Here is a 115,343-nt window from a genome sequence, read left to right as displayed (position 1 = left end):
ATCAAGACATTAAACTTGTCACATTTGCACCTGAAGAAGATATAAACTTTGAATTTCTTCAGACTATAACAGATAAAAATGTCATTGCTTCTATTGGGCACTCTGATGCTGATTATGATATGACGAACCGCGCAATAAAGGCTGGTGTCACACATGCTACTCATTTGTTCAATGGAATGAGGGGGATTCATCACCGTGATCCAGGTGTGGCAGGTGCAGTTCTGTTAGATGAAGAAGTTTATGTGGAAATCATTCCGGACAATATCCATTTTCATAAAGATTTATTAGTAATGGTCCATAAATTAAAAGGCTTGGCGCGTATGCTTGTCATTACAGATGGTATACGTGCAAAAGGAATGCCGGATGGGATTTATACATTAGGTGGAGAAGAAGTAGAAGTGTTGGATAACCGCTGTATACAACGGAAAACAGGCTCTTTAGCGGGGAGCGTTTTAAACATGAATGAAGCAAGGAAAAACGTAGAAAAATGGTTACATCTATCCATGATAGAACAAACACATCTCGTTTCTTTAAATCAAGCAACTCATTTAGGGATAGCTGACCAAAAAGGTTCACTTGCTGTAGGGAAAGATGCAGATATTGTTTGGCTGAATGGCGATGGGGAAATTGAAAAAACCTTCTGCCTAGGTAATATCGCTTTTGAAAAGTATAGGGATTAAGCTATCAATAGGAAGAATTAGTAATCAATTACGACTCAGCATTTATAGAAGTGAGGAACTTTATGCTGAAGAAAGAAAAGGTTATATTGATAACAATAACCTATAAAAAGGATGAGTAAAAGATGAAACCGTTAGATCAAGCTAGTGTAATTCCATTGTATCATCAGTTGAAACAAAGGTTATCCACTAAAATCCAATCGGGTGAGTGGAAGCCTGAGGATAAAATCGACTCTGAAAATCAACTTATGGAAATATTCCATGTTAGCCGTAACACAGTAAAAAAGGCAATTGAGGATTTAGTACAAGAGGGGAAATTATACAGAATTCAAGGCAAAGGTACGTTCGTTTCGAAACCAAGATTCGAACAATCACTCAGTAGCTTTTATAGTTTTAGCCGAGTGTTACAGGAGAAGGGTTTAAATCCACGAGATGAAGTGCTTGTCATTCAGGAACTGTATCCGTCGACTAAAGTAAAAAACAGCCTTGAATTGCAGGAAGATGAGCAAGTCATTGAAATAAAACGACTGCGCTTTGCAGATAATGAACCAATTGTATTGGAATCTTCTTTTTTACCGAAAAGTATTATTAATAATAGTGAAATATTACGAGAGGTTAGTTCCTCCTCTTTGTATAGCTTATTAGCACAACGCTTTAACATTAGTGTTGTGAGAGCGAAGGAAGCATTTGAGCCAGTCCTTATTAAGGAAGAAGAAGCACGTTTCCTGAAAACAGAAACAGGCAAACCAGCGCTATTATTAGAGCGTACCGCCTTTGATACATTAGGAAAGCCAGTGGAATTTTGCATTTCGATTGTGAGAGGCGACCGTTGTCGATTTTATACTGAACTAAATTGAACTCATTGCGATTTCCTTTGAGTTTTTATGCCTTTAGTTATACCAACAACCCAAACATGGAGGAGATTTATTATGCCATTAGTAACGACGAAAGAAATGTTAGCGGATGCTTACCAAAATAATTATGCCATTGGTGCTTTTGGAGCGCATAATTTAGAAATTATTAAGGCGATTATTGCAGGAGCAGAAAAAGAAGGGGCACCTGTTATTTTACAAACGACTTCAAGTACTTATCAATATGTTGGAATGCCTTATATGATAGCACTTGCCAAGGAGGCAGCTGAACAAGCAAAAGTACCAGTAGCCTTACATTTGGATCATGGTGAATCATTAAAAGTCGTTATGGAATGCTTACGAGCAGGTTATACATCCGTAATGATTGACGGTTCGAAATTACCTTTTGAAGAAAATATAAATCTTGTTAAAAAGGTAGTAGAGGCTGCGAGTGCGATAAATGTACCTGTAGAAGCAGAGCTAGGAACAATTGGCGGTGTAGAAGATGACCTAGTTGTTGATGAAAAGAATGCCTTTTTTACAGACCCGCATTTAGCTGAACGTTTTGTAAAGGAAACAGGTATCCAATCATTTGCTCCGGCATTTGGAACAGCACATGGGAAGTATAAACAAGAACCTAAACTTCAATTTGAATTATTAGATCAAATCCATCGTGTAACAAACGTCCCATTAGTAATGCACGGGGCTTCCGGTGTATCAGAAGAGAGTGTAAGGAAGGCTTTGAATTATGGAATTGCAAAGGTAAATTTCTCAACAGAGCTAAAAGATTTATTTGCTGAACAACTAAGAGCATTCTTCATAGAAAATCCGAATGAAAACGATCCAAGAAAGTATTTCCTTCCAGCACGTGAAGCAATTATTAAGTTAGTAGAACAAAAGATTGTGATGTTACAAAAATGATAACGACTGTCACATTAAATGCTGCGATTGACCAAGTTTATGAAATGAATTCTTTCGTAATGGGTCAAACAAATCGTGTAATGCAGAAGTTTCAACAAGGCGGCGGAAAAGGGATAAATGTTGCACGTGTTATTAAAGCGCTTGATGGAGATGTGTTAATCGGTGGATTTATTGGTGGATTAAATGGAGAAAAAATTAAAGCATCTCTTCAAGAACAAAGACTGCCAACAAGTTTCATTCAAATAGAGGGTGAAAGTCGGATTTGTCTAACTGTCACAAACTATCAAACAAAGGAAATGACGGAACTTTTAGAAGAGGGTCCGACAATACAGCAGCATGAATGGAAAGAAATGTTGCGTTGGGTTGAAGTTCAAGCTGAAAGTTCGAAATATTTAGTACTCTCAGGCAGCCTACCTAAAGGGGTCCCATCAAATGCGTATGCAACGATTATTCATCTCTTAAAACAAAAAGGTGTTCGTGTCGCCCTTGATACGAGTGGAGAGGCTTTAAAGCAAGGTATTGAAGCAATTCCATTTGCCATTAAGCCGAATGAAGATGAAATTAGTCAATTGATTGGAAAGCCAGTAGAGATGCAAGAAGATCTCATTCAAGCTGGTGAAAAACTACGTGATTTAGGGATTGAGCATGTTTGTTTTTCATTAGGGGAAAAAGGTGCTTTATTTATTAATTCTACGGGTAATTATCAAGTAAATGCCCCAAAAATAAATGTGGTGAATACAGTTGGTAGCGGTGATGCTTTTTTAGCTGGATTGATCTTAAAACTTTCGCAAGGGGCAAGCGATGAAGAAGCATATAAATGGGCTGTTGCATGTGGCTCCGTGAATGCAGGAGAGAAAGAAATTGCGAAAGTACAAAAGGAATCTGTAGAACTCTTACTAAAAGAGCTACAAATTACAAATATTAAAGAGAGATAGGAGCATGATCATGTTCACATATAATGAAATTATGACGCAAGCAGAAAAGTTAGAAAAAACGAGAGAGATTGTTCAAGCGCAGACATTTAACGGCGCAGAAGTTGACGTTACCTTGTTTACAGGATGCGGAACATCATTTTATTTGGCAATTGCGGCTGCACGTTATTATCAATTTGCAACTGGAGAGATTGCTGTGGCAGTACCAGCATCTGAACTGTTTTTACACAAAGATACACATATTTTACCTAATAAAAAATATAATGTAATCGGTATTTCACGCTCAGGAACAACTTCGGAAATTATAATGGCGCTAGAACATTTGAAAGGTGCCAATAATATACGATCAATGGCTGTTACATGTAATGGTAATACACCAATGACCAATGCGGCAGATGAAGTGATCGCATTAGATGATATTTCGGAAAAAAGTGTTGTCATGACGCAATCATTTTCGAATATGCTCTATGCTCTACAATTGTATGCAGCAAAGAAAAGCGATCGGTCAGATTTAATGGGGCAATTAGAAGAAATTCCAGCACATGTAAAAGTAGCTTTAGAAAATGGAGAGCCATTAAAGCAAGTAACAGAGAACGAAAACAAAACACGTTTCATCTTCTTAGGGTCAGGAGCATATAACGGTTTGGCTAAAGAAGCAACATTAAAGCTAAAAGAAATGACGCAAACAGAATGTGAAAGTTATTCTAATTTAGAATTCCGTCATGGACCAATTTCTATTGTAGATAATGAAACAGTGATCATATTATTTACTCAAAAGGAAACACAAAACTTCGATCAGGCGTTAATTAAAGATATTCAAAAGCTTGGTGGATGTGTTGTTGTAATCGGTGTTGCATCTGAGCAATTAGAAGCAGATGTAATTATTAAGCTTTCTGATAAGTTGGATGACTTAAATCGCCTAGTGGAAGTAGTACCATATTTTCAACTACTAGCTTTCCAACGTGCGATTTTTAAAGGTTTTGATCCGGATAAACCACGTAATTTAACACAAGTTGTAAACCTATCTTAAATTAGGCGGTGAATTGATGAGCTATACATTAGTAGCAGATGTTGGTGGAACAAAGTTAGCAACAGCTATTTTTAGTCCGGATCAGCAATTATTGTCTAAACAAGAGGTTCCTAGTGATACTTCTAGTCGAGAGGCATTATTTCAAAGTTTAGTGAAAAGTTTTGAGCAAATTTGTACAGAAAAGGCTATTTCATTTGATGAAATTTCCAAAGTATGTATTGGTTTACCTGGTATTGTAGATATTGAAAAAGGGATAGCGGTTTACCAAAATAATATCCCTTGGGCTAACTTTCCAATTTGTAATCGTTTAGCTGAGGTGTTTGTTAAAGCCGATATTAAAATGGATAACGATGTATACATGGCTACTTGGGGCGAGTATTGTGTAAGGTCATTTTCTAAAGAAACGATGGTTTATGTAACAATGAGTACAGGTATTTCTTGCTGTACAATTGTAAATGGTGAATTTCTAAGAGGAACTGGATTAGCTGGAGAAATCGGTTTTAATATTATAGGTGATGAAGGGCGTACATTAGAACAAACAGTAGCTGGGCCGGCAATTGAAAAAATGGGAAGGGATTTACTCGCAAATCCTGAAATTACACTGAAAGAAATGATGGAACTTTACTACCAAGGCAATGCTGTAGTTGGGTCAGTTTTAGAACCATTAATTCAGGCAATGGTAAAGCAATTGCAACAAATGATTCTATTGCTCGACCCACACTGTATCGTTTTAGGTGGAGGTTTTTTCAATTATCACCCTAAGGTAATCGATCAATTAAAAATATTATTACAACAAAGTTTTGCTGGTACACCTTTTGCTGGAAAGGAACAAATTATTGAAAGTAGCCTTAATAAAGGGAAAGCAGGACTTTACGGTGCAGCAGCAAAATAATAATGCAATGCACCGGTGAAAAAAATGCAAGCGGACTATATAATAGTGCTGCTTGCGTTTTTTTCTTCTATAATTTTTTGTTTGTGCATGAAAATTCATGCAATTATACTGGATTGTAGGAAAGGTTTAATGCACAGGTACCCCGAGATAGAGAAGGAGAATTTAAAATATGCCCTATTCAATACAACTGATTAGAAAAAATGAACAAACAACCAATAAATGGTCAGGTGGGTTCACTACGCAGTTAGCCATTTATCCTGAGAATGCAGATTATTTAGAGCGGAACTTTAAGTGGAGAATTAGTTCAGCTATAGTTGAATTAGAAGAGTCTATTTTCACCCCTCTCCCGGGCATAAACAGATTAATTATGGTCATTGATGGAGAATTAACGTTAGAACATGAAGGGCATCATCATGTACATTTAAAGCCTTATGAACAAGATCGATTCAATGGAGGATGGACAACTCGAAGTTTTGGTAAAGTAAGAGATTTCAATCTCATGTTGTCGGAGGGATGCAACGGATACCTTGAGGCCATAACTGTAGAAAAAGGTGGTTATCACGAAACAGTCAATCTTAATAACCCAGATAAACTTCAAATAGCTGAAGCTTTTTATTGCATCAATGGCCAGGTTCATATAACGATTGACGACCAGGAAGCTATCGATGTAGAAGAGGGTGACTTGATCCTATTATCCAGAGAGCATTTGGAAACAAGCAGCCCTATAAAACTATTTAATAGAGCTGAGGCTGAAGCCAATGTCATAAGAGCAAGCGTGATTTTCTGAGTACATTATAAAATTAAGGGAGCGTGTTACTATGTCGCTTCAACGTCTAACATTGAACAATTGTTACTACTGATGTGAATGCTTTACGTTCGAATTTGCAAAGAGAAAATTGTATTTATAAAAGGTGGAGAATTTATATGTATCAGCTTACAAGTAATAAAACCTATATGCTGTTGAATGTTCGTTTGGAAAATGGTTATCACTATGAAGAGGGAGAAGTTGTTGCGACTGAGACAGTTGTACGTAATTTACAGATCGATAACGGGATGATTACAAAAATACTAGATACAACAGACTTTTATAATAATGAATTGGATTGTTACGATGCAAAGGGGATGCTACTTCTTCCAGCTTTTCGTGAAATGCACATTCATTTGGATAAAACCTTTTATGGTGGTCCTTGGAAGGCTGCAGCAAAAAGTAAAAATGGCATTTACGGGATGATTGAGATAGAGGAAAGGTTACTACCTGAATTACTTCCGACTGCTCAGAAACGATCAGAGAAATTATTACAACTTATACTTGGGTACGGTTCTACTTATGTGAGAAGCCATTGCAATATAGATCCTGTACAAGGGTTGAAAAATCTTGAAAGTTTGCAGCTTGCATTCGAAAGTTATTCAGATAAAATTTCACATGAAATTGTTGCATTCCCGCAACATGGTTTACTACGCTCAAATGCTGAAGGTTTGGTACGTGAGGCGATGCACTTAGGCGCAACTCATGTTGGTGGACTTGATCCTACATTTGTTGATGGAAATATGGAAAAATCACTGCAAACTATGGTACAAATCGCCGTTGATTTTGGAGCAAGCATTGATATGCACCTTCATGAAACGGGAGAATCAGGTATGAGGGCTATTAAAAGATTAGCAGATTTAACGGAGGAAGCAGGGCTAGAAGGGAAAGTGACGATTAGCCATGCATTTGCTCTCGCACAGTTACAAAAAGAAGAAGCGCAATTAATTGCAAATCGCCTAGCTTCACTTGATATTTCGATTGCGTCTACAGTACCAATCGGTCAAATGAATATGCCGATTCCATTGCTTCAAAAAGAAAAGGTAAACGTTATGCTTGGCAACGATAGTATCATTGATCATTGGGATCCATTTGGAACGGGCGACATTCTTCAGAAGACAAATCTAGCTGCGCAGCTTTATGGATGGAAGCATGAGTATACACTGTCTCGAGCACTGTCTCTCGCAACAGGAGGAATTACTCCTTTGGATGAGCGTGGTAAACAAATATGGCCAAATGTTGGCGATGAACTGACAGCTGTCCTTGTACCTGCAAGTTGCTCTGCTGAAACGGTGGCTCGATTACCAGAACGTGCTGCGGTTTTACATAAAGGTACTTTATCCTCAGGTTCTTTAGAAAAGGTACAACGATGATTCTTTTTGATGGTTGGTATATACGCTGTAGTTTTGATGACTGAAATTTTAAAATTTCATTTCGTTTGAAATATAGTAAAAGATTTTTTTGAATTTAAAAACGCCAGCTGAAGTAAAAGTTTTTGAAAAAGAGACAGAAGTTAAAGAATCAGTTACCCTTTGTATTTTTATTGCTCTCTATTTCTATATCAAAACAAACTTGATTACAATTATTTCTGTTGCCATTAGAATAAACGATTGGATTTACATTGGCTTAGTTTTAAAGTTAAATAGAAAAAATCGCTCTTACATTAGTTAAGAGCGATTTTTTCTATTATGATAAAATGAGCAAAAGATGTAGTAGAACTACGGATTTCAGTAATTGTACATGTAGTAACTAATTATTTTAGAATAACAAAATGATAATTAAATAATATTGAGTAAGTGGAGGAGTATTATGCAAGAGATGACTTCATTAGTTGAAGACGATGTGGCATTTAATAAAGATATTACACTTAAATTAAAGAAAGAAGGGTATCATGTTTTAGGGGCAAGTAACATTAAAGAAGCGCGTTCATCCTTTCAAAGTAACTCCGTTGATTTGATTGTGAGTGATATAGGTTTGCCAGATGGCAGCGGCTTTGACTTTTGCCAAGAAGTTAGACAAATAAGTGGTCTGGTTTTATTGTTTTTCCAACCGGTGCAAGTTATCTGCAAAAAATTAAAAGGTGTTCTTTCATTAGAAGAATTTGTTGGTACCTTTTTTGTAATTCTCTCTATTTCTGATCTACATTCTCCGCAAAATGTCTAATCTGGCTCTGTTTCAGTGTCCCATATCCAACATATATGTTGGGAGGTTGATTTCTGTTCATTTGTCTGTGATTTAACTGTTATATGTTCTTCAACAATTGTATCTTGTGAAGCCTATAAATCTTCTTTAGGAACATTCTCAACTTTTTCAACCGCTTCAAATTGAGTTTGAACAACAATAGCAGATACAGCAATCTTATGACCACATGCTGAACAGAATTCTGAATCTAAAGTAACGGTATGTCCACACACACAGTCTTTTTGATTCCGTACTTTGTGTAGATTTTTTTCGATTTCTTTATTTTTTCCCAGTAAGTTATTTATATTTATAATATGTGCCTTCACATTTTCATCAACTTGAGTGTTAGTTTGAGTATTATATGATGCAAATACTTCTCTACCAATTTTTAAAAACAAATCATTAATTTCCCCGGTATTATTTGCTATTTGGCCCTTTAAGCGCGTTGCCTCTACCGTTGTTTTGGCTTTGTTACCCGCATCTGAAACACCCTGCTTTAACTTATTGAAAATGCCCATACTTTCCCCCCATTAAAATGGAATATAAACCATACAGTTATCTATATGATTATTATTCAGAATTTATTAAGTAAACTTCTTCCTGGAAAAAACCAATACCATTCGCACATTCTCCACCCCCTAAAATAATCAAAAGCCTTATTCCTATTTTAGAAGAAGCCCCTTCATAAGCCCCCAATCGAACAATGCATATAAACAATAGGCACCTCCAGGTACGAGAAAGGTATCACTATATCAATATAGTAAAAACGTCTTTTTCACGTTTAGACAGTTTAAATGTATCCGATAAGAGTCCCATTACCTCAGTAGTAGGTGATGCATACTCTAAGGCAACTGGCTTGGATGGTAAGGTAAGAATGATTTGGAATTGACAAAGAGGAGCTATGTACCTTTTGTGAAAAATTGGACAGACGAAGTTGTTATCGAAAAAAGCTGTGCGTCCTTTCATAGTAAAAATGCTAAGCTCCAATCGGATGGGACTGCTCAATATGCAGAAAAGTTTGATGCCCAAGGAATAAAGGCAGGTATACAAAGTAAAGTAGAAGTATTTTCTTATGGAATCTTTCTTTTGAATCACTCCATGATGGAGATGTTCTTTATCTACGTTTGAAAGTGTTGCAAGAATAATTTCTCAATAGCAAATCGTGTAGTATCTCATACAGCTAATTTGAATAATAGACATTCTAAAGAAAAACCTTCCCTTTGTCAGAAACATTCAAGTTAATTCAATCAAAACGTGAGAGATATAATTTCCACGTTTTTTCTAACCCAGGTAACAAATTTACAGGTTGAAAAGTCGCGATGACCCTAGAGGTTTGGGTCATCGTGGCTTATTTTAGTGATTTTTTACCGACCAAGAATCACGTTACACAATCTATCAAGTCTTCCATAAAAAATATTCTACTATTTCAATTCTAATAATTCTTCATATTGACATTTACAAATAAAGTATCTAGTATTAAAAAGTGGGACTGATAATCATTATCATTTAAAAGCGTAGATAAAGTGCTGATTCTCTTTATTTGTATCAAGAAAATACGATTGATATCCAAATGTTACTTATAAGGATAGCAATCATTACATTAAGGTGAAAGCCAGCGACAAGAAATTACAAAAAGATTATATAGATAGTAAAAGAAAGGAAGTCCTAAATATGACAGTTTTAACTATTGATCATGTGGCAGTTGGTTATGCAAACTCTCTAATTGTAGAGGATTTAAGTGTGTCTATTCCGAAAGGAAAAATTACGACGATAATTGGACCAAATGGATGTGGCAAATCAACATTATTAAAAGCTATTTCTAGAATGTTAAAAACTCAAAGTGGTGCTGTATACCTTGATGGACGAGCGATTCATCAGTTAGAAACGAAGGAAGTAGCAAAACGGATGGCTATTTTGCCGCAATCCGCAAATGCACCTGGTGGTTTAACCGTATTCGAACTGGTGTCATATGGTCGATTCCCGCATCAAAGTGGCTTTGGTACATTAAAAAAAGAAGATTATGAACATATTAATTGGGCAATTTTTGTAACTGGGTTGAATGAGTTTAAGGATCGTCCTGTTGAAGCATTATCGGGTGGACAAAGGCAGCGAGTTTGGATTGCGATGGCACTTGCACAAGGAACTGAAATACTAATTCTTGATGAGCCGACAACATATCTGGATTTAGCTCACCAGCTGGAGGTTTTGATACTCTTACAACGATTAAATGAAGAGGAAGGTAGAACAATTGTAATGGTGCTTCATGACTTAAATCACGCATCTCGATTCTCACACAATATGATCTCAATGAAGAATGGCACATTGATAAAAGAAGGAAGTCCAGAGGAAGTCATGACTTGTCTAAATTTACAAAGTGTATTTAATATCGATGCTAGAATGACAACTTGTCCTTTTAGTAATAATCCAATATGCCTTTCCTATCAATTAAATCAAAAGAATGAATGATTTTTTTCAAAGATCAATATAAGTGGAGACCAGACTAAGTATAGTTTGGCATGAAGGAGGAAAAGTATGTCTACGCCAGCAGAAGAATCTGCAAAAATAGAAACATTAGAAGAAATAAAAAAACATTCGCATCCACTAATAGCTATAGTTATATTGTTTGGAGGTATGACTGCTTTACTTTTTGCAATTGGTCTTTCCATTTCATTCGGTGCTGCTGACATAAAGCTTGCTACTGTTTGGACAGCTGTGTTTAATTTCAATCCGGAATCAACATCACACCAAATTATTCGAGATATACGTATGCCACGTGTTCTAGGTGCCGCAATGGTCGGCTCATGTTTTGCTGTAGCTGGTGCACTTATGCAAGGAATGACTCGGAACCCATTAGCTGACTCTGGTTTGCTAGGTTTAAATGCTGGTGCTTCATTTATGCTTGCACTGTGTTTCGCATTTTTTCCTGGACTCCCATATATGTACTTAATCATGTTTTCCTTTTTAGGAGCTGGTCTAGGTGTTTTCATTGTATACGGTGTTGGTTCTCTGTCGCGAGGAGGTTTAACACCTATACGACTTGTACTTGCTGGCGCAGCAGTTAGCGCTTTGTTAGGTGCACTTAGTGAAGGGATTGCGCTTTATTTTCAAATAGGGCAGGATTTAGCATTTTGGTATGCAGGAGGGGTATCAGGAACGAAGTGGATTAATCTACAAATTATGGCCCCTTGGATTATTGTGGCCATGATAGGTGCTGTGATACTGTCTCGATCTATTACTTTGTTGAGCCTTGGGGAAGAGGTTGCTATAGGTCTCGGTCAAAAGACAAAAACGATTAAATTGTTTGGTATGATTATAGTTTTAGTTTTGGCTGGAACTGCTGTTTCTGTCGTAGGAGCTGTAGGTTTTGTAGGGTTAATAGTTCCTCATTTTACTCGTTTACTAATAGGTCATGACTACCGCTGGATTATACCTTGCTCGATTGTCCTCGGAGGCCTGTTAGTTGTACTAGCGGATCTAGCCGCAAGAATGATTAATCCTCCTTATGAAACACCAATTGGCGCATTAATTGCATTAATCGGGGTTCCATTCTTCCTTTATCTTGCAAGAAAAGGAGGCAAAGAACTATGAAAGAACAAACATATATGACAAATAGCCAGCGAAAGGCAATGAAGAAAAATCTTTTTATTATCGGCATTCTTTGTTTGCTTATTGTCATCGTTTTTATGATTAGCATGAATACAGGCTTTATTAGATTATCACCATTAGAGGTCATACAAACCCTGTTTGGATCCGGAACTGAAAAGCAGCATCTTATTTTATTTGAATTTAGATTGCCGCGAATAATTATTGCAGTATTGGTTGGTATGGGACTTGCAGTATCTGGATGTGTTTTACAAGGGATATCACAGAATGCATTGGCGGATCCTGGGATTCTAGGTATTAATGCTGGAGCGGGATTAGCTGTTATGCTTTTCATCTCTTTTTTTTCATCAACTACTGCAGTACCGGTATTTTTACTTCCGATATTGGCATTCTCAGGTGCAGGCATAACAGCAATAATCATTTATGCACTATCTTATAAACGCAATGAAGGAATTTCACCTATGAGATTAATACTGACGGGTGTGGCGATTGCAGCAGGAATTAGTTCGGCCATGATTGTTTTAACACTTCGTTTAAGTCCGGATAATTATCAATTTGTCGCGAATTGGTTAGCAGGTAGTATTTGGGGATCTAATTGGAAATTTGTCTTTTCCTTGTTGCCATGGATTGTTGTATTAATTCCCTTTATTTTTTCAAAAGCACGAGTATTAAATGTATTAAATTTAGGTGATTTAACTGCTACAGGACTAGGGGCATCTATTGAAAAAGAGAGACGTGTGTTACTCGCTGCAGCAGTTGGATTAGCAGGAGCAAGTGTATCCATCAGTGGTGGCATTGGTTTTGTCGGACTTATTGGGCCGCATTTAGCTCGCCAATTAGTTGGTTCTAGACATCAATATGTAATACCAACTGCAGCTTTAACGGGAGGTCTTTTAGTTCTTATTGCCGATACTATTGGTCGCTGGATTTTGCAGCCTTCGGAAATACCAGCAGGAATTGTAGTCGCAGTTATAGGAGCACCGTATTTCCTATATTTATTATCCAGAATAAAAGATTAGAAGTTTAAGGATGCATGCACCCACGTTCATATGATCCTATTGCTGTTATTGCTCAAACTGATGAAGTTGACAATATGGTTGGTGGAAAGTAGATCGTGAAAGAAAAGTTAATCAAAATGGTTTTAAATAGAAAGCTTAGTAAGAGACTGATTCTGAATCTTTATAGATGTAAGAATCAGTCTCTTTTTCGTATATTTACATACTAATATCATCAGAATAAATCCTTGAATTTGTACAAAGAAGCTCTGGATTTTGTCCATTTATTTAAAATAGGATAATATGTTAAACTAAAACAAATGAGAATGATTATCAATTTCGAAGGTGATTTAGTGCTGTTAATTAGGTAAGTGGTATCTTTCAATGAAATATTTCAGAATGTTTTTAGGAGTGTGGTAGAGATTGTTAAAGCGATTTTTTTCTTATTATCAGCCATATAAAGGGCTATTTATCCTAGACTTTTCCTGCGCGATAATAGCTGCTGTATTGGAGCTTGCATTCCCACTAGCAGTTAATCGTGTAGTGGATGATCTATTACCTAGTTCAAATTGGAATTGGATTTTATGGGGATGTCTTACGTTATTTGGGATATATATTATTAGTTCAGCACTCCATTATATCGTCACTTATTGGGGACATAAACTTGGGATAAGTATTGAAACGGATATGCGTAAAGAGCTATTTACTCATGTGCAAAAGTTATCGTTCCGCTTTTTTGATAACAATAAGACTGGACATTTAGTTTCAAGAATGACAAATGATTTAATGGATATCGGTGAAATTGCACACCATGGACCTGAAGATTTGTTTATCGCTATTATGACGCTCACAGGTGCATTTGCTTTGATGTTTTCAATAAATCCGCAATTGGCCGTTCTTACATTTATTATTGTTCCACTAATTATTTGTTTATCCCTATATTTCAGTAAAAAGATGACGCTAGCATTTAATCGTTTTTTTGCAGAAATTGCTGATTTTAATGCACGTGTAGAAAATAATGTGAGTGGTATGCGAGTTGTTCAAGCATTTGTGAATGAAGAACATGAAATTGCTCAATTCAATGAAAATAATAATCGATTTCGTAAGTCAAAGTTAGTAGCTTATAGAATTATGGCTTGGAATTCATCCGTTAGTTATATCCTTATGAAGGTTGTAACTTTGTTTGTTCTACTATGCGGGACTTGGTTCGTTATAAATAAACAAATGTCATACGGAGAGTTTATTGCTTTTGTTCTCTTATCAAATGTATTTTTAGGCCCCATTCAACAAATCAATGCTGTAATTGAAATGTACCCAAAAGGAATTGCGGGTTTTAAGCGTTATATTGAAATGCTTGAGACAGCACCAGATGTAGCGGATGCTCCGGGTGCAATTAATGTTCAACATTTAAAAGGAAATATAGAGTATCAAGGTGTTTCTTTTAGTTATGAAGGCAAGGAAAATGTTTTGGATAACATAAACTTAATGGTCCGTGCAGGTGAAACAGTAGCCCTTGTTGGACCATCAGGTGCAGGAAAAACGACTATTTGTAGTCTTTTACCTCGTTTTTATGATGTTAACAGCGGATCATTAATGATTGATGGTATTGATACTCGACAAATAACTCTTGAATCACTTCGCTCCCAAATTGGAATTGTACAACAGGATGTATTCCTTTTTGACGGAACGATTCGAGAAAATATAGCTTACGGTAAACTCAGTGCTTCAGATGAAGAGATATGGGAAGCTGCAAGAAGAGCTCAGTTAGAAGACATTATTCTTTCTCAATCAGAAGGGATGGACACATTGATTGGAGAACGTGGCGTAAAACTGTCAGGTGGTCAAAAACAACGTCTTTCTATTGCTCGTATGTTTCTTAAAAATCCATCTATTCTTATTCTAGATGAAGCAACATCTGCGCTTGATACTGAAACAGAAGTAGCAATTCAACAGGCTCTAACAAAATTATCACAAGGACGTACTACCCTTGTTATAGCGCATCGATTAGCAACCATTAAAAATGCCGATCGTATTGTAGTCGTGACGGAGGATGGCATAGTAGAGCATGGAAATCATGATGAGTTATTAGCTTTAAAAGGGGCATATAGAAAACTTCACCTTGCTCAATTTGGGGTCTAATTGAAAAAATAGATAAATTGTTTGGAGGAATAGAACATAATGGAAGAATTAGAATTATACGATGTAACCATTATTGGTGGTGGCCCAGCAGGTATGTATACTGCTTTTTATAGTGGAATGCGTGATTTAAAAACGAAAATTATTGAATGTGGACCAAAGCTAGGAGGAAGAATGCTCATTTATCCAGAAAAAATGATTTGGGATGTTGGTGGGGTAACCCCGATTAAAGGGGAACAATTAATCTCTCAGCTTGAAGAACAAGCAAAAACTTTCGATGCAACTATTGTATTAAATCAACAAGTCGTAGGATTGGAAAGATTAGAGGACGAAACATTTATTTTGACTACAGCTTCTGGAGAAAAGCATTATTCCAAGACTGTTATTTTAGCAGTAGGTTATGGCGTTTTAACTATGCAAAAGCTAGAAATCGAGGGTGCAGACCGTTATGAAGTTACAAACTTACATTATACAGTACAAGAACTTGAAGTATTTCGTGACAAACACATATTGATCTCTGGTGGAGGAAACTCAGCAGTAGACTGGGCAAATGAACTTGAACGGATAGCTGCAAGTGTAATAGTCGTTCACCGACGTGATGAATTTGGTGGACATGAGAAGAATGTTCTTAAAATGAGAGAGTCTTCAGTAGATGTACGTACTCCTTATGAAGTAGTCCAGTTACATGGGACTGGGGATTCCATAAACCATGTGTCTATTTCTCACATTGAGACAGGTGAAGTTGAGAAAATCACAGTGGACGCAGTCATCGTTAATCATGGTCTGAAATGTGATTATGGTCCTTTAGTTGAATGGGGTTTGGAAATGAAAAATGATGTAGCCGTTGTGAATAACAAACGAGAAACTAACATACCTGGTATTTATGGTGCAGGAGATTTCATCGACCATGAAAGCAAGGTAAGGTTGATCGCTGGTGCATTTACAGATGGAGTTCTTGCTCTCAATAGTGCAAAGTTATATATTGAACCAGATGCACCGAAAGTTGCGTATGTATCCTCACATAATATCCGGTTCAAAGAAAAGAATAAAAAATTTGGTTTGGATGACAACAACTATAGAGAAGTAAGAGGTTAACAGAGAGTTGGTGACCGCTTAATGTTTATAGAACAAAAGCCATTCCTTTTAGAAGATTTAGAAATTGTCCTCATACGAAGGCACAGTTTCAGAGGAAATGATAGAAGGTTACGCTGGTGATTATATCATTATGACTTTTAACAATCGAACGGTTGAAGACTTCAAGGAAGATCTTGTTTGGGGTAGTCTTCCAGCAGTGAAGAATAATCATCTCTATGTTGGCCAGAAGAACGTTCATGGTATTATGATCCAATTACGGACCTAGCCCAGGTGGAAGAACTAACTACTTGGCTTACCAATCTTAATGAATAGTAAAGGTGCTCCCATGTTTATGACATGAGAGCATCTATTTTCTTGTTATTTTTCCTCCACATAAAATTTTTGAGAATCCCTTTAGTAAAACCCCATATTTATGGAATTGTATTGTCTCCTAAGATCAATAAGTAGAATTATTTGCGTTTAGTAGTGAGTAATCGTGGTAATGCTCCAAGTAATTTTTCTCTTGTAAAGGCATCATTAGAATTCCATTTCGTTGCATCGACTAGATATACATATCCATTTCTTACAGCGGGCAGATTGGACCACAAAGTACTTTTCATCAGTACTTCAGTAGCCAATTTAGATTCAGGATTTTCAGAAAGTAGCATAAATATCCGATCCCCGGCATAGTCACGTAAAGTATCTACAGTTATTTCCTCGTAGCCTTTTTTATCATCTATTATTTTTTGAATCAATTCTCCTGGTTGGAATCCAAGTGGATGATAAAGGGAAGTAGGTAAACCAGTAACTCCCATAACAAATAAGCGAGCACCATGATCAAATATAAAAACGGATGCAGTTTCTCCATTTTTTATTGTGGTTTGAAGCCTTTGCCACATCATGTTTTCTTTCTTATTGAAATCATCAAGCCAATTTTCTGCTTCTTTTTCTTTTCCTAGCATTTTGCCTAAAATTAAAATACGTTCGTTTAACGTTCCCCATGAGTTATGTGTAACCGTTGGAGCAATTTTACAGATTTCTTTATATTGTTGTTCATCAGAATTTGTAAAGATTATTAAATCGGGGTTTAGTTTAGTAGATTTATCTATGTCAATTGGGAAGGCCACGTCTTTTACATATGGAACATGATTCTTAAAAAAACTATTATCAATATCTTCTTTGTATCCACCAATTGGCTGCACATCAAAAACTAATAAATCGCCAAATGCTTCCCCATGGTAAATAATTCTCCTAGGGAAGGAAGGAATTTCCACTTCATGACCAGTCCAATCTTTTACAATAACCTTTTGTTTTCTAATACGAGCAAACTGTTTAGGAGGTATGCCCTCAACTTGTTTAAAACGGCGATTAAAATAATATTCATCATTAAATCCAACCTTTAAGGCAATATTTCTCAAAGGGTCGTTTGTTCGTTGCAGTAGATCTTTCGCATGCTCTATTCGTAATCTTGTTAAATAATCAATTGGCTTTTGTCCCGTTATCGTTTGGAAAATAGCGCTATATTGCCACGGTGCAACATTGGCATTTCTAGCTAGTTCGTTAATTGTTAGTTGCTGTTGATAATGTTGATGCATATATTCAATCGTTTGTTCAACTGTCTTCGAGACGTCTAAGGGATCTTCTATATGCTGTTTATGTTCAAACAACATACAAATCAACTCATTGAATAATTTTTGCAGTTGAAAATGAATTTGAATGCCTTCCTGACCCTGTAAATTATTTAATTCTTCAGCAAGTCGGTGGAAACGGGAAGATGAATAGATAGGGAAATCTACCTGATCTAAACAGATATTTTCGCGATACATAACAGGTATATGTTCTTTTATCTGAATAATATTAAATGAAATTTTATAGAAAGACAAACTCTCATCTTTCATATCCAATAGTTCCAAAACGGATCCAGGATTAAGTAAAAAACTTTTGTATTGTGTTACAAGATAAGGCTTGTCATCAATAGAAAATGTTCCATTCCCGTTACCACTAACAATGATTAAAGTATACTGTTGAGCAGTTACTTCTTGAAAGTTCAAACGTTTGTAGAAAGTTATATAGTCGATTTGAGATAAATGAAAAAGTAACGATGAAAAAGAGGGAATTTGTTTGGCCATCAATTTACAACTCTCCTTTATACAAATGAAAATGATTATCAATTACCATTGTATACAAGAAAAAGAGGCATTTCAACAATAGCTGAAATGCCTCATAAACTATTTTTTTAGTATAGATGGAATTTCATCGATTAGCCATTCTCTAGTAGATGCATCACTAGAAGTTTTAAGAATGTCTAGCGAATACACTTTTCCATTTTTTACAGCGGGTAGACCTTTCCAGACTGGGCTATTCAACATATCCTTTGTAGATTGAATAGCTTCATCGGTTTCTGGTGTAAGAATGAAAATTCGATCACCTGCAAATTCAGGAAGTAATTCTAATGAAATCTGTTCAAATCCTTTTCCTTGATCTAGGATTGGCTGAATTTTATCTCCAGGTTTAAACCCATCTGGATGATACAGTACTTGTGAAAGCCCAGTTGAAGCCATTACAAATAATCGGTCTCCAGGATAGTAGGTAAAGACTGAAGCAGTTTCTCCTGATTTTAGAATTCCTTCGTCCAAGAGTTGCTTCCACATTGCCTTTTCTTTTTCTTTGTATTCCTTTAGCCACTCAGTTGCTTCTTGTTTCTTATTGACTATGTCTCCAAGTTCCGTTAAACGATTTTCTAGGGGTGCAAAAGTATCAAATACTACTGTTGGAGCAATTTTAGAAAGCTGTTCGAAAACTTTTTCATCAGTATCTGCAATAATAATTAGATCGGGTTTTAATTCTAATACTTTTTCTAAATTAATTGGAAATCCAACATCTTCTACATTCTTTACCTGATCTTCAAAAATTAATCCTGTAATCCATGAATAGGAACCACCAATAATGTCCGCATTAAGAGGTAGTAGATCACCATAATTTTCCCCTTGATAAATCACTTGCTTTGGCGAATTTGGGATTTCGACTTTATGACCTAAATAGTCTGTATAAGTTCTATATTCTGTTTCGCTAGGATTTTCCTTTTCTTTTGCTTCAGCTTCTTTTGTTTGATCTTGTGAATTACAAGCACTTAGTATGGCTACTATTAATAGAATACAAAATACTATCATTCTTTTCTGTTTGCGCATTATATCGATACTCCTCAAATTGTATTATATGATAATGATAATCATTATCATATAATACAAGATTAAAGGAACTGAATATCTATTTCAATGGACAAATATTAATATAGGTTCTTTTTTTGTACAAAAAAGGATAATATCAATATAAAACTAATTGCGCGTAAGTAACTGTGTTGATAAATCTTGCACCTGGTGCACAAACGATAAAGGCTTAGAAATTCTTAATAGTATAGAAAACGAGGATTTCAAAAAATTATTAAAACAAAATCATTGTTGGTATAAAAATTACACATCAATTACAATCTACCTTCTAATAAATCAGTTTGCATGAGTCAATCATAGCAAACGATTTAATAAGAGGTCTATTACATAAAATAAACTGAAAACAATCTTTTATGGCAAATGTTTATTAAAGTCTTCCATATTAATAGTGAAAGAAGTGTTGCCGCCTGATATGTAGTAAAGACTAAATAATTTTTATCCTAATCACCATTAAATCCAACCTTTATCACTCGCCACATTAACGGCTTGTTGTCGGGATTCTACGTGGAGCTTTTGAATGGAAGTTGATAAATAATTTCGAATCGTACCTTTTGTTAAAAATAGTTTTTTGCTTATTTCATTTGTTGTGCAGCCTTCTTTTACAAGTTGGAGAACTGCGATTTCTCGTTCATTGAGTGGGTTTAGTTCTTTTACAAATAATGTAGCAGCCAAATCTCTACTGACGACTTTGTCTCCATTGTTTATTTTTCGGATTGAATCTATTAAATAGTCAATTGGTTCATCCTTTAGCAAATACCCGTTTACATCACAATCCATTGCTTTTTGTAAATATCCAGGTCGGGCAAATGTCGTAACAATCATGACTTTACACGTTAGCTGCGTATTTTTGATGTTTTCAGCAAGTTCAAGTCCAGTGAGAAAGGGCATTTCAATATCTAATATACAAACGTCAGGTACTTCGCTTTGAATCACTTCCCAAGCTTTTTGACCATCTGCTACTTCTGCAATGACTTGGATATCGGACTCGAATGACAGTAAAGATGTTAAGGCACCGCGTAACATTTGTTGGTCTTCAGCGATTAGGACACGTATCATAAGGACGGCTCCACCTTTCTGGAATATTGGATAGGAAGTTTTAACGTAACAATCGTTCCACCAGTTTTCGTATTGTTGACGGAAGCGGTTCCTTGAAGGGCATTCATTCGATCCTTCATAGAAGAGATACCATTGCCGAGACCTTGGTTTTCTAGACCTACACCGTCATCAACTATTTTTAGACAATAGATGTGGTCAATATAATCAATCTCAACGCTGCAATTTTTGGCCTGACTATGCTTGATCAGGTTGGTTGTTGCTTCTCTCACACATAAGGCGAGCATTGTTTCTTCCACACTTGCTAATAGGATATTGGAACACTTACTATTCAACTTGAAAGAAATATGAGCTGTCTGTAATACGTTTTCACAATGCAAAAGCTCATTTTCTAACGAGATAAAATTCATATCGGATACGATTTCTCTTACTTGTTTTAGAGCCGTGCGTGTCGTTGTTAATATATCATCTAACTCAACTTTCGCTCTATTTAGGTCTTTGTCCATCAATTTCGTTGTCAACTCGGTTTTTATTTTAATCATTGTTAAAGTATGACCTATCGTATCATGGAGATCCCTTGCAATCCGTTGCCTTTCGTCTTGTTGGACGAGTTGGGTATTCACCGTTGCTAACTCAACTTTTAAGTTTTTTGTTTTTTCTACAAAGTAAATAAGTAATGGGAATGCTAATTGCAGCATCATAATCGGAATGATCATCGGTTCTTCTATTTTAAAAAGCTCGCCACTTTCAATCCATAAAACAATGATAAACATGAGGGCAATTACAAGCATAGCCGAAGCAATATGCCATTTGACTCGTGCTCTCCCGATTAAATCGGCGAACATAAATCCAAAAGTCAACATGACAGAACCTTCATAAACGCTAATAATTGCAATAAGTAAAAGTCCTGCTAATGTTGCCAGGTGAAGACGCCAATCTCGATACCATAATGCAAAATAAAAGGCCACTAACAATAAAATGAGTAAAATAATTTTGACTAGTATCGATAAATCAGAGTCCGAGCTTAATACAATGGAAATTAAAAAAACAATCGATACTACGTCAATTACTAAATATTGTATGGCTTGATCTTTTGGATAAATTTTTATAATTGACACCAGCCCTTATCATTTATTTATTCGAAATGGCTTGAACAGCAAATTTCCGAATCCATTCCATTGGCCCAACATGAAAATATTTAATCCAATGCTGCGCAATGAAAAGTTGGAGAAGGGAAAGGGTAATCCAGATAGCAATCACCTCAAGGCTATTTAGCTTTCCGCCTAAACCCAAGCCCCACCCGTAGAAAATGAAGGATGCCATAATATTTTGTAGGACATAAATACTTAAAGACATTTTGCCAACTTGCCCAAAGCGTTTCCACAGCCAATCTCCCTTTTTATATTCTATCATTTTACCAAAAACTCCAATATATCCAAGTGCCATTACCGGTGCAAATAAATAGCGTACAGGTAAATCAAAAGCTCCTCCAGGAATAAAGATAAGGAAATTTAGGGGGACACCAATGTATAGCCCTATAGAAAATAATTTGTTACGCGCTTGACGACCATTTTCATCTTGAGAAAATACACCGTTACGCATTAATTTGACACCTATTAAAAATAAGAAGATATTCATCGGAATAATAAAGATCGCTTCCGTTCTGAAAAACCAAAAATTCGTTAAACGATTGTCGATTTGTTCAAACCAAGTACCATTTTGATAAATACTAACAATCGCATCGTTGCTAGGTAAAGTCACATTAGCCCCTAGTAAGGTAGTTATTAAAACGAGTAGTATAATGAATGCATGAAATCCTCCAACCAAATATAAAGTGCGGTTAATGGCCTTATCCCCAGCCTTTAAAATAAAAGCAACGATCATTGCGGTCACAGCGTAACTCATCAAAATATCATATTCCATTACGAATGTGAAATGGATAAAGCCCTCTACAAACAAGAATAAAACAGTCCAAATATAAACACCCGGCCATGCATTCCCTTTTCGTACCGATTGTTGATATTTTAATTCGAGGCCAACACCAAACATAATTGTTAACAGTCCGAGCAGCTTCCCATTTACGAAAAATAACACAAGCATTCGAATAAAATCATTCAATGACCACCAACCCGCATAAGCACTTGTCGTAATGTAAGATAAGTCCCCAAAATAAGCAAAAATCCAAATGTTTGTACCGAGCGTCCCCAAAACCGCAAAACCTCGTAAAATATCAATTAAAGGCAATCTTTGCGTATTATTCATCATCCATATCACTCTCTTCACGTTTTCTTATAATTAAAATGATACAGAGGAATATGGATGAATCCCATTCACACCAGTCAAAAGTACTTTGTGACAGGTGTCATGTTGGGAGGTTTTTTTGAGAAGGAGGGAAGAGAGGCGTGTTAATTTTTTGCAGTAGTAGCAGCTCATTTTAGGCGTAGATTTTTGAGTTGTAGTTAATTATCCGAGGTGTTTTTGCACCCAGTGCAGGTTATTTTGCACCGGGTGCAGGTCATTTTACTAGTAATCAGAATGCAATAAAACTTAGAGAAAAATTATTTATAAGAAAGAGCAAAATTAGCCATAGAAGCAATACCGTAATAAATTGCTTCATTTTCAAATTCAACTTTATGATTATGAAGCGCACGACGTGAATTTGGATTGTCACTGCCTGTTCCTATTCTAAACATGAAACCAGGTACTTCTTCTAAAAAGAAAGCAAAATCTTCTCCTCCCATCGAAGGAACCGGCATATGTACAATCGCGTTATGTTCAAACAGCTCAGTCGTTACTTGTTCAAATAATTGTAGCAAGGTTGTATCTGAGATAACTGCAGGACATCCAAAAGTATATTCGATATCTACATCGCCCCGCATACTATGCGCAGTATTTTTTACAACTCTTTCTATGACTTCAGGCATTTGTTGTCGAATATTCGGAGTAGTCGTGCGAACTGTTCCCTTCATCGTAACTGTTTCCGGAATGATATTGTGTGCTTCACCGCCCATAACTTGACCAATTGTAATGACTGCAGAATCAGTTGGTGGAATCTCTCTAGAAATAATAGATTGTAATGAAGTAATGATATGCCCCGCAATAACAATAGGATCTACACATTTATGAGGATGTGCAGCATGACCACCTGCTCCTTTAACAGTGATATTTAGTGCATCACTTGCAGCTAACATAGCGCCATAGCGTATACCGATTTCTCCAATCGTTAAATCAGGAGAAGTATGAAGCGCAATAATTGCATCAACAGTTGGGCTTTGAAGCGCTCCTGCCGCTATCATATCTTTCGCCCCGGCCATTATTTCTTCTGCTGGCTGGAATATGAACTTTACATTACATCTTAATAAATGTCGGTTGTCTAGCAATAATTTAGCTGTGCCTAATAAAACGGCGGTATGCATATCATGTCCGCAAGCATGCATAACACCATTGTTTTTGGATTTATATGTTAAATCCGTTCCTTCTATAATAGGCAATGCATCCATATCGGCACGAATTGCTAAAGTCTTAGCAGCTCCATCTGTTTGAAGATAGCCGATAACGCCCACACCACTTTCGCAAACAGTATGCGGTATATCTAGATCTCTAAAAAAGTTCGAAATTAATTTTGTAGTATTAAATTCCTGATTGCTTAATTCAGGATGTTGGTGAATATGGCTACGAATTTGAATAATGTCGTCTAAAATTTTTGATGCTTGCTGTAAGATGGACATATTTTACCCCCTATTTTTGATGATTATAAAAGATTATCAAATTTAATTGAATATTTCAAATTTAATATTTATTGCCATGACAAGCAAATGGAGATTAGCATTTTTAATTTTTTATAGATTACTCCAAAAAGAATTATATTTGATTTGTAAAAACCGACAGTATTGAAGAATACGTTTTGGGTATTTCTTTAGGAGTGATTATATATTAAAATGTAGAAAATTCGGATAATTTAATATATTTTGAATTTTATTATTGCAAAATGTGAATTTCTGTAGGAAAATGATTGAACATATGGTAATTAATTCATAAAAAGTCATAAAAATATCATATTATCATCGGGTATTAAACTTAGGAGGGATTTATTTGAATAAAAAATTATTATCATTACTGTTATTTGCATTTGTATTAATTTTAACTGCATGTAGTTCAGATGAAAGTTCAAATGGTGAAGCAGGTGGAAGTACTACCTCTACACCAGAAAATCAAAATCGCGACTTAACAATCGCAATCGGTTCAGATATGTTAGGGTTTGATATTCATGACCACAACAATACATCTACAGAATCTGTACATCAACATATGTTTGATTATTTATTTAAACGTGATTCAAACAATGAATTGCAGCCAATGTTGGCAGAGTCATATGAAATTATTAATGATACAACAGTGAAAATTGCATTAAAGCAAGGTGTTAAATTCCACAACGGCGATGAATTTACAGCAGAAGATGTGAAGTTCACTTTAGAGCGTGTTGCCCAAACATCATCATTAAAAGAAAACGCTAACTACAAGCAAATTAAAGAAGTGCAGGTGGTAGATACATATACTGTAAATATCATTACAGTTGCTCCAGAACCTTCAATTATTCATCGTTTATCACGCTTAGGTTCAGGAATGCTACCTAAAAAATATATTGAAGAAAACGGGTGGGATCATTTCTTAGCAAATCCAATCGGTACGGGTCCTTATAAATTTGTTGAATGGGTACGTGATAATAAAATAGTATTCGAGAAATTTGACGATTACTATCAAGGGGCTGTGGATGAGTGGGATTCAGTAACTTTCCGCATTATTCCTGAAGATTCAACTCGCGTTTCTGAACTATTAACAGGTGGAGTTGATATTGCTACAAATGTTCCGCCGGCTGACTGGGATCGTGTCAACGGTAATAAGGGAACTAGTCTAAAACAAGAAGTATCGAATCGATCAATTTTCTTAATGCTCCGTACAACAGATGGGTACCCAACTTCTGATGTTCGTGTTCGTCAAGCAATTGATTATGCTATTGACGACAGAACGTTAACGGATATTGCATTAAAAGGTGGAGGTATCCCTGTTCTTACAACGGTTGGACCAGGCAACTTTGGACATGAACCAAGCTTATATGATACGCATAATTATGATCTTGAAAAAGCAAAGCAATTATTAGCTAATGCAGGCTATCCTGATGGCTTTGAGATGACATTACAATCACCAAAAGGCCGCTACCTAATGGATGCAGAAGTATCTGAATTAATCGTAGGTATGTTAAGCCAAGTCGGCATTAAAGTTAAACTTGAATTCTTAGAATGGAGCAACTTTGTTGAAATGCGTACTGCCAATAAAAATAAAGATGCATACATGCTTGGATTAGGAAACTCAATGTTCGATGGTGCATATGCTGTTGACTGGTATAATGCAAAACGTAATGTTGATCATACTGACTATTCTAATTCAAAAATAGAAGAATTATTAGCACAATCTAAAGTTAATATGGACCCTACAACTCGAGCAAAGCAGATTCAAGAAATCCAAAAAATTGCCGCAGAAGATTTACCATTTATTTACCTCTACCAAGAAAAAATTAATGTAGGTGTAAATGATCGTATTGACTTCACGCCAACTTCTGATGAAATGCTTTATGCACCAAATATGAAATTAAAATAACCGTGTGAGTAAGGGCCGGTAGACAAATATTGTCACTAGCCCTTCTTTATTTGGAGGTGTTAAAATGCTGAAATTTATAGCAAAAAAAATGTTAGAAATCATTCCTGTATTACTTATTATTTCTTTTATTGTTTTTACGCTTGTATTTGTAGCTGGAGATCCGGTTGCGTTAATGCTACCTGAGGATGCTAGTCAAGAAGATATAAATAATTTACGAGAAGCGCTGGGCTTAAACGATCCATTTATCGTTCAATACGGCAACTATATGTTAGGTGTGCTACAAGGCGATTTTGGGGATTCTTTCCGCTACAATACAGCAGCCTTGCCGCTAGTTTTAGAACGCCTACCAGCTACCTTGGAATTAGCGGCAGCATCAATGGTCATTGCCATATTGATTGCCATTCCTTTTGGCATTTGGTCAGCGACAAAACGTAATTCAGTAATAGATTTATTTGTAACAGGTACTTCAGTAGTTGCAAAAGCAATGCCGAACTTTTGGCTAGGTATTATGCTTATCTTAATTTTTTCGGTAACACTAGGGATGTTCCCGGTATCAGGTTATGGAACGTGGCAGCATTTAATTTTGCCCGCCGTTACTTTAGGGACAGGCATAGGTGCTGAGATGACACGATTAGTTCGTTCGAATATGGTAGACATATTAAACCAGGACTATGTTAGAACAGCAAAAAGTAAAGGGATTAACCGCTTTTTTGTTGTTTATAAGCATGCATTTCGAAATTCTTTAATTCCTGTTATTACGATTACGGCACTGCAAGTTTCTACGCTTGTAGGGGGGGCACTTATTACTGAAACGATCTTTTCTTGGCCAGGGCTTGGTCAGCTGTTAATTCAAGCTGTAAATACACGTGATATGGCAATCGTGCAGGCAAGTGTATTTGTTATTGCAATATTAGTAATTGTCATGAATTTAGTTGCCGACATGTTATATCGTGTACTAGACCCACGTATCAAGTATTAAAGGGAGGGAAAAAGTATGTCAGAGCAAGTTACAACGGTTGAAAAAGAAATTCCATATACACAAGTAAAAAAACAGTCCGGCGCAGGTAAAATTTTCAATTCTTTAATGCGTAGTAAAACGGGTTTGGTTGGATTTATTATTGTGTTTATTGTAGTATTCATTGCGATTTTCGCTCCATTACTGGCTCCCTATGATCCGGCGGCAATGAATGTAGCAAAAATGCTGAAGCCGCCGATTTGGCTTGAGGGAAGTGATTCGGCGCATATACTAGGAACAGATAATTTAGGGCGTGATATATTAAGCCGTATTATTTATGGATCTCGGGTTTCATTACTAGTAGGTATATCAGCGGTAGTTTTAGCGGGGATTATTGGACTCATCGTTGGATTAGTTGCAGGATTTTATGGTGGCATAGTTGATATGATTCTAATGCGTTTAGTCGATTCGTTTTTAGCGATTCCAAATATTTTATTTGCTTTAGTATTCTTGGCAGTATTCGGTCCAAGTGTACCTACATTGATTATCGTAATTGGTGTAACAAATTGGGTTTCCTACGCACGGATTGTGCGAAGCGAGGCACTGTCCATAAAAGAGCGGGAATTTGTGAAAGCAGCAAGGTCCATTGGGGTAAGGAATCCACTCATAATTATCCGTCATATTTTTCCGAATGTCATCTCTTCATTTATTGTCATTTCAACGCTAAGTGTTGCTTCAACAATCATCTTAGAAGCTTCTTTAAGTTTCTTAGGTTTAGGAATTCAGTCACCGACTGTTTCATGGGGCGGGATTTTAAGCGATGGTCGGGACTATTTAGCAACGAGCTGGTGGCTAGCAACTTTGCCAGGTTTAGCCATTACAATTACTGTATTAGGCATTATTTTCTTGGGAGATTGGTTACGTGATATTCTTGACCCGCGCTCTCAAGGTAGAGGTTAGGAGGCAGCATCATGAGATCAAATGTCATTTTAAAAGTAGAAGATTTACATACTTATTTTCGCACAGGCAACGGTGACGTACCTTCAGTAAATGGCGTATCTTTTGAAATAAAAGAAGGTGAAACACTAGCAATTGTAGGAGAATCTGGTTCAGGAAAAAGTGTAACATCTTTATCAATTATGGGGCTCATCGAGAAGCCTGGTGAAATCCGCAAAGGGAAAGTATTATTTGGGGATTTAGATTTAGTAAAGGTTAGCGAAAGCCAATACCGGAAATTGCGCGGTAATGATGTTGCAATGATTTTCCAAGAACCATTAACATCATTGAACCCTTTATTTACAGTCGGTAACCAAATTTCAGAATCTATTAGACTACATCAAGGATTGGGTAAAAAACAAGCTAAAATTAAAGGTATTGAAATGCTACAGCATGTAGGAATTCCACGCCCTGAAAAAGTATTTGATTCATATCCCCACACGTTAAGTGGAGGGATGCGTCAACGTGTGATGATAGCAATTGCACTATCATGCCAGCCCAAATTACTTATTGCCGATGAACCTACAACAGCACTAGATGTAACAATTCAAGCACAAATTTTGGATTTGATGCGTAAGCTTTCTAAGGAGGAGCAGACAGCTATTTTATTAATTACCCATGATTTAGGTGTAGTAGCTGAAATGGCCGATCAAGTTGCCGTTATGTATTGCGGTCAAGTAGTAGAATTTGGAGATGTTTATAGTGTATTTGATAATGCACTACATCCTTATACACAAGGACTTTTGGATAGTACACCAAAGTTTTTTGAAGAAAATGAAGTACTTACTTCTATTAAAGGAACTGTCCCAACGATGGATAATATGCCAAAGGGCTGTAAATTCTGTCCACGCTGTCCATTTGCTTTCGATAAATGTATGGAAGTAGAACCGCAATTAAAGCAGCTAAAAAATGGGCGGCAAGTACGTTGTTGGTTATTAGAACAAGAGGAGGCGATTTCATGACAACGCCTTTAGGAGAAAAGAATGTTTTATTAGATGTAACGAATCTAAAAAAGTACTTTGAAGTAAAAGAAGGGTTTCGCCAAAAGAAGAGTTTAAAAGCAGTTGATGATATCTCGTTTCAAGTATTTGAAGGAGAGACGCTGGGCATTGTTGGGGAGTCTGGATGCGGCAAGTCTACAACAGGAAATCTACTGATGCACCTTTTAGATAAGACTAGCGGAGCAATCGTTTTTAATGGCGTGGATATGGATGACATGAGCCGTGAGCAGTTAAGAAAATCACGAGCAGATATCCAAATGATTTTCCAAGACCCGTTTTCTTCTTTAAATCCAAGGATGCGCGTATTGGATATTATTGCTGAACCTATTAAAACACATTTGAATAAGTCGAAAAAAGAAAGAGAACAGATGGTTTATGAATTGATGGATGCTGTTGGGTTACCTAGACAGTATGCTCATCGATTTCCGCATGAATTTTCCGGTGGCCAAAGACAGCGTATCGGCATTGCACGGGCTATCGCTTTACGTCCTAAGCTAATTATTTGTGATGAGCCTGTTTCTGCATTAGATGTATCGATTCAGGCGCAAATATTAAATTTGCTGATTCGCCTGCAAAAAGAATTTAAACTGACATTTATCTTCATTGCCCATGGACTGCCTGCAGTAAAATATATTAGCGATCGAATTGCTGTAATGTATTTAGGGAAAATTGTAGAAATTACAACAAAAGAGCAATTGTTTAATAATCCAATGCATCCGTATACCAATAGCCTAGTGGCAGCTGTACCATTGCCAGACCCAAAAATTCGAGATACACGAGAACGAATGATTTTGCAAGGAGATATTCCAAGCAATGTCGATTTGCCAACAGGATGCCGATTCCATACAAGATGTCCATTTGTTCAGGAAAAATGTAAAATCGACTCACCAGTGTTAACAGAATTAGAGTCGGGGCATCAAGTAGCTTGTTTTTACCCTGTTCAGCATGAGAATAAGCAATTAGTTGAAGTTAATAGTTAATAATTGTAAAAAAATTCAGAAAGCGGGGGCGTGTCAAAACGATTAGGATTTGAAATCGTGACAATGATTATGAAAACATTTATTGAAGAAAATCAGAACAATATGCTTAAATTGTTGAAAAAATTAGTGAATCAAGACTCGGGAAGTAATTATAAGGAGGGTGTTGATAAAGTAGGTGAAATCCTTGCGCAGGAATTTGAGCGTTTTGAATTTGCTGTAAAAGAAGTACCGCAGCAAATTACTGGCAATCATTTAGTCATTCAGCATAAAGATGCTGTCGCTCCTTCTATAATATTGGTAGCCCATATGGATACAGTATTTGGTTCGGATACTGTTTCGTCTCGACCATTTAGTATAGAGGGCGACCGAGCATATGGTCCAGGTGTAATTGATATGAAGGGCAGTCATGTGACTTTAATCTATGCTTTAAAAGCACTAGTTAATAATAATGAAGCAGATGTGCTGAAGAACATTGTCATTGTATTTAATTCCGATGAGGAAATCGGCTCCCCAACATCCCACAAACTAATTAAAAAAATGGCGCTCGGAAAAAAATGCTGTTTATGCATGGAGCCTGCTCGTTCAAATGGTGCATTGGTAAGTTTTCGACGCGGCGGTGGGGGCTATATTATTAAAGTATATGGGAAAGCTGCACATGCTGGTATTGCTCCACAAGAAGGGGTAAATGCCATTGCAGAAATAGCCCATAAAATCATTAAACTTCAAGCACTAAATGACCTAGCACGTGGTATTAGCGTCAATGTAGACGTTATTCATGGTGGTACTGCGGCAAATGTGATTGCAGATTATGTAGAAGTAAATGTGGATATCCGTACTTCAAAGGGAGAGCAAGGAGCAATGCTGGAAAAAAAAATTGCTCTAATTTGCAACGAGGTACATGTTCCAGGTACGAGAACGGAAATGGTTGGCGGTATTAAACGTCCCCCTATGGAAAAAAATGAAGGGACAGTCTTGCTGCTAGAGAGGGTATATGCAGTGAGTGAAGAATTGGGAATTAAGCTGAGGGATGTGTCGACAGGCGGCGGGGGAGATGCCTCATTCACTTCTGCGATAGGTATTCCTACTATTGATGGTTTAGGACCAGTGGGAGGAAATGCGCATTCAGAAAAAGAGTACCTTGAAATTCCTTCTTTAACTGAGCGTACATTTTTGTTAGCAGAACTAATAAAAAGCTTATCGGTAAAGCCGCTTGAGCATAATAAAATATATGTGTAATTATAGGGATATGTATTTCTATGAAATTCCGAAAAAGCAGTAAATATTTATTTGTTTTTGCGATAGAGACCTTTAATAAGGGGTCTCTTTTTTTATCGTAAATACTGATTAAATAGATATGGGGTGTTGCAAAAATTAAACAATAGACGGCTATCTAGAAGGTTTGGTCTTCTAGTATAGCCGTGTTTTTATTATTTACTTAGCTACAGTCCCAATTGTAAAGTACTTTGCTGAAGTCTTTTTGTTTTAGTTGTTCTTCTGTAATGAAAAAGTTGCCGACGCCACAGTCGCCCCATATAATATCCGACATTTCACTATCGACTTGTAATAATAGGATCTTGTGACTTTGAAGATTTTCAACATATGAGCGTGGGTCTTCTTGTGTAAAAAATGCGAAGCCGCCCAATTTATGTCCTGTACCGCTAAATGATGTAAAAAATTGGTTTTCTAAATCTGGATTATGATCTACGTCTTTCCAAATTTCTTTGTAAGTTTCCGAGTTGCGAAAATCTTCAATTGATAATGGCTCAAACTTTGATTCAAATGACAATGCCATCTCTTTTTCTACAGGGAAATAAAGCTCATCATCGGTCGCTGTGACAAAAGCAAAATCGTGCATTAGTTGTGTTGTATCTTTTTCAATTTGCTCATGATAAATGATACAGAACCCATCTTGGTTTTGAGCATTATCAAAATCCAAACCTAAAACATCATCATAACCATCAATGAAAAACTGTAAAATTCCCTCTACTGGGAAGTGAGGCAAATGCTTTGGTATGTCTGCAAAATTGATTTGTGCAAGCAATTTTAACGGTTGACCAACAGCGTTTTTTGGATATTCCATCGTTAAAGGGAAATAAGGGTCGCCTGCAAATTTACTTTCGAAAAGTGAAGTTTGTTTGACCGTTGTTTGAATTGTTACAACTGGTTGAATCGTTTGTTCAATAAGTGCGCGGTATTTTTCGAACGGTTGCGGAATCGTAATCAATTGATTAATTGTCATAAAAATCCTCCTCGCGTTATTTATACCTTATATTAGAACGTACATTCGCGTCATGTCAACATGCTTTTTGTACTTATTGCGAAAGGGACATTAGGTCTGAATCCATTAACTAAAACATAAAATTAGTGATGCTTCGGTGCCTGGCAGCGATAATTATGGTAAAATTTAGTGTGATAAAGACTATTTAAATAGAGAAAAGAGGGATTGAAAATGGATGTAAGATTTCCAATTGGGGAATTACAAGTTCCTAGCAATGTAACAGTAGAGAATATTCAAGAATGGCTAAAGGAGATTGAAACTTACACGATTCGATTAAGAGAAATTGTTGGTCCGTTAAGTGATGCAGAACTAAGCAAAACTTACTATGAGGGCAGCTGGACAGTTCGTCAACTTGTGCATCATATTGCAGATTCTCAGGTAAACATGTACCAACGTTTGAAACTGGCTTTAACAGATGAAAATCCAACCATACCAGGATTCGATCAGGACAAGTGGGCTATTCAACCGGATACAAAGCTACCTATAGAAAGTTCTATTAAAATGTTAGAAGGGATAAATGAACGCATCGTATGTTTAGGGAATAGCTTGACGGAAGATCAATTAAACCGAATTTTTACTCATCAGGAAAGTGGGGAAATAACAGTAGCTAAAAAAGTTGCGAAACTTTCGTGGCATGAAGAGCATCACTTAGCGCATATAAAAATTGCATTATCAAAATAAACCAATCCTATTTTAAGTGCCTAGCATAGATAATTTAAAAGGTAGCAATATAGATAGCTTTAACTCCAGTAAAACAAAGGCACGTTTTGTCCGATTTGGACAGACCGTGCCTTTGTTAATCTTACTTAATCTTTTTTATTAATTCTCTTCAATATTTACTTTAGAATGATTGATCTGTTCATATTGTATTAATTTTTGATTTTCTACAAAATAAACTAACTGGATAAGCGTGTCTTCCTTCAACTTATATGCAATGACTAGCATATAAGTCCCATTATCCTCTTCTGAAAGATCAATTGTAAACTGGTCTGCATTTGGTACAATCTGCTCAACATCTACATAGATTTCTTTATTCGTTTTCGTATGTCTAAGACCGATTTGAAAAGGGTTTAAATAGTTACCGTCTAAGCCTTTTACTAAGTTTTCCATAGTTGTTACTGGGCCAGTTATGCTCGTGACTTCTACGATTTGTGGATGTGCGTTTAAGTCATCTAATTTACTTAGCTCTTTTAATGGTGAGAAATCAGTAATTGAATTTCCTGAAATGTCTAGTGAAACTAAATTGATCGCATATTGTAAGGCTTCCCAACTTGAGATACGAGCATTTGGACTACTTAAGCTTGTGAGATTGTGCATATCACGTAATGTGATTTCTCCTGTAAGTCCAAGTGTTTGCTGGATTTCCGTTTGTAGCTTGTTATTTTGTATTGAAATAATTTGGTCGAAGTCGATTGCTACTAATGCATCCCAACCCCAACAAATGAACTGAAATATGCATAATCTTTATCACTTAAATCATAGGTAATCGTTGATGTAGAGTGAGTACAGATACCACTTTCATACGATACTTCATCTCCAAATTCATCTGTAAGTCGTGTATCTTCTTTATATTGATAATGTGTATTTTAGAAAAGAGCTACTTGAGCAAGCAATCGAGGGCAGAATAAATTATGGCATACGAAGGGTTAGATGACACTTACTTAATAAATTTATCCCAAGGTAGGAAATATAAAATTATTCATAAATCGTTTCTTAAATTGTTTGGAAACTAGAGATTTTTCTGTATTTTTCAATTGAATCCACCCGAATATAATTGGTTCTTGCTCAAAATCAGATATTTCAATAGGGATTACATCATTCTCAAATATGGAGGCATGTAAAAATGAAATATCATAACCAAAAGTGATTCCTAATCCCTCATGTAATGTCGTTAAAATGGCAGCTGAATTGTTGGTTGTAAACATTGCTTGCAACGAGCCAACTTTTTTTTCGAATTCTTGAATAAATTCTTGGACATGTTTTTCCTCATATAAGACAATTGGGTGTTTTAAGAGCTCTTGTGAACTGATGCTATTCTTTTTAGCTAAAGGATGATTCTTTCCTACTCCAACAACAATTTTCCCTTCCGTTAATGGTTCAAAAATAAATTCATGTAAATGTGTCAAGTGCCCTTTTTTTATTGCTATTAACCCGAGATCTGACTTTTTTTCTCGCAAATCTTGTAAAATAACGCTTGAATTATTTTGAGTAATTTGAAATTTTGTGTGAGGGTAATCTTGTTTAAAATGAGAAACTGCTCTTACTAATGATGCCATGCCTATGGGGATACTTTCGACGCGCAATTCACTATTTAAAATATTTGAGCATGCTTGTGCCTCATCTTTTATTTCTTGTAGCTTCGTTAGTATCTCTATAGCTTTTTTGATGACGAATTTTCCATTTGCTGTTGGTATCGTGCCATTGCGAGAACGTGTAAATATTTTTATCCCTAATTCTGCTTCTAAATTCGAGATAGATTGACTAAGAGCTGATTGTGTAATATACAAATTATTTGCTGCGGCGATTAGGGATTTTGTTTTTGCTATCTCGACTATATATTGGATTTGGTCAATATTCATGGCGGCCTCCTTATATTAGCTGTACTTAAGTTTAATTAATTGTACTAATTATAATAATAAATATAGAGGTGCTACAATGAAAGTGCTTACAAAATACAAACATATTTCAAAAGGGGGATTTAGTTATGAGATTACAAGAAAAGACAGCAATTATTACTGGTGGTGCAAACGGTATCGGTAAAGAAACTGTTCAAAAATTTTTAGAACAGGGTGCAAATGTTGTTTTCACGGATATTAGTGAAGCTAATGGTCAAAAAACATTAGCAGAAATGAAAGATAAATTTGAAAATGTGTTATTCATTAAACACGATGTTCAGCAGGAAGCCGATTGGCAAAACGTTGTAGAACAAGCGGTAGAAAAATTCGGTCGAGTAGATGTCTTATTTAACAACGCTGGACTTTATAGTACAAACGCAGTGGTAGACTATTCTGTTGAAGAATGGAATCGAGTAATGGGTGTAAATGTTACTGGGGTTTTCTTAGGGATGAAGCATGTTGTTCCGTTTATGCGTGAGCAAAAAAATGGTTCGATTATCAACGCTTCTTCATTAGCTGGTATTAAAGCAAGTGCAAATCATACTTTATATGGTGCAAGTAAAGGTGCAGTTCGTATGATGTCTAAAGATTTAGCAATTGAAGTAGCAGGAGATTCAATCCGAGTAAACTCGATTCATCCGGGAATAATTCAAACAACAATGGGCGATGCAGTAGCAGCTGGAATTAATGTTGAAACTGAACAAATAGCTAATGGAATTCCATTAAAACGTTTAGGTACACCAGAAGATATCGCAAATTTAGTTGTATTTTTAGCTTCAGATGAATCAACATTCATTACAGGAACTGAAATGGTTATTGACGGTGGATCATCGGCTCGTTAATTAGTATAAAAAGGGAACAATGTTATTGAAAATAATATCTTTAATTCGAGATAATTTGGGGAATGGAGGGAATTTATTATGAGAAAGTTAGAAGGTAAAGTAGCAATTGTTACAGGTGGTTCAAGTGGTATTGGTAAAGAAACGACAGAATTATTTTTAGCTCAAGGTGCTAAAGTAGTTGTTGCTGATATTGCGAAACAAGCAGAAGTTTACGTAGAAGGTCTTGTAAAAGAAGGTAAAGAAGCAATCTTTGTGAAAACAGATGTATCCAAAGAAGAGGATATACAAAATGTTGTCAATGAAGCAGTGAAGCATTTTGGAAAACTGGACATTATGATCGCTAATGCAGGAATCGGACACCCAGGTACACCGATTAAGGATTATACTTTAAGCCAATGGCAACAAATGATGGATATCAATTTAACAGGTGTATTTTTATCTAATAAATATGCAATTACACAAATGCAGAAGCAAGCTACTGGTGGTGCTATCGTCAATGTTGCATCAATAATGGGGCACACAGGTCGTGATGGACTAGCTAGTTATAATGCTGCAAAAGGTGGGGTTGTAAACTTAACAAGATCATTAGGAGTTTCACATGCAAAAGAAGGAATTCGTGTTAATGCAGTAAACCCAGGTTTTGTTGAAACACCAATTTTAAGTGGTGCAAGTAGTGCAGCACTAGATCATCTTATTTCACTTCATCCAATCGGTCGTCTTGGTCGCTCAGAAGAGATTGCAAACGCTATTTTATTCTTAGCAAGTGACGATGCTTCATTCATCGTAGGGACTAACTTAATGGTAGATGGCGGCTATACGGCTATCTAATAAATATTTCAATAGGACGTTTTTAGGGAATAAAACCCCGACGTGTCATTTGAGTTTTCGAGTAATATATAAATTTAAAACACCTTCTACTAAATAACGTATCATGAGGCAATCATGACTACGATTTTAGTAGGAGTTTTTTGTATAATACAATTTAAATGACAAATTTTATGACAGTCATTTATTCAAGTTTTTCAAATATGTAGTGAATCAAGTGTTGTGGCTTGGTGTGGGTAACAGAAAAGGTCAGTGTCAACGGTTGTTTTTTTCCCATTTGTGAATTTTTGATTAGGTACTTATATACCGTATTACATAAATTGGAAATAATAGCAGGAATATTTGAGTCACAAAAAGGAAGCAAGAGTATTTTACAAAAACTGAAATTCGCATTGCATGTCAATTGAGAAGTGATAGAAACTATTAATGAGAAAATTAAGTAAAGTATACAACAGTGGCGCCCACGGAAAAACCGATAGGCGCCATTTACATTTACTATTGATTACTGATTCTTTACAAAAGTATGCTTTCTGTGAAAATAATTAAATTCATGCCAGGGTTGGAAGAAGAAAGATATTTTTTAAGTTAGCACGATTTGCTTACAAAAGTAGCACCAACAATAATTAAAAGAATGAATAGAACAACAATTAATACGAATGTTGAATCATGGCCTCCACCATGTTTGCCACAACAATAATTATTATATCCACCTGCATTATTAGAGTAACCCATAATAATTCCTCCTCTCTTCAGTATAAAATATGTCATGAAATTAAAGAGAGGAGGGGTATTCATCCAATAAAACCGTCTTTTTTCATAAAAATATTTGATGAATAAGATAGAAATATGCTACAAATATTGAAGGCAGTATTTAATTTTTAATCACGATTGGAGCCATGCGCTAGATCAAGACTTTACCGCCGTCATCTTCCCAACGATCCATATCCCAGCCATCAGTTATCTGTTTGTCATTATAAAGGGGATATACTCTAGTCATTGAATTTCACACCATATCAACAATGTCATCTTATACATCATCCTTTTAATTTTTTATCTTTCCTCTCTATTTTATGCAATGTACAACATTTAGTTAATATTCCACTCCTTGTCGCGTATGTGTTTTAAATGCTTCTTCGGTCAGCTCAAAGAAATCTTCTGTGTAGTTTGCTACAAATGCCCCGTTTTTTATATAACCCGAACCCCATGTAGGGTCCATTGTTAGCCACTCACCATCAACTTTTACTTCCACCCAAGCATGGCGGGAAAAATTGAACCCGGCTCCTGCTGTTCCTGCTACATATCTTGCTTCCATACCACCTGCTCGAAGGAGGGCAAGGGCAAGATAAGTGTAGTCTTGGCAAATGCCCGTTTTTAAACTGAGCACTTTTAATGCGCTATCATCCCACTCAAACTCACTATTCTTCTGCTTTTTCACATCATAGGATATTGTTTTCGCTGTATATTCATAAATAGCTTTTGCTTTTTCACGATCTGACATTTTATCTGTCATGAGCTTATTCGCTAGCGCAATAATTTCAGGAGAATCGGATTGAACCCCCCTTGATGGTAATGAATCACGTTGATCCTCAGGTGCAGTATTTTCAACTGTGAATTGAGCCACGTGATAATAATAGTACTGAGAACTATTTTTTTCTTTTATCTTTGGTACACTCACCGTTACTTCATATGTTCCAGGACCGAAACGTAAATAGAATTCGTCATCAAAATTGTAATCCTTAACAGGAATAACAGCTAGCGCCACATCACCATCTTTTTTAGTCGTAATGTAGAGGTGGTTTGTTTCTTTTGCAAATGGAGCATCTTTGTCGATTGAGCCTTTGATTCGATAAGTAAGATCGGTTTCTTCACCACCATAAGTAGGCGAAGAGAGTGTAACACCCCGTTCAGCGTAAGTCGTAGTGTATGTGATCGGTTCAGAAACAAAATCAGACTCGCTGTCAATGTAAAGGATGGAACCTTCCTGATAATAGTTTTCTTTCTCCGTATCAGGTACGTAGACTTTTAATTTGTGGACTCCTTTACCATAAAATAAAGGAAGATCATAAGTGAACTCATCATTTTTAATGGGAATTACGTGCTTCCAAGATTCGCCGTCTTTTAGGAGTTCAAGCATTACCGTTTCATTTGGACTGTTCATTGTATCGATTTTCCCTGATATTGTGAAAACCTCGTTTGCATTTACGTAGCCACTACCCGGATTTTGAATTTTTAACCGTGCTTCTTGGCCAAAGGGGGTATATGTAATATCTCGCTGTATCGCTGGGTTCACATTGAGAACGTTGAATTTTGCTAAATCATAGTAATAGTTATCTTGGTCTTTACTTGGGGTCAATACAGTGATCTGATATTCACCCTCGCCTTTGAAAAGCGTTACTTGTTGTTTAAATTTCCCATCTTTTATGGGGGCATAGTAATCTTGAGAGTTGTCAACAAGTGAATTGCCACTATACTTCATCTTTATCCACACAAACTTTTCTCTTAACTGTTCATGCTGTTCAATTGTTCCTTCAATCGTTACAAATTCACTAACTGCAAAATTTGAGTGAGTTGGCTGTGTTAACTTTGCGCCTATTTCCTCACTATAGCTTGTGAGTTCCACTGGCTCTAGTTCGAGTTCGGTATTTTTCTTTTCAATGGCAGCCTCAAAATCAACTGTTTGCTTTTGCTCGTCGGGTGGTGATTGTACTTCTTCAATCTTCGGTGCAGTCTCATTTGTACATGCACCTATTAACAGTAAGCAAAGTAATGAAACAATCCAAAAACGTGGATTTATTAAAGGCATCAGTTTCCTCCTAAATATCATCATTGTAACTATATTATATAGGTATTTTCAAAATAATTCGTATTATCAATATTTATGTAATATATTATTCGGAACATAATTAGGGATGGAGCAGGATTCTGTATCATGTGAGATGAAGTTATAGTATGAGAAGGAAGATGGTATGAGTTCTGAGTGATTGGAAAGGTTAATGAACGATTAAATAGTGAGGGATACAGAACTGGAGTTGAACTCTTGGGCAATATCCCTATTTTTATCCCTGTGGGAAATTAATTCTGTACACATCCCCGAATTAGTTGAATACAATAAACTAATTCAATAGGGGGTGTTCGCCTATGTTTCATATGGTGCCTGTAAGCATAAGCACATTTTATGTTAGTAATGGTGCAAAACAAATTGTCCTTTATCCTCAAGTAGAGCACTTACATCAACCGCAATGGCAAATGAAGGTGAACCATGCCATTGTTGAACAAACGAAAAAGCTGATGAATGAACAAATTGGAAACATGCCTTCAACTGTAGAGGAAATGTTGGGATTTTATGAAATTAAAAATAACCAAAGGCAAGTGCTAAGCTTAACGCAAACGAATTATACGTACCACAATCGTGCTGCGCATGGTATGACCTATATCAAGTCTTTAACATTTGACATGTTGAAGCAAAAGATTTGTACGTTAGAGGATTTGTTTAAACCTAACAGTAATTATATTGAAAGGATTTCGGCACTTATCCATCAACAAATTAAACAGCGAAATATCGAGCTAATTAGTCCTTTTACAGTAATCAAACCGGATCAGGACTTTTATGTTGCAGATAAAACGCTCGTTATTTATTTTCAGTTGTATGATATTACCCCATACGTTTTTGGATTCCCGATGTTTCCGATCTCGTTGTATGATTTACAAGACATTATTGATGAGGAAGGCCCACTTGGTCGGTTGTCGGAAAATAATTGATATTGTGAGAACTTGTATACAAATCATTTTGAAGAAAGATGGACAGTTTTTATAGTCCATCTTATTTGTCGTGTATCAACGCATCTGCATATGTTTTCCATAATTATTCGATATAATCATATTTAGATTAGGTAAAGGGAGGAGCTAACAGTAGGGTGAATAAAATATCGACAAAATTAGCCACTTATTTTTTTCTTGTTGTGCTCATTATGGATATATTCTTAATGTTTTATTTGCATCGAAATATTATCAATTCGAAAGTAGACGAAGAATTGTCGACACTGTTAGCCAATGGCGCTAATCACAGAGATGTGTTAATGGAACATTATTCTGATGTGACAATCAAGCATATCGTCTTAATGGAAAGGGATGCTAATCGGGAAGTTATCATTACCGATCAACAGGGCGCGATATTAGGTAAATCGGATATAAATGTTACGCATATCGAACAATTAAATCCAATTCTAACAGGCTTACATACGGAAGAAGACAAAATCTTAGTTTCGAATTGGCGAGATTCTCCCTATATTGTGAGTGCCCATCCATACAAAGTAAATACCGGGCAATCCGGCTATGTAATCATGTTTTTTAGTACGGCTGCCATTAATGGGATGGTCGAAGATTTGACGATGCATTTTGGCATAGCCGGTGTGACAAGCTTTATTGTGCTATTTATTGTTTACGCTGTGTTGTCCAACGTCATTACAAGACCATTAATCCGTATGAAAGAGGCAACTGAAAAATTAAGTGAGGGCGATTTTCATGTCCGTCTTACAGTTAATAGTAAAGACGAATTAGGGGAATTGGCGGGTTCCATTCAGAAATTGGCTAATGATCTCGAACGCTTAAAATCAGAACGAAATGAATTCCTTGCTTCAATTTCCCATGAATTAAGTACGCCTTTGACCTATTTAATTGGCTATTCAAAAGTAGTGTCGAGGGGCGATTTGACGGAACAAGAGCGTGTACAGTATCTTGAAATTATTGTTGAAGAGTCAAACCGAATGAAAGAACTAGTGAAAAACTTATTAGAATTGGCTAGGATGGACGAGAATTCCTTTACTGTAAAGAAAGCATTTTTTGCTGCATGTCCATTTTTTGAAGACATACATAAGCTTGTCGAGCCTTCGTTTTCTTTGAAAAATATTAAGCTGAGATTGCACTGTGAGGGGGAGTATCAACTTTTTGCAGATGCATTACGGCTCGAGCAAATTGTTATCAATTTATTGGACAATGCGTTGAACTATTCAGATGAACAGTCTGAGGTTATTCTGCACGTCAGTCAAAATGAAGAAAAAACCATTATTTCAGTAAAGGATTCGGGTATAGGCATCCCTGCTAAGGAGATTGACTTTATATTTGAAAAGTTATACCGTGTCGAGAAATCACGATCACGTGCTTTTGGTGGTTCAGGCATTGGGCTTTCTGTTGTGAAAGAGCTTGTTGAAGCGCATGGCGGTACAATTGAAGTCAAAAGTAAGCACGGCGAGGGGAGCACCTTTACAATTACCATTTAACGGGAGGATTGGGGGTTTACATGCAAACGATTTTATTAGTAGATGATGAGCAGAGAATGTTAGATTTAGTTGCGCTATTTCTCCAACCACTTGGATATAAATGTATAAAAGTAACGAGAGGTAAGAAGGCACTTGAAACACTACAGAAAACAAAAATTGATCTTGTTTTGCTAGATGTGATGATGCCAGAAATGAATGGCTGGGAGGTTTGTAAAGCTATTCGTGAATTTTCAAATGTACCGATAATATTGCTAACAGCGAGATCAGATAAATTTGAATTAGTGAAAGGCTTGAATACAGGTGCAGATGACTATGTGACCAAGCCTTTTGATGAAGGGGAACTGGTAGCAAGAGTCAATGCACTCCTTCGCCGAGTTACTCAAGTTGCATCAGCTAAAGAACAAATATTGGATCATGATTTTTCTTTAGATACAGACGCATATGCTTTAAATTACAAAGGTTTAGTTGTCCAACTTACATTAAAGGAATTTTTGATTATAAAGGCACTAATTTCTAGGCCGGCAAAAACTTTTACACGCGAAGAACTCATGGAAAGTGGCTGGGCATTTGATACGTATACAGATGTAAGGACAGTAGATTCACATATTCGTAATCTAAGAGAAAAACTACGAAATGCTAGGTTTCCCATCGATGAATTTCTTAAAACCGTGTGGGGAATAGGGTATAAATGGCGTTAAAGCATAAATAATATTGAATGCTGAAAGGTGGTTTTTACATGTATAGTTGGCTGTTCCAAATAAGTCAAACCATCAGTGGACCCGTTTCTACATTTTTACACTCGTATGAGCATTCGCCAATTATTATTGCGATTTTACTCGGATTAATTGGCGCATTGGCACCTTGTCAGCTGACAGGTAATATGAGTGCCATAACTTTATTCGGAAATCGCGCCATACAAATGGATAATAACTGGAGAGAAATTATTGCTTTTATGTCCGGAAAAGTTGTTGTCTATGTGTCTATTGGGTCGCTCGCATGGATTTTCGGGCAGTCATTTGAGACAAAGCTGATAGAATATTTCCCGATATTCCGCAAAGCAATGGGACCGCTATTAATCTTGACAGGTCTAATCCTACTTGGAATGCTAAAGTTGCGTTTTCTAGACAGTATTTCAAGCCATATACCAATGGTTTTAAAGAAAGGAAAAATCGGTTCCTTTTTACTTGGAGCTGGCTTTGCTATGGCATTTTGTCCAACAATGTTTGTGCTATTTTTTGTATGGCTAATGCCAACTGTCATCGCCACTTCTTATGGTATTGTGTTACCTGCAATATTTGGCGTCATGACGTCTTTACCGTTGCTCATCATTTTATGGCTAATTTGGTATTTTGGTGTAAGAGGGCACATCATGAAAAAGAGTATGAAGCTAGGAAGGGTAATTCAAAAAGTTGCAGGCGTTGTACTTATGGTCATCGGGATATTGGATACAATAACATATTGGTAATAATGAGTTTTCATCTCCATAAATTCTTCATATTTATTTGTTACATTTTAAATGTAAAGAATCATGAGGAGGAAAAATGATGAAATCAACTATATTGATTACTGGAATATTGCTTAGTGCAGCAATTATGGGAGCTTGTAGTGCGGGTGATTCAGGCTCGACTGACACAATGGACCATAGTAATATGTCCGATGAAGAAATTCAGAAGACAAACGGCGAGATGGAGAACGGTCATATGAGCCACACGAATCCACTCGCGCTAAATGATTCATCGGGTGAAAATGAGCTGGCTCTCCCACCATTACTGAAACCCCAAAATAACAAGGAAAATATCTATACAATCACCGCTCAAAGTGGTGAAACGGAAATTTTTGATGGCATTCAAACGAAAACATTGGGCTATAATGGATCATTCTTGGGGCCTGTCATTCAAGTAAACGAAGGAGAAAAAATTACGTTTAGAACAAAGAATGAATTGGATGAAAAAACAACATTTCATTGGCATGGTGTTGAAATTCCTGGTATAGGCGATGGTGGTCCACATAATTATGTAAATCCTGGTGAATCGAAGGATGTCAAATTTACAGTGAATCAAGGCGCGGCTACATTATGGTTTCATCCACATCCTGAAGGATCAACAGCAGCGCAAGTTTATCAAGGTTTAGCAGGATTGATTTATGTGGAGGATGAGCAGTCGAAAACACTCCACTTACCAAATGAATATGGCATCAATGATTTTCCGTTAATTTTTCAGGATAAGCAGTTCGATGACAACAGACAATTAAATTACAAATTTGCGATGAATGATGACGGGACAATTGGTGATACGCTATTAATAAATGGCACAATCAATCCGAAGCTCACAGTTGGTAAAGAAAAGGTACGTTTACGTTTAGTAAATGGATCTAATGCACGGAATTACACGTATCAATTGAATACTGGTGATGCATTTCAACAAATTGCAACGGACGGGGGTCTCATTAATGAACCGAATAAGTTGCGTGAAATTACCTTAACACCAGGTGAACGAGCTGAAATTATCGTTGATTTTTCGAAATATGATGCAAATAGTGAAATTGCACTCCTAAATGAAAATGGCGCAATCTTATTACCATTTAATATTGATGAACAAAAATCAAGCAACCCAAGTGACATTCCAACTAATTTGAATGACTATAGTGTCACAAATGAAGAAAGAAATTTACCAGTTTCTAAGAAGCTTGAACTTTTCGGGATGGACAACATGGTAACGATTAATAATAAGCAATTTGATATGAATCGAATCGATTTTACGCAAAAACAAGGTGAAACGGAAATATGGGAAATTTACAATAAGCCAGATATGATGGGTGGCATGACGCATCCATTCCATATTCACGGGACACAGTTTAAAATCGTATCAATCGATGGCCAAGAACCACCAGTGAGCGAACAAGGATGGAAAGATACTGTCGCAATTGATGCTGGAGAAACATTCAAGTTAGCTGTTAAGTTCAATAACAAAGGAATTTATATGTTTCACTGTCACATTCTTGAACACGAAGAAAACGGGATGATGGGGCAGGTAGAAGTAAAATAAAATGGGAAGCCCGAACTGAAATAGGTTCGGGCTTATTTTGATATAATGTTAAACATTTATTTGATGACAATTAATAACACAGCTAAATATACACCCACTGGAATAATCTTTTAAGTATTACTCCAAATATCCATATTAATGAGCAGAATCTTGCCAAAACCATTAGCGACTAAAACGTCTTTCAAATTTCAACTTGATGTATTTTTCACTAGATTTAGGATTCCTCTTCCAATGAAACAGGTGAGAACACATAATTACCTCTTTCTATTGGTGCAGAAATGGAGATAGGAACACGCTTGGAGAAAATAGGACCATCTACGACAATTGTGTGAAATTCACCGTTCTCGCCACATGAATCAATACCTGCTACTTCTAGTTCCTCCATTAATTCTTTTGTCAATCGTTTCCCAACATACGAAGCGGGCATCATCGTTGTATTCACTACAATAATCCAAGACTCAAACCCAGCTTCCAACAGTTCTTCTACCACAGAACGCCGTGGCATATTCCACAATGGATGAACTGCTACAATATCCGATTTCGCACAGGTTGTTTGGACCCAGTTTAAATGGTCTTCCAAATCAATATCTCCGAACACACCGTGCGTAATGCCTTCCGCTCGAAATGTATCCATTGCATCGATAAATTGTACTTCATAAGTGTTCCAGCTAGCGTGTTTGATAAATAGGGGGACGCCCAATCGATTCACCTGTGCTTGCACAACGTTAAGAGGAAGAGCATGTGACTTAGAAATTTCCACTTCATCCTCAAACATTGTTAATACTTTTTTCGGAATCATCCCTAATTGCAGTGCTCGATAATAGGCTAGAGCTGAATCTTTCCCGCCGCTCCACGAGGCAACAAAAGGTACGTTTTTCAAAGTAGAGTTCCTCCTTTATATGTTTCTATGTTAAAAAATTATTAATCGATTGTATCATATGGGCATTATTGATGTTTAAATAAATTACTGCTAGTACATTTAACAGTAAATAAAAAAACGAGCGATCTAAGATCTAATTGAATTTGATTTCGCTCGCTCATTAAATATTCATGTGCCTGGCACTATTCATTTTTTATCTAACTCTTTGTTTTCTCATCCATTGCGTTGCAACCCACTTTTCACCATTTATAACGGGTGCGCCACCGTGTAATGTTAATTCGTTTAAGTTTTCGTCGTTATAAAAATACTCAAAATAAACCGCCATACCCTTATGCGGCGTTACGGACAAATTTAGCTTAGGGAAAAAAGTTTCTCCACCTTGTTCTACATCATTTAAGTACATAACGAGCGTACTAATTCTATTATTATTTGCTAATTTACTTGTTGATGAAAAGAAATCATAATGAGCCTTATACTCTTGACCAGGGGTATACTGAAGGATTTGAATACCTTCTCCGTGTTCTATGGGAATATTCATAATAGATGAGATTCTTTTTTCAATTGTAGCAATAATTTCATTTTCACTTTCTTCAAAAAACATACTACTACTTGTTCTCAGTTCATTTACTTCACGTGTAGACCCGATTTTTGAACGTTGCAATTTGTCCTTTGATAAACGAATTAGTTCATAGCATTCATCGTTACTTAAAACATTTCCTAAAATCACGATCAATGGTTCTTCAAATCTAGTGATAATGTCAATCTCTCTATCCGTTACTATTTTATTTCCAACATGATCAAATATAGTTTGCTCTTTACTTTCCGTTATCAACTTCATAAATCACCTTATCCTTTTTTTGGAATTATTTATGATTCATTTTATCACGCTATTCTCATATATCGGAAATTTGAGAAAATTCAAACATTTCATTTTTGGGTCAATTAAAATAGTGTGTTAAATTGGATATTTAAACAAGATTTTTACACTTAATAATAAAAAAGAATATTTTCGTAGTGAATAAAAGGGTAATTACATTTAAAATGGAAATGTAAGTAAATAAGTGAAAATACAAGGGGGCATGATTGTATGAGAAGGAAGATTATTTTTGCATAGCAAAGGCTATTGCATAAAAAAATAAAAATAGCCTTTGCTCTTCCTAAAAGAAATATGAAAATTTAGGAGTGCAAAAATGAGCTATAAAAGAGCAAGGAGCATTTTACCAGCTGAGTTGGTAGAGTTAATACAAAATTATGTTGATGGTGAATATATTTATATCCCGCGAAGAGAAGATAATAAAAAAAGTTGGGGATCCAAAACTGCTACAAAAAGAGAGTTGGATTTAAGGAATGCAATGATTTATAACGCTTATTTATCGGGAATGGATATTGCTACATTGGCTGAAACATATTATTTGTCATCAAAGAGTATTGAAAGGATTGTACTAAAAGAAAAAAGAAAACGAACGAATATTTGAAATAAGTCAATGTGGTTTTATATACCGCATTGGCTTATTTTCTTTTATGAAGTAAGTATGAGGTTTTTTAACGTAATGAAAGTCACATATAATCGAATTAACTCTTAAAACACTTATTGTAAAAAATGAATGAATTTATAGATTTATTGAGGAGGTTTAAAATTGAATTTTGCAGAAAAAATTAAAGAGTTTCCAACAATTGAAACAAATCAAATACGATTAAGAAAATTAAAAAAGGAAGATGCCGCGTCTTTAAAGAAATATTATTCAAATGAAAATGTATATCGTTATCTTGATTGGAATGGACCAGAGACGTTAGAAAGAAGTTATGAAGTAATTGATTTATGGAACAAAGGCTATGAAAAGGGATGGATTATTCGTTTTGCAATTGCTGACAAAGTAACAGATGAAATTATTGGAACAATTTTTTTAAGTGAATTTGAAGGCAAAAGAGCTGAAGTTGGCTATGAATTATCAGAAAGTTATTGGCGCCGTGGAATTATGTCTGAAGCAATACGAGAAGTTTTGTCATTAGGATTTGATCAATTAGGTTTAGTAAGAATCCAAGCTTTTGTTTGTGCCGAAAATGTTGCTTCCACGGAAATACTAGAAAAATTCAATTTTAAAGAAGAAGGCTGTTTAAGACAGTATGAATGTCACAGTGTTACCGGGGAATGTAAAGATATGTTGATATACGGTTTGTTAAATACAGAGTTCCAGAAATAATATTTATTTGTGCTGAGTTGATTATCCAAAGGGAGAAATGGAATATGAGTTTCTATATTGAAAAAGAACTAAATAAACAGGCTAAACGAAACATTGAAGATGCGCTTTATCAATTTAATTTAAAGCATTTTCCAGTAGACTTAAGAGGCAGATACGAAGAAATTCACTTATCTATTAAAGATGAGAACGGCAATGCCCGTGGTGGATTACTTGCTGAAGTGTGTTGGGATTGGTTGGAAATTAACATCTTGATAATAGATGAAGAAATACGAGAATCGGGATTTGGAACAAAATTATTATTGGAAATCGAGAAAATCGCTGTAGAAAAAGAATGTGATTTTATAAAGGTAGATACTTTAAGTTTTCAAGCGTTAGGTTTTTATGAGAAAAACGGATATAAAGTATTTGGAAGTTTAGATAACGTAGGACGAGATCATAAGCATTACTATTTAAAAAAAGATTTAATTAGATGAATAGGCAAACTAGAGGTAATAGTGTTGGAAGAAGCGATCCCGCTATTGTTAAGTTCATCTATTGAATAACTGTATGATTATTACCAAAGCTGCGTAAGAAAATTATAGGCTCGTTTGTAAAACTACATTCTTAATTGAATGTAGTTTTTTGCATTCATCATACGAATTAATAACCTAAACGGCATCTCAATGTTTATCTACTATGTAGACGGATCAGTCTCAATGGCAAGTCAGTTATGAGGATGACTGTTATTTCATCTCCATTTAATAAATGAACGCACATGCGTAAAAATAATTTTTACGAATTTTTAGAATATTTTTAAAAAACAGTTGAATTCAGAGTAAGTTAGGTGGTATTATAACAGATAAGAATACTAAGAAATAAGAAAGGTGTGAATTATTGATTCAAATGATTATTTCGGGATTAATTTGTGGGGCATTACTTGGATTTGTAATGCAACGAGGGCGCTTTTGTTTAACTGGTGGTTTTCGTGATATGTATTTATTGAAAAATAATCGAATATTTTATGCACTACTTATTGCAATTGCGATTCAAAGTGTAGGTGTGTATTCATTAATCAGCTTGGGGGTATTTGAATTTAGTGCAGGGTCTTTACCAATCGTCGCGGTGATTGTAGGTTCTTTTATTTTCGGGCTTGGCATTATTTTTGCTGGAGGTTGTGCAACAGGTACTTGGTATCGTGCGGGAGAAGGATTACTTGGTAGTTGGATTGCATTAGCTGGTTACATGCTTGTAGCAGCTATGATAAAGTCAGGTGTATTGCTACCACTGGATACAGCTATTAAAGAAACACGTATTGAAACTAATTCAATTGCCGAGACATTTCGTATAAATAACTGGATAGTCATTGCCATTTTTGTAGCTATTGTTTCAATTATTATGTACCGTGAGTTAAAAAAGCCACGTTTGAAAATTCCAGGCTTAAAGCCAAAAAAATCGGGATTAGCACATGTTTTATTTGAAAAACGTTGGAATCCATTTGCAACAGCCGCAATCATTGGGGTCATTGCAACATTAGCATGGCCATTAAGTGTTGCTACTGGTCGTATTGGTGGATTAGGAATTACAACACCTTCTGCAAACATTTTGCAATTTTTAGTGACAGGTGAAATAAGCTTCATTAACTGGGGCGTTTTCCTTGTACTTGGTATTTTCTTAGGCTCATTTTTTGCAGCTAAAATGAGCGGCGAATTCCGATTCCGTATGCCGGATGCGAAAACAGCCATAAGCAGCTTTAGTGGGGGACTGATGATGGGCTTTGGTGCTGGATTAGCTGGAGGATGCTCAATTGGTAACAGTTTAGTGATGACAGCAATGATGACCTGGCAAGGTTGGATTTCATTAGTATTCACAATACTAGGTACATGGACGGCTTCCTATTTTGTATTTGTTCGTCCGCGTAAAAAAGCAAAGCAAGCTGTACAGGTAGCGACAACATTATAAAAGGGGCGTTCAATATGAAAAAGACACTAGAAGTCATGGGGATGGTTTGTCCATTCCCTTTAATAGAAGCAAAGGATGCAATTAAAGATTTAAGTTCAGGTGACGAACTTGAAGTGCAATTTGATTGTACACAAGGAACAGAATCCATTCCTCGTTGGGCAGCTGAAGAGGGGCATGAAGTTACGGAGTATGAGCAGGTAGGAGAAGCTGCTTGGATCATTACTATTAAAAAGAAATAATAGTAATTATAGAGTTTGGAAGAAAGCCTACATTCAAATAACGCAAATGAACATGAGTCATCTCCCGGTACAAAAGGGAGGTGATTTTTTTGCTGTTACAAAAATAAATACGTATACTTCTTCCCAAATACCCTTAAGATGTTATATCTACAAGAGTGCTCCTTTTTCAATAATAATTATGTAGCTATTAAAAAATTTAAGGGAAAAGTCTATAAACAAAAAAAACATAGAAAAACCATATATGATGAGTGTGAATAAACACAATTCATAAAGGCTTATCTATGGTGCAAATACAATCTACTACAACAAATGAAGAATGTTGGAAACATATTATCCCAATAAGTATTGAAAGAAGATGTCAAAACTAATTGAAATGAAACCAGATTCTATTAAAGAAAACGATAATCGTTCTTAAACCCGATTTTCCAAATTACGCGCGGTTTGGCTCTTTGCAACATCTTTGCTCTCTTTAAATGTGCCTAATGTTTTATCGAACGATGTATGCGTGACGCCGTACCAGTAATTTTCATTTTTAAAATGATGCAGGAGATGGTGTTTTTTAATGTTTTTCCCCAAATTCGTCCGAGGTTGGATAGGTCGATGTGCAATATAATGCTTCCATTCATAATAAAGGAAGTAAGCTACCAAGCCCGTTGCAAATGCAACCGTCAGACTTTTGCTTCCTGTTAGTAGGAAAACAATCAGGCTATAAATAACGAACCCTGGAATACTGAACCATAACGGCAAAAATAATAGTTTCAAATTGTCTGGATCAACATGATGGTCATAATGCAACCGTTTAATCATCTTCAGCATAAACGGATTTTCCGGCTTTTTAATGTGAAATAAAAACCGATGGACCATATATTCACTCGTTGCATACGTCAGCATACCGGCACCTAATGCAACCCACGTCCAAAGATGGAGCATATGCGGAACGGTCAAAGCAGCGCAAACTAATAAAATCAATAACATGACAGTGACGTCTGGAAAAGTTCCAAATTCCTTTAAGTATTTCCTCATATAAATTCATCTCCCCCTCTGTGAATTATATACTGAAAATTCAGGTAATACAACGTGGATATTATGTATGTACAAATTCATGTACAATGATTTTTTCCTTTTTAATACTATAACATGAAAATTCTTAAGAATATTCGAGGGGGAATTGAGCTTTGAAAGTTGGAATAGAAAAATAACTAGTTTCAAGCAAAATAATCCTATTTGCGTTAATAATTTCTTACACAGAGTAACAAACAAATGAATAGTTTTCTTGAGTATATTTGTAGGTCTAAAGTATTATCCTACTTTTAATTTAATTGTTTACTTAAGAACTAAAAAAGATAATCTTAGAAGAGAAAATCAAAAATTTGCTGTGAAATGCAATAAATTCTTGCATTTATTAATTTATATGTGGCTAAATTTTTATATTTATCCTAACAGAAAATTAAAATGGTAAATTAGTTATATTGAGGAATATTAATTAGACCTAAATAGAGAAACTACTAAAAGTAGTTATAAAAGCAGGATTTTCCGCATTATTAGAATAGTGAAGAAATAAGGAGAGATAAAGTGTTTAATTTCAAGACCATTAGTGCAAGAATTATTTTTGCTTTTAGTTTGGTGGTAGCGGTGATCTGCTTATATATTGGATTTGGTATGTATACATCGGAGCAAAGCAATCAAGCTACTGTAAAAATTGTTAAAGAAGAATTACAGTTATTAACTGTAGATTATGAATTAGCCTCTTCAATTGGTTTACGTATCGCTGCTGCAAGAGATTATGTATTATCGGGAGAAGAAAAATATAAAGATATTTATGCCGATAATAATGAACTAGCACTTAAAAACGAGAAAATCCGATTAGCTATTACAAAATCAGGGGAATTCAACAAATACGCTGAAATGGCGAAAGAGTGGAGTAACTATGTTCAAAAAGAAGTATTTGATGTGTACGACCGAGGGGATAAAGAGTTGGCGACTCAAAATTTAGTGGCGATGGATGCAAAGGCAACTGAAATTCGTGAGGGTTTTGTAAACCTAGCAGAACATCGAAAACAAATCATTAATGCTTCTGGTGAAAGTATGATAAAAGATAATGAAAAAAATCAGATTACAAATATGATCGTCGGCATTGTGATTGTCATTGTTGCCATTTTTACGGCTATCATTAGTGCGAGATTTATTTCAAAACCTATTATTGTCGTTACAAAGCGTATGCAACGAATTGCTGAAGGTGACTTTAGTGAGCCTGCGCTTGCAGTTAGCTCTAAAGATGAAGTTGGCCAACTAACCGAGGCAACAAATAATATGACAGCAACAATGAATAGCTTATTAAAGCATATTCAAACGGTATCCAATGATGTTGCTGCACATAGTGAAGAACTGAAGCAATCTGCAACGGAAGTGAAAACAGGTACAGAACAAATTGTGGATACGGTTACCGAAATTGCAAGCGGTACAGAAGTCCAAGCAAGTAATGCATCCGATGTTGCAACAACGATGACAGAGTTCACAACAAAAGTGACGGATGTAAATGCTAGTAGTGATGAGGTCAATCGCTATTCACACGAAGTAATGAACTTGACTAAAGAAGGTAGAGGCTTAATGGAGGCCTCTACGAACCAAATGATGACAATTGACCTTATTGTGAAAGATGCGGTTGTAAACGTAGATGAATTAAGTAAACAAACACAGCAAATTTCAAAATTAGTTTCTGTGATTCATGATATTGCCGCTCAAACGAATTTATTGGCACTTAATGCGGCCATTGAAGCGGCACGCGCGGGTGAGCACGGTAAAGGGTTTGCGGTAGTTGCAGACGAGGTACGTAAACTGGCAGAGCAAGTTTCTGTTTCAGTAGAAGATATTACAACCATTGTGCAAAAAATTCAAAAAGACTCTGTATTAGTGACAACTTCTTTAGAAAATGGCTACGAGGAAGTAGCGAAAGGCACAACGCAAATTGCTTCTACTAGTGCAACATTCACACATATCGCTGAAGCAGTTTACGCTATGTCGAATCGTATTGAAGATATGTCTGAGAAGCTTGAGGACGTCGTGCATAATACAGTAACAATTAATAAATCTGTCGATGAAATTGCAGCTGTTTCAGAGCAATCTGCAGCAGGTATTGAAGAAACGTCTGCAACAATTCAACAAGCAGCTAGTTCAATGGATGAAATTACAAATAGTGCCGTCAACCTAGCGGAAATGGCGGAAAATTTAAACGAAAGAGCTCGTAAATTTAAATTGTAAATAAAAATGACCACAAAGCGATTCAACGTTTTGTGGTCATTTTTCTTAGAGCCTTTGAATGATTTTGTGCTAAGTAAAACAAAACGATTGGTTAATTCATGCACATGTTTTGGAAAAGCTCGAAAATTTGCTATGATAAATGAAACTAAACTTCTACTTTAAACGTATATTAATAAGAAGCTCAAAAATGTTTAACGATTAGTAGACTGGAGTGAGGGAATGATACGATTTAAACCACATGATTTCGTAGACAATACAAAAACGTGGGAAGAAATCATTTCGACAAAATTACATACTAGGCCAATTTATTTGGAAACGAGTGGAGAATTACAATATTCACGTGTCGCAAAGCAATTATTAGGTATTGATGATAGTGAATATGACATGCAGGAATATTTGTACACGTTAACGAATAAAGAAATTGGTTGGACGCTACTTTTTCATAATATGCCGAAAGTAATTGATCCCCAGATGCGGACTGAGATTGTGAATATTTTGCAAATGCATCGAGAAAATCCAATTTCGATTAATCGTTTCATGGCGTTTTTTGCAGGAAAACAATTATTACCACTGATGAATACACCGTACCGAAATCATTTTGTGAATACATTACAAAGTTGGTTAGAGCTTATACAAATTCGCTATCCAGGTTTAATTAGCAATCAGTTGCAGCGGATCTTTTTAGATTTTGTGAAATGGTCCAATCATTTCTTTCCTTTATGGCTAAAGCAAGCGCCATTTGAGTCTTCGATGCCACGCGTACTATGGTATGGCCCTGCGAAAGAAAGTGAAGTGTATTTCTTATACTTCTTATATTTATTTGGCTGTGACCTCGTCGTATTTGAGCCAGATGGTGAAAATATATTTGAACCATTTGGGCTTACGACTATTCCAACTGAAGTGCTAGCAAATAAAGGTACGCTATTTGATTTCCCATTTGACAAGCCGATGCGTGTGCAAACGGTTACATCACGAGCTTCAGAGCAAGTAAGTGAGCATTTGTATAATAATTCGGCATTGAACTACCCGTGGAAATACGCAGAGTATGAAACACGAACACGAATATTAAATACAACATACGATGAATTATTTATTTTGTCGGATGCCCACTTATATTTACGTGATGGTTTTGAGGAAGAGGATGGCGTCATCTATTTGCCTGTGTTATTTGCGAAAGTGGAAGGGCTATCACTTGATCAGACGGATTATACACGTAAAATACGTAAGCTACATGAGCAGGAAATGACCTATACCGCTACTAGTTTCCCGCTGCTGCCATTGCAAAAGAGTAATATGCAGTTTCATATGCGTGATGCGAGCACTAATGGACAGTTGGATGTGGAAAAAATAATGCAACTGTCGATATGGCCGTGTAAAAACATGCCTCTCGGTGCACAGCGGAATATTGCGAATACAATGATTCGCTTTATCGAAAATGACTATGTTCAGCCGCTACCACAACAATCAAAAGTGGAGCATGCGCAATATTTATTTGGGCAACTCATGCTAATCCCTGACGAAATCATTCGCTTGTATCAACAATTTGACTATAGTTATTTAAACCCAACGATTCTTATTTTTAAAGAAGAAGCAAGTGGGCAAATGCAACGTCAAGATGCTGTGCTATTATTATTTGCAAGTATGCTTGGATTTGATGTCATAATTTGTAGTCCTGGTGGCTCACGTAGTATTGAACATTTTATTACAGGACATCTGCTCAATACACATCGTCTTGAGAAAATTAGTTTTGATGAAACACTTGCCAAAACGTTAAACGCATCATTAGCAAAAGATGCAACAGATCGAAAATTAGATTTAAAAACAATGTTCCGTCGTATTTCGAAAAAGTTAAAATAACGGGCAGTAAAATTTGTATTATTATGTCAAAAAACATAAAGTGAATAATAGGTTGAATAATATAGTTGCTAGGAGGAGTTAGTATGTCGATTAACTTACAAAAGGGTCAACGAGTTGATTTAACAAAAGGTAATACAGGATTAAATAAAATTAGAGTTGGTTTAGGATGGGATCCTGTCCAACAAAAGTCAAGCGGTGGTTTATTCGGCGGATTATTTGGTGGTAGTGGTGGTTCTAAAGGGGCAAATGTTGACTGCGACTCTTCCGTTATTCTCTTGAAAGGTGACCGTTTAGCGGCTAAAGAGGATGTCATCTATTTTGGGAATTTAAAAGGTGCAAACGGTGCAGTTGTCCATTCAGGAGATAACTTAACTGGTGCTGGTGAAGGTGATGACGAACAAGTTGTTGTTGAGTTAAAGTCTGTCCCAGCGGATTATAATCGCTTAGTTTTCGTTGTTAATATTTATGAAGCGGCACAACGTAAACAACATTTTGGTATGATACAAAATGCATTTATTCGTGTTGTGAATGTGACAACGAATGAAGAGTTATTAAAATATAATTTAACTGATAATTATTCTGATCAAACAACATTAATTACTGGCGAAATTTACCGACATGAAAATGAATGGAAATTCGCTGCACTAGGTACAGGTACACAAGATAATTCAATCGGTGAAGTAGTTAGAAAATATCAATCATAATTGAGGAGTGAATTGAACATGGTAGTTTCATTATCAAAAGGTCAAAAAGTAGATTTAACAAAGTCAAATCCAGGGTTAACAAAGGTAAGTGTTGGTTTAGGTTGGGATACAAATAAATACGATGGTGGAAAGGATTTCGACCTTGATTCATCGATTTTCTTATTAGAAGGAAATGGAAAAGTGACAGGCGCAGAAGGCTTTGTCTTTTACAATAATACTACAGGTGGTAATGGTTCGGTTGTCCATTCAGGTGACAATTTAACAGGAGCTGGAACAGGTGATGATGAGGTAGTATATGTAGATTTACAGGCAGTTCCAGCCAACATTGAGAAAGTAACATTTGCCGTTACCATTCATGACGGTGAAAGTCGCGGTCAAAACTTTGGTATGGTTTCAAATGCATTTATTCGTGTATTCAACGATTCAGGAGAGTTAATCCGATATGATTTAGGGGAAGATTTCTCGATCGAAACAGCGCTCGTTGTTGGAGAATTATACCGCCACAATGGTGAATGGAAATTTGCTGCAATCGGATCTGGTTATCAAGGCGGATTAGCGGCATTATGTAATGATTTTGGCTTGCAAATTGGTTAACTGCTTCAGCAGAAGCAAGTTAACGCCCTGGCGGATGTCACAGATTTTTTAGAGGAGTTTTCGAGCATGCTCGAAAAAAATCTGGACGCAATTACGCCACGGAGTAATTGAATCATATATAAAGAAATAGGGGGAATTTCACATGGCAATTCAATTAAGCAAAGGCCAACGAATTGATTTAACAAAAGGCAATCCAGCACTACAAAATATTATCGTTGGTTTAGGTTGGGATGTGAAAAATTTTGATGGAGGCGCTGCATTTGATTTAGATGCTTCGGTATTTCTATTAAATGATCAAGGGAAGTGCCGTCAAGATTTAGACTTCGTTTTTTATAATAACTTAGTAAGTATCGATGGTTCTGTAGAGCATACGGGTGATAATTTGACAGGTGAAGGGGACGGCGATGATGAGAAAATCAAAGTCCATTTAAATAAAATTGCGTCTGATGTACATCGCATCGCGATTACTGTCACAATTCATGATGCTGAAAATCGCCGTCAAAACTTTGGACAAGTAACGAATGCATTTGTTCGCATAGTTGACGAAGATTTAGGTACAGAAATTTTACGTTTTGATTTAGGGGAAGATTTCTCAATTGAAACAGCCGTTGTTTTTTGCGAATTGTATCGTAATGGTAATGAGTGGAAGTTCAATGCGGTTGGATCAGGCTATCAAGGTGGCTTAGCGGCACTTGTAAATACTTATGGTTTAAATGCCTAAAACAAAAGGATTTAACGAATTTTTTTGTAAAGGATAGGAATATTAGCAACATGGTGTAATGAAGAATTTATAGCTTTTTAACTTGGGGAAGACAATTTTATGTCATTCCCCTTTTTATGATATTTAATTTATTAGAGATTGCTTAACACATATTTAGTATGGCAATAAAATGAATGAAATGAAACCACATAAAATGTGGGCAACACGAATATTGAGGCATGCAGAAGCGAATTGCGTATTGAATCCACAATTTAACTACGAGGACTAATTGCAAAGGAAGGTTTCCCGATGAGTGTATATAATTTGTTAAATAAATTAACGGCTGAAGTTAATATTACAGCCAACCGTTACGAATTTGAACCGTCGCATTTTTTTGATATGGCATTGCGTATAAATAAAAATCGAAGCTTCTTATTTGTAAGTAAGGTGCTCGGGAAACATTTAGCTGTAGCACCACAAATTCCGATTTTAACAGGTTATTTATTAGCGCATTATTTCCTTGAAACCCGTCAGCATCAACAACAAGAAACGACAGCGACAATTATTTATGCGCTTAAACAGCATGAAAAATTACAACAAACATTACAGGAAGTTCGAACACAGCCGATTGAATCAAAAAAACCACTCACAATTATTGGCTTTGCAGAAACGGCTACGGCTTTAGGTCATGCCTTTTTTGAAGCGTTTACCGGTGATGCACGCTATATTCATACGACGCGTGAACAGCTTGTTGACTGCACACCGATCATTACATTTGAAGAAGAACATTCACATGCGTCGAGCCATCGTTTATATGCAGACCCTACTTTTTTTGATGGAGAATCCGAGGTTGTACTCGTTGATGATGAAATGACGACGGGCAAAACAAATCGAAATATAATTAAGCAAATACATACAGCGTATCCACATATTAAGGTTTACACACTCGTAGCGATTTTAGATTGGCGAAATGATGTACATAAGCAAGCATTCGCCGATTTAGCGAATGAACTGAATATCGAAATCCATTCGGTAGCCCTTATGCAAGGGGATATTACGATAAAGACAACTGGGGAACTACCCGAGGCACAAAGAGTCGAGTATCCAAAAGTAGTTGTGGATGAGGATGAACAGGTATTTTCGTTGGAACAAACGTTACAAAATGACTTAGTCAAACACCGCACATTGGATGAGCAAAATGGCATCCATCAGGCGAATTATTATAAGGGAAGTGGGCGTTTTGCATTAAACGCTAAACAGCAAGTAGCCTATTATGAGCGATTGAATTTCGTCATTGAAAATTTAAATTCAATGCGGACGGGCGAAAAATGTCTAGTTTTAGGTACTGGGGAGTTCATGTATACCCCTATGTATATTGCAGCTCAATTAGATGGAAATGTATTTTATCATTCAACGACCCGCAGTCCTATTTATGCGCATGAAGATTCACTCATTTATCATAAAATGTTGTTTAAAAGTCCCGAATATCCAGGTGTACCGAATTATTTATACAATATCAGACCAGAACAGTATGATGATATTTTTCTCATTTTCGAACGCATTTTAGATGAGGAAGCACTATTGATGGTCGTTAAACAATTACAACGACTTGCAAAAAATGTACAGATTGTCGTAGTAGGAGGCGATTCCTATGCAAATTTATGAACCAGATAAAATGGGGAGCTATGATGAAAATGACGTTATTTTTTTGCTGCGCGACATTAGTCATTTACATGTTGAAGTAAATACGGAAGACCGAGAAAAGAAAATTCAATCAGGTTTAGCTCATTATTCTGAAATGTTACCTATTGAATTCCAGCCAAATGAGCAATATATGCAACTGTATGAACAAATGCTAGAAAGATATTCCGGTAAAATTGCTCGATGTGTAGCATTATTAAGTGAGAAAGTGATTATGTTACGCGGTTTGGATAATTTAGTGCTCGTTAGTTTAGCGCGTGCGGGTACACCGATTGGGATATTAATGAAACGTTACGTGCAGTTTGCCTATGAAGTGGATGTCCCACATTACTCGATTTCCATTTTGTGTGGTCGAGGGATCGATAACGCGGCACTTCATTATATTACGACAAAGCACCCACATGGAAATGTTCAATTTATCGATGGTTGGACAGGGAAAGGTGCCATTACAATCGAGTTGGAACAGTCGATTACGAAGTGGAATGAAACGAGTCAAAAGCAGTTAGACGCTGAGTTAGCTGTATTAGCTGATCCGGGACATTGCGTTAAACTTTACGGAACTCGGGATGATTTTTTAATTCCATCGGCGTGCTTAAATTCAACTGTATCTGGGCTCGTTAGTCGCACCGTTTTCAATAAGACGTTAATAAAGGCGAACGATTTTCACGGTGCTAAGTATTATAAAGAGCTACAAGATGTCGATGTATCAACTGCTTATATTGATGCAATTAATCAATCTTTAAACATGGAGCTCGTTGAAAAAGTACAGGTGGAAGTAAAAGAGCAAAAAGTAGAGTCAGCGCCTAGTTGGAAAGGGATTCACTGTGTGGAACAAATTCAACAGCAATTTGCTATTACAAATCGTAATTTTATTAAGCCAGGTGTTGGTGAAACGACGCGTGTGCTATTGCGTCGTGTTCCATGGAAAATTCTTGTGAATCCGACCTCGGAGCAAGATTTGTCCCATATATATATGCTAGCGAAGGAACACGGTGTGCCGATAGAGCCCTATTCGAATATGATTTATTCATGCTGTGGGCTTATTAAGGAGTTGAGATAAATGAAATTATTTACGGCAGATTTGGACCGAACACTTATTTTTTCTAATCGAACAATTGCAAAAGATGAATCAGAGCGCATCTGTATTGAAATGCTAGACGACCAATCCATTTCCTATGTAACGGAAACGATTAAGGAGCGGCTTACGGAAATTCATCATACACTGCAATTTGTTCCTGTAACAACGCGTTCTCGGGAACAATTTGAACGTATTTCATTGTTTCAACAGGATATTATACCAGAAGTAGCTGTTGTCGCAAATGGTGGTATTATTTTGCGCAATGGACAAGTGGATGAGCGATGGGAGCAGCATATTCAACAGGTGATGGAAAATATACAATTGCCAATCAAACAAATCCAACAGCATTTTCAGCATGAATTAGCAGCCCCTTATTTTCTGCACCATCAGCAAGTAGATGAACTGTTTTTTGTTTATTACGTTAACTTAGCGCAAGTGGATTTGGCCGAAATTCAGCACTTAAAGAGCAAGTTGAATGCTTGTGGCTGGTCTTGTTATTTGCAAGGTCGCAAGTTTTATGTGGTGCCGCAAGAAATAACGAAGGGCGCTGCGGTAGCCTATTTAAAAAATCATACGAACTACGACAAACATTACGCAGCCGGAGATTCATTACTTGATGTCAGCATGATGTATTTAGCAGATCGAAGCTTTGCGCCACTACATGGGGAAATTGCTGATTATCCAGAAAAATATGGTGATATCGAAATTATTAAAAAAAAAGGTGCTTTTTTTGCTGAACATTGTTTACTTGAAATTTTGCAAAACATATAACAGGTATTGTGGAACGGTTAATCTATATAAAATAAGGAATATAATTCCCACCTATGGAGATTTAAACAAAGGAAAGTGTCTTACAATAAAAAGAAAATTTGAATGCACAAAATTATATCAATTATGCCTCGGTGTAATTGATTGTAATCAGTATTAGATAACTATAAAAATACCCTCACATGAAAATCGGAAACATTTCCGACCGCCCAACTACAACAAGAATCAAAAAAATGCTATAATAGAGCACTTAGATAGATTAGGAATTGTTAAGCCTAATTGGAAGGATGTTTGAATATGAATAAAAAATGGACGATTGACAAGATCCGTGAGTTTGTAGCAAAAAATTCAGAGAGTAAATTGCTTTCTACTGAGTATCATGGATTTTCGCAAAAGTTATTATTTAAATGCTCATGTGGCCAAAATTTCGAAAAAACGTTTACGAAATTTAAAAGTAATAATCAAAGAAATTGTGAAGAATGTGTAGCACCGAGAGAATCACGATAAAGTGACATTCCAGTTTTCACTGGAGTGCTTTTATCATACAAAAAATAGTTTAAAAATCCGCCATTTTCAGCAATGTTGAAAATGGTGTTTTTTTTGTACACTCACTTTTTTGTTTAAGTACCCAAATAATAAATTCAATTTTTGAATTAATGTATATTCATTAAAATAAGGTGAATAGTATAATTAAAATTCGATTTGATAAAAAAATAATCATATATTAAATTAATTGGGTTTGTTATACTTCTTTAAAATATGTAATTGAAAGATTGGGGAATTAAATTGGGGAAAATAATTCGTATAAAAAGTGTTCGTATTAATCATTTAAAAAATGTGAAAAAAGGTGAATTTAATACAAATTCGGACTTCAGTAAATATGAAGCGGATGTCATTGGTTTTTATGGTCAAAATGGATCGGGTAAAACGGCAGTAGTCGAAGCATTTAGTTTATTAAAAAGTTTATTGAATTCCTATACATTACCAATGAATAAAGAGAAGTTGATTTATTTTAAAGAAAAAAATGTAGAACTTCAATTTGAATTTTTAATTACAAATGAGTTGGGCGAGTATTTTGTTAAATATCATGTCATTTTGCAAGAAGGTACGGATAAGCTTAGCGTTTTAGGTGAAAATTTATATTATAAAGAAAATGCCAGTGGCAAGAGATACAAGGAAATCATATCGAAAAACGAGCGAAGCATTTCATTTCGAAATAAAAAATTGGAAGCATTTTCAGAGATGAATCGAGTAAATATGATGGTAGCGGATCGGATGGCTGAAGCAAATGCCACTTCATTCATATTTCGAAAAGAGCTGAAAGATGTTTATGAAGCATTTTTAAGTGACGAAGAACAGGAAATAATCATTAATTTACGCCAAGATTTTAATAAGGATTTTCATGTAATTGATACGATTCAATATGGATTATTAGTTGCAAATCTTATTATGCCTTTCAGTATTCATCTTGAAAATTTAAGAGGTAATATTCCTTATGAATTACGAGATACAATGCTATTGTCCCAAGAAATGTTTACGACAATCCAAAAAGTCATAGATCAAACCAATGTTGTATTAAGAACGATTATCCCAGGGCTTTACGTGAAAGTTCGTAAAATTAATATGGAAAAAATGAGCAATGGAAAAGATGGTATTCGATTTGAATTTTTATCGGTGAAAGATAAAATCGAGCTGCCTCTCCGTTGTGAATCACAAGGGGTACTGAAGATTATTTCCATTTTAAGTACGTTAATTGCGGTTTATAACAATCCAAATGCATGTGTGGTCATTGATGAATTGGATGCGGGGATTTTTGAATATTTATTAGGTGAGATGTTAGAGGTCATTAGTGAAAATGGTAAAGGGCAATTATTTTTCACGTCCCATAATTTACGTATTTTAGAAGTGCTGCCGATTCAAAACTTATGGTTTACGACGTTAAATGAAGAACAGCGCTATTTACAACTAAAAGGTGTAAAAAAATTAAGCAATGCGCGGGATATTTATTTACGGGCTGTCCAATTGGGTGGACAGGATGAACCAATTTACAATGAAACTAATATGTATGACATTAAGAAATCATTTAGGAAAGCAGGGAGGATAATTGACTAATGCTCAAAAGAAAGTAGTTATTTTATTAGTTGAAGGTGATACGGATGAAACGTTACTAATTGAGCGATTAAGGCAATTATTTAAAGAGAAAGAAATTCGATTTGAGCCATACAGAGGGGATATCTTTTATCAAATTAATCAAAAGTCAAAACCAATTAAAAAACTGATTGGTGATAAAGTGAAAGAGGTTTTAATTAAAAGAAGGTTTAACTCGTCGGACATATTAGTTGTGTTGCATATTTTGGATACAGATGGCTGTTTTGTGGGGCCGTCCAATATTACGATTGATGCCGAGCAAAGTGGTTTAACGAAGTATTTAGAGGGATGCATCAGTGTAAGTTCTGAAACGCAAAAAGGAAAAATGGAAGAAAGAAATTTAGTGCGATCTAGAAATATTCAAATAATGAAAACAGCAGCGTATATTTCCACGTTTAGTTATCAGCTTTATTATTTTTCAAGAAATTTAGAGCATGTATTATTCAATGAAATGAATCCTGAAAAAGGCTCAAAGATGGAAAAAGTGGAGAACTTTTTAGATGATTTGACGATACCGGTTGAAGAGTTTTTAAACCAATTTATGCCTGTTTCAAGAAATGAAAGTTGCGAGGATACGTATAAAGCAAGCTGGGATTTCATTTCTGAGGACATCAATTCATTAAAGCGTGCCACAAATGTACCATTAATTTTTGATCTTTTGAATGAAATAAGATAGGGGTTTTCGATGTTTGCAAGTGTGCAGGAAGTTCAAATGCCGGGCACTAAGGAATGAGTGTCCGGCAACTAGAAGTCGCTTACTTATGTAATGGGTACGCGGGAAAAAAGATTCTTGAACTCAAGGACAGAATCGATAATATGCGTCGCTCCAGCCATTTCTAATTCTTGACGGCTTCCATAGCCAAAGGTCACGCCAATCGAAGGCATGTTATTTTCGTTGGCACCAATTATATCATGGAGTCGATCACCAATCATTACACATTGTTTTACATTATCTAGTTTTAGCTGATGAATGATTTCCTCAATTACTGCTCCTTTAGAAGTGCGTGTACCATCTAATTCACTCCCCATAATGCAATCAAAATAATGATGAAGTTCAAAATGATTTAAAATTTGCTCGGCAAACACAGTAGGCTTTGAAGTGGCAATAGCTAATTGATAGCCTGCTGTTTTTAATTGTTTTAACATCTCGGGTACGCCTTCGTAAACTTTATTTTCGTACATGCCTTTTTCTTGAAAGCGTTGACGATAAAACATGAGTGCGTCTGCAATTTGTTGCTCGTTAAATTGATACAATTCTTTAAAGGTCACTTGAAGTGGCGGACCGATAAATGGGGTTAAATTGTCTAAATTATCCACTACAATGTCCAATTTTCCTAGAGCATACTGTACACTTTTCGTAATGCCCTCTTTTGGATCTGTTAGTGTTCCATCTAAATCAAATAATATGACTTCATAATTACTCAATATTCCCACTCCTTTTCCATAATTTCGGATAAAGTTTTGAAATGTTAAAGTTTTAAAAAAGGTTCGCTTGAATAGTAAGCTCTAAAAACAAAAAACTGAGCTGACTAGACTTTACTAGTAGCTCAGTTTTTTTGATCAAAATGGATTTGTTGTAATCATTGTTGCGTTTTTTAAGTAAACGCGTTTGTTTAGTTTTAGCTGGGCAACGATTAGCTCGGCCATATCTTCCGCTTGCATTAATCGTTCAGCTTTCGCCTCGTCAATTAAGTTCATTTCACGTGCTAAGTCTGTAACGACCGTACTTGGCGTAAGAGCTGTTACACGGATATTGTTGCGGCGAACTTCTTGTGCTAGTGATTCTGTAAAACCGATAACAGCAAATTTTGACGCGCTGTATGCACTTGAAGTAGCTGCGCCGCCAAGGCCTGCTGTTGACGAAATATTAATAATATCGCCGCCATTTTTTTCAATTAGCTGTGGTAAAACGGTACGTGTAACATTATATGTACCAAATAAATTAACATCCACGATTTCCTTCCATTCTGTTGGATCCATGTCTAGTACGCTGCCAAAATTACCGATACCCGCATTATTTATTAAAATATCAGCAGAACCAAGCTGCTCTGTTAAGGAAGCAATGGCTGTTTCGACTTCTGCTAAATTAGCAACGTTCGCTACTGCATACGCTGTGTTTACTCCTAGTGCTTTTAACTCCGTTGCAACGGTTTGTAGTGAATCTTCGTTACGAGCGATCAAACCGATATGCACCCCTTCGTTCGCAAGTGCGATAGCTGTTGCTTTTCCAATACCTCGTGCTGCACCTGTAATAAAGGCGATTTTTCCTTGTAATGTCTGTGCCATATGAACAACTCCTTGTTTTGTTAGAATAGTTATATGATAGCATGTTTAATCACTTTTTCCTGTTATTTGCACACGCGATAATAGCTAATTGTTTATGTTATGATTGTCAAAAAAGGATGGACTAGTAAGAAGGAGCAGAGGACATGGACATTAAAATCAATCAGAAAATTATTAAAGAAATGTGTGGAACTGTCTCCTTCAAAAGAGGAGAAGCTTTTTTCCGAGCGGGGAAAGTAAACGTACATGAACAAAATGTAGACTTGTGTAAGGCGATTGTACATGGGGGAGAGGTTTTTAATGTCACAATAGAAAAAGATGAGCAAGGTCGTATACAGACGTCTTGTAGCTGCCCGGAACTTGCAGGTTTTAGTATGAGTTGTCAACATGTGGCTGCTGTTTTAATCGCCCTCCATGAACAGCAAAAACTGGGGCGTTCTTCGGGTGAAAATCAGCTGTCAGCAGAATTCATGACGTTATTTCAACAGAAACAAGCACGGAAAAGTCGCCATCAGCTTCATTTTGAAAAAAGACAAGTATTGGACGTTCAGTTTTTATTGAAGCCTTTTGCGATTGGGCAAGGGCAATACTTATTTAGCATCGAGCTTTTAATCGGTCACATGAAGGTCACACCGATTCGAGATTTTCTTCAGCTAGTGAACAAAGGCAAACCTTGCGCAATAACATTAAACTTTACCTTTGATCCGAATGAACATTGCTTTGTTAGTGAAGTAGACGCGGTACTACATCAATTGATCCGTGTTGCCCGTGATGAACAAATGTTTATCGATGCGCTACCATATGAGGTGAGCAGTAGCCAGGAAGGTATACTTATTCCTCCGTCTGCTTGGAGAGGGCTTTTGTCTTTACTTATAGAAACGCCCGATGTGTTGCTTGAACAGCATCGACAAGTCAACCAGCCATTACGTCTTGCGGAGGGAGTACCACCATTACAATTTCGAGTGGAAGATCAAGGGGATCACTATCAATTGCAGATTGCGGGATTTGATAAAATGACGCTTTTCAGTGCCTATCGATGTGTAGTTAGTAATGGCTGTGTATACCAATTAGAAGAACAGGATTGCGAACGTTTAACGGAACTGCAGCACATGCTTGTAGAGCCGAATACAAGCGTTGTACCGATTCTACATGACCAAATGAATCAGTTTTTGAAAACGGTCATACCTGGTTTACGTAAGCTTGGACAGGTCACATTTAGTGATCGGTTGATGAAGGAAATGATGACAACACCACTCGTTGCAAAGCTTTACTTAGATCGTCTGAAAAATAGGTTGTTGGTGGGGTTAGAATTTCACTATGACCATGTCGTTATTCAACCTTTGGAAAGTCCAGAAGCCATAGCAGATTTAACGGTTATTCGGGATGAGCAAAAGGAACGGGAAATTCTTGAGCTTATGGATTCGAGCGGCTTTACGAAGACTGATGGCGGCTATTTTATGCAAAATGAAGAATTGGAATATGCCTTTTTATATCATGTTATGCCAGCACTTCAACAGCGTACGCAAATTTATGCGACAACTGCTGTGCGAAATAGAATAGTTAAAACAACGACCTTTCCAAAAATCGTTGTCAAAGTGAAACAGGAAAGAACAAATTGGCTAGAATTCAAATTTGAGATGGATGGCATTACAAATAAGGAAACAAAGCACCTTTTACAAGCACTTGAAGTGAAGCAAAAATATTATCGCTTGCCGAATGATTCATTACTTTCTCTTGAAACGAAGGAAATGGAAGAAATTCGCCGTTTTCTGCTAGCAGGTCCGGTGCAAGATGATCATTATGAATCCACATTAACTATGCCTATTTTAGAAAGCCTGAAATTTTTAGAAATGATCGATGAAAGTAATGTATTTACACCAGAACAATCATTCCGCCAGTTTCTTGCGCAATTAATGCAGCCAGAACTGTTGAATTTTGAAGTGCCACCGAGTTTATCAGGCATTTTAAGAGGGTATCAAAAGCAAGGATTTAACTGGATGAAGCAGCTGGCAAGCTACGGATTTGGCGGCGTTTTGGCGGATGATATGGGACTAGGGAAAACGGTGCAAAGTATAGCGTTCATTGTTTCGGAGTTACCGACAATTCGCGTAAAAAAGCAGCCTGTTTTAATTGTGTGTCCGTCCTCATTAACATATAACTGGCTCCATGAAATGATGAAATTTGCGCCTGAGTTACAAGTGCTTGTAATAGATGGTAATCAAGCAGCACGTAAAGCATTACAGAAAGAACATGCCGAGTTGGATGTCCTCATTACTTCCTATCCATTATTGCGCCGTGACTTAGCGTGGTTTGAAAAGCAAATATTTCATACCGTTTTCTTTGATGAGGCACAAGCGTTTAAAAACCCAATGACTCAAACAGCACGAGCCGTTAAAAAGATTAAAGCTGATTATCGTTTTGGTTTAACGGGAACACCTGTCGAGAATAATCAGGAGGAGTTGTGGTCACTGTATCATGTTATTTTTCCGCAGTTATTTCAGGGCTTGGAAGCGTATAGCCACCTATCAAGAAAATCCATTGCGAGGAGAGTTCGGCCATTTTTATTACGCCGTTTAAAAGAGGATGTACTTGTAGAATTGCCTACTAAAAATGAACTATTGGAATCCTCAGAGCTATTAGATGAACAAAAGCAACTGTATGCAGCGTATTTAGCGAAACTGCGAGAGGATACATTTAAACACCTAGACAAAGAAACCTTTAAGAAAAATAAAATTCGTATTTTAGCCGGCTTGACGAGACTACGCCAAATTTGTTGTCACCCGGGCTTGTTTGTTGAAGGTTACAAAGGGAGTTCTGCAAAATTTGAGCAGCTGATTCAAATTCTTGAAGAGTCCAAACATTCGGGGAGACGGGTGTTGATTTTCTCGCAATTTACAAAAATGCTAGAGTTAATTGGGCGGGAGCTTACACGCCAAAATGAAGAGTATTTTTACTTGGATGGTCAAACACCTTCAGAGGAACGCGTCCAACTATGCGATCGATTTAATGAAGGCGAGCGTGATGTTTTTTTAATTTCTTTAAAAGCAGGTGGCACAGGGCTGAATTTAACCGGTGCAGATACAGTAATTTTATATGACTTATGGTGGAATCCAGCGGTTGAGGAACAAGCAGCAAGTCGTGCACACCGAATGGGGCAGAAAAATACGGTGCAAGTCATTAAGCTCATTGCACGCGGGACAATTGAAGAAAAGATGAATGCACTTCAAGACAGAAAGCGGCATCTCATTGCAGATATTATCGATTTTGAAGAAAATGCGACGCCTTCCTTAACAGAAGAAGATATTCGAGAAATTTTGATGATTTAACGTTTTGAGATTGTAATTAATAAAGCATTGGCGTACTCTCAAAAAATAATCATTTTTATAAAAAAATGAGAAACATCATGCCATTTTTCCCTTTATGGAAGAATAGTATAAGTTTAGGGGCATTGTAGCAATGACCAGTGCAAGTAAATTGAGCGAGGGGAGTGGACCGAATTGCGCAGTTGGCAAAGTGTTTTATTCGAAAAGTATTTACTCATGCGCGGATCAAAAAAGAAATTCCTTAATTTAGAGTTGATGGATCAGTTTATCGAAGAAAAGTATAATGCACTTCCGTATGAATTGGATAAAAAGTTTCAGGAAAAGCATGCAATTAATCAGTTCGAATTGAGTGGGATGAAGTATTATGTAGTCAATGAGCAAATAAATCCAATGAAAGTGATTTTTTATTTTCATGGTGGGGCATATATTAATGATCCTTTAATTTTTCATTGGCGCCATTTAGTAAAGATTGCAGAAAAAACAAACTATACAATTGTCGTACCTATTTATCCGAAGCTACCGCGATTTACATATACCGATGCATTTACTGCAATCCATACATTATATGATAAATTACTCAAGCAATATGATGCACCATTTATCTTTATGGGAGATTCGGCTGGTGGTGGGCTTGCTTTAGCACTTGCACAAGATGTCAAATTGCAAAACAAAAAGCAGCCGGAGCATGTCGTATTATATTCACCGTGGCTAGATGTGTCAGGATTGAACCCTGAGTATAAAGAAATTGAAAAAATCGATCCAATGCTTGGTCTAGTTGGTGCTCAACGGTTGGGGAAACTTTGGGCAGGACAAAGTGATATATCAAATCATTTAATTAGTCCACTCCATGGCCCAATTGATGGGATAGGGAAGATTGCACTCTTTGTAGGATCGTATGAAATGCTCATAGTGGATGCCAAAATGTTTTTAGAGAAGGCAAAAAAAGAAGACGTGGAAATTTTATATTTTGAATATCCGAAAATGAATCACGTATTCCCAGTATTTCCGATACCAGAGGCAAGTCGGGTTTTAAATACGGTAGTATCCATTATTACGAAGGATTAAATAAAGCACAATGAAGCTGGTTCGTACAGCTCATTGTGCTTTATTTGTTAGGTGTTTTTTTGCTTATCTTCTTTTACTTGTCTATATAGATGGATAATCAATAAAATGATACCAATCGTACATAACAAAAGACTTGAAATGAAGATGGCACCCCACACCCAAAAATTCAAATTTACCGTTACAAATATAGAAAGTGTTAATAAGATAATCCCTATTAGTAAAAAGAAGTAGCCACGTTTATAAAGCGACAATGGTTTTCCCTCCCTAGAAAGTAAAGATACTCTACTAAAATAACATAGTCGGGCTGCTTGTTTCTATTTATAAGTAATTCTACATGTTCCTTTCAACTAAAATCGGTAGGGTGAAATAGAATCTAGAGCCATGATTATGAATACTATCAGCAAAAATTTTCCCGCCATGCTGCGTAACAATCTCTTTACAAATAGCTAAGCCAATCCCATGCGAATTCAACTTATTTGAATTGGAAGCGAGGTAATAGCTATCAAAAATAAAGGGTAGCTCACTCGAAAGAATACCAATTCCGCTATCTTCAACGACACAAAAAAGTTCATCATCTTCAATACACATCGAAATAGAAATACTCCCCTCATTAGTATATTTAATCGCATTGGAAATTAAATTCGATAAAACTTGCTCGATGCGTAATAAATCAATTTGAACATATAAGCCAGGCTGTAAATTACAAGAAGCAGAATAAGCAAGCTTTGCCTGATGGACATCCTCTTCGAAGCGGTAGGCAAACTCTTCAAAAAATTGTTGAGTAGACATTTTCGTATACGTAAAATCTGTACGCCCAGCTTCAAGCTTTGTCAGTTCAAATAAATCTTGAATTAAGCGATTTAATGCGATAAGTCTTTCGCGACTGCGTTGTAAATATTTTATTTGCTGTGCTGGATTTTGCACAACACCATCTAAAATCGAGTCAATATAGCCTAATGTTGATGTGAGGGGAGATCGTAATTCATGTGATATACTTTGTAATAATTTTTTTCGTTCCTGTTCATTAATTGCGAGACGGTCATTTGCTTCCTTTAAGAAAATGTTCATCTCATCTAAAGCAGCTGTGCGCTCTTTTACACGATTTTCTAAATCATAATACATCTCCGCATTTTCGAGTGTAACAGCGAGATGTGTAGCGATAATTCGTAGTAATTCTAGCTGGACTGCATTGAAGGCATTTTCAAGTAAGTTATTTTCTAAGTATAAAAAGGCTTGAATTTTCCCTTTAAAATGAACTGGCATACATAAAAATGATTTTGCTTGAATACCTAAATGGCTAAAATATTTACTATTTGAAAGATTGCCTTCAACAAGTGGTTCGTTTAAAAGTAAGGAATAATCGACAATTCCTTTTATCGCAACATTAATTTGCTCGGGCAATAGCGTGAAATTAAAATGATCTTGATTCACGGCGACTTTAGCAAATGTGTAAAAATGATTTTCTGCATAACGAATAAAGTAGCAAGAAGTAGCATTTGCCTGCTTTAATATGGAAATGAGTAATTTTTGCATTAATTCTTCGATACTAATTTCATTCGCTAAAGCATGTGTCGTTTCCAATAAGCTAATCATGTCATAGGAAAAAGTAGGTTGAATCGCTTGAGGTTGTTGAATGATAAAGTTGGAATACTCACTTTCCCAACGATTTGCAATGGTAAAGGCGCCCCATTCACGTAATTTGATAATACTTTGCGAAATATAATAGCGCGCTTTGGCCGATTGCTGTAGCTCAATAAATAGTTTTCCAGTGCGCTCATAAATCATCGCCTCATCTTGAGGGAAATGATAAACCTTTGCTAGTTGTAATGCCTGATCATAAAACAATGTGGCCTGTGCATAGTCTTTGTTCAAATAATGAAACTCAGCAAGCAGCGTTAAATACAAATGTTCATAATGATGAGGTGCTTCTTTTGCCCATTTTTTAAAACGGCGCATACTGTCCTTGAACTCCGATACTAGCTTTTTTTTAGAAAAAGGAGGCTCCATATTACCCTTTAAAAAATCAATATGACAAAGCCCTCTTAAAAAATAATAAACCGGTGTCGTAGGCAAAGAATAAACTTCAGAGCTTTGCTTCGATAAATAGTTGAGTATTTGCATTAATTGAGTCTCATTTTTAAATAAATAGGCCATTCGTAGTCGTAACGTATAATGCATAACCGTAACGGCTTCTTCGTCATGTAACGTAATATGTGAATCCCAATCCGGCAATTGAGTAGGTGATTGTAATGCCCCCATCCAGGATTTCAATTCCGCTAAAAAATCAATCGCCAGAACACTCGGATATTTTTCATATTGTGATTGCTGATAAGTGAGCTCCTCTTGAATTTCATGAATAGGACGCCCATCAATTAATTGCACACTACATATAAAACATGAAGTCGCTGTTACGATGTAGTAAAGCCCGAGCTGCTCCATATATTGCTGCGTTGTTCGCATATAAGGAATACTCAATGCAAAATCCTTCTCCCAGTGATTTAGAAAGATTCCATAAATAAAATAGACACGTGACTTAACATAAGAATTATCTTGATTTTCCGCCATGGATAAGGCTAATTTCCCGAAACGAAGCCCGTCCTTCACATTATCAAAGCCAGAAATTAATAATAATGCATAATTAATAAATACAATGGCACTCTCTGTTGCTGCACCATATTTTAGCTGAAGACGCATGGAGCGAAGGAAAATCATCCCTGTTAAATTAGGGCTAATGCGGAATGAATTCGTAACAATATTAATCATTATTTGAAGGAAAACATCAATTTCCTCATTTTCAATTGGTTTTAAATTGAGTAATTGTTCATTGGATTTATTGCGTAATGCCATCTTTAATAATAAAAACTCTTGTGCTAAATGCAGTTTCGTTGGTTCCCGTGAAATGTTCATGTTGCATAATTCCATCGCCTTAAAGCCTGCATCGAGAACTAATTCGTTATTTTCTAATTCAATAAGAGACATTAACCGGTAAATTTTCAGCTTTTCTAGTGCGCTTTCGGTATGCTCTAACGCTTCTTGTATATAATATTTGGATTGCTCATAATGACCAACTAAATATTCACATTCACCGATTTCCATAAATAGCTGAATTGTCTTTTCACGAAACTCCGTCCATTTATTTTCGGGTAAAAACCGTAAGCTATCAATATAATGCTGCCGTGCTGTGCTAAATAAGCCTGCGTTTTTTGCTTGAGTGCCAAGTTCAAAATTCCACATGGCAAGCTGCTGTTGCTCAGAAGGTGTAAGTAATTCTTTACAATAATTTAATTGCCTTACGAGTTCATGTAGTTGCTTCGATAATCCATCCTCTTTTTGCAACAATTGACTAATAGCAAAATGAATTTCCAATCGTTTTTCATGACTAAGTGTGTCATAGGCAGATTGCTGGATACCATCATGGATAAACTGAAACTGCATCGAATAAAGTTGATGATGATTTTCTAACAACGTAGAATGGGTAAAATTAAATTGTCCATCAACCGCCATAATAAAGCCCTGTGATGTTAACTCCTCTAAGTAAGAAAGCAAGTCATAAAATGGGATGTTGACTACCTTTGACAGGTAATTAAAATTAAAAACCCGTCCAAAGCAGGAGGCAATTTGTAAAATATTTTGCACTTGACTTGTCAGCTTGCCCAGGCGACTTTCAAGAAAGCCAAATAGTTCATTGTTGGCAATACTTTCATGCAATTGCTCCACATCATATTCCCAACTTGAACTTTCAATATTATAGAAAATCGTTTTGTTTTTTAGAAGCATTCGAAATGCTTCATGAATAAATAATGCATTTCCTTGTGTCATCTGATATAAGCGCTGTGCAATGTGATGGGCAGTACCACAACGAGACTGAAGAGAATCACAAACCAAATCTAAAACGGCTTCTTGGTCGAGCAAATGAACGTAAATACCAGTGAATGAATCAAGCTCTTTTTGCCATACAAGACACGTTTCATTCATACCGGTTTTTTCTTCACGTATGGCAATGATTAATAGAAAGTAGCCATGATAATGTTGTTCATAAATATATTGCAGAATTTCAATTGTTTCTTGTTGTGCCCATTGAATGTCATCAATAAAAACTACAATCGGCTTTTTTGCACGTGCAAAAATAGTGAAAATCTTTTGGATGGACGAGAAAATATAGGCATTCATTTGCAATGTGTACTGTTTGCTTTCTTTTACAATCCGAATCTCATCATTAACGAATAGACTTAGCTCTGGAAGTATATGTATTAGGCTTTCAGTCAGCATGAGTTCCACTTCTAATAGGCTTTTTTGAAAAGTAGCAACCGCTTGTTCGCCTTCTAAATACGTTTGTCGCAATAACTGATGGAGCGGTTCGATAATAGGCTGAAATGTATGCTGCTCTTGTAATTGATCAAATTTACCTTCAAGAAAAAAACCTTTTGCTAACAACGTTTCTTTTAGTAAAGACTTCGCAATAGCTGATTTTCCACTACCTGATAACCCTTGAATAAAGACGATTTCCTTTTTCCCATTTTGTACTTTATGAAAAACTTGGCTTAATAAATTTTGCTCTGATTGGCGACCATATAATTTCGTCGAAAGTTTAGGTTGTAATACTGTATCATTTTTTCCAATAACAAATTCATTTGCTAATTTTCCAGCAATTAGTAGATCCTTTGCTTGAAGTAAGTCCAATCGCAAGCCAAATGCCGTTTGAAAACGATCTTCTTTATTTTTACTTAATAGCTTGAGAATGATTTTCCGTAATATGACAAGTGGACAATTTTGTTCAAGTAAAGAATGGTCTGGCGATTTGGTTAATATATAAAATAAATTATCCATTGTGTTATTCGCCTGGAATAGCGGTATACCTGTAACCATTTCATACAGAGCGGCACCGATGGAATATAAATCGGTACGTTCGTCAATTTCTAACGCCACCCGACCTGTTTGTTCAGGAGCTATATAAGGCAGTTCACCCATTTTTAATGGAATTTGAAAGGTTTTTTCATTTGCGATATTCCAACGAATCGCAATAGGTGCCAGCATTTTTATTTTATTTGTTTGTGGTTGAATATAAATGAGTGATGGATAAAAATGCTCAATAATATCGCCATGTTGATGAATATTTATACAAGCATTTGTTAATTCAATCGCAATTTGTAGGACTTCATGGATAGGGGATGTTTTGTTTTGAAAGTATTGCTGTAGTGTTTGTCCCGTAAAATCCTCATAAGCAATGACATAGTGCTGGTCGAGTAAGGCATATCCAACAGGCTGAAATAACCAAGGATTATGCTTTATTTTTAATGTTAATAATTCCAGTTGTGATTGAGCTTGCTCCTCTGTGAAAATTGAAGGCATTATTTGTACAAACATTATGCGATTAAATTTATCGACATATTTGCGGCTAAGTAGAGTGTGTAAGTTAAGTGTTTCGTTAATCATCTGCAACAACACCTTTCCTAGAAGGTTGTTAATATTTGAACTTTTTTAAAACTTTTTGTTGTGAATGGCTGTACTGGTCTTTTAGTCTAGTGTAATAGTAATTCTTTTGAATTTCATCGATTAAAATTGAATAATCAGAAATTTGTACGGGTGAATTCTGTGGAAAATGTTAGGAGTTTGTGAGTCGTATTGTATTGCATTTTATCACATTCCTGATCATTTTCCTATTTTTAGTAATATATAGGAAGAAGGTTAAAATTAGGTTAAAAAAAGTGAAATTTAATGGGGGAAATAGTTAGGCTTGGCATGAGGGATATCCTAATAATTTTTATGTAATACTAATAGTGAAATAAGTATCAAGTAAATTAATTTTCCTGTAATTAGAATTTTTTGTGTACACCTCAAAAATACAGTTGTGTTATTGATAGATACAATGTATTATTTTAATATATTTAAAAAACAAATTTATGAATTGAAAACCAAACGAATCGAAGTTTTACTATATACACAGGATAATTTTGGAGGAAAATAATGAAAAGTTTATTTGAAAAATGGAATAGTATTAACCTTGTGAATCGAATCATTGCAGGTATTTTACTCGGAATTGTGTTTGCTTTATTATTACCTGAACAATTGTCTGTAATTTCAATATTTGGTGCATTGTTTATTAAGGCGTTAAAAGCAGTAGCACCGATATTAGTATTTGTTTTAGTCATTAATGCAATCTCTTCTCACGCGAGTGGCAAGGCTACGAATATGAAAATGGTTGTAATGTTATATATTGTAGGTACCTTTTTAGCCGGTTTAGTATCGGTTGTTGTAAGCTATATTTTCCCGACGACTTTACTATTAAAGACTGGAACACAGGAAATAGCACCACCGAGCGGAATTGCAGAAGTATTAGAAACATTATTATTCAATATCGTATCCAATCCTTTGAGTGCAATTATAGAAGCAAACTATTTAGGGATACTTGCTTGGGCGCTTGTTTTAGGATTTGCATTAAAAGCCGCGAATGATACAACAAAATCAGTAATAGCAAACTTATCAGATGCGGTTACAAAAATTGTACAATGGATAATTAGCTTAGCACCACTTGGGATTATGGGACTTGTTTTTGAGACAATTTCAACGACTGGTTTTTCTTCATTATCGTCGTATGGTCGTCTCGTCATCATATTAGTCGGTACAATGTTCTTTATTGCATTAGTTGTAAACCCTTTACTCGTATTTATTGTTGCACGTCGTAATCCATATCCGATTGTTTTTGCAAGCTTAAAAGAAAGCGGAATACCGGCATTTTTCACGCGAAGTTCAGCAGCTAATATTCCAGTAAATATGGCATTAGCAGAAAAGCTTAAGTTAAATAAAGACACGTATTCGATCTCGATTCCTTTAGGTGCAACAATCAATATGGGGGGCGCGGCAGTTACAATTTCAACATTGACGATGGCGGCTGCTCATACTTTAGGTGTTGAAGTCGATCTACTCACGGCTATTATTTTAATGGCTTTAACAGCGGTTTCAGCAGCCGGTGCATCAGGTGTAGCAGGGGGCTCATTATTATTAATTCCGTTATCATGTAGCTTATTAGGAATTTCAGATGAGATCGCGATGCAAGTTGTTGCGATTGGCTTCATCATTGGGGTCCTTCAAGATTCATGTGAGACAGCACTGAATTCATCATCGGACATTGTATTCACTGCGGCAGCGGAGTATGCAAACGAGCGAAAAACGAGATTGGAACGAAAAAACAAGTAAACACAAAAAATCACCATGCCAATTTTTGTTGGAAGGTGATTTTTTTTTTCGGAAATAGAGAAGTACAATAAAAATAATCCCTTATGTCTCGGCATTGTACTTGACTAAAACTGAATCTGAGACGTCGGCTGAAATCAGTTTAATTGTCACTAACCCCATGATTACTTGTGAAATCATCATTGACAAGAGCATACGCAAAATCAGAGAAATCCATATTGTAAGATGGGAGATCCCCAATTGCTTCATTTGCCGTATATATTTGCGTTGCTAGTAGTAAGGTGTTGCAACTGTTCGGAGAGATTTTTAAGCTGCGACAAATTTCATCATGGATATCTACAAGTGCAGGAAATTGATTCGTTTCAAAATTGGCAAGTGCGAGCAAGCCAATTGTGCTGTAGTGACAATTTTTTAAAGTAGGTTCAATCGAAAAAATAAGCTTCATCAGCTCTTTTACATGCTGAATCGTATTTGCGCAAAATGTCCCTGTACCAACCGTTAGTAAAAGGGCTGTTTGAATCGTATCATTACCGCGAACAAAACCGTCCGTAATCAACTTATTATAGTATTGCGTATATGTATTGGCTAATATGTGAGATTCTTCTGGACGAGTAGCTAAGATGGCGCAATGATGCGTAGCAAAGGAGGAGAACTTTAAACTAGGCTGCTGCTTTAATTCGTGCATAAGTGCTCCGATTTTAATGATTGCCGCTTCATCATTTAAATACATGGCTGTAAGATAGCTTTGCTCCCCGCGATTAAATTGCTTTGGTAAAGTTCTATATTGTTGAAAAACTTTTGGGATTTGTTCTGGATTTTTTGCGAAATGTACATAATAAGCATGATTCAATTTAGAGCTGTTTCGTGCGAATTGATACCACTTTGTATGTTTTTTTATTTGCTTCTGAACGTTTTCATAGTCTTCGTAATAAAAATGAATATTACGAACGGTTAATTTGAGCGCCAAATGTTTTGCGAAACTTTCCGCATCAGAACCAAAATAAAGCTTTATTTTCTCGATGTTGTCAAAAAATAATTGCAATCGTTCATTCATTTTAATCACCTCTCTAATAAGTACGTTCTTAACATGAGGAAGTTTCATAAACCTAATTTTTATACGGACATATTTGTAAATTAAAGATTAATTCGAAAGATTATTGTATGATATGTTAGTGGTATCAATTACTACTTAGCGTGATTGTATCCAGATTTTAATTGTACTTATCGAGAGGAAGAGTTTTATGAGCAAACAACCATTTTTGCCCATTATTGTAGGTACAGATATTAATGCTTACAATATGGCCATTTCATTTCATGAAGAATATAATATCCGTCCAATTTTAGTAGGGAAGGGTGTACTGCCTTTTACGAATTTAAGTACAATCCCACGTGCGATTGAATACGATAAAAAATTAGGTGATCCAGCACAATTTGCGAAAATTTTAATAAGTGTTGCTAAAAAATATGAAGGTGAAGCAGACAAGCTTATATTGATTGGGACAAATGATTTATATGTCCGTTTAATTATTGAAAATCGCACCATTTTAAAAGATTATTTTGCGTTTAACAATATTGATGTAGAGCTAATGGAGCATTTACAAATTAAATCGAATTTTTATAAGCTTTGTGAGCAGCATGGCATAGATATCCCGACGACTTATTTTTATGATTGTCGCGTGGATGACGATTTTACTGGTGAGATGATGTATCCAGTCATTATTAAGCCGAGTAATGGGATTGAATATAGCCGCCATCCTTTTGAAGGACAAGCTAAAGTATTTAAAGTAGACAGTAGCGAGGAAGTACAAAAAGTAATTGATATGGTGAAGGCAAGTGGATATCAGGAAGAGCTCATTATTCAAGATTTCATTCCTGGTGAGGACACGGCGATGTGGGATTCCGTTATTTATGTAAGTTCAAAAGGTGAAACTCAGCTCGTAACATTTGCACAAGTGGCATTACAGGAACATACTAAAACTGCAATCGGAAACTATACAGCAGTCCTATCCCGCTATAATGAAGAAGTGATGACAAAGCTACGTGGCTTTTTAGAAGCAGTTGATTATCGAGGTTTTGCTAACTTCGATTTAAAATATGATGAGCGAGATGGCAAGTTTAAAGTGTTTGAAGTGAATATTCGTCAAGGTCGCTCAAGCTATTATGTGACGGCAATGGGGCACAATATGGCGCGCTATTTTGTCGATGATTTAATTTTTAATGAGCCGAAGCCATGCACCTATTTAAAGGGAGATTTATTATTCTCAGTCGTTCCGAAAATTGTCTTAAGGAAATTTGTTGCTGATTCAAAAGTTCAAGCGGATATTCAACGACTCATTCGTGAACGAAAAATGGTGAATCCGTTATTTTATAAGCAAGACAAGTCTTTCAAACGTAAATTTTATTTATTCATGCGCCAAATAAATTACTATAAAAAGTATAAAGAAAATAGTTGGTAATCAGTGGCAGTTGGAGCGAGGTGTTCTAGCTGCTTCTTTGAATAAGTTTTCTATTCTGGATTTTAATAAATTGCGTGCTTGTATGGCTGGCTAAGCACATGAGTCACACAGTTTTGTTACACAAATCTGTACGACTCATCTTTGTGCTTTGGGCAAGGCCATCCTTTATAAAGTTATGCTTCTGAATCTTTCTGGATTTATTGCGCCGCTACCGTGGGAGGCGGCACATTTTAGTGTTGAACTAATAGTGCAATACTTGATTCGAACATATGAAACTAACTTTATATTAGGAAGAAAATGATCAGGGATTGTGTTGGTAGAAACTTGAATAGAAGGAGTTTATTGGAATGAAAGGGAGACGACTCCTGCGGGAACAGCACGAGCGGAAAATCCACTTGTTTCGAGATGCATCTCGAAACAAGTTAGTTGGAGCCGTGCCCGCGGAAAGCGTCGGGACTGGAATGGAAATCAACTCCTCCCTTTTTCGATGAATTTTTAAAAGATGGATTCTTTAGTTCAATTTATATAGTAAAAGAAAAGTCAAAGGACGGATAAAAATGACATTACATACATTTAGTTTAACAATTGATTGGCCAGGGGGGCGCAATGAAGTTGGTAATTTAAAAGCACAGCGTTTACAAACGCAAATATCAATTCCTCCTGAGATGGATGGTCCAGGTATTGGCACGAATCCAGATGAAATGTTATTAGGTGCTGCTGCAACTTGTTATATCATTACGCTCGCTGCTATGTTAGAGCGCAGTCAAATTGATGCAATACCTACATTGAAGTCTGATGGAATCGTTGAAGTAACGAATGGCGTTTTTACCTATCGAGAAATCCATCATTATATTGAGTTGAACATGTCAGAGAAGGACGAAAAGAAGCGAGGTATGGCAGAACGCTATGCATATAAAGCAGAGGAGGTTTGTATGATTAGCAAGGCATTAAGGGGAAATGTGAAGATTGAAGTACACGTAGTAATGAAATAGGAGGCCGAATGGATGCATGCTCTAACAATTATTTTACAATTAGTTGTTGCTTCAATACTCGTATTTTTTATTAGTGGACGTTTAATTGGCTCTCAAGTGACCTTAGGTAAGCGCGCTTTTTCAGTCATAATCAGTGTGATTTTTACGAGCTTTGTCTTTTGGTATACATATATCCGCGGGACAAGTTATTTTGAAGAAGGAATTGTTTCAAATTTAATGAATGTTGTAACGCTTCTATGGTTTGGCGGTATGCTGCTTATTTCGATGTTGCTGTATTTGTTTTTTGAACTGTTTGATCAGATTGAAATTAATGAAAATGGCATACCAGTTGGACGACGCTCTAGTCTGAAAACAGTGCTCATATATTGGCGTCGTCAAAAACGTTTAAGTGAAGTTTTACGAATTGCTATGAAAAACGGCGTGACGCGCACGGTGAAATATGCCCGTTCGCGTGAAGATGAACGAGAATTAGCGATTGCTTTGCGCGATACGCTTGAGCAATGTGGGGGGATCTTCGTCAAGTTTGGTCAAGTTCTTTCAACACGAAAAGAGCTGCTATCTCCAGTGTTCATTGAGGAACTAGAAAAATTGCAACAGCATGTGCGTCCACTTTCGAAGGAGCAAGTAGACGAGATTTTAAAGAAAAATCTAAAAGGCGACGTCAATCAAATCTTTTCTTACTTTAGTGAAGAACCATTAGCATCCGCATCAATTGGCCAAGTGCATAAAGCGATATTACGTGATACAAACGAACCCGTTGCTGTGAAATTATTGCGTCCTGATGTAAAAAATATTATGAATGAAGATTTAGGCATTTTAATGGAATTTGCCAGTTGGATTTCAAGTAAATCACAATGGGCGGAAAGCTTAGGTTTTTTAGAGTTAGCAAAGGGTTTTAGCGTTGCTTTAGGTGAGGAAATCGATTTTACGATTGAAGCGCGGAACATGGAACAAATGACGACGATTATTCAAAGTGGGAAAAACGATGTAAAAATTCCTAAAGTGTATCAACGTTATAGTAATACAAACATTCTTGTCATGGAATATGTTACAGGGAAGTCCGTAGCTATTGCGCAACATATTTATGAAGAACAGCATATTGATCGACGCCAATTTGCGCAATCATTATTATTTTCATTTTTAGAGCAGGCACTCGTTTCAGGTATTTTTCATGCGGATCCACATCCAGGAAATATTTATATTGAGCAGCATACAGGAAAGTTAACGATGCTTGATTTTGGGGCAGTTGGGCGCCTTGCAGATCCACAGCAAGAAGGGTTGAAATACTTCTTAGTCGGTATCTATCAAAATGACGCACCACTAGTTGTAGATGGTGTAAGGTTACTCGTTGAAAATACAGAAGATATTAATCGTATTGAAATGGAGCAGGCGATTAGTCAAATTTTATTGAAAATTAATTATGTATCACAAATTCCCACAGATGTTTTAATTTATTCTATTTTTTCGGTTGTCCGTGAATTTGGGCTGCACTTTTATCCCGCGGTTAATGTTGCATTGCGCGCGATTGTGACGCTCGATGGTACATTATCAACGATTGATCCAAACTTCGAAATTTTTACAGAAGCGAAGGAATTTTCAAATGATTATTTGAAAACAAGTTTTTCAAAACCTTTTACGGAGCCTCGTGCTACAAAGGCGCTTATAGAAGAAGAATTAGCACTCATTTTACCAAATATCAGTAAAATCCCAAGGCGAATTGACCAGCTCGTGAAGAAGGTTGAAAGTGGTAAAATTATTTTGCATCACGATATTTTTTCTGATAAGGCAAATTCATTATTCATTAGCCAATTATTTTCGCGCTTCGTACTATTATTAGTCGGCATCACCTTTGGCATCATCTCTGTTGCATTATTGGCCATTTCGCAATTCATGCATTCGGTCTATGCTATCTATTTAAATACTGTAGCTCATTTAGGTTTATTTATATGCGCAATCTTATTAGTGCGTCTATCCATACAAGCAATAAGAGATATGAAGCGAATGAAATGAATTGAATGGAAGAGGACATTTAGACAAGTATCTGAATGTCCTTTTATTATTCATTAATTTCAACACTTCATTATGCTAAAATACTGAATTACTAAACTATTAACAGGTTAATGAATTAGATGGAGTATATAGAAATGTGTTGTAAAGCCTAATAAAATCGAGTTTACGAGAAAATATTCTATATTTATCGGGAAAAACGAATAAAAGACTAGAAAAGTGTAACTATTTGTACAATAATGAAATTAATCAAGTTCATTAACATAATACGGGAATAAAAGGGGACGGAATAAATGATTCAATTAAACGGTGAAAGATTATCGATGGGACAACTAGAACAAATTTTATACAAGCATGAAAAAGTTGAAATCGGACAAGACGCGATTGATAAGGTTAAAAAAAGCCGGCAAGCCGTTGAACGAATTGTGGAGCAAGAAAAAACAGTTTACGGCATTAATACCGGGTTTGGAAAATTTAGTGATGTTAAAATAGCAGAACATGAAGTAGGTACTTTGCAATTAAACTTAATCCGCTCACATGCTTGTGGTTTTGGCGATCCATTTCCTGAAATTGTTTCAAGAGCAATGATGGTGCTACGTTTAAATGCCTTATTAAAAGGGTTATCAGGTATTCGTTTAGAAGTGCTAGAACGTTTAGTGTGGATGATTAATGAAAAAGTCCATCCAATCATCCCACAGCAAGGTTCACTTGGGGCATCTGGAGATTTAGCGCCTTTATCGCATTTAGTGCTAGCGATAATTGGTGAAGGGGAAGTTTGGGTTGATGGTGAGTGCCGTCCTTCAGATGAAGTGTTTAACGAGCATCATTTACCACAAATTAAGCTACAAGCAAAAGAAGGGCTTGCTTTAATTAATGGCACACAGGCGATGACTGCACAAGGTGTCGTGAATTATATTGAAGCGGAAAAATTAGCGTATGCGAGTGAATGGATTTCCGCGATGACGATGGAATCTTTATACGGCATTATCGACGCATTCCATCCAGCTGTGCATGAAGCAAGAGGGATGCAGGAGCAAATGGACGTTGCACAACGTATGCGAGAATGGCTAGAAGGTAGTCAGCTAATTACGCACCAAGGGGAAAAACGTGTGCAAGATCCATATTCACTGCGCTGTATTCCACAAATTCATGGAGCAAGCTGGCAAGTATTGAATTACGTAAAGGAAAAGTTGGAGCTTGAAATGAATGCGGCTACTGATAATCCGCTCATTTTTGACGAGGGAGAAGTAGTTATTTCAGGTGGAAACTTCCATGGGCAGCCAATTGCCTTCGCGATGGATTTTTTGAAAATTGGTATGGCAGAACTTGCGAATGTATCAGAACGTCGCATCGAACGTTTAGTCAATCCATCTTTAAGTGAAGGATTACCAGCATTTTTAAGTGCTCAGCCAGGGTTAGAGTCAGGGGCAATGATTTTACAGTATAGTGCAGCAAGCTTAGTGTCGGAAAATAAAACATTAGCACACCCTGCTTCTGTGGACTCGATTCCATCCTCTGCGAATCAAGAAGACCATGTTAGTATGGGGACGACGGGGGCACGTCATGCACGAATGATTATTGCAAATGTCCGCCACGTATTAGCAATTGAAGCATTTTGTGCGGCTCAAGCAGTCGAATATCGTGGTGCAGAAAAAATGTCACCGAAGCTTCATGAAAAATGGCAGGAGCTACGAGCTCTTGCACCAAGCATGATTACGGATCGTATTTTTAGTAAAGATATTAATAAAATTGCTACGTATTTATTACCTTAGTTATTAAATAGGATGTCCAATCAATGGAGTCTAGCAAGTGTGGGGTATATATGAGCTTCAATCACCTTATCAAAGTTATCTTTTGATATAATAGTGTTTTGTAATAGAGAGAGGACGTTTATTTATGACAAAACCACATTTATTAATTGTTGATGGGATGGCACTGTTATTCCGTTCATATTTTGCTTCAGCTGCAATGAACCAGTTTATAAGATTGGAAGATGGTACACCTTCTAATGGAGTGCAAGGATTTGCCCGCCATGTGTTAACGGCACAAAATATTATGAAACCTACGCATTTAGCTGTTTGTTGGGATATGGGTGCTCATACATTCCGCAATGAGTTATTTGACGGGTATAAAGCGAACCGACCTGCACCACCAGAAGAAATGCTACCACAATTTGATATGGCTAAAGATGTTTCACAAATGATTGGCTGGCAAAACTTTGGTGTTAAAGGACTTGAAGCGGATGATTTAATAGGCTCGATGATTGGAAAATGGAAAGATGATGCCCAAATTACTGTTGTTAGTGGTGATAAAGATTTATTGCAGTTATTAAACCCGACAACAACGATTGCCTTTACGAAAAAGGGTTATTCTGAATATGATGTGTATACAGAAGCCCGATTTGTCGATGAATATGGGATTGTGCCAAAGCAATTTGCCGAGGTGAAGGCTTTTATGGGAGATGCGAGTGACGGCTATCCAGGGGTAAAAGGGATTGGCCCTAAAACCGCATTGCAGCTCATTCAAAATCATGGTTCTATTGATGAAGTTTTAGCAGCACTACCAACATTAAAGCCAGGTCAAAGAAGTAAAATTAGCGAAAATGAAGAAATGCTTCGTTTATCCCATAAATTAGCAACCATCAATTGTGGTGCGCCAATTTCTGTGGATTTAGAAGCATTACGGTTAGAAAATTATTCACCTTCAACATTTGATTTACTTGAGCAAGAAGGATTTCGTCTTATCGCGAAACATGCACGTTCATTATATTGAGGAAAAAGAGGCCATCTAACTTAAGTTGGTCTCTTTTTATCGTGGTATTTCAAGCGTTCTTTTCCCAATTGTTTGGACAACTTCCACATTGAGGTTTCGTATGGAATTTTCCGTTAAGGGGACTTTTCCATCTTGCTCAATATTTTTCCACTCACGTATATGATTTCGGTAGACGGTTTCGGATAGTCGATAAACATCGGCTTGAATTTTGATACCCTCTTCATATGTTCTTTTAATTTCTTCTTTTACCGTTTTTTCAATTTTTTCAATGAGTTTTTTAGTTTGCGCTTTGTCGATCGTTTCAGTTATTTGTACAATTAATTTGACATCAATATCAAATTGAATCGGGTTTTCTGAAATAACGGCACGAATTTTAGGATCTACATTTTCAATAACGACTGTTACAGCAGGGTCGCCGAATCCCTCCATTTGAAATGTCAATTCACTGCGTCTAGTATCGCTTGTCATAAATTGCATCCCTTTGACATCCTGCTCGAGAAGAAAGCCCAATAAGCCCTCCTTCTCCGAAATAATGCCAACGCCTGTAACGGAATAAACAGTATCCCTTTCTTTTTTTGTTACCCAATTTTTCGAATCTTCTACATAAGGTATTATTGCTTCGTGACTCGGTTCATCTAAATAAAGTAATACTTCTCGAATGTTCATCGGCTCGATTAGTGAGGATTGACTATATGAATTTAAAGGGTCAGATAACTTCGATAAGGTAATGGCTTTATTAAGAATTGGTGACGTCAACATAAGTTCTTCCAACGGGGTTTTTGTTACATATACCCAGGCGTTATAACGTAATTCTCGGTATTTAATTAAAGTGTTAATGATATTTCTTACTTTGTTTTCTTTCGCGACGTTTTCCGAGAAAATGACATACGTTAAATGACCAAAAAATAAGCGCTCGTCCATTGTTTTATATAAATTAAAAAAGGCTTCATTAAACGTTCTTCCTCTTGCGATTCCAACCTCAATCTGAATTGCATCGGAGTTTGAGGGCTGCTCGGATTTTGCGATATTTGTAAAATCGATAATTTGAGCATAGATTTCATATTGTCCATCTACAAAATCGAAAGCTATCCCATGAAGATAATACATGCGCTCAGGTTGATTTGTGTCCCAACAACCAGCTAAAAGTAAAAGAGGTAAGAAAAAAAGATACTTTTTCATTTTTTACCTTCTTTCGTTTTGTCCTGTGGTTTTAACATGGCAGGACGTTCTTTAATGGCATCTGGGGGGAGACGAAATAATGATTTAGAAATATTTTTCCAGCTTAAATCTGCACCAACGTTAAGATAAGGCACGCCATAAACACGGATATTCGATAAATAAATTAACACTATATATATGGAGAGGAAAAAGCCGAACAACCCTAATAAAGCTGTAATTAATATAAGAGTGACGCGCATTAAGCCAATACTCGTGACAAGAGATTGATTTACTAATGTAAAAGTAGCAATTGTAGAAATTGCGATAACAACAATCATCGCAGGACTTGTGACCCCTGCTCGAATTGCTGCATCCCCGATAATTAAGCCTCCTACAACACTAATTGACCCTCCGAGAATACTTGGTAAACGTAATCCCGCCTCTCGAAAAAGCTCGAACATTAATAGCATGATGAGCATTTCAACACTAGATGGAAGGGGGAGTCCTGTATTTGATTGAACGACCGTAGCGAGCAGCTGAAAAGGTAACTGCTCTTGATGAAAGGTCGTTAAAGCTAACCAAAACGCAGGTAAAAGTAGCGCTACTAATACACTTCCGAGCCTTAATAAGCGCTCGATCGAACTAATAATCATGGGATAATCATTGTCCTCACCTGATTTTAAAAGCATTAATAAATTGGTAGGCGTAATGATTGCATAGGCAACCCCGTCCACAAGTACAATAAATCGACCGGTAATGAGGGACTGCAGAGCAAAATCAGGGCGACCTGTCGTATCATTTACTGGGATAAAATAAGAATACTTATTTAAACGTTCCATTAGTAATTCTCCACTTAATACAACATCGGTATTAATCTCAAGAAGCTGTTGTTTTAATTCCTTTAACGTATCAAGGTTCGCAATATCTTGAAAATATAAAATCGCAACTTTAGTTTTCGACCGTACCCCAATTGTCAATTTTTCAACGGCTAAAGATTCTGTCGGTACTCTTTTTCGAATTAATGCAATATTAACAGCTAAATCCTCAATGAAATTGTCGCGAGGCCCTTTAATAAGCACTTCAAGACTCGTTTCTTCAGGACTTCGATTAGGTTTACTTTCAATATTGCTAGAAAGTAAAAGCTTTTGTTCTTCAATATAAATTAAAACAAAACCACCATATACATTCGTTACAGCATCATTTAACGTTGTAACTTCCTGCAAGTCTGGAAGGTACAATTGTTTTGGAATCTTCAATGGATCAAGTGGCAATTCTTTATTATCACAAAGGGCTTGTAACCGCGGAACAATGACTTCATTTAGTAAATATTTATCCGTCATCGCTTCACATGTAATTAAAATGACGTTGCTTGATTGAAATTCATACGTTTGGAAACGGACATCTGCACTTTTTTCGAAAAGCTGCTCTAAAGTAATTAAATCAATTTTATGCATTTTTCTCCGCCTTACTATTCGTTCTTTTTCTTAAAATGACGTTAAAGATAAATGCCAAAAGGAAAAAGAACAAACCTGTACTTATTAAAAAATATTTACCTTTTAGTTCAATAAATATACTGTCATTTAATAAAAACAGCGGTAAAGTGCAAAAGATAAAGGCAGGTGCGATTGTCTCCATAATTCTTTTTTTCTGTTGAGCCATTCCTAATAACTCTATTACTATGAATATAAGAAAGCCAATCCGTACAAAAGCCCCAGTTAACCATTGGTAAATGGAAAGGAAATCTAAATGCTCAATAAAACGCCCGATCGTTGCTAATCGCCACTCTTCATAGGCGGGGTAACGTTGAGTAGCTGCTTCAGCTGGACCGAACTCCATGATGGCACCAACGAGTGGACCTATCGTTAATCCAAATAATAAAAAGAGCATAATGAGGAAATGCGAAAACTTTAATTTTTTCTTAAAATGATGTTGGATAAAAACAAATAATAATAATTCAACAAATCCTGATGCAGGATATATGATTGATTTTAATATGGGTGTCATGCCATGTTCGAAAATAGGTAACAATAACTTAGGATCCTTTATTTGCATATTTACAAATGCTACGAAAAAACCAAGAACGACTACCCCAAAAAGGACAATTGTATTAACAATCGTAATACTTTGAATTGGAGACATAGCAAAAAGTACACAAACGATGGCATAGGAAAAAAAGAGGATCAATACAGGTGTCTCGATTAGAAAAGTGACTGATACCCATTGCAGTGTTTCACGCATGGTCATGGCCGCCATGACCAATAAATAAAACGCAATAAAGTAAATGAGGACTTTTCCAACTTTAGGATGATTATTTAATAAAACATCTCTAAAAGAATTGTTTCCTAGTTTTTTTTGAATGGAAATTAGGAGATAAAGCCATGGAATTATAATAATCGTAGCGATAATGACTGAAATCCAAGCATCTCGGCCAGTTGTTTCTATTAATGAAGGAATTATCGTGACATGGTTTTTTAACCCGATAAATGTCATAGACAATAAAATTATATGAGCAATACTAATAGAGCCACTAGTTTTCATAACACACCTCGCTCTTTTTAATGAAAGTATTTCCATAAAAACCGTGGCGTATAACATTTTTTGAACAGGAAAAATAAAAAAGACGTGGAAACAAATGCTTCCAGCGTCTTTTAAAATTACTTATAATCAACTCTGATGTATGGTTGTAATTGGAATGGTTTCGGTGCGATATTACGATCATTCCATTGAGCAAACCAACGCTCAACTGGATAAAAGTGATATACACCTTACCAATGATCTGATGTATCATAAGGATCAGTAAAAAATTTCTTTCCAATGTCCGCCCCAGTCTGTTCATTCAACCATAATTGGACGATGGCGATGTAAATAGTGTAAACATAGGTAGTAGATAAAATAAAAAAACATTTTGATTAGCAACCAAAATGTTTTTTTGTTTATTTAGTGAAATAACCCATCAGTTGGCTCGATTTTAAGGAAGCTTAATACTTTTCGGTTATCATCATAATGGAAGGAGCGGATTTCACTGTCTCGATTTGACCCGCCATTATCATGAATCATTAAGTACAGCTCATTATTTTTAATTTCATAACCAATTAAAGGTACCCAATGATAGTGGAACATTGGTTTCTTTTTTGATAAAAATTGACCAGTAGAATAGGCATCGAACTTTAGGGCAACGGGGTAACCTAAACGTAATTGTTGGATGGCCTCTGTCAGTGTACACTCTTCAACAAACCAACTTTCACCGAGCAGACGTCTTAAATTTCGAATCATGCGCCATTTGAAAAGGCCAATTCTCGATCCACCCAAAAATGTATAAAGTTCATTAATATCCATTTTGGGTACGGTTTCATCTTTACATAAATAGTTTAAAATAACATGCGCTGTAGTTGGTCCACATGCAGAGTTTTGATACTCCGCGCGTACAACGGAACTATACTGAGATATACCTTTAACATTGAGAAGAACGCGCAAAACATCACCTCCGTTATATTTAAATATTATACACACAATCAATTACACCTCTGCGTAATTGCGTCCAGATGTTTATCGAGCTCTCTCGATAAACACCCCTATTAACTTGATTCAGCCGAGGTTTGAACCCCCACTTATAGAAATAGAGGACTTCTGCTGAAACAAGTTAAAATTCATTTCATTTGAAACTATTATTCAAAGAGCTCCGTCTAACGTCAAACTAAAAAAAGGGAGGTGTCTACTATGCAGTTAGAACAATTTGTTCGGATGCACGGAGAAGAGCTGTTACGTCTTGCCGTTACATATGTGAAAAACACACAAGTTGCTGAAGATATTGTACAGGATGTGTTGCTAAAAGCATTTGAGCAACAGCAGCAGTTCCGTGGTGAATCAACTTACCGCACGTATTTATATAGAATGACAATCAATCGTAGTTATGATTATTTACGCAGTTGGAGCTACAAAAATACCATATTAACAAATAAAATCCAGAAGATATTCCGAGGCACAAAATCAGCCGAGCAACAAGTAATTGAACTTACTGAAAACGCGCGCCTCGGTCAGGCAATTTTACAGCTACCTTTAAAATATCGAGAAGTCATTATTTTATATTATTACAAAGAATTCAATATCGAGGAAATTGCGCAGCTGTTAAGTAAATCCAGTAATACAGTGAAAACAAGATTAAGGCGTGGGCGAGAAAAATTAAAATTCATATTAGAGGAGGGTGGATGGGATGACGAATTCTCGCATAAAGCAAGCCATTGATGAAACAATTGGCAAAGAACCACTATTAAATGACGCATTTGTTGAAAAGGTGCTGACAAAGAAAAAATCGCGCAAAACACTTCAATGGATTCAGCCTGCTATTGCACTTTGTATGATGCTTGTACTTGGAGTTGCCCTTTACTTTCTTCCTAACGAATACGAACAAACAGCAACAGTAGTAGAGGTGAAAGCAAGTATATTGCCGAAAGAACAGCGGGAAGTGGTCGTAAAGTATTTTGATGCCATTTCCAAACAAGATGCGAAGGCACTTCAGAAAGTTGCTAATGTTAATACGGAAATGGTATTGAAGGAGTATAGTATTTTTGATTTTGAACAACCACTTGAAGTTGTAAAGACAATCGATGAAGAAGAACGAGTTTTACTTTATATAAAACTAACTGCAAGTGATATAAATTTCTTAAATGAAATTCAGTATGTAAAGGCTACAGGAAAAATAGAGCTAAGTGAGCAGCAATTATTTTATTCGTATGATGAAATTGAATTTCCCCAGTCAATTGATTTGGAATTTCGTCCAGCCGGATATGCAACAGAGATGTGGAATTTCGATTTAAATGCCCAACAACAAGCATACGAAAAAGTAACGTTTGACGATGGTACGCTACTACATCAGTTAAAATATAAAGAGGGAACACTGCGTGTGATTGAAACTTTGGAAGGCAAGTTTTTTGATTTAGGCATTTTTAGTGATGGACCTGCTACTTTCTTTAATGGAAAACCTGGAGAATTATTTATACTTGATGAAAAAACGTCAATTGTGACACTCCTCTTTAAGCGTTCGGATGGGAACTACCAAATGATTAATGGTGACTTACAAGAGGATAAAGGGATAACATCGTATTTGCGGGATTTTCATGACGAGCCTTTCTTCTTTTGGGGCGGACAAGAAGCAAAAGTTGTGACAGTTCGAAATGGTGAATTAGTTAGTGCAAATATTTTTGAACATGCAAAATTAGACGGTCCAAGCCAATTTTACAGTGTGGAGATGATTGGTCCAAACGTACTGCTTAAATATAATGAAGACTTCTTCCAAAAATCAGAACATTACAGTATGTTGGATTTAGAGAAGCTAACTATAGATAAGGTGACGTATGAAGCAAAGGAAAGCCATTTACAAAATATAGTTTTTATCAATCGAGAAAATTATTACAATCAATATGAATTTTATGGGAATGATATGAAGATTAAATTGGCTCCAGAAGATGTGGAGATTGATGGGAAGTCCGAAAAGATTTATAAAAATATAAAAGTGCGTGTAGATGGGGAAAAATATTTTCTTACTGGTGATGATGGTTTTACATTACAGTTAACGCGAAAGGATGAGCGAACTATTTCGGATGAAAAAGGGAATGAGTACATTACGAATAGTAAATTAGAATAAATGAAAAGGCTACCCGACAAATTAATAATCGGGTAGCCTTTCGCAGTTGCTCAAAAGCATTAACTATTTTGAGTGAGCTTTGCACCTTTCCACATGAATGTGAAAATAGTTGTTAAGATTAATATAATTAATCCTGCAATAAACGGAAATAAAATTCGAATATCGTAAAGTGCACCAGCAAGAAGCGGGCCTAAAATATTTCCGATACTCATATAAGCATTGTTCATCCCCATTGCAAAACCTTGTTCATTTCCTGCTAATTTTGAAATAAGCGTTGTGAGTACAGGTCGCAAAATTGAGGTAGCAAGGAAGATCATTAATGAAATGATAAAGAACATTTCGTATGTTTTAGCGATGATTGAGAGGGAAAATCCAACTGCTGTAACGATTAAAAATAGTTTCAGAACGTTTAATTCTCCAATTAATTTTACAACGCGGTCTACAACGAAAAGTTGCATAATGACACCAACAAGTCCTGTTGCGGTAACCATAAAGGCAATTTGTTGTGGTGTAGCACCGAATTGATCGTTTACATATAATCCAAGTACCGTTTCATAGGCCATTAATCCGAAACTCATAATAAGGGTAATAACTAATGGGATGAAGAACGGTTTTTTCACAGATAAAATAACGTCTTTTATCATCGATTGATTTGGCTCATTCGACATTGCCATTTTTTCGGTTAAGCTTTCCGGCAATGTGAAGTATGATACGACAAATGCTAATAATCCAACGATAGCTGAAACTAATAATGGTGCTTTTAAACCATATTCAGCTAAAAAACCACCAATACCTGGTCCGATAACAATACCTAAAGACATTGCTGCTGAAATAAAGCTATTACCTTTCGCACGTTGATCCATTGTTGTAATGTCCGCAACGTAAGCATAAATAGCTGGGATTAAAAGGGCACAGCCGATTCCACCGATTGCTCTTGAGATATATAGTAAAACAATGGAATCTGCAAAATAGAAAATAAACATGGAAATGGCTAATATAAGTAATCCGGCATTAATGAGCGGGCGACGTCCATATTTATCTGCCCATTTCCCACCAATCGGAGAAACTAAAAATTGAGCGAAAGCAAAAATGGCGATAATTAACCCCGCCGCAGTTCCGCCTTGTCCGATTTCTTTTAAGTATGCGGGGATGATTGGAATAATTATCCCAAAGCTCCCGACTGCAATAAACATATTTAACATTAATAATGCTAATTTTTTTCGTTGATCTGAAGTCATATAAACTCCTTTCTTAATACAAAAATTTGCGCGTAGTAGTCCATTGTATTACGGATTGATGACAATGACAAATAGGGGAAATAGATAGAAAATTCTCACCTTTATGAGGGGGATTTTATTGCAACGAAAAAAGCGAATCTAAAGGAAAATCCTCTTAGATCCGCTCTTTCGTTGTATTACGCTTGTGCGTTTAAAAATTCTTCTACTTGTGCAGGTGATTTTGCATTTGCACTGTGTAGGTGGGCTAATTTCTCACTGTTTTGGAAGATTAATAATGAAGGAATCCCCATTACTTGATACTTCTCGGCTAATTCTGGGAAGTTGTCACGGTTGATTGAATACCATTCATATTGAGAGTACTCTTCAATAATTGGATCGATAAACATATCCATGCGTGTGCAGTCTGGGCACCAACCAGCGAAAAACTTAAGTAATACTTTTTTGTCTGTACCTGTTAGTTCGTTAAATTGTTCAATTGTTGTAATTTCTTGCATTTCAATCACGCTCCTTATGCCCATTCTACACAGAATAAACGATTACGAAAAGTAATTAAACTCCAGAAAGCTTATAAACTTTACTTTCCTTTGCTATTTTTTAAGTAGAATAATAAATAATTAGAATATTTAGAGAAAAATATTGCGAAATTTAGCAATATAAACTACACTAAGAACAGAAAAGCTGTTTGAAGTTTTTTTTTCATTTGAAAATGAATGACTGTTCATTCAAGGGAGAAGGGGGAAGTGTTTGTGTCTTATAAAATTCAAAAAGCAGCGGTATTAGGTTCAGGGGTAATGGGTTCAGGTATTGCAGCGCATTTAGCAAATATCGGGATTCCTACATTATTATTAGACATTGCACCAAAGGCGTTAACGAACGAGGAAGTAGCAAAGGGGTTAACATTCGATTCCAAAGCGGTGAAAAACCGATTCGCTAACGGCGCCATGCAAAAATTATTAAAACAAAAGCCAGCGCCACTTTCAGTGAAGAGTAATTTAGCGCTTATTACACCGGGGAATTTCGATGACGATTTAGACAAATTAAAAGATGTTGATTGGATCATCGAAGTTATTGTAGAAAATTTAGAAATTAAAAAGGGATTATTCGAAAAAATTGATGCTGTACGTAAACCAGGAACAATTATTTCATCCAATACATCAGGGGTAAGCATTAATGCGATGGCGGAAGGACGTTCAGAAGATTTCCAAGCACATTTCCTTGGAACGCATTTCTTCAATCCACCACGTTATTTAAAATTATTGGAAGTAATTCCGTCAAATATGACGAAGCCAGAAGTTCTAAGCTTTATGCAAGAATTTGGTGAAGATGTTCTTGGTAAAGGGGTTGTTATCGCAAAAGATACACCGAACTTTATTGCCAACCGTATCGGTACATATGGCCTTCTTGTAACGATGCAGGAAATGATTGCACGTAATTATACAGTAGGCGAGGTTGATTCGGTAACGGGTCCAATTATTGGTCGTCCAAAATCAGCTACATTCCGTACGCTTGATGTTGTCGGTTTAGACACATTTGTCCATGTAGCAAAAAATGTTTACGACCAAACAACAGGTGAGGAACAGGTAGTTTTTGAGGAATCACCAATTTTAAAAAGAATGCTTGAAAATGGCTGGTTAGGCGCAAAGACAGGTCAAGGATTCTTCAAAAAAGAAGGGAAAGAAATTTTACAATTAAATTTATCAACAATGCAATATGAGCCATCGAAAAAGCTAGCTACGCCTTCATTAGAAATGGCAAAGCAAGCAAAAGGACCGGGTGGCAAATTAAAAACATTAATTTATGCCAATGACCGTGTGGGAGAACTTCTATGGAATTCATTTGCCCCGATGTTAATTTACTCGGCAAAACTTACAGGTGAAATTGCGGATGACATTTTAGCGATTGATAACGCGATGAAATGGGGCTTTGGTTGGGCACAAGGACCATTTGAAATGTGGGATGCCATTGGTGTTGAAAAATCCGTTGCAAAAATGACCGAAGAAGGTCGCGGAATTCCTTCCTTTGTTACAAATCTATTAAATAAAGGATTCTCAACATTCTATTCAGAAATTGATGGTGACGTAGCTTACTTCAATGGAACAGAATATGTGAAAGTTCCGGTAAATGAAAAAGCAATCGATTTAAAACGTTACAAGAAAAAACATGGTGTCATTAAATCAAATTCAGGTGCAAGTTTAATTGATTTAGGAGATGGTATTGCTTTATTAGAATTCCATTCACAATCCAATGCTATTGGCTTAGATATTATCCAGATGATCAATTTCGCGATAGACGAAGTGGAAAAAAACTATAAAGGTCTCGTAATCGGAAACCATGGCAAAAACTTTTGTGTCGGTGCGAACCTTGGCATGATTTTAATGGAAGCACAGGATGATAATATTTTTGAACTTGATTTTGTAATCCGGTCGTTCCAGCAAGCGATGCGTCGTATTAAATACAGCGTAAAACCAATCGTAGCAGCACCATTCCAAATGACACTAGGTGGAGGTGCAGAAGTATGTTTACCTGCTGCACATATTCAAGCCTCGGCAGAAACATATATCGGATTGGTGGAAGTTGGGGTTGGCTTAATTCCAGGCGGAGGAGGAAATATCGGGCTATATGAGAAGTTTATAAAGGGCTTACCAAACGGTGTTGATATTGACTACCAAGCCATTGCGAATAAAGTATTTGAAACGGTTGCACTTGCGAAAGTTTCTACTTCAGGTGAAGAAGCGCGTGAAAATAACTTCTTAAATTTCGCAGACGGGATTTCTATTAATCCAGACCACTTAATTTATGATGCAAAACAAGCGGCACTTTCACTTGCAAATGCAGGCTACACACCACCAATGAAAAAGGCTGTAAAAGTAGTTGGGGCACCAGGTTATGCAACATTATTGCTAGGTGCACAAGGTATGTATAATTCTGGATTTATTAGTGAGCATGATTTAAAAATCGCTAAAAAACTTGCGTATGTCATTGCAGGCGGCTTAGTACCATATGGAACAGAAGTTTCGGAAGACTATTTATTAAATCTGGAAAAAGAAGCATTTTTAAGTTTAGTAGCTGATCAAAAATCACAAATGCGTATGCAGCACATGCTTGTAAAAGGTAAACCATTACGTAACTAATATTTTATGTTTAGTGGCAATAAGAGTCGCTAGCTTATAACAAGGGGGATACATCATTATGCGTGAAGCCGTTATCGTTGCAGGAGCGAGAACTCCAATTGGTCGTGCAAAAAAAGGAACACTTGCAAATACACGTCCGGATGACTTTGGTGCAGTAGTAGTAAAGGAAACGTTAAAACGTGCGGGCTATGAAGGTCCGATTGATGATTTAATTATGGGCTGTGCGATGCCTGAAGCGGAGCAAGGGATGAATGTTGCTCGATTAGTTGGTGCGTTAGCAGGCTTACCGGATACAACACCAGCTCTAACAGTGAACCGTTTCTGTTCGTCAGGTTTGCAAACGATTGCATATGCTGCGGAAAGAATTATGCTTGGCCACTCAAAAGCGATTATTGCGGGTGGTACAGAATCGATGAGTATGATTCCAATGACAGGAAATACAGTTCGTTTAAATCCGAAGCTAGCAGAAGAAGCACCTCAATACTATATTGGTATGGGGCATACAGCGGAAGAAGTCGCAAATCGGTACAATGTGAGTCGTGAAGATCAAGATGCTTTCGCAGTACGCTCTCATGAATTAGCTGAAAAAGCGATTAAAGAAGGAAAATTCATCGATGAAATCGTACCTGTTGAAGTAATTGAGTACACAGTTGACGAGAATAATAAATTGCAAGAAAAGAAAGTGATTTTCGATACAGATGAAGGGGTACGTTCTGGCACTTCGATGGAAGGCTTAGCAAAATTACGTCCAGCCTTCCATGTGAAGGGCTCTGTTACAGCGGGCAATGCTTCTCAAACATCAGATGGTGCAGCAGCGGTATTAGTGATGGACCGTGAAGAAGCTGAAAAGCAAGGTATTCAGCCACTTGCGAAGTTTTTAGGCTTTGCAGTTGGAGGAGTTCCACCAGAAGTAATGGGAATTGGTCCAATTGTAGCTGTTCCGAAAGCGTTAGAAATTGCGGGTTTAACACAAGACCAAATCGACCTTTGGGAAATTAATGAAGCATTCGCATCACAATCAATTCAAGTAGTACGTGAACTTGGCATTGATATCGATAAAGTGAATGTAAACGGTGGTGCAATTGCTTTAGGGCACCCACTTGGCGCAACGGGCACGATTTTAACTGTGAAGCTTATTAACGAATTAAAACGACGCGGTGGCAAATACGGGGTCGTGACAATGTGTATCGGCGGCGGCATGGGTGCAGCAGGCGTATTTGAAGTACTTTAAAACTTAAAATAAATAAAATTAGTTATTTCCAATCACAAAGACCTTAGGGGAGGAATTTATCATGGAACAAACAACAAACATTATTAAAGGTGGCGGCTTCTTAATCGAGGACGTTGAAATCGATCGTGTCTTTACGCCAGAGGATTTCACAGATGAGCAAAAAATGATTGCTCAAACAACACAGGACTATGTTACAAACGAAGTATTACCCGTTGTTGAAAATTTAGAGCATCATGAGTTCGAGCATTCAGTGCGCTTATTAAAAACAGCAGGGGAGCTAGGCTTACTTGCAGCAGACGTACCCGAAGAATATGAGGGACTTGGCTTAGATAAAATTTCTTCTGCACTAATCGCAGAAAAAATGTCTCCGGCAGGTGGTTTCTCAATTACTCACGGGGCACATGTTGGAATCGGTTCATTACCAATCGTACTATTTGGTAATCATGCGCAAAAATCATTTTATTTACCGAAGTTAGCTTCTGGTGAATTAATTGCTGCGTATGCATTAACAGAGCCAGGTTCAGGCTCAGATGCACTAGGTGCGAAAACGACGGCAAAATTAAACGAAGCGGGCACACATTACATCTTAAATGGTGAAAAGCAATGGATTACAAACGCAGGCTTTGCAGATGTTTTCGTAGTATATGCGAAAATTGATGGCGAAAAATTCACGGCATTCATCGTAGAACGTTCATATAAGGGCGTTTCGGTTGGTCCAGAAGAGAAGAAAATGGGCATTAAATCTTCTTCAACTCGTACATTAATTTTAGAGGATGCAGAAGTACCAGTAGAAAATTTATTAGGTGAAATTGGCCGTGGCCATATTATTGCCTTCAATATTTTAAATATCGGTCGTTACAAACTAGGGGTAGGTACAGTAGGTGCTTCAAAGCGTGCATTTGAGCTTGCAGTAGCATATTCAAATCAACGTCAACAATTTAAAACGCCAATTTCGAGCTTTAACTTAACGAAAGAAAAGTTAGCGACAATGGCATCTCATATTTATGCGTCAGAGTCTTTAAACTATCGTACAGTTGGTTACTTCGAAGATCGCTTAAACCAGTTATCAGATGAAGAGCAAAAGGATGGTATTTCAGTAGCAGGTGCCATTGCTGAGTACGCCATTGAATGTTCGATTGCAAAAGTATTCGGTTCAGAAACATTGGATTATGTAGCAGATGAAGCCGTTCAATTGCATGGTGGTTATGGCTTTATGGCTGAATATGAAGTGGAGCGTATTTACCGCGATTCACGTATTAACCGTATTTTTGAAGGAACAAATGAAATTAACCGTATGATTGTACCAGGTACATTCATGAAGAAAGCATTAAAAGGGGAATTGCCACTATTACAAGTAGCACAAGACTTACAAAACGAACTATTAATGCTAATGCCTGAAGAAATTGGCGAAGCTGCATTAGAACAAGAAAAATATTTAGTGAAAAATGCGAAGAAAATTGCTGTTCTTGCAGCGGGCGCAGCAGCACAACGTTTTGGTGCTAAATTAGATCAAGAGCAAGAAGTGTTAGTGAACATCGCAAATATTGCCAACCAATTATATGCAATGGAATCTGCTGTCATCCGTACACAAAAAGCAATCGCGCGTGACGGGGAAGAAAAAGCAGCACAAAAAATACTTTATACGCAAATTTTCTGCCAAGAAGCATTTGCAGAAATCGAAAAAGAAGCAAAAGAAACGCTACTTGCTACAGTTGAAGGGGATACAGGACGTATGATTTTATCTGCACTACGTAAATTAACACGTAATAACCCTTACAATTTAATTTTGAAAAAACGAGAAGCATCAGTGAAAGTAATTGAAGCGGCAAAGTATGTTGTTTAAATGATAAATTCGAATCGGATGTAGGACGCTGCATCCGATTTTTGAATTGTGAAAGTGAATCCGTTACAATAGTGGAAAATAGGTTGCAAAAAGGAGCACTTTCATGACAATTCAATTGATTCATTACCCAAAATGCACAACTTGTAAAAAAGCACAAAAATGGCTCGACGAAAATGGCATTACGTACGAAAATCGACATATCGTTGAACAAACACCTTCTGTGGAGGAGTTACAATTGATTTATAAAGCAAGTGGCTTGCCTTTAAAGAAATTTTTCAATACATCCGGCATAAAGTATCGAGAGCTTGGATTGAAGGATAATCTTGAAACAATGACAGAAGCGGAGCAATTAGCATTACTTGCATCGGATGGCATGTTGATTAAACGACCACTTGTTACAGATGGTAAAAAAATAACATTAGGATTTAAGGAGTCTGACTTCTTAAATACTTGGAAATAAACGGCGTTACATATTGAATTTCCGAACGAAATATGGCAAACTGAACATGAATGTACTACATATTAATTGGAGGGGTTTTCATGAACACACCGAAAGAATTGAAATATACAAAAGAGCACGAATGGGTAAAAATTGAGGATGGTAAAGCAACAATCGGCATTACTCACTTCGCACAATCTGAACTTGGTGACATCGTATTCGTTGAGCTTCCAGAGGTTGGCGACGACATTACGAAAGATCAACCATTCGGTAGCGTAGAATCTGTTAAAACAGTTTCTGAATTATATGCACCATTATCAGGTACAGTTGTATCAGTAAACGAAGAGTTATCTGACAACCCAGAGTTTGTTAATGAATCTCCATACGAGCAAGCATGGATGGTTGTTATCGAATTATCAAATGATGCAGAGTTAGAAGAATTAATGGATGCAGAAGCATACACACAATTAATTGAACAATAATATTCCTTACGCTAAAATCTGTATGTACAGATTTTAGCGTCTTTTTATCTTCATTCAGCAGACGTCCAAACGGAATGACGCCGAGTGGGAATTGATTGTTTGTATAGGAGGTTTTATATTGGAGAAATGCATTATTGTTGAAGGGCGTTCAGATAAAATTCAAATTTCCCCTTTATTGGCTGAACAAGTCGTTATTCTTTGTACGAATGGCACGATAAGTGAAGATGAATTAATTGCATTATTAACACCGTACGAGCAATATGAAATGGTAACGATGTTCGATGTTGATAAAAATGGAGAGAAATTGCGTAAGTTGATGAATCGGACATATTCTGAAGCACAACATTTAATTATTCCAAAGCAATATATTGAAGTGGCAAAGACGCCAGCCCCTATTTTAATCGAACTTCTTAAACGTGCGAAATTTATAGTAAAAGAAGGTTGATCGTAGTATGGAAGTGTGGACGAGAGAACAATGGGTGCAACAGCTGCAAAATGAAGGGCAGCGTGCCTTTTACTTATATACACCAATGTGTGGAACATGTGATGTGGCATCAAAAATATTAACAGTAATTGAGGAATTATTACCGGATTTGTCAATTGGAATGGCAAATATCAACTATTTAGGTGATCTCGCAATGGAGTTACAGGTGGAAAGTGTGCCGTGTTTAATCATTGCTAATAACGGGGAAATGCAGAAAAAAATATATGCATTTCAATCCGTACCTTTTTTGTATGAAATGTTAAAAAGTGATTGACGTTCCTAAGCCGACGTGATAGAGTATCATTTATAATAAAAAACTTAATAGCGTTACTCTTATAAAGAGAGGCGGAGGGAAGTGCCCTATGAAGCCCGGCAACCAGCATTGTATGATGAAAAGGTGCCAAGTCACACAAAGTTTAACTTTGAGAGATGAGAGAACGGTTCAACATAAATGTGAAAACCTTTCTACTTGTCGTCGTAGAAGGGTTTTTTTTCTTTTTGAACAAGTTGAAAATTAGGTAAAACTACTCGCGCGAAAAAATGTGCTATGAAAATAACGAATAAGTTATTTCGAATAAAGGAGTTCAAACGATGATTGACTTACAAAATATATCGAAGGTTTATAAAACGAAAAATGGAGAACTAACAGCCGTAAATCAAGTAAACTTATCGATTAAACAAGGCGAAATCTTCGGCATTATTGGTTATAGTGGTGCAGGTAAAAGTACGATGATTCGACTGTTAAATGGGTTAGAAAAACCAACAGTTGGTTCGGTCGTTGTAAACGGAAATGATATTTCTAAGGCGTCGGGGAAAAAGCTACGAGATGCTCGACAAAAGATCAGTATGATTTTTCAACATTTCAATTTGCTTTGGTCGCGTACAGTGGAAGATAATATCGCCTTTCCGCTTGAAATTGCTGGAGTACCAAAAGAAGATCGAGCAAAACGAGTAGAAGAGCTAATTGAGCTTGTTGGACTAGCAGGTCGAGGAAAAGCGTATCCTTCACAATTATCAGGTGGACAAAAACAGCGTGTCGGAATTGCCCGTGCACTTGCAAACAATCCAGAAGTTTTATTATGTGACGAGGCAACATCTGCATTGGACCCAGAAACGACGGATTCGATTTTAGAGCTGTTACTCGGCATTAATAAAAAAATTGGATTGACAATTGTACTCATTACACACGAAATGCATGTTATTCGAAAAATTTGTGATCGTGTTGCGGTAATGGAAGCAGGTAAAGTAGTAGAGCAAGGCGAGGTGCTACAAGTATTCCAAAATCCTCAAGCACCGATAACGAAAAACTTCATGTCGCAAATATCTGGTGAAACACAGGAAATGCAAACGTCACTCGAGCAAATTTTAGCGAATTATCCATCGGGGAAAATTGTGAAGCTAAGCTTTGTTGGCCAAACAACAGAGCAACCTGTAATATCACAAATCATTAAGCAATTTGATATTGTCGTGAATATTGTACATGGGAAAATTTCCAATACAACAAGTGGTCCGCTCGGCACATTGTTTATCCATATTGAAGGTTCGAGCGAACAAATTAAAGCCGCTTTAGATGTACTAGAGCAACATAAAGTTCAAACGGAGGTGATTGGACATGATTGAGCAATTATTTCCGAATGTAGATTGGGCAAAGATGCTCGATGCAACCTATGAAACAATTTATATGACAACAATAGCAACGGTCGTTACATTCGCACTCGGTTTAATCATCGGGATTGTATTATTTTTAACGAGTGATAATCAGCTATGGGCAAATAAAATCGTCCACTTTTTAACGGGGTCAGTCGTGAATATTTTCCGTTCGATTCCATTCATCGTTTTAATTATTTTACTTATCCCATTCACGAAATTTTTACTTGGTACAATTCGTGGTGCCAATGCTGCTTTACCAGCGCTTATTATTGGTGCTGCCCCGTTCTATGCGCGAATGGTATTGATCGCCTTGCGTGAAATTGATAAAGGGGTTATTGAAGCGGCGCGTTCAATGGGTGCCAAAACTTCGACAATTATATGGAAAGTACTTATTCCAGAAAGTTTGCCAGCACTGATTTCGGGTCTTACAGTAACAGCTGTTGCATTAGTCGGTTACACAGCAATGGCAGGGATTATTGGTGCAGGCGGACTTGGAACTTCAGCATTTTTAGACGGCTTCCAGCGTAATCGTCAAGACGTGACATTTGTGGCAACTGTTTTAATTTTAATCGTCGTATTTATTATTCAGTATATTGGTGATTTTATTACCGCAAAAGTAGATAAACGATAGTTCATGGCTCAAGCCGTAATTATAAAAAACGTTTAAGGTATTTCCTAATTTAATATGATCTCGGACGCAAACTTGAGAAAAGCGCGCGTCTGTAACGTTAAATGACTGAAAATAGGGAATGTTATGTGAAACGATAAAATGAAAAAAGGTAGGTAGGAAAAAATGAAGAAATTATTATCAAGTATCGTATTAGGAGCGTCTGTACTAGCTTTAGCAGCATGTGGATCAGATGAAGAAACATTAATAGTTGGTGCATCAAATACACCGCACGCACTTATTTTAGAACAAGTACAACCAATTTTAAAAGAGCAAGGTATCGAACTTCAAATTGAACCGTATACAGATTATGTTTTACCAAACCAAGACCTTGAATCAGGCGATTTAGATGCAAACTTCTTCCAACACATACCGTACTACGAAAGCCAAATTGCAGATTTCGACTATGACTTTGCAAATGCAGGCGAAATTCATATTGAGCCAATCGGAATTTATTCTAAAAAATACAAAACATTAGAAGAGCTTCCGGAAGGTGCCTTAGTATTACTGTCAAACTCTGTTTCTGACCACGGTCGTATGCTGTCACTACTTGAAGCAAAAGGTTTAATTACACTTGCGGAGGGTGTTGACAAAACAAAGGCTGAAATTAAAGATATTAAAGAAAATCCGAAAAACTTAAAATTTGATTACAATACAGCACCAGAACTTTTAGTGCAAATGTACGAAAATGAAGAGGGGGATGTGGTATTAATCAACTCAAACTTTGCAATTGATAATGGCATTAACCCGCAAAAAGATTCAATCGCAATTGAATCAAGCGAAGAGTCACCATATGTAAATATTGTTGCCGTTAAATCGGGTGACGAAAAATCAAAAGAAATTAAAGCATTAGTAGATGCATTACACTCAAAAGAAATTCAAGACTTCATGTTAGAACAATGGGGCGGTTCAGTAGTACCGGTTGTAAAATAAATGAAATACTTCCCGCAAAAACAGTAGTCAATGCGGGAAGTTTTTTTATTGGAATCCGGATAGGCGGGAATAAAATTGTGAAACGAAATCTAAAAATATTTTTTCGGAAGGGGCAAGTACCCTTGTTGTTGGTGCGATAATCCCGACATTTCGACGAATCAATGGATTGGCGATCGGCACTCTCACCGTCATTCGGGGTGTGGAATCATAGAGTGAACTTTCCGGTAATAAAGATACACCAATGCCCGCAGCTACTAACCCTTTCAATGCATCCATATCTTCACCTTCAGATGTGATTTTTGGAACAAATCCAGCAGATTTACATGCATCCACAGCTACTTTGTGTAAAATATAGCCATCTGGAAACATGACGAAATGATCATGACGCAATTCGATTAAGTTAATGCTGTCCCTTTTAGCGAGTAAATGATTTGCTGGGAGCAGTGCATGAATGTTTTCACTAAAAAGTACTGTCGTATTAATGGCTTCATCTTTTGGAGGCAATGGACCGAGTAAAGCTAAATTCAATTCTCGATTTTTAACGGCCTCAATTAAATATTTATATGACCCCTGGCGCAAATGAAAAGAAACATCTGGATATTCTTTTTTAAATTCGGATATAATGGTCGGCAGTACGTAGCTTGCTAGGCTTGTTGGGAATCCGACTTTAATCGTCCCTTTCGCAGGGTCTAAATATTCCTCGACTTGTTTTGCTGCAAAATCAATGGCCTTTAATGCAGTTATGCTGTGCTCTAAAAAAGTCTTCCCTATTGGTGTTAATTTGACATTACGTCCAACACGCTCGAAAAGTGGGGCACCAAGCTCTTCTTCTAAATTTGCGATTTGTCTGCTAACGGCGGATTGCGCGACGTGTAAATATTCCGCAGCCTCAGAAATATGCTCGCGTTCAGCCACCGCCACGAAATAACGTAATTGCCTTAATTCCAAATTTCCCACCTCATTTATCTTTAAAGTAGATTGATTCTAATGAAAACTATAACTTAATTTCAAAACATTACAATGGAAATCTATTCATGAAACATCGATACTATATTAGTTAAATAAAAAATTCTATCACTTTTTTGGTGAATTTTTATATGATGGATACTTTAGTTCACTTTATATAGCTGTATTTTTATGATTCGACAAGTGAAATTGGTTCTCATTTGAAAGATTCCTATTGAAAATAATAATTCGAATCAAAACACTGCATTAATAGTAGAAACGACTTGGAGAAAAGAATTATTAAAGAATGTACTAGAAAGATTAATTAAAATCATTCTAAACTATTTGCAACCAATCATCTTTTCAGTTAAGATTGGATGTGACAATAAATTAGCATAGGTGTATACCGTGCAAATGAATATTTGGAGGTAATTTAATGGCAACTTTAGAGATTAAAGATCTTCACGTTGAAATCGACGGAAAAGAGATTTTAAAAGGTTTAAACTTAACAATTAACACAAATGAAGTACATGCAATCATGGGTCCGAACGGTACTGGTAAATCTACTTTAGCATCAGCAATCATGGGTCATCCTAAATATGAAGTAACACAAGGTGAAGTACTAATCGATGGTGAAAATGTACTTGAAATGGAAGTAGACGAGCGTGCAAAAGCAGGTCTATTTTTAGCAATGCAATATCCATCTGAAATTCCTGGTGTTACAAACGCTGACTTCTTACGTTCTGCAATCAATGCACGTCGTGAAGAGGGCGATGAAATCTCTCTAATGAAATTCATCCGTGAATTAGATAAAACAATGGACTTTTTAGAAATGCCAGAAGAAATGTCTCAACGTTATTTAAACGAAGGCTTCTCTGGTGGTGAGAAAAAACGTAACGAAATTTTACAAATGATGATGATCAAACCAACTTTCGGTATTTTAGATGAAATCGACTCAGGTTTAGATATCGACGCATTAAAAGTAGTATCAAAAGGAATTAACCAAATGCGCGGTGAAGGTTTCGGTTGCTTAATGATCACTCACTACCAACGCTTATTAAACTACATCACGCCTGACCATGTACACGTAATGATGCAAGGTAAAGTCGTGAAATCAGGTGGCGCTGAGCTTGCACAACGTTTAGAAGCAGAAGGTTATGAGTGGATTAAACAAGAGTTAGGTATTGAAAACACGGACGCTGTTACAGAAGAAGCATAATTAAGGAGGACGAATGAGATGACGGTTGAAACAAAATTAGCGTTATCAGCACAAGAAGTACGCTCGTTCTCTGAAAAGAATAATGAACCAGCAGCATTCGCTGATTTCCGCGTAAGCGCACTGGAAAAAGCTGCAGCGCTTGAATTACCAAAACCAGATAGAACGAATATTAAAAAATGGAATTTCGTAGACTTTCCTGCACATACTGTAGAAAGTGCTGCCTATGCATCACTTGATGAATTACCGGAAGAAGTAAAGGCCGTTATTGATACAGAAGGTCAACAAAACCTTTATATTCAACGCAATAATACACCTGCGTTTATTAAAGTTTCTGAACAACTGACAAACAAAGGTGTTATTTTTACGGATATTCAAACAGCGATTCGTGACCATGCGGATCTAGTAGAAAAATACTTCATGACAACAGCGGTAAAAGTGGATGAGCACAAGTTAACAGCTTACCATGCAGCACTTGTAAACGGTGGTATTTTCGTGTATGTTCCACGCAATGTTGTAATTGAAGAGGCATTACAAGTCGTGTTTGTGAATGACGATGCGAAAGCTTCTTTATTCAATCACGTACTCGTTGTAGCGGAAGAATCTTCGGCTGTTACTTATGTGGAAACATATATTTCTACATTTGAACAAGCAGAAGGGCAAGTAAACGTTGTAACAGAAGTAATCGCGAAAGATAATGCACAAGTGACATTCGGTGCGGTTGATACTTTAGCAACAGGTTTCACTGCTTATATGAACCGTCGTGGACATGCTGCGCGCGATGCAAAAATTGATTGGGCATTAGGTTTAATGAATGATGCAAATACAATTTATGAAAATACAACTTACTTAATCGGTGACAACTCAACATCAGACTTCAAGATGGCAACAGTTGGTCGCGGTGAGCAAAAATTAAACTTTACAACTTTAATTCGTCAGTGGGGTAAAAATACTGACGGTCAAATTTTAAAACACGGTGTTATGAAAGATGCCGCTCAATCTATTTTCAACGGAATTGGACACATTATGCACGGTGGTACAAAAGCAAATGCAGAGCAAGAGTCACGCGTATTAATGCTTTCTGAAAAAGCACGTGGCGATGCCAACCCGATTCTTTTAATTGATGAAGACGATGTAACAGCAGGACACGCAGCATCTGTTGGACGTGTTGACCCGACTCAACTTTACTACTTAATGAGCCGTGGTATTTCTCGAGCAGAAGCAGAGCGTCTTGTAATTCACGGATTCCTTGCGCCAGTTGTTGCTAACCTACCAATCGAAGGTGTAAAAAAACAGCTGACGGAGGTTATCGAAAGGAAAGTTCGATAATGATACCAAAAGAGATTAAAAGTTATTTCCCTATTTTAAATCAAGAAATTAATGGTCATCCTCTTGTGTATTTAGATAGCGCAGCGACATCACAAAAGCCAATTCAAGTTATTGAAGCGTTAACGAATTACTATAACTTAGACAATTCAAACGTTCATCGCGGTGTGCATACACTTGGAAATCGTGCGACGGATTCTTATGAAGGGGCACGTGAAAAGGTTCGTAAGTTTATAAACGCAGCATCCACGCAGGAAATTATTTTTATGCGCGGTACAACAACTGCTTTAAATACAGTAGCTGGTGGCTATGGTCGTCAAAATATTGTTGAAGGTGATGAGATTGTCATTACGTACATGGAACATCACTCAAATATTATCCCATGGCAGCAACTCGCTAAAGAAAAAGGGGCAGTGCTGAAATACATTGAGCTTGAAGCAGATGGCACAATTTCATTAGAAAAAGCACGCGAAGCCATTACAGCAAAAACGAAAATTGTTTCAGTTATGTATGTATCCAACGTATTAGGTTCAATCAATCCTGTTAAAGAAATTGCAAAAATAGCTCATGATAACGGCGCAATCATGGTTGTTGATGGTGCACAAGCAGCACCACATATGAAAATCGATGTACAAGATTTAAACTGTGACTTCTTTGCGTTTTCGGGGCATAAAATGTGTGGACCAACTGGAATTGGTGTACTATATGGGAAAAAGGCGCTACTTGAAAACATGGAACCAGTTGAGTTTGGTGGGGAAATGATCGACTTCGTAGGATTGCAAGAATCTACGTGGAAAGAGTTACCGTGGAAATTTGAAGGTGGTACACCAATCATTGCAGGTGCTATCGGTTTAGGTGCAGCAATTGATTTCTTAGAGGAAATTGGTTTAGATAACATCGCAGCGCATGAGCATCATTTGGCAGGTTATGCGATGAATCAGCTTTCAACAATTGATGGTTTAACTATTTTCGGTCCAACTGATCCGATGAAACGATGCGGCTTAGTTACATTCAATTTAGATGATGTGCATTCACATGATGTCGCAACGGTTCTAGATATGAGTGGAATTGCCGTTCGTGCAGGTCATCACTGTGCACAACCATTAATGAAATGGCTTCAAGTAACTGCAACAGCTCGTGCAAGTTTCTACATGTACAATGACGAAGCAGATATTGATGCATTAGTTGCAGGATTGCGCTCGGCGAAGGAGTATTTTGGCGATGTCTTTTAATAACTTAGATCAACTATACCGTTCTGTAATCATGGATCACTATAAAAATCCTCGTAACAAAGGATCTTTAGATGAAAACAGTGTTACGATTGATATGAACAACCCAACATGTGGTGATCGTATCCATTTGACACTAAAATTGAATGATGGCGTCGTAGAAGATGCGAAGTTTGACGGCGAAGGTTGCTCGATTTCGATGTCTTCTGCATCTATGATGACGCAAATTGTTAAAGGTAAAAAATTAGACGAAGCGATTGAGCTTGCAGGCATTTTCTCGAAAATGATGCTTGGTGAAGACTTCGACGATGAAAAATATGATCTTGGGGATGTTGAAGCGTTACAAGGTGTAGCGAAATTCCCAGCACGTATTAAATGCGCCACATTGGCTTGGAAAGCAATGGAAAAGGGCGTAAACAACGAAAAGAACTAAAATAATAGAAAGAAGGCATAGGTGCATCATTGACCTCGCTTTAAGAACATTTATTTTAGTGCTTCTCATTTTATGAACGGAGGAGAAAACATGGCAAAAAAAATGCCTGATATCGGCGATTACAAATATGGTTTCCATGATAAGGACGTTTCGATTTTCCGTTCTGAACGTGGATTAACAGCAGAAATCGTACGTGAAATCTCAAGTATGAAAGAAGAGCCACAGTGGATGCTAGACTACCGCTTAAAAGCTCTTGAAAAATTTTATGAAATGCCAATGCCTCAGTGGGGTGGCGATCTTGCATCACTAAACTTCGATGAAATTACGTATTATGTAAAGCCATCTGAAGCAACTCAAAAGTCTTGGGATGAAGTACCAGAAGAAATCAAAGCTACTTTTGATAAATTAGGTATTCCTGAAGCAGAACAAAAATATCTTGCAGGTGTATCTGCTCAGTATGAATCTGAAGTAGTATACCATAACATGAAGCAAGATCTTACAGATATGGGTATCATCTTCAAAGATACAGACTCAGCTTTAAAAGAAAATGAAGAGATTTTCAAACAACACTGGGGTACAGTAATCCCTTATACAGATAATAAATTCGCTGCATTAAACTCAGCAGTATGGTCAGGTGGTTCATTCATCTATATGCCAAAAGGTGTTAAATTAGATACGCCGCTGCAAGCTTACTTCCGTATTAACTCTGAAAATATGGGTCAATTCGAGCGTACGCTGATTATCGTAGACGAAGATGCATCTGTACACTACGTAGAAGGCTGTACAGCGCCTGTTTATACAACAAACTCATTACACTCTGCTGTAGTTGAAATCATTGTTAAGAAGAACGCTTATTGCCGTTATACAACAATCCAAAACTGGGCAAACAACGTGTATAACCTAGTTACAAAACGTACTGTAGTTGAAGAAAACGGTACAATGGAATGGATCGATGGTAACATTGGTTCGAAATTAACAATGAAATACCCAGCGTGTATCCTTAAAGGTGAAGGTGCTCGTGGTATGACATTATCGATTGCCATTGCAGGTAAAGGTCAACACCAACACGCTGGTGCGAAAATGATTCACTTAGCGCCAAATACGTCTTCAACAATCGTATCTAAATCGATTGCAAAACAAGGCGGTAAAGTAACTTACTTAGGCCAAGTGAAATTCGGTAAAAATGCAACAGGTGCACGTGCAAATATCGAATGTGACACATTAATCATGGATAACGAATCAACTTCTGATACAATTCCATACAACGAAATTTTAAATGATAACGTATCTTTAGAGCATGAAGCAAAAGTTTCAAAAGTTTCTGAAGAGCAATTATTCTACTTAATGTCTCGTGGTATTTCTGAAGAAGAAGCGACAGAAATGATTGTAATGGGCTTCATCGAGCCATTCACAAAAGAATTACCAATGGAATACGCAGTAGAAATGAATCGTCTTATCAAGTTTGAGATGGAAGGTTCTATCGGGTAATTTCAAGAGTCTAAGCTTAACGAATAATAAGAGGCAGAAACGTTCATAAAGAACGTTTCTGCCTCTTTTATTTAATTTTATAAATTTGAACTAAAGAATCCCTCTTTTACAGATTCACTAAAAAGGGGGAAGTTGATTTCCATTTCGGTCCGGAAGCTATCAGCGGGCACGGCTCTAACTAACTTGTTTCGAAATGCATCTCAAAACAAATGGATTTTCAGGCCAGCAAGATATTGGTCACCAAGCTGTGCGTCTCATGTGTTTAGCCAGCCAAACAAACACGTACTTTATAAGAATCAATAATAGAAAACTTACATCAATAGGATAGAATCTTTTGTTTAAATTTTATAGAAAAAATTTCTTGTAGAAGGGCAGGAAAATAGATAAAAATCCTACGATATTGAGCTATAATAAAATGAAAAAAGGAGCATCTGAGGATGATTTACATCGGTTTAACAGGATGGGGAGATCATCCTGATGTATATAGTGAAGTGACCTCGGCACGGGATAAATTATTTGATTATAGCGGCCATTTTCCAATTGTCGAAGTGGATACATCTTTTTACGCGATTCCATCGAAAGCAACGGTTGAAAAGTGGTGTAAAGATACACCGGAAAACTTTCGATTTGTTGTAAAAGCATATCAAGGGATGACGGGACATTTACGAGATGAGCTCCCCTATGAAACGAGAAATGATATGTTTAATGCCTTTATAGAATGTGCGCAAGTTTTTCAAAAGCATGGTAAGCTTGCAATGATACTCGTACAATTTCCACCCTGGTTTGATTGCCAAGGGAAAAATGTACAATATATTCGCTATGTGAAAAAGCAGCTGGCATCATTTCCGGTAGCGATTGAATTTCGAAATCAGTCCTGGTATAGCGAAAAAATGAAAGAGAGAACATTGCAGTTTTTAAAAGAATCTGAATTGATCCATACAGTATGTGACGAACCCCAAGCAGGTAGCGGGTCTGTCCCATTTGTGCCAATCGCAACACATGATAAAGTGCTTGTCAGAATTCACGGAAGAAATGTACATGGTTGGCGCAATATTGGACATGGTGAAAATTGGCGCAAGGTTCGATTTTTATATGATTATAATCAAGAGGAACTCAAAAAATTGAGCGAACACTTTTTATTTTTAGAACATCAAGCAAAAGAGGTATATATATTATTTAACAATAACTCAGGAGGGCATGCGGCAAAAAACGCCAAGATGATACAGCAAATGCTTCAAATTCAATTTGACGGACTAGCACCGAAGCAGATGAACATGTTTGAAGAGTAACAGATAAAGTGAGGGGGACAAAGTTGCGAGAGACAATTCATATATTTCATACAAACGATTTGCATAGCCATTTTACCTATTGGCAAAGAAGTCAATCATTTATAAAGACGCAGAGGCATTTACTTGCACAGCGCGGTGAACCGAGCTTTTTATTTGATTTAGGGGACCATTTAGATCGTTCAAATATGTATACAGAGGCAACATTAGGTAAGGGAAATATCGCTATGCTGAATCATGCACAATATGATGTAATCACGATTGGAAATAATGAGGGCATTACATTACCGCATGATGTGTTTTATCATTTATATGATGAGGCGAAATTCGAAGTTGTAGTTGGGAATTTACAGTCCGAATTAGAAGCCAATCCGAAATGGTTAAAACCATATACCATTTTGACGACAAAGTATGGAACGAAAATTGGTATCATTGCGGCAACGGCACGATTTGATGTCTTTTATAAAGAGTTAGGCTGGCATGTCGATGAACCGAGAAAAAGACTAATTGAGCAGGCTTTACAGCTACATAAAGTAGTGGATATGATTGTTTGTTTATCGCATCTTGGTATTACAGAAGATGAGCTGTTAGCGAAGGAATGTCCAGTCATTGATGTGATTTTTGGTGCACATACGCATCATATATTCCCACAAGGGCAAATGGTCAATAATGTTTTACTCACAGGTGGCGGGAAGTTTGGGCAATATACAGGACATTTAACGCTTCAATTTGATCACGAGTTAAAAAAAATTACCTCGAAAACCGACATTTTGCATGAAAATATGCTATTGCCAGAAGTAGAAGATGATGAGAAATGGCAACAAAATTTGCAAAAAGAAGCGAAGAAAATATTGCAACAAACTATATTTACTAGTCCAAAAACCTATCATAAAGAATGGTTTCATCGATCGCAGCTATCGGATTTATTTGCAGAATGTCTGTATGATTATACAAAAGCAGATTGTTTACTGTTCAATGCGGGGATTTTTGTTGAAAATATGAAAAAGGGGAACGTATCTTCGTATAGTATTCACAAGATTTTACCACATCCAATTAATGTTTGTATATTACAATTAACAGGGAATGAATTAAAAGAGATTTTCATCCAATCTGAAAATGAAGAATGGCCACGCTTAGAATTGAAGGGTTTAGGTTTTCGGGGAGTTATTTTCGGGAAAATTTTAAACTATGGCTTGTCGATGAATAAGCAACGTGAATTTTTTATTCAAGGTGAGCGAATCGAGCCAACGAAAGTGTATCGTATAGCAACGCTGGATTTATTTACATTTGGATTTTTCTTTCCAAGTTTTAAATATGCAAAAAAACAATATATTTTACCTGAATTTATTCGTGATATATTTGGGAAATATTGCGAGGATAAGTTTGGGTAGATATTAATCTTAAACAATTAGGCCTCGGCGTAATTAGCGTCAGGATTGAGAATTGTGCAAGCACAATACACTCATTTCAAAATCCTTGATATCCACCTGGGGCTTTGGGTTAACGGGATGTTGGTCACTCAGGCGTTGCCGCAAGACGTGGTGTTCTTAGCTAGAATCCCAATAATCAGCCTGTGTTTGGATACCCGTTGAAAAAGCTATGCTTACGTTCATCTCGTCACCTATAAAGGTGGGAGTCTTCTATTGAAGGAAGATAAATTATAGCTTTCCTAGATGCTACGCTAACTATATTATGAAGATAATGTATTAATATTAGATTGGAGAATACACTTTAAATGCGATTAATATCTATAAATATTTTAAAGGAAGGCATGGTTGTGGGGCGTACGATTTGGAACGAAGCTGGACACCCGTTGCTACATAAAGATGTTGTCGTGACAAGTCGAATTGTCGAACGGCTACAAGAGCTTAAAATACAGTATTTATATATTGAAGATAAATTTTCAAGTGGCATTATAGTGGAAGAAACGATTACGCCTGCAAAGCGTTTACAGGCAGTAAAAAATATTACAAAATCATTTAATGAAGTAAAGAAAGCCAAATCGACGCAGGCATCCTATGTTTTAGACCAACAATCCAAAGTAATTAGCCACATCGTAGACGATATTATGAACGCAGTTTTAGATAGTGAAGACGTTTTGATGATATTAACAGATGCCTATCTCTACGATGAGTACCTTTACCATCATTCGTTTCAAGTGACAATGTATTCGATTGCTACGGCAAAGGAACTGGGATACTCGTATGACGATTTACGATTAATTGGTATTGGTGCAATGTTGCATGATGTAGGAAAGTTATTAATCCCAACAGAAATATTAAATAAACCTGGCAAGCTCACACCAGAGGAATTCGAAGTAGTGAAACAACATTCACGACACGGATTTGATTTATTAAGAAACTTGCATTCAGTCTCATTATTAGTTGCGCATTGTGCATTCCAACACCATGAAAGATCGGATGGCAGTGGCTATCCGAGGGGGTTAATAGATTTTGAAATTCACCCCTTTGCAAAAATTATTGCGATTGCAGATGTTTTTGATGCGTTGACTTCTACTCGTTCTTATCGGAAAAAAATGCTCCCTTCAGAAGCGCTAAAGATTATTGAAGAGGGGCGTGGGATACAGTTTGATGAACGAGTATTCGATGCTTTTAAACGCAGTATTGTCCATTATGCAAACGGAACGGTTATTCAGTTAAATAATGGCAACAGAGGGATTGTTTCGAAGCAAAATTTGATTGATTCTACTCGTCCATGGCTGCGAATTTTTGAAAAAAACGAGGATTTATTACTCGCTACATATGAAATTTGTTTAAGCGATTATCCAGAACTTGAAATTGTAAAAATTGAGACGGATTTTGTCGCTTTTACTGAATAGGAAAGACCTCCTTATCATAGCTTAAGATAAGGAGGATTTTTTTGCAATTTCGCCGAAGAAAAAAGATGTATTTTGTAAGACGTAAACGGGGTTTTGGAAATTTATTTGTAATATTGCTTACCAGTCTTTTAGTGATGGTCGGTATTAGTATATATGTCATCAATATACGGTTAATGCCAACCTATTTGGAATATGCAGAGGTGCAAACACATAAAGTTGCTTCTTATGTTGTTAATAAAGCAATCAATTCAAGAACGACTACTGTACTTGATGTAAATGATATTATTGTCGATTTACCAACAGAATCAAAGGATATGATCACGACAAAATTTAATGCAGAAATTATTAATCAAGTGCGAGCTGAAACGCAATCGCTTGTTAAAGAATATTTAGAGCAGGCGGAAAATGGGAATCTATCTCATTTGCCGAATTTAGACAATGTAGAATATGACGTTGGAAAAATGGAGGCAGGTGATGGAATCGTCTTTTTCGTTCCATTAGGTCAGGCGATTAATGTTCCAATTATCGGAAACTTAGGCCCTAAAATTCCCATTCGCTTTCATATTATAGGTAGTGTTGATAGTGATGTAGAAACTGATATTACTGAATTCGGTATTAATAATGCCAAAGTAGAAGTAAGTATTATTATAAAAGTGAATGTAAAAATTATTATCCCGTTTGCCAG

At 36.5% G+C, this 115,343-nt stretch carries 103 protein-coding genes, 1 pseudogene and 1 riboswitch (2 of these 105 only partly in view); of the genes and pseudogenes, 75 read left to right on the top strand and 29 right to left on the bottom strand.

Annotated elements, in window-relative coordinates; translation table 11 throughout:
• From nagA to CSE16_RS17440, 10 genes are all read left to right on the top strand, one after another.
• Positions 1 to 680 carry the 3' portion of an N-acetylglucosamine-6-phosphate deacetylase gene (gene nagA / locus CSE16_RS17485; protein ID WP_099425073.1) on the top strand. 508 nt of this gene lie to the left of the window's left edge, so only the last 680 of its 1,188 coding nucleotides appear in the window; its start codon lies beyond the left edge, outside the window; the stop codon is at positions 678 to 680.
• Between the two features lie 122 nt (positions 681 to 802).
• Positions 803 to 1,534 carry a GntR family transcriptional regulator gene (locus tag CSE16_RS17480; RefSeq protein WP_099425072.1) on the top strand — a complete coding sequence of 244 codons (732 nt, stop codon included), beginning with the start codon at positions 803 to 805 and terminating at the stop codon, positions 1,532 to 1,534.
• A gap of 72 nt (positions 1,535 to 1,606) precedes the next feature.
• The gene (locus CSE16_RS17475) at positions 1,607 to 2,449 is read left to right on the top strand and encodes a class II fructose-bisphosphate aldolase (protein WP_099425071.1); all 843 of its coding nucleotides are present in this window, start codon (positions 1,607 to 1,609) and stop codon (positions 2,447 to 2,449) included.
• Positions 2,446 to 3,384, top strand: coding sequence for a 1-phosphofructokinase (pfkB, locus tag CSE16_RS17470; protein WP_099425070.1), 939 nt, complete (start codon positions 2,446 to 2,448; stop codon positions 3,382 to 3,384). Before CSE16_RS17475 ends, pfkB begins: the two co-directional genes overlap by 4 nt.
• A gap of 10 nt (positions 3,385 to 3,394) precedes the next feature.
• Complete coding sequence (locus tag CSE16_RS17465) at positions 3,395 to 4,411, top strand: SIS domain-containing protein (protein ID WP_253896111.1); 1,017 nt, start codon at positions 3,395 to 3,397, stop codon at positions 4,409 to 4,411.
• Positions 4,412 to 4,427: 16 nt separating this feature from the next.
• Positions 4,428 to 5,303 (top strand): ROK family protein, encoded by an 876-nt coding sequence (locus CSE16_RS17460; protein WP_099425069.1) that lies wholly within the window; start codon positions 4,428 to 4,430, stop codon positions 5,301 to 5,303.
• Between the two features lie 169 nt (positions 5,304 to 5,472).
• Positions 5,473 to 6,090 (top strand): HutD/Ves family protein, encoded by a 618-nt coding sequence (locus tag CSE16_RS17455; protein ID WP_099425068.1) that lies wholly within the window; start codon positions 5,473 to 5,475, stop codon positions 6,088 to 6,090.
• Between the two features lie 137 nt (positions 6,091 to 6,227).
• Positions 6,228 to 7,481: an amidohydrolase gene (locus CSE16_RS17450; RefSeq protein WP_099425067.1), complete on the top strand. Its 1,254-nt coding sequence runs from the start codon at positions 6,228 to 6,230 to the stop codon at positions 7,479 to 7,481.
• 88 nt (positions 7,482 to 7,569) lie between these two features.
• Positions 7,570 to 7,779: a hypothetical protein gene (locus CSE16_RS17445; RefSeq protein WP_099425066.1), complete on the top strand. Its 210-nt coding sequence runs from the start codon at positions 7,570 to 7,572 to the stop codon at positions 7,777 to 7,779.
• A gap of 138 nt (positions 7,780 to 7,917) precedes the next feature.
• Positions 7,918 to 8,271: a response regulator gene (locus CSE16_RS17440; protein WP_099425065.1), complete on the top strand. Its 354-nt coding sequence runs from the start codon at positions 7,918 to 7,920 to the stop codon at positions 8,269 to 8,271.
• Positions 8,272 to 8,384: 113 nt separating this feature from the next.
• Here the strand turns inward: CSE16_RS17440 and CSE16_RS17435 are convergent, their stop codons facing one another.
• On the bottom strand, positions 8,385 to 8,807 hold the full coding sequence (locus CSE16_RS17435; protein ID WP_099425064.1) for a hypothetical protein: 423 nt from the start codon (positions 8,805 to 8,807) through the stop codon (positions 8,385 to 8,387).
• 52 nt (positions 8,808 to 8,859) lie between these two features.
• Complete coding sequence (locus tag CSE16_RS21470) at positions 8,860 to 9,006, bottom strand: hypothetical protein (protein WP_157764851.1); 147 nt, start codon at positions 9,004 to 9,006, stop codon at positions 8,860 to 8,862.
• Between the two features lie 195 nt (positions 9,007 to 9,201).
• On the opposite strand from CSE16_RS21470, the gene CSE16_RS17430 reads away from it, so the two are divergent.
• From CSE16_RS17430 to CSE16_RS17405, 6 genes are all read left to right on the top strand, one after another.
• On the top strand, positions 9,202 to 9,417 hold the full coding sequence (locus CSE16_RS17430) for a hypothetical protein (protein WP_099425063.1): 216 nt from the start codon (positions 9,202 to 9,204) through the stop codon (positions 9,415 to 9,417).
• Between the two features lie 543 nt (positions 9,418 to 9,960).
• Positions 9,961 to 10,755: an ABC transporter ATP-binding protein gene (locus CSE16_RS17425; RefSeq protein WP_099425062.1), complete on the top strand. Its 795-nt coding sequence runs from the start codon at positions 9,961 to 9,963 to the stop codon at positions 10,753 to 10,755.
• A 66-nt stretch (positions 10,756 to 10,821) separates the two neighbouring features.
• Positions 10,822 to 11,877: a FecCD family ABC transporter permease gene (locus CSE16_RS17420; protein WP_099425061.1), complete on the top strand. Its 1,056-nt coding sequence runs from the start codon at positions 10,822 to 10,824 to the stop codon at positions 11,875 to 11,877.
• A 14-nt stretch (positions 11,878 to 11,891) separates the two neighbouring features.
• Complete coding sequence (locus CSE16_RS17415; protein WP_371514665.1) at positions 11,892 to 12,911, top strand: FecCD family ABC transporter permease; 1,020 nt, start codon at positions 11,892 to 11,894, stop codon at positions 12,909 to 12,911.
• 399 nt (positions 12,912 to 13,310) lie between these two features.
• Positions 13,311 to 15,026, top strand: a complete 1,716-nt coding sequence (locus tag CSE16_RS17410; RefSeq protein ID WP_099425059.1) for an ABC transporter ATP-binding protein — start codon at positions 13,311 to 13,313, stop codon at positions 15,024 to 15,026.
• Between the two features lie 36 nt (positions 15,027 to 15,062).
• Entirely contained in the window at positions 15,063 to 16,118 is a 1,056-nt protein-coding gene (locus tag CSE16_RS17405) for an NAD(P)/FAD-dependent oxidoreductase (protein WP_099425058.1), read from the top strand.
• A 449-nt stretch (positions 16,119 to 16,567) separates the two neighbouring features.
• On the opposite strand, the gene CSE16_RS17395 is transcribed toward CSE16_RS17405, so the two are convergent.
• The 6 genes from CSE16_RS17395 to CSE16_RS17370 all read right to left on the bottom strand — a co-directional run bounded on the left by CSE16_RS17395 (position 16,568) and on the right by CSE16_RS17370 (position 24,105).
• Positions 16,568 to 18,226: an ABC transporter substrate-binding protein gene (locus tag CSE16_RS17395; protein WP_099425057.1), complete on the bottom strand. Its 1,659-nt coding sequence runs from the start codon at positions 18,224 to 18,226 to the stop codon at positions 16,568 to 16,570.
• Positions 18,227 to 18,325: 99 nt separating this feature from the next.
• Entirely contained in the window at positions 18,326 to 19,285 is a 960-nt protein-coding gene (locus CSE16_RS17390; protein ID WP_099425056.1) for an ABC transporter substrate-binding protein, read from the bottom strand.
• A gap of 489 nt (positions 19,286 to 19,774) precedes the next feature.
• A complete protein-coding gene (locus tag CSE16_RS17385; protein ID WP_099425055.1) occupies positions 19,775 to 20,380 on the bottom strand; it encodes a response regulator transcription factor in 606 nt (201 codons plus the stop codon).
• Positions 20,377 to 21,495 carry a sensor histidine kinase gene (locus CSE16_RS17380; RefSeq protein WP_253896110.1) on the bottom strand — a complete coding sequence of 373 codons (1,119 nt, stop codon included), beginning with the start codon at positions 21,493 to 21,495 and terminating at the stop codon, positions 20,377 to 20,379. Before CSE16_RS17380 ends, CSE16_RS17385 begins: the two co-directional genes overlap by 4 nt.
• A gap of 13 nt (positions 21,496 to 21,508) precedes the next feature.
• Entirely contained in the window at positions 21,509 to 22,642 is a 1,134-nt protein-coding gene (locus CSE16_RS17375; RefSeq protein WP_371514505.1) for a DUF418 domain-containing protein, read from the bottom strand.
• Positions 22,643 to 22,935: 293 nt separating this feature from the next.
• A complete protein-coding gene (locus CSE16_RS17370) occupies positions 22,936 to 24,105 on the bottom strand; it encodes a M20 metallopeptidase family protein (protein WP_099425053.1) in 1,170 nt (389 codons plus the stop codon).
• Positions 24,106 to 24,469: 364 nt separating this feature from the next.
• Here CSE16_RS17370 and CSE16_RS17365 point away from each other — a divergent pair, with 364 nt between their 5' ends.
• The 6 genes from CSE16_RS17365 to CSE16_RS17340 all read left to right on the top strand — a co-directional run bounded on the left by CSE16_RS17365 (position 24,470) and on the right by CSE16_RS17340 (position 31,200).
• On the top strand, positions 24,470 to 26,032 hold the full coding sequence (locus tag CSE16_RS17365; RefSeq protein WP_253896109.1) for an ABC transporter substrate-binding protein: 1,563 nt from the start codon (positions 24,470 to 24,472) through the stop codon (positions 26,030 to 26,032).
• A gap of 64 nt (positions 26,033 to 26,096) precedes the next feature.
• Positions 26,097 to 27,011, top strand: a complete 915-nt coding sequence (locus CSE16_RS17360) for an ABC transporter permease (RefSeq protein WP_099425052.1) — start codon at positions 26,097 to 26,099, stop codon at positions 27,009 to 27,011.
• A gap of 15 nt (positions 27,012 to 27,026) precedes the next feature.
• Positions 27,027 to 27,947, top strand: a complete 921-nt coding sequence (locus CSE16_RS17355; RefSeq protein ID WP_099425051.1) for an ABC transporter permease — start codon at positions 27,027 to 27,029, stop codon at positions 27,945 to 27,947.
• Between the two features lie 11 nt (positions 27,948 to 27,958).
• Positions 27,959 to 28,945, top strand: a complete 987-nt coding sequence (locus CSE16_RS17350; protein WP_099425050.1) for an ABC transporter ATP-binding protein — start codon at positions 27,959 to 27,961, stop codon at positions 28,943 to 28,945.
• A complete protein-coding gene (locus CSE16_RS17345) occupies positions 28,942 to 29,964 on the top strand; it encodes an ABC transporter ATP-binding protein (protein WP_099425049.1) in 1,023 nt (340 codons plus the stop codon). The genes CSE16_RS17350 and CSE16_RS17345 overlap by 4 nt, the downstream gene beginning before the upstream one ends.
• A gap of 30 nt (positions 29,965 to 29,994) precedes the next feature.
• The gene (locus tag CSE16_RS17340) at positions 29,995 to 31,200 is read left to right on the top strand and encodes a M20 family metallopeptidase (protein ID WP_371514504.1); all 1,206 of its coding nucleotides are present in this window, start codon (positions 29,995 to 29,997) and stop codon (positions 31,198 to 31,200) included.
• A 199-nt stretch (positions 31,201 to 31,399) separates the two neighbouring features.
• Here CSE16_RS17340 and CSE16_RS17335 read toward each other — a convergent pair whose 3' ends face one another.
• Positions 31,400 to 32,203, bottom strand: a complete 804-nt coding sequence (locus CSE16_RS17335) for a YwqG family protein (protein ID WP_099425048.1) — start codon at positions 32,201 to 32,203, stop codon at positions 31,400 to 31,402.
• Positions 32,204 to 32,413: 210 nt separating this feature from the next.
• Between CSE16_RS17335 and CSE16_RS17330 the strand changes: the two genes are divergently transcribed.
• The gene (locus CSE16_RS17330; RefSeq protein ID WP_099425047.1) at positions 32,414 to 32,923 is read left to right on the top strand and encodes a YfiT family bacillithiol transferase; all 510 of its coding nucleotides are present in this window, start codon (positions 32,414 to 32,416) and stop codon (positions 32,921 to 32,923) included.
• A 138-nt stretch (positions 32,924 to 33,061) separates the two neighbouring features.
• Here the strand turns inward: CSE16_RS17330 and CSE16_RS17325 are convergent, their stop codons facing one another.
• The 3 genes and pseudogenes from CSE16_RS17325 to CSE16_RS17315 form a co-directional block, all read right to left on the bottom strand.
• The gene (locus CSE16_RS17325) at positions 33,062 to 33,559 is read right to left on the bottom strand and encodes a leucine-rich repeat domain-containing protein (RefSeq protein WP_099425046.1); all 498 of its coding nucleotides are present in this window, start codon (positions 33,557 to 33,559) and stop codon (positions 33,062 to 33,064) included.
• Between the two features lie 101 nt (positions 33,560 to 33,660).
• A pseudogene (locus tag CSE16_RS22265) lies at positions 33,661 to 33,762 on the bottom strand (NPCBM/NEW2 domain-containing protein); the annotation flags it as partial.
• 150 nt (positions 33,763 to 33,912) lie between these two features.
• The gene (locus CSE16_RS17315) at positions 33,913 to 34,821 is read right to left on the bottom strand and encodes a LysR family transcriptional regulator (protein ID WP_099425045.1); all 909 of its coding nucleotides are present in this window, start codon (positions 34,819 to 34,821) and stop codon (positions 33,913 to 33,915) included.
• Positions 34,822 to 34,946: 125 nt separating this feature from the next.
• Between CSE16_RS17315 and CSE16_RS17310 the strand changes: the two genes are divergently transcribed.
• Positions 34,947 to 35,699, top strand: coding sequence for an SDR family NAD(P)-dependent oxidoreductase (locus CSE16_RS17310; RefSeq protein ID WP_099425044.1), 753 nt, complete (start codon positions 34,947 to 34,949; stop codon positions 35,697 to 35,699).
• A 78-nt stretch (positions 35,700 to 35,777) separates the two neighbouring features.
• On the top strand, positions 35,778 to 36,527 hold the full coding sequence (locus CSE16_RS17305) for an SDR family NAD(P)-dependent oxidoreductase (protein ID WP_099425043.1): 750 nt from the start codon (positions 35,778 to 35,780) through the stop codon (positions 36,525 to 36,527).
• Between the two features lie 582 nt (positions 36,528 to 37,109).
• Here CSE16_RS17305 and CSE16_RS17300 read toward each other — a convergent pair.
• On the bottom strand, positions 37,110 to 37,256 hold the full coding sequence (locus tag CSE16_RS17300) for a YjcZ family sporulation protein (protein WP_099425042.1): 147 nt from the start codon (positions 37,254 to 37,256) through the stop codon (positions 37,110 to 37,112).
• 358 nt (positions 37,257 to 37,614) lie between these two features.
• Positions 37,615 to 39,327: a transglutaminase domain-containing protein gene (locus CSE16_RS17295; protein ID WP_099425041.1), complete on the bottom strand. Its 1,713-nt coding sequence runs from the start codon at positions 39,325 to 39,327 to the stop codon at positions 37,615 to 37,617.
• A gap of 335 nt (positions 39,328 to 39,662) precedes the next feature.
• Here CSE16_RS17295 and CSE16_RS17290 point away from each other — a divergent pair, with 335 nt between their 5' ends.
• From CSE16_RS17290 to CSE16_RS17270, 5 genes are all read left to right on the top strand, one after another.
• The gene (locus CSE16_RS17290) at positions 39,663 to 40,283 is read left to right on the top strand and encodes a DUF3298 and DUF4163 domain-containing protein (RefSeq protein WP_099425040.1); all 621 of its coding nucleotides are present in this window, start codon (positions 39,663 to 39,665) and stop codon (positions 40,281 to 40,283) included.
• 155 nt (positions 40,284 to 40,438) lie between these two features.
• On the top strand, positions 40,439 to 41,800 hold the full coding sequence (locus CSE16_RS17285; protein WP_099425039.1) for a sensor histidine kinase: 1,362 nt from the start codon (positions 40,439 to 40,441) through the stop codon (positions 41,798 to 41,800).
• A gap of 20 nt (positions 41,801 to 41,820) precedes the next feature.
• The gene (locus tag CSE16_RS17280) at positions 41,821 to 42,498 is read left to right on the top strand and encodes a response regulator transcription factor (protein ID WP_099425038.1); all 678 of its coding nucleotides are present in this window, start codon (positions 41,821 to 41,823) and stop codon (positions 42,496 to 42,498) included.
• A 38-nt stretch (positions 42,499 to 42,536) separates the two neighbouring features.
• A complete protein-coding gene (locus CSE16_RS17275; protein WP_099425037.1) occupies positions 42,537 to 43,265 on the top strand; it encodes an urease accessory protein UreH domain-containing protein in 729 nt (242 codons plus the stop codon).
• 79 nt (positions 43,266 to 43,344) lie between these two features.
• Positions 43,345 to 44,844, top strand: a complete 1,500-nt coding sequence (locus CSE16_RS17270; RefSeq protein ID WP_099425036.1) for a multicopper oxidase family protein — start codon at positions 43,345 to 43,347, stop codon at positions 44,842 to 44,844.
• Between the two features lie 214 nt (positions 44,845 to 45,058).
• Here CSE16_RS17270 and CSE16_RS17265 read toward each other — a convergent pair whose 3' ends face one another.
• Both CSE16_RS17265 and CSE16_RS17260 read right to left on the bottom strand, forming a co-directional pair.
• Positions 45,059 to 45,724 carry a Dph6-related ATP pyrophosphatase gene (locus tag CSE16_RS17265; RefSeq protein WP_099425035.1) on the bottom strand — a complete coding sequence of 222 codons (666 nt, stop codon included), beginning with the start codon at positions 45,722 to 45,724 and terminating at the stop codon, positions 45,059 to 45,061.
• Between the two features lie 193 nt (positions 45,725 to 45,917).
• Positions 45,918 to 46,562: a 2OG-Fe(II) oxygenase gene (locus CSE16_RS17260; protein WP_099425034.1), complete on the bottom strand. Its 645-nt coding sequence runs from the start codon at positions 46,560 to 46,562 to the stop codon at positions 45,918 to 45,920.
• Positions 46,563 to 46,914: 352 nt separating this feature from the next.
• Here CSE16_RS17260 and CSE16_RS17255 point away from each other — a divergent pair, with 352 nt between their 5' ends.
• The 5 genes from CSE16_RS17255 (at position 46,915) to CSE16_RS17235 (ending at position 50,102) form a co-directional block, all read left to right on the top strand.
• The gene (locus CSE16_RS17255) at positions 46,915 to 47,199 is read left to right on the top strand and encodes a CD3324 family protein (RefSeq protein WP_099425033.1); all 285 of its coding nucleotides are present in this window, start codon (positions 46,915 to 46,917) and stop codon (positions 47,197 to 47,199) included.
• A 162-nt stretch (positions 47,200 to 47,361) separates the two neighbouring features.
• Positions 47,362 to 47,925 (top strand): GNAT family N-acetyltransferase, encoded by a 564-nt coding sequence (locus CSE16_RS17250; RefSeq protein WP_099425032.1) that lies wholly within the window; start codon positions 47,362 to 47,364, stop codon positions 47,923 to 47,925.
• Positions 47,926 to 47,969: 44 nt separating this feature from the next.
• Positions 47,970 to 48,398, top strand: coding sequence for a GNAT family N-acetyltransferase (locus CSE16_RS17245; RefSeq protein ID WP_099425031.1), 429 nt, complete (start codon positions 47,970 to 47,972; stop codon positions 48,396 to 48,398).
• 409 nt (positions 48,399 to 48,807) lie between these two features.
• The gene (locus tag CSE16_RS17240; protein WP_099425868.1) at positions 48,808 to 49,863 is read left to right on the top strand and encodes a YeeE/YedE family protein; all 1,056 of its coding nucleotides are present in this window, start codon (positions 48,808 to 48,810) and stop codon (positions 49,861 to 49,863) included.
• Positions 49,864 to 49,877: 14 nt separating this feature from the next.
• Positions 49,878 to 50,102 (top strand): sulfurtransferase TusA family protein, encoded by a 225-nt coding sequence (locus CSE16_RS17235; protein WP_099425030.1) that lies wholly within the window; start codon positions 49,878 to 49,880, stop codon positions 50,100 to 50,102.
• 411 nt (positions 50,103 to 50,513) lie between these two features.
• Here the strand turns inward: CSE16_RS17235 and CSE16_RS17230 are convergent, their stop codons facing one another.
• The gene (locus CSE16_RS17230; protein ID WP_099425029.1) at positions 50,514 to 51,125 is read right to left on the bottom strand and encodes a sterol desaturase family protein; all 612 of its coding nucleotides are present in this window, start codon (positions 51,123 to 51,125) and stop codon (positions 50,514 to 50,516) included.
• 549 nt (positions 51,126 to 51,674) lie between these two features.
• Here CSE16_RS17230 and CSE16_RS17225 point away from each other — a divergent pair.
• The 11 genes from CSE16_RS17225 (at position 51,675) to CSE16_RS17175 (ending at position 63,586) form a co-directional block, all read left to right on the top strand.
• Positions 51,675 to 53,360, top strand: a complete 1,686-nt coding sequence (locus tag CSE16_RS17225; RefSeq protein WP_253896108.1) for a methyl-accepting chemotaxis protein — start codon at positions 51,675 to 51,677, stop codon at positions 53,358 to 53,360.
• A 219-nt stretch (positions 53,361 to 53,579) separates the two neighbouring features.
• Entirely contained in the window at positions 53,580 to 55,217 is a 1,638-nt protein-coding gene (locus CSE16_RS17220; protein ID WP_099425028.1) for a YceG family protein, read from the top strand.
• An 83-nt stretch (positions 55,218 to 55,300) separates the two neighbouring features.
• Entirely contained in the window at positions 55,301 to 55,921 is a 621-nt protein-coding gene (locus CSE16_RS17215; protein WP_099425027.1) for a TerD family protein, read from the top strand.
• An 18-nt stretch (positions 55,922 to 55,939) separates the two neighbouring features.
• Positions 55,940 to 56,515, top strand: a complete 576-nt coding sequence (locus CSE16_RS17210; RefSeq protein ID WP_099425026.1) for a TerD family protein — start codon at positions 55,940 to 55,942, stop codon at positions 56,513 to 56,515.
• 142 nt (positions 56,516 to 56,657) lie between these two features.
• On the top strand, positions 56,658 to 57,236 hold the full coding sequence (locus CSE16_RS17205) for a TerD family protein (protein ID WP_099425025.1): 579 nt from the start codon (positions 56,658 to 56,660) through the stop codon (positions 57,234 to 57,236).
• A 288-nt stretch (positions 57,237 to 57,524) separates the two neighbouring features.
• A complete protein-coding gene (locus tag CSE16_RS17200) occupies positions 57,525 to 58,880 on the top strand; it encodes a phosphoribosyltransferase family protein (protein WP_099425024.1) in 1,356 nt (451 codons plus the stop codon).
• Entirely contained in the window at positions 58,867 to 59,976 is a 1,110-nt protein-coding gene (locus CSE16_RS17195; RefSeq protein WP_099425023.1) for a cysteine protease StiP family protein, read from the top strand. The genes CSE16_RS17200 and CSE16_RS17195 overlap by 14 nt, the downstream gene beginning before the upstream one ends.
• The gene (locus CSE16_RS17190) at positions 59,977 to 60,765 is read left to right on the top strand and encodes an HAD family hydrolase (RefSeq protein WP_099425022.1); all 789 of its coding nucleotides are present in this window, start codon (positions 59,977 to 59,979) and stop codon (positions 60,763 to 60,765) included.
• Between the two features lie 294 nt (positions 60,766 to 61,059).
• On the top strand, positions 61,060 to 61,269 hold the full coding sequence (locus CSE16_RS17185) for a hypothetical protein (RefSeq protein WP_099425021.1): 210 nt from the start codon (positions 61,060 to 61,062) through the stop codon (positions 61,267 to 61,269).
• Positions 61,270 to 61,548: 279 nt separating this feature from the next.
• Entirely contained in the window at positions 61,549 to 62,874 is a 1,326-nt protein-coding gene (locus CSE16_RS17180; protein ID WP_253896107.1) for an AAA family ATPase, read from the top strand.
• Positions 62,867 to 63,586, top strand: a complete 720-nt coding sequence (locus CSE16_RS17175) for a hypothetical protein (RefSeq protein WP_099425020.1) — start codon at positions 62,867 to 62,869, stop codon at positions 63,584 to 63,586. Before CSE16_RS17180 ends, CSE16_RS17175 begins: the two co-directional genes overlap by 8 nt.
• Before the next feature lie 83 nt (positions 63,587 to 63,669).
• Here CSE16_RS17175 and CSE16_RS17170 read toward each other — a convergent pair whose 3' ends face one another.
• Positions 63,670 to 64,335: an HAD family hydrolase gene (locus tag CSE16_RS17170; RefSeq protein ID WP_099425019.1), complete on the bottom strand. Its 666-nt coding sequence runs from the start codon at positions 64,333 to 64,335 to the stop codon at positions 63,670 to 63,672.
• A gap of 135 nt (positions 64,336 to 64,470) precedes the next feature.
• Positions 64,471 to 65,196, bottom strand: a complete 726-nt coding sequence (locus CSE16_RS17165) for a 3-ketoacyl-ACP reductase (RefSeq protein WP_099425018.1) — start codon at positions 65,194 to 65,196, stop codon at positions 64,471 to 64,473.
• A 143-nt stretch (positions 65,197 to 65,339) separates the two neighbouring features.
• On the opposite strand from CSE16_RS17165, the gene CSE16_RS17160 reads away from it, so the two are divergent.
• Positions 65,340 to 68,519: a DEAD/DEAH box helicase gene (locus CSE16_RS17160; RefSeq protein ID WP_099425017.1), complete on the top strand. Its 3,180-nt coding sequence runs from the start codon at positions 65,340 to 65,342 to the stop codon at positions 68,517 to 68,519.
• A gap of 171 nt (positions 68,520 to 68,690) precedes the next feature.
• On the top strand, positions 68,691 to 69,581 hold the full coding sequence (locus CSE16_RS17155; protein WP_099425016.1) for an alpha/beta hydrolase fold domain-containing protein: 891 nt from the start codon (positions 68,691 to 68,693) through the stop codon (positions 69,579 to 69,581).
• A 47-nt stretch (positions 69,582 to 69,628) separates the two neighbouring features.
• Here CSE16_RS17155 and CSE16_RS17150 read toward each other — a convergent pair whose 3' ends face one another.
• Together CSE16_RS17150 and CSE16_RS17145 are read right to left on the bottom strand one after the other, a co-directional pair.
• A complete protein-coding gene (locus CSE16_RS17150) occupies positions 69,629 to 69,832 on the bottom strand; it encodes a hypothetical protein (protein WP_099425015.1) in 204 nt (67 codons plus the stop codon).
• A 79-nt stretch (positions 69,833 to 69,911) separates the two neighbouring features.
• On the bottom strand, positions 69,912 to 75,014 hold the full coding sequence (locus CSE16_RS17145) for an ATP-binding protein (protein ID WP_099425014.1): 5,103 nt from the start codon (positions 75,012 to 75,014) through the stop codon (positions 69,912 to 69,914).
• Positions 75,015 to 75,545: 531 nt separating this feature from the next.
• Here CSE16_RS17145 and sstT point away from each other — a divergent pair.
• Positions 75,546 to 76,775, top strand: a complete 1,230-nt coding sequence (gene sstT, locus CSE16_RS17140; protein WP_099425013.1) for a serine/threonine transporter SstT — start codon at positions 75,546 to 75,548, stop codon at positions 76,773 to 76,775.
• Positions 76,776 to 76,914: 139 nt separating this feature from the next.
• Here the strand turns inward: sstT and CSE16_RS17135 are convergent, their stop codons facing one another.
• On the bottom strand, positions 76,915 to 77,826 hold the full coding sequence (locus CSE16_RS17135; protein WP_157764848.1) for a DUF4003 family protein: 912 nt from the start codon (positions 77,824 to 77,826) through the stop codon (positions 76,915 to 76,917).
• 187 nt (positions 77,827 to 78,013) lie between these two features.
• Here CSE16_RS17135 and CSE16_RS17130 point away from each other — a divergent pair, with 187 nt between their 5' ends.
• The 5 genes from CSE16_RS17130 (at position 78,014) to CSE16_RS17110 (ending at position 84,999) form a co-directional block, all read left to right on the top strand.
• Complete coding sequence (locus CSE16_RS17130) at positions 78,014 to 79,228, top strand: carboxylate--amine ligase (protein WP_099425011.1); 1,215 nt, start codon at positions 78,014 to 78,016, stop codon at positions 79,226 to 79,228.
• Positions 79,229 to 79,785: 557 nt separating this feature from the next.
• Positions 79,786 to 80,220 carry an SACOL1771 family peroxiredoxin gene (locus tag CSE16_RS17125; RefSeq protein ID WP_099425010.1) on the top strand — a complete coding sequence of 145 codons (435 nt, stop codon included), beginning with the start codon at positions 79,786 to 79,788 and terminating at the stop codon, positions 80,218 to 80,220.
• A 12-nt stretch (positions 80,221 to 80,232) separates the two neighbouring features.
• Positions 80,233 to 82,230, top strand: coding sequence for an ABC1 kinase family protein (locus CSE16_RS17120; protein ID WP_099425009.1), 1,998 nt, complete (start codon positions 80,233 to 80,235; stop codon positions 82,228 to 82,230).
• Positions 82,231 to 82,520: 290 nt separating this feature from the next.
• Positions 82,521 to 83,999 carry a histidine ammonia-lyase gene (gene hutH, locus CSE16_RS17115; protein ID WP_099425008.1) on the top strand — a complete coding sequence of 493 codons (1,479 nt, stop codon included), beginning with the start codon at positions 82,521 to 82,523 and terminating at the stop codon, positions 83,997 to 83,999.
• A 124-nt stretch (positions 84,000 to 84,123) separates the two neighbouring features.
• Complete coding sequence (locus tag CSE16_RS17110; RefSeq protein ID WP_099425007.1) at positions 84,124 to 84,999, top strand: 5'-3' exonuclease; 876 nt, start codon at positions 84,124 to 84,126, stop codon at positions 84,997 to 84,999.
• Positions 85,000 to 85,035: 36 nt separating this feature from the next.
• Here CSE16_RS17110 and CSE16_RS17105 read toward each other — a convergent pair whose 3' ends face one another.
• From CSE16_RS17105 to CSE16_RS17085, 4 genes are all read right to left on the bottom strand, one after another.
• Positions 85,036 to 86,178 carry a Ger(x)C family spore germination protein gene (locus CSE16_RS17105; protein ID WP_099425006.1) on the bottom strand — a complete coding sequence of 381 codons (1,143 nt, stop codon included), beginning with the start codon at positions 86,176 to 86,178 and terminating at the stop codon, positions 85,036 to 85,038.
• The gene (locus CSE16_RS17100) at positions 86,175 to 87,611 is read right to left on the bottom strand and encodes a spore germination protein (RefSeq protein WP_099425005.1); all 1,437 of its coding nucleotides are present in this window, start codon (positions 87,609 to 87,611) and stop codon (positions 86,175 to 86,177) included. The genes CSE16_RS17105 and CSE16_RS17100 overlap by 4 nt, the downstream gene beginning before the upstream one ends.
• Positions 87,604 to 88,695: an endospore germination permease gene (locus tag CSE16_RS17095; protein ID WP_099425004.1), complete on the bottom strand. Its 1,092-nt coding sequence runs from the start codon at positions 88,693 to 88,695 to the stop codon at positions 87,604 to 87,606. Before CSE16_RS17095 ends, CSE16_RS17100 begins: the two co-directional genes overlap by 8 nt.
• A gap of 399 nt (positions 88,696 to 89,094) precedes the next feature.
• On the bottom strand, positions 89,095 to 89,631 hold the full coding sequence (locus tag CSE16_RS17085; RefSeq protein WP_099425003.1) for a C39 family peptidase: 537 nt from the start codon (positions 89,629 to 89,631) through the stop codon (positions 89,095 to 89,097).
• A gap of 243 nt (positions 89,632 to 89,874) precedes the next feature.
• On the opposite strand from CSE16_RS17085, the gene CSE16_RS17080 reads away from it, so the two are divergent.
• Both CSE16_RS17080 and CSE16_RS17075 read left to right on the top strand, forming a co-directional pair.
• Positions 89,875 to 90,399: a sigma-70 family RNA polymerase sigma factor gene (locus CSE16_RS17080; protein ID WP_099425002.1), complete on the top strand. Its 525-nt coding sequence runs from the start codon at positions 89,875 to 89,877 to the stop codon at positions 90,397 to 90,399.
• Positions 90,368 to 91,798 carry a hypothetical protein gene (locus tag CSE16_RS17075; RefSeq protein ID WP_099425001.1) on the top strand — a complete coding sequence of 477 codons (1,431 nt, stop codon included), beginning with the start codon at positions 90,368 to 90,370 and terminating at the stop codon, positions 91,796 to 91,798. The genes CSE16_RS17080 and CSE16_RS17075 overlap by 32 nt, the downstream gene beginning before the upstream one ends.
• 59 nt (positions 91,799 to 91,857) lie before the next feature.
• Here CSE16_RS17075 and CSE16_RS17070 read toward each other — a convergent pair whose 3' ends face one another.
• Both CSE16_RS17070 and CSE16_RS17065 read right to left on the bottom strand, forming a co-directional pair.
• Entirely contained in the window at positions 91,858 to 93,036 is a 1,179-nt protein-coding gene (locus CSE16_RS17070; RefSeq protein ID WP_099425000.1) for an MFS transporter, read from the bottom strand.
• A gap of 176 nt (positions 93,037 to 93,212) precedes the next feature.
• Positions 93,213 to 93,530, bottom strand: coding sequence for a thioredoxin family protein (locus tag CSE16_RS17065; protein WP_099424999.1), 318 nt, complete (start codon positions 93,528 to 93,530; stop codon positions 93,213 to 93,215).
• A gap of 252 nt (positions 93,531 to 93,782) precedes the next feature.
• On the opposite strand from CSE16_RS17065, the gene CSE16_RS17060 reads away from it, so the two are divergent.
• From CSE16_RS17060 to CSE16_RS17015, 10 genes are all read left to right on the top strand, one after another.
• Positions 93,783 to 96,167, top strand: coding sequence for a 3-hydroxyacyl-CoA dehydrogenase/enoyl-CoA hydratase family protein (locus CSE16_RS17060; RefSeq protein ID WP_099424998.1), 2,385 nt, complete (start codon positions 93,783 to 93,785; stop codon positions 96,165 to 96,167).
• A 58-nt stretch (positions 96,168 to 96,225) separates the two neighbouring features.
• Complete coding sequence (locus CSE16_RS17055; protein WP_099424997.1) at positions 96,226 to 97,398, top strand: acetyl-CoA C-acetyltransferase; 1,173 nt, start codon at positions 96,226 to 96,228, stop codon at positions 97,396 to 97,398.
• Between the two features lie 61 nt (positions 97,399 to 97,459).
• On the top strand, positions 97,460 to 99,241 hold the full coding sequence (locus CSE16_RS17050) for an acyl-CoA dehydrogenase family protein (RefSeq protein ID WP_099424996.1): 1,782 nt from the start codon (positions 97,460 to 97,462) through the stop codon (positions 99,239 to 99,241).
• Between the two features lie 103 nt (positions 99,242 to 99,344).
• The gene (locus CSE16_RS17045; protein ID WP_099424995.1) at positions 99,345 to 99,701 is read left to right on the top strand and encodes an arsenate reductase family protein; all 357 of its coding nucleotides are present in this window, start codon (positions 99,345 to 99,347) and stop codon (positions 99,699 to 99,701) included.
• Between the two features lie 80 nt (positions 99,702 to 99,781).
• The gene (gcvH, locus tag CSE16_RS17040) at positions 99,782 to 100,162 is read left to right on the top strand and encodes a glycine cleavage system protein GcvH (protein ID WP_099424994.1); all 381 of its coding nucleotides are present in this window, start codon (positions 99,782 to 99,784) and stop codon (positions 100,160 to 100,162) included.
• 118 nt (positions 100,163 to 100,280) lie between these two features.
• Positions 100,281 to 100,607 carry a toprim domain-containing protein gene (locus tag CSE16_RS17035; protein ID WP_099424993.1) on the top strand — a complete coding sequence of 109 codons (327 nt, stop codon included), beginning with the start codon at positions 100,281 to 100,283 and terminating at the stop codon, positions 100,605 to 100,607.
• 7 nt (positions 100,608 to 100,614) lie between these two features.
• The gene (locus tag CSE16_RS17030; protein WP_099424992.1) at positions 100,615 to 100,920 is read left to right on the top strand and encodes a thioredoxin family protein; all 306 of its coding nucleotides are present in this window, start codon (positions 100,615 to 100,617) and stop codon (positions 100,918 to 100,920) included.
• A gap of 56 nt (positions 100,921 to 100,976) precedes the next feature.
• A riboswitch (SAM riboswitch) is annotated at positions 100,977 to 101,082 on the top strand.
• A 155-nt stretch (positions 101,083 to 101,237) separates the two neighbouring features.
• A complete protein-coding gene (locus CSE16_RS17025; protein WP_099424991.1) occupies positions 101,238 to 102,266 on the top strand; it encodes a methionine ABC transporter ATP-binding protein in 1,029 nt (342 codons plus the stop codon).
• On the top strand, positions 102,259 to 102,927 hold the full coding sequence (locus CSE16_RS17020; RefSeq protein WP_099424990.1) for a methionine ABC transporter permease: 669 nt from the start codon (positions 102,259 to 102,261) through the stop codon (positions 102,925 to 102,927). The genes CSE16_RS17025 and CSE16_RS17020 overlap by 8 nt, the downstream gene beginning before the upstream one ends.
• A gap of 162 nt (positions 102,928 to 103,089) precedes the next feature.
• Entirely contained in the window at positions 103,090 to 103,896 is an 807-nt protein-coding gene (locus CSE16_RS17015; protein ID WP_099424989.1) for a MetQ/NlpA family ABC transporter substrate-binding protein, read from the top strand.
• Positions 103,897 to 103,941: 45 nt separating this feature from the next.
• On the opposite strand, the gene CSE16_RS17010 is transcribed toward CSE16_RS17015, so the two are convergent.
• Positions 103,942 to 104,844 (bottom strand): glutamate biosynthesis transcriptional regulator GltC, encoded by a 903-nt coding sequence (locus CSE16_RS17010; protein WP_099424988.1) that lies wholly within the window; start codon positions 104,842 to 104,844, stop codon positions 103,942 to 103,944.
• Between the two features lie 433 nt (positions 104,845 to 105,277).
• On the opposite strand from CSE16_RS17010, the gene sufC reads away from it, so the two are divergent.
• The 9 genes from sufC to yunB all read left to right on the top strand — a co-directional run.
• On the top strand, positions 105,278 to 106,060 hold the full coding sequence (sufC, locus tag CSE16_RS17005; RefSeq protein ID WP_099424987.1) for a Fe-S cluster assembly ATPase SufC: 783 nt from the start codon (positions 105,278 to 105,280) through the stop codon (positions 106,058 to 106,060).
• An 18-nt stretch (positions 106,061 to 106,078) separates the two neighbouring features.
• The gene (sufD, locus tag CSE16_RS17000) at positions 106,079 to 107,386 is read left to right on the top strand and encodes a Fe-S cluster assembly protein SufD (RefSeq protein WP_099424986.1); all 1,308 of its coding nucleotides are present in this window, start codon (positions 106,079 to 106,081) and stop codon (positions 107,384 to 107,386) included.
• Positions 107,386 to 108,615, top strand: coding sequence for a cysteine desulfurase (locus tag CSE16_RS16995; protein WP_099424985.1), 1,230 nt, complete (start codon positions 107,386 to 107,388; stop codon positions 108,613 to 108,615). The genes sufD and CSE16_RS16995 overlap by 1 nt, the downstream gene beginning before the upstream one ends.
• Positions 108,605 to 109,045 carry a Fe-S cluster assembly sulfur transfer protein SufU gene (gene sufU, locus CSE16_RS16990; protein WP_099424984.1) on the top strand — a complete coding sequence of 147 codons (441 nt, stop codon included), beginning with the start codon at positions 108,605 to 108,607 and terminating at the stop codon, positions 109,043 to 109,045. The genes CSE16_RS16995 and sufU overlap by 11 nt, the downstream gene beginning before the upstream one ends.
• 90 nt (positions 109,046 to 109,135) lie before the next feature.
• The gene (gene sufB, locus CSE16_RS16985; protein WP_099424983.1) at positions 109,136 to 110,533 is read left to right on the top strand and encodes a Fe-S cluster assembly protein SufB; all 1,398 of its coding nucleotides are present in this window, start codon (positions 109,136 to 109,138) and stop codon (positions 110,531 to 110,533) included.
• Positions 110,534 to 110,970: 437 nt separating this feature from the next.
• Complete coding sequence (locus tag CSE16_RS16980) at positions 110,971 to 111,822, top strand: DUF72 domain-containing protein (protein WP_099424982.1); 852 nt, start codon at positions 110,971 to 110,973, stop codon at positions 111,820 to 111,822.
• Positions 111,823 to 111,845: 23 nt separating this feature from the next.
• Entirely contained in the window at positions 111,846 to 113,210 is a 1,365-nt protein-coding gene (locus tag CSE16_RS16975) for a bifunctional metallophosphatase/5'-nucleotidase (protein WP_099424981.1), read from the top strand.
• A gap of 344 nt (positions 113,211 to 113,554) precedes the next feature.
• Positions 113,555 to 114,658: an HD-GYP domain-containing protein gene (locus CSE16_RS16970; protein WP_099424980.1), complete on the top strand. Its 1,104-nt coding sequence runs from the start codon at positions 113,555 to 113,557 to the stop codon at positions 114,656 to 114,658.
• Positions 114,659 to 114,699: 41 nt separating this feature from the next.
• Positions 114,700 to 115,343: the 5' portion of a sporulation protein YunB gene (gene yunB, locus CSE16_RS16965; RefSeq protein WP_099424979.1), read on the top strand. The gene runs 127 nt beyond the window's last position; only the first 644 of its 771 coding nucleotides appear in the window; its start codon is at positions 114,700 to 114,702; its stop codon lies off the right edge, out of view.

The organism is Solibacillus sp. R5-41 (genome assembly GCF_002736105.1).
Taxonomy (GTDB): domain Bacteria; phylum Bacillota; class Bacilli; order Bacillales_A; family Planococcaceae; genus Solibacillus.
The sequence above is the reverse complement of the archived record's forward strand: the minus strand, read 5'-3'. Positions and strand labels throughout refer to the sequence as shown.

What these genes read in the sequence shown, in the direction of transcription:
- CSE16_RS17440 (WP_099425065.1), top strand. Translation starts at nt 7,918, where the DNA reads ATGCAAGAGATGACTTCATTAGTTGAAGACGATGTGGCATTTAATAAA.
- CSE16_RS17050 (WP_099424996.1), top strand. Translation starts at nt 97,460, where the DNA reads ATGGAACAAACAACAAACATTATTAAAGGTGGCGGCTTCTTAATCGAG.
- CSE16_RS17110 (WP_099425007.1), top strand. Translation starts at nt 84,124, where the DNA reads ATGACAAAACCACATTTATTAATTGTTGATGGGATGGCACTGTTATTC.
- CSE16_RS17270 (WP_099425036.1), top strand. Translation starts at nt 43,345, where the DNA reads ATGAAATCAACTATATTGATTACTGGAATATTGCTTAGTGCAGCAATT.
- CSE16_RS17480 (WP_099425072.1), top strand. Translation starts at nt 803, where the DNA reads ATGAAACCGTTAGATCAAGCTAGTGTAATTCCATTGTATCATCAGTTG.
- CSE16_RS17300 (WP_099425042.1), bottom strand. Translation starts at nt 37,256, where the DNA reads ATGGGTTACTCTAATAATGCAGGTGGATATAATAATTATTGTTGTGGC.
- CSE16_RS17415 (WP_371514665.1), top strand. Translation starts at nt 11,892, where the DNA reads ATGACAAATAGCCAGCGAAAGGCAATGAAGAAAAATCTTTTTATTATC.
- CSE16_RS17130 (WP_099425011.1), top strand. Translation starts at nt 78,014, where the DNA reads ATGAGCAAACAACCATTTTTGCCCATTATTGTAGGTACAGATATTAAT.
- CSE16_RS17305 (WP_099425043.1), top strand. Translation starts at nt 35,778, where the DNA reads ATGAGAAAGTTAGAAGGTAAAGTAGCAATTGTTACAGGTGGTTCAAGT.
- CSE16_RS17450 (WP_099425067.1), top strand. Translation starts at nt 6,228, where the DNA reads ATGTATCAGCTTACAAGTAATAAAACCTATATGCTGTTGAATGTTCGT.
- CSE16_RS17325 (WP_099425046.1), bottom strand. Translation starts at nt 33,559, where the DNA reads ATGCACAATCTCACAAGCTTAAGTAGTCCAAATGCTCGTATCTCAAGT.
- sufB (WP_099424983.1), top strand. Translation starts at nt 109,136, where the DNA reads ATGGCAAAAAAAATGCCTGATATCGGCGATTACAAATATGGTTTCCAT.
- CSE16_RS17475 (WP_099425071.1), top strand. Translation starts at nt 1,607, where the DNA reads ATGCCATTAGTAACGACGAAAGAAATGTTAGCGGATGCTTACCAAAAT.
- hutH (WP_099425008.1), top strand. Translation starts at nt 82,521, where the DNA reads ATGATTCAATTAAACGGTGAAAGATTATCGATGGGACAACTAGAACAA.
- CSE16_RS17025 (WP_099424991.1), top strand. Translation starts at nt 101,238, where the DNA reads ATGATTGACTTACAAAATATATCGAAGGTTTATAAAACGAAAAATGGA.
- CSE16_RS17080 (WP_099425002.1), top strand. Translation starts at nt 89,875, where the DNA reads ATGCAGTTAGAACAATTTGTTCGGATGCACGGAGAAGAGCTGTTACGT.
- CSE16_RS17195 (WP_099425023.1), top strand. Translation starts at nt 58,867, where the DNA reads ATGCAAATTTATGAACCAGATAAAATGGGGAGCTATGATGAAAATGAC.
- CSE16_RS17455 (WP_099425068.1), top strand. Translation starts at nt 5,473, where the DNA reads ATGCCCTATTCAATACAACTGATTAGAAAAAATGAACAAACAACCAAT.
- CSE16_RS17235 (WP_099425030.1), top strand. Translation starts at nt 49,878, where the DNA reads ATGAAAAAGACACTAGAAGTCATGGGGATGGTTTGTCCATTCCCTTTA.
- CSE16_RS17190 (WP_099425022.1), top strand. Translation starts at nt 59,977, where the DNA reads ATGAAATTATTTACGGCAGATTTGGACCGAACACTTATTTTTTCTAAT.
- CSE16_RS16980 (WP_099424982.1), top strand. Translation starts at nt 110,971, where the DNA reads ATGATTTACATCGGTTTAACAGGATGGGGAGATCATCCTGATGTATAT.
- CSE16_RS17370 (WP_099425053.1), bottom strand. Translation starts at nt 24,105, where the DNA reads ATGTCCATCTTACAGCAAGCATCAAAAATTTTAGACGACATTATTCAA.
- CSE16_RS17335 (WP_099425048.1), bottom strand. Translation starts at nt 32,203, where the DNA reads ATGACAATTAATCAATTGATTACGATTCCGCAACCGTTCGAAAAATAC.
- CSE16_RS17315 (WP_099425045.1), bottom strand. Translation starts at nt 34,821, where the DNA reads ATGAATATTGACCAAATCCAATATATAGTCGAGATAGCAAAAACAAAA.
- CSE16_RS17045 (WP_099424995.1), top strand. Translation starts at nt 99,345, where the DNA reads ATGACAATTCAATTGATTCATTACCCAAAATGCACAACTTGTAAAAAA.
- CSE16_RS17075 (WP_099425001.1), top strand. Translation starts at nt 90,368, where the DNA reads ATGACGAATTCTCGCATAAAGCAAGCCATTGATGAAACAATTGGCAAA.
- CSE16_RS17055 (WP_099424997.1), top strand. Translation starts at nt 96,226, where the DNA reads ATGCGTGAAGCCGTTATCGTTGCAGGAGCGAGAACTCCAATTGGTCGT.
- CSE16_RS17240 (WP_099425868.1), top strand. Translation starts at nt 48,808, where the DNA reads ATGATTATTTCGGGATTAATTTGTGGGGCATTACTTGGATTTGTAATG.
- CSE16_RS17100 (WP_099425005.1), bottom strand. Translation starts at nt 87,611, where the DNA reads ATGCATAAAATTGATTTAATTACTTTAGAGCAGCTTTTCGAAAAAAGT.
- CSE16_RS17295 (WP_099425041.1), bottom strand. Translation starts at nt 39,327, where the DNA reads ATGCCTTTAATAAATCCACGTTTTTGGATTGTTTCATTACTTTGCTTA.
- CSE16_RS16970 (WP_099424980.1), top strand. Translation starts at nt 113,555, where the DNA reads ATGCGATTAATATCTATAAATATTTTAAAGGAAGGCATGGTTGTGGGG.
- CSE16_RS17160 (WP_099425017.1), top strand. Translation starts at nt 65,340, where the DNA reads ATGGACATTAAAATCAATCAGAAAATTATTAAAGAAATGTGTGGAACT.
- CSE16_RS17390 (WP_099425056.1), bottom strand. Translation starts at nt 19,285, where the DNA reads ATGCGCAAACAGAAAAGAATGATAGTATTTTGTATTCTATTAATAGTA.
- CSE16_RS17290 (WP_099425040.1), top strand. Translation starts at nt 39,663, where the DNA reads ATGTTTCATATGGTGCCTGTAAGCATAAGCACATTTTATGTTAGTAAT.
- CSE16_RS17260 (WP_099425034.1), bottom strand. Translation starts at nt 46,562, where the DNA reads ATGAAGTTGATAACGGAAAGTAAAGAGCAAACTATATTTGATCATGTT.
- CSE16_RS17145 (WP_099425014.1), bottom strand. Translation starts at nt 75,014, where the DNA reads ATGATTAACGAAACACTTAACTTACACACTCTACTTAGCCGCAAATAT.
- CSE16_RS17465 (WP_253896111.1), top strand. Translation starts at nt 3,395, where the DNA reads ATGTTCACATATAATGAAATTATGACGCAAGCAGAAAAGTTAGAAAAA.
- CSE16_RS17330 (WP_099425047.1), top strand. Translation starts at nt 32,414, where the DNA reads ATGGATGTAAGATTTCCAATTGGGGAATTACAAGTTCCTAGCAATGTA.
- CSE16_RS17200 (WP_099425024.1), top strand. Translation starts at nt 57,525, where the DNA reads ATGAGTGTATATAATTTGTTAAATAAATTAACGGCTGAAGTTAATATT.
- CSE16_RS17245 (WP_099425031.1), top strand. Translation starts at nt 47,970, where the DNA reads ATGAGTTTCTATATTGAAAAAGAACTAAATAAACAGGCTAAACGAAAC.
- pfkB (WP_099425070.1), top strand. Translation starts at nt 2,446, where the DNA reads ATGATAACGACTGTCACATTAAATGCTGCGATTGACCAAGTTTATGAA.
- sufD (WP_099424986.1), top strand. Translation starts at nt 106,079, where the DNA reads ATGACGGTTGAAACAAAATTAGCGTTATCAGCACAAGAAGTACGCTCG.
- sstT (WP_099425013.1), top strand. Translation starts at nt 75,546, where the DNA reads ATGAAAAGTTTATTTGAAAAATGGAATAGTATTAACCTTGTGAATCGA.
- sufC (WP_099424987.1), top strand. Translation starts at nt 105,278, where the DNA reads ATGGCAACTTTAGAGATTAAAGATCTTCACGTTGAAATCGACGGAAAA.
- CSE16_RS17425 (WP_099425062.1), top strand. Translation starts at nt 9,961, where the DNA reads ATGACAGTTTTAACTATTGATCATGTGGCAGTTGGTTATGCAAACTCT.
- CSE16_RS17435 (WP_099425064.1), bottom strand. Translation starts at nt 8,807, where the DNA reads ATGGGCATTTTCAATAAGTTAAAGCAGGGTGTTTCAGATGCGGGTAAC.
- CSE16_RS17375 (WP_371514505.1), bottom strand. Translation starts at nt 22,642, where the DNA reads ATGATGAATAATACGCAAAGATTGCCTTTAATTGATATTTTACGAGGT.
- sufU (WP_099424984.1), top strand. Translation starts at nt 108,605, where the DNA reads ATGTCTTTTAATAACTTAGATCAACTATACCGTTCTGTAATCATGGAT.
- gcvH (WP_099424994.1), top strand. Translation starts at nt 99,782, where the DNA reads ATGAACACACCGAAAGAATTGAAATATACAAAAGAGCACGAATGGGTA.
- CSE16_RS17210 (WP_099425026.1), top strand. Translation starts at nt 55,940, where the DNA reads ATGGTAGTTTCATTATCAAAAGGTCAAAAAGTAGATTTAACAAAGTCA.
- CSE16_RS17205 (WP_099425025.1), top strand. Translation starts at nt 56,658, where the DNA reads ATGGCAATTCAATTAAGCAAAGGCCAACGAATTGATTTAACAAAAGGC.
- CSE16_RS17385 (WP_099425055.1), bottom strand. Translation starts at nt 20,380, where the DNA reads ATGATACGTGTCCTAATCGCTGAAGACCAACAAATGTTACGCGGTGCC.
- CSE16_RS17220 (WP_099425028.1), top strand. Translation starts at nt 53,580, where the DNA reads ATGATACGATTTAAACCACATGATTTCGTAGACAATACAAAAACGTGG.
- CSE16_RS17070 (WP_099425000.1), bottom strand. Translation starts at nt 93,036, where the DNA reads ATGACTTCAGATCAACGAAAAAAATTAGCATTATTAATGTTAAATATG.
- CSE16_RS17125 (WP_099425010.1), top strand. Translation starts at nt 79,786, where the DNA reads ATGACATTACATACATTTAGTTTAACAATTGATTGGCCAGGGGGGCGC.
- CSE16_RS17360 (WP_099425052.1), top strand. Translation starts at nt 26,097, where the DNA reads ATGCTGAAATTTATAGCAAAAAAAATGTTAGAAATCATTCCTGTATTA.
- CSE16_RS17030 (WP_099424992.1), top strand. Translation starts at nt 100,615, where the DNA reads ATGGAAGTGTGGACGAGAGAACAATGGGTGCAACAGCTGCAAAATGAA.
- CSE16_RS17015 (WP_099424989.1), top strand. Translation starts at nt 103,090, where the DNA reads ATGAAGAAATTATTATCAAGTATCGTATTAGGAGCGTCTGTACTAGCT.
- CSE16_RS17355 (WP_099425051.1), top strand. Translation starts at nt 27,027, where the DNA reads ATGTCAGAGCAAGTTACAACGGTTGAAAAAGAAATTCCATATACACAA.
- CSE16_RS17420 (WP_099425061.1), top strand. Translation starts at nt 10,822, where the DNA reads ATGTCTACGCCAGCAGAAGAATCTGCAAAAATAGAAACATTAGAAGAA.
- CSE16_RS17460 (WP_099425069.1), top strand. Translation starts at nt 4,428, where the DNA reads ATGAGCTATACATTAGTAGCAGATGTTGGTGGAACAAAGTTAGCAACA.
- CSE16_RS16995 (WP_099424985.1), top strand. Translation starts at nt 107,386, where the DNA reads ATGATACCAAAAGAGATTAAAAGTTATTTCCCTATTTTAAATCAAGAA.
- CSE16_RS17120 (WP_099425009.1), top strand. Translation starts at nt 80,233, where the DNA reads ATGCATGCTCTAACAATTATTTTACAATTAGTTGTTGCTTCAATACTC.
- CSE16_RS17255 (WP_099425033.1), top strand. Translation starts at nt 46,915, where the DNA reads ATGAGCTATAAAAGAGCAAGGAGCATTTTACCAGCTGAGTTGGTAGAG.
- CSE16_RS17310 (WP_099425044.1), top strand. Translation starts at nt 34,947, where the DNA reads ATGAGATTACAAGAAAAGACAGCAATTATTACTGGTGGTGCAAACGGT.
- CSE16_RS17165 (WP_099425018.1), bottom strand. Translation starts at nt 65,196, where the DNA reads ATGGCACAGACATTACAAGGAAAAATCGCCTTTATTACAGGTGCAGCA.
- CSE16_RS17215 (WP_099425027.1), top strand. Translation starts at nt 55,301, where the DNA reads ATGTCGATTAACTTACAAAAGGGTCAACGAGTTGATTTAACAAAAGGT.
- CSE16_RS17275 (WP_099425037.1), top strand. Translation starts at nt 42,537, where the DNA reads ATGTATAGTTGGCTGTTCCAAATAAGTCAAACCATCAGTGGACCCGTT.
- CSE16_RS17135 (WP_157764848.1), bottom strand. Translation starts at nt 77,826, where the DNA reads ATGAATGAACGATTGCAATTATTTTTTGACAACATCGAGAAAATAAAG.
- CSE16_RS17095 (WP_099425004.1), bottom strand. Translation starts at nt 88,695, where the DNA reads ATGAAAACTAGTGGCTCTATTAGTATTGCTCATATAATTTTATTGTCT.
- CSE16_RS17065 (WP_099424999.1), bottom strand. Translation starts at nt 93,530, where the DNA reads ATGCAAGAAATTACAACAATTGAACAATTTAACGAACTAACAGGTACA.
- CSE16_RS17105 (WP_099425006.1), bottom strand. Translation starts at nt 86,178, where the DNA reads ATGAAAAAGTATCTTTTTTTCTTACCTCTTTTACTTTTAGCTGGTTGT.
- CSE16_RS17345 (WP_099425049.1), top strand. Translation starts at nt 28,942, where the DNA reads ATGACAACGCCTTTAGGAGAAAAGAATGTTTTATTAGATGTAACGAAT.
- CSE16_RS17280 (WP_099425038.1), top strand. Translation starts at nt 41,821, where the DNA reads ATGCAAACGATTTTATTAGTAGATGATGAGCAGAGAATGTTAGATTTA.
- CSE16_RS17395 (WP_099425057.1), bottom strand. Translation starts at nt 18,226, where the DNA reads ATGGCCAAACAAATTCCCTCTTTTTCATCGTTACTTTTTCATTTATCT.
- CSE16_RS17230 (WP_099425029.1), bottom strand. Translation starts at nt 51,125, where the DNA reads ATGAGGAAATACTTAAAGGAATTTGGAACTTTTCCAGACGTCACTGTC.
- CSE16_RS17020 (WP_099424990.1), top strand. Translation starts at nt 102,259, where the DNA reads ATGATTGAGCAATTATTTCCGAATGTAGATTGGGCAAAGATGCTCGAT.
- CSE16_RS17350 (WP_099425050.1), top strand. Translation starts at nt 27,959, where the DNA reads ATGAGATCAAATGTCATTTTAAAAGTAGAAGATTTACATACTTATTTT.
- CSE16_RS17185 (WP_099425021.1), top strand. Translation starts at nt 61,060, where the DNA reads ATGAATAAAAAATGGACGATTGACAAGATCCGTGAGTTTGTAGCAAAA.